Raw genomic sequence first — 111,570 nt, forward strand, 5'->3', positions numbered from 1 at the left:
GTTTGCCGGGCTCGCAGCTGCAGGTTTCGTCTGCGAGCCGGACCAAGCCCCCATCTTGTCCGGCGCCGCGGAGCCGGAGGCAAAGCCAAGCCGGCGCACGCGGAAGGAAAAGTGAGACCATGCCGATCCGCGCGCCTCGCATCTGCGGATGCGGCCTGAAGATCGCTTCCGGCGAGCGCTGCCCTTGCGAGCGCAAGCGGAAGGCGGAGGCCGATGCCCGCCGGCCCTCCGCCCGGGAGCGCGGCTACACCTCGAAGTGGGACGTGGAGCGCGCGGCCTATCTGAAGACCCGTCCCCGCTGCGTCCGGTGCGGCGCCGCGGCCACGGTGGTGGATCACAAGGTGCCTCATCGCGGCGACAGAAAGCTCTTTTGGGACCGCTCCAACTGGCAGGCGCTCTGCCGCACCTGCCATGACCGCTGGAAGCAAAGTCACGAGCGGAGGGCCGCGCCGTGACCGACACCTTGGCCATCGTCTCGCTCGCGGACCTGAAGGCGCACCTCAACGTCACCACTGACGATGACGACGCGGTGCTCACCGGCATGCTGGAGGCCGCGCGCGGCTACGTCGAGAGCTGGTGCGGCCCGCTGGACGACATCGCAGGCACCATTCCCGCCGGCCTGGTGCACGCCCTGAAGCTCTATGCCGGCCACCTCTACGAGAACCGGGAGACCGTCAACATCGGCAATATCGTGAGCGAAATCCCCATGGGCTTCTTCGACCTGATCGGCCCGCACCGGAAGTGGGCGTTCGGATGACAACGGACAACGGCCTCGCCAACCTCAACCGGCGCCTGAAGGCCATTCCGAAGGCCGCAAGGGAAGCCGTGCAGCCCGCCTTGAAGAAGGCCGGTGACGACCTGGCGAAGGACGTGGCGCACCTCGCCGAGCGGGCGCGCGACAGCGGCGACCTGATCGAGAGCATCGCGGTGACGACGTCCGGCAGCCAGACGCCGTCCTATTCGCAACCTGGCGGCGGGCAGGTGGTGCCGGAAAATCAGGTGCTGGTGACGGTGGGCAACACCGCCGTTCGATACGCCCACCTGGTGGAATACGGCACCGCCCCCCACGAGAACCGCGGCGAGTTCGCCGGCACCCACCATCCCGGCACCGAGGCGCAGCCGTTCTTCTGGCCCGCCTTCCGCCTGAACAGGAAGAAGCTCGCCAACCGCATCAAGCGGGCGGTGGGCAAGGCCGTGAAGAGCGCGAGGTAAGACATGCTCGAAGGACACGTTGAAATCACCATCGGCGGCCAGCCCGCCACGCTGGTGCCCAGCCTCGGCGCCGCGATGGCGCTGTGCCAGCGGCATGAGAGCTTCGGCACGTTGCTCGCCAAGATTGAATCTCTCGACCTCATCGCCGCCGTGGACGTGGTCCGCTTCGGTCTCGGCCGGCGCGAGAGCGAACAGGAAGCAACGGCGCAGCAGGTCTTCGAGGCCGGCGTTCTCGACCTCATGCCGCGCCTGGCGCGCTTCGTCTTCATCCTCGCCAATGGCGGGCGGCCGCCCAAGGACGAAGGCGAGGTGGAGAAGCCCGGCACCCCTTTCGCCGGGTGAGCCACGCGGAATTCTTCGCGTCGCTCTTCCGGTACGCCACCGGCTGGCTCGGCTGGCCCCCGGCGGTGGCCCTGGCCACCCCCATCCCCCAGATCGAGGCCGCCATGGAAGGCCGCATCGACATGCTGAAGGCGATCTTCGGCGGGGCGGAAAAAGAGAAACCCGTCGCAGACCTGACACCCATGGCCTTCGACGCAGTGTTTGGAACCATCGCTCAAGCAAATCGAACCTGAGGAAGATCAAATGTCTATCTATGGAGTCAGTGGATCGAAGATCTATATCGGTGCTGCGAAAGAGCCGGCCAATGGGGCCGACCTTGCCGCGGCGGACTTCACCTCGCAGACCTGGACGGAAATCACGCCCGTCGAAAGCATCGGTGCGCTGGGTGACAACGCCGAGGTCTCCACCTTCGACGTCATTGGCATCGCCCGCACCCAAAAGCGGAAGGGTGTCGCGAACGCGGGTTCCATGGAAGTCGTGATGGGCTCCGACTATGCCGATGCGGGGCAGCTCGCGCTCCGGGCGGCGGCGGCCGCGAAGGGCTCCTACGCCTTCAAGATCGAGTTCAACGACAAGCCTGCCACCGGCGCCGCGCCCAAGAATTCGCTGCGCTATTTCACCGCCCTGGTGATGAGCGCTTCCGAAGCGCTGGACGACGCGAACAGCATCCTCAAGCTCTCCTCGACGCTGGAGATCAACTCCAACGTGGTCGTGGTCCACGCTTCGGCGACCTGATGAGCCCGGACCTCGCCTTGCAGAAAGCGCTGCTCGCGCGCCTCGCCGCCACGCCCGACGTGACGGTGCTGGTGCCGAGCAGCGCCATGGTGGACGGCTGGAGCGTCCCGCAGCGCTTCCCCTGCATCGTCGTGGGCGAGGGGCAGGTGGTGCGGGAGCCGCTTGCGCTCACCGGGGACGGCCGCCGTATCTATGCGACGCTGCACGTGTGGACGAAGAGCATGCCGGCGGCCCGTGCCATCGCCGGCGCCGTGACGGCGGCGGTGGAGCAACTGCCGATCCAGTTGGAAAGCGGGCATCGGGCCATCTCGACGGTGGTGCGTGACGCCCGCTTCCTCCGGGACCCGGACGGGGAGACGGCACACGGCGTCCTCACGGTGGATTGTCTCGCGGAGGTCGCGCCATGAGGGCCGGCACGCTCGATCGCGTCATCACCGTCCAGCGCGCCACGGAGGCGCGGGACGACTTCGGCGTGGTGTCCACCACGTGGGCGGACGTGGCAACGCTGCGGGCGGCGCTGATCCAGGCGAGCACCACCGAGTTCCTGCAGGGCGCCGGCCTCCAGGGCGAAGCGGCCGTGATCTTCCGCACCCGCTTCCTCGCCGGCGTGACGGTGCGCGACCGCGTGCTCTACGAGGGCACGGCCCATGATGTGAAGGAGGTGAAGGAGCTTGGTCGCCGGAAGGGGCTGGAGATCCGCACCGTGGCGAGGAATGCCGAATGAAGGGCACCAAGCCGCGCCTGGTGATCGACAACGACGCCGTGGTCCGCGCGCCCTCGGCGCCGTCCTGGCTGTCGCGCGAGGCCAAGACGGAATGGCGCCGGGTCATTCCTGGTCTGGTGAAGCGCCGGGTCCTCACATCCAGCGACCTCGGCACCCTTGAGAATTACTGCGTCGCCACCGGGCGCGTGCGGCAGATCGAACGGCGCATTCAGCAGCTTGACCGCCTCGATTTGCAGCTCGCCCGGCTCCAGATCCACGTCATGGCGACGGCGCGCCAGCATGCCGCCGAGCTGGGCTTGACGCCCGTGAGCCGCTCGCGGCCGACCATCCGGGAGGAAGGCGACGATGAAGACCTTTCCGACCTGGATCTTTGACGGCTCTCCGATCCCCGATCCGCTCGGCCATGGCGAGCGGGCGGTCAAATTCCTCCGCGCGCTGAAGCACCCGAAGAGCCGAGCGAAGGGGCAGGCGTTCCAGCTCGATCCGTGGCAAGAGCGCATCGTGCGGCGGATCTACGGCCCGCGCCATCCGGACGGCACGCGCATCGTCAAGACGGTGGTGTTGCTCCTGCCGCGCGGCAATCGGAAGACCTCGCTCGCGGCGGCGCTGGCCCTCTTGCACACCCTTGGACCGGAGCGGGTGCCTAGCGGTGAAGTCGTCAGCGCGGCGTCAGACCGAGAGCAGGCCAGGATCGCATTTCGGGAGGCATGGGGCATTGTCCGTGCCCATTCCCACCTTGCTGCCCCAGCCGTTACGCACGTCGTCGATTCCAGGCACATCATCGCCAGCGCGCGCCACGGAACGACCTATCATGCCATTTCCTGTGATGCGGATCGGCAGCATGGAGGCACCCCTTCATTCGTGTTCTCCGACGAACTGCACGCCTGGAAGAAGCGCGACATGTGGGACGTGCTGAAATCGGGCCTTGTAAAGGTGAAGGGCTCGCTCCTGATCGTCGCCACCACCGCCGGGCGCGGACAGGAGAACATCGCCCACGACATCGTGGAAGATGCCCGGAAGGTGGCTCGTGGCGAGGTGGTCGATCCGTCCATTCTGCCGATCCTCTTCGAGACCGGGAAGGACGAGGATTGGCGGGACGAGGCGGTGTGGCACCGGGTGAACCCCGGCCTTGCCCACGGCTATCCGGACATCGAAGGGCTGCGCCAGCTCGCACGTGAGGGCGAGCGCCGGCCGGGTGACCGCGAGGCCTTCCGCCAGCTCAACCTCAACGTCTGGCTGGACCACTCCGCCGACCCGTTCGTGGACATGGGCGTGTACGACGCTGGCGCGGCGCCGGTGGACCTCGACGCCCTGGAGGGCGAACCGTGCTGGCTCGGTGTCGACATGTCCACCACCACCGACCTCACCGCCGTGGTGGCGTGCTGGCGCGACGGGGATGGCGGGTACATCGTCCATCCCTTCTTCTTCTGCCCCGCCGACAATCTCCGAGCCCGCGCCGATCGCGACGGGGTGCCATATCCGCAGTGGGCGGATGACGGCTTCATCACCCCGACGCCTGGCAATGTTGTCGATTACCGGGCGGTGGAAGCCCGGATCCGAGACCTCTGCGGCCGATTCCGGGTGCAGGAGATCGCCTTCGACAAGGCCTATGCCCAGCCCGTCATGGGGCCACTGAACGACGATGGCCTGCCCGTGGCCATCCTGCAGCTCGGCTGGGTGACGCAGTCGCCGGCCCTCAACGAGCTTGAGCGCGCCATCGTCTCGCACCGCTTCCGGCATGGCGGACATCCCGTGCTGCGCTGGTGCTTCGAGAACGTCGCCATCCAAACCGACCCGGCCGGCAACCGCACCATGCACAAAGGCAAGAGCCGCGATCGGATCGACGGCGCCTTCGCCACCTGGATGGCTATTTCCCGCGCGGCCGCGGGCGACACCGGCGGCTCGGTCTTCGAGAGCGACGAATTCACCAACGACCTGCTGGAGTGGCTGTGATGGCTGGAGAAGACGAACGCCTTGTCGTCGCCCTTGAGGCGCGCATCCGCGATTTCGAGAAGAACTTCGAGCGGGCGCAGAAGACGGCGAACGCCAAGTTCACCGCCATTGAAAAGCGGGCGCAGGCCTCGGCGGGGAACCTGCAAGCTGCCTTCTCCGGCGCTGGGGCCTCCATCGCGTCGGCGTTCAGCACCCTCGGTGGCGCCGGCATCATCGCCGGCGGCGGCCTCGCCGGCATCATCACCACGCTGAAGAGCGCGGCCACCGCCGTGGCAGACCTCGCCGCCGAGGCGCAGAAGGCCGGCGTGTCGTTCGCGGCTTTTCAGGAGCTGAAGTACGCCACCGAGCAAGCCCGCGTTGGGGTGGATGCCCTCACCGACGGCCTGAAGGAGATGCAGCTTCGCGCCGACGAATTCATCCGCACCGGCGCCGGCTCCAGCGTGGAAGCCTTCAAGCGGCTCGGCTACACCGCCGCCGACCTGAAGACGAAGCTCGCCGATCCTGCCGCCCTGTTCGAAGAAATCATCGACAAGATGAAGGGCTTCAGCAAGGCGGGCCAGATCCGCATTGCCGATGAGATCTTCGGCGGTACCGGCGGCGAACAGTTCGTGCGGCTCATGGAACAGGGCGAGGGAGCTATCGGCAGGGCGCGGGAAGAGGCACGCGCGCTCGGCGTCATCCTCTCGGACGACCTTGCCGCAGAGGCCAAGAAGGTGGCGAAGGAGTTCGACACGCTCGCCCTGCGGATCGAGGTGGCGCTCAAGTCGGGGGTGCTGGAGGGCGCCAAGGCGCTGGAGGACTACAAGGCGGAGCTTCTCGGCATCGCCGCGGCCTTCGGCGCGGTGACCGCGGGCGTGGTGCTCGGTCCGCTGGTGGCATCCCTCGGTGCTGCGGCGACGGCGGCCGTGGCGACCGGCGTCCAGATGACGGCGTTGAATGCCACCATCCTGGCGGTGGCGGCGGGCTCGCGGGCGGCGGCGCTCGCATCGGCCGGCCTCGCCGCGGCACTGCGCCTGGCCGGGGGCCCGTGGGGCGTCGCCATCATGGCCATCGTGGGCACCATCGCGGCGCTCGCCCTTCGGCAGGATCAGGCGAAGGTTGCCACCGACGCGCACAAGGAGGCCATGTCGAGTCTCGACAAGGCCATCTCCGAGGTGAAGGCCCGGGTGCCCGGCGCCGAGGCCGCGCTGAAGGCGCTGGGCGACCAGCACGTCGAGAACGCCGAGAGGGCGCTCGCCGACGCCAAGGCAGAGCTGGAATACGCGCGGGCCGTCGCCGCGAATCAGAAGGTGGGCGGCTGGGCCGGCAAGTACGGCGCCAAGATGCCCACCACCAACACGGCGGAAATGACGGCCGCGCTGGAAGGGTACATCAAGACGGTGGAGCTGGCGCAGCAGCGCCTTGATGAACTGAAGGGGAGGGTGAGCGGCGCGCCGACCTCGGCGCCGTCTCCTGCGCCCGATGCGTCGATCAGCACGGCAACTTACGGCTACAAGGACCTGGCGACGGCGTCGGCACAGCGGGTGCGCGACCTGGAGGTGGAACGCAACGCCCTCGGCATGACGACGCAGGCGGCGGCTGAATACAAGTTCATGCAGCAGGCCCTGGCGACGGCGCAGGAACACAACCTCAAGCTCTCGCCGGAACAGGTGGCGCAGCTTCAGCAGCTCGCGGCCCGGTACGGCGACGTGACCGCCGCCATCGAAAAGACGCGGGCCTCGCAGGAGCGCCTGCGGGAGCTTCAGAGCGAGCTTGGCAACCTCGCCACCAGCTCCATCATGGGGCTGGTGGAGGGGACGAAGACCTGGAACGACGTGCTCAAGGACAGCCTGAAGCTCATCGCCGACCTCCTCCTGAAGTCCGTTCTCCTCGGCGAGGGGCCGTTCGGCAACGGCGGCGGGGGCGCCATCGGCACGCTCGTGAAGAGCGCCAGCAGCGCCTTCGGCTTCGCGGACGGCGGCGTGATGACACCGCAGGGGCCGCGCCGGCTGACGCGCTTCGCCAGTGGCGGGGTGTCGCGCAAGGCCGCGATCTTCGGCGAGGCCGGCCCCGAGGCGGCGGTGCCCTTGCCCGATGGCCGGCGCATCCCGGTGGACATGCGCATGCCCGACATGTCCCGCATCGCCGGCAACAGCGTCTTCGCGCCCCGGACGAACAACGTCAGCGTGTCCCCCACCTACAACATCACCACGTCAGGCAGTGGCTCGAAGGCCGACGCTGAAGAGATGAAGCGCGTGCTGGCGCAGAGCAATGTCGACCTCGTCCGCATGATGAAGGCGGAGCTGGTCAAGGATGCGCGCGAGATGGGGCCGGTGGCGAGCGCCATGCGCGGTCGCTTCGGGCTCAACCCCATGCGGGGGGTGTGAGCCGATGGCCTATATCGAATGGCCCGGGACCATCCCCTACCAGACGTTCCGTGATGGGTGGGGATGCAAGCCTTTCCGCGATCCCATCGAAACCGAGATGGAGGCGGGGAACGTCAGGGTCCGCCCGCGGACGGACGGCAATGTCGCCGTGGTGAAATGGGGTCGGGAGATGAACCAGGCCGAGGTGGATGCCTTTATCGAGTTCACCCGCGACACCCTGTCCTTGGGCACCGCGCGCTTCCTCATGCCGGTGTCCATCAACGGCGTGACTTACGAGGCACGTGTGGTCCAGATCGTGGCGAACTCTACCCAACTTGTCGCCGTCAGCCCGTTCATCACCATGGTCACGCTCGATCTATTAGTCTTCCTCACAATCGCAACGAGCTGATCTGCCGATGTCACATCGCAACATCTCGCAGGTGGGGACGGTGCGCCGGCTGACATGGGATGAAATCCGGAAGATCCGGTCGGACCAATGGAGCCGGTACGCGCGGGAGCAAGAGGCTCGGCGGCGGAAAGAGAAACGCGGCCAGAAGCTGAAGGCGGCCGCCCGTTCGCGCTTCATCGACATCGTGGCGCCGATCCTGAGCCGGGCCGAACCGACGCCCTTCGCCTTCGAGGGAGTGTTGCGTGCCGGGATTCGCTCCAGGCTGTGCCTCAAAGGCTGGGAATGGGGGAGTGCAGACAGGGCCGCCGAGGACGTGGTGTTGGCAGCCTTGAACCGTATCGGCGCGGTCCGGCCGACGTGGAAGCAGGGTCAACCTGAGTGGACGCAGGATGGAGTTGCGGTGGTCGAGCGGGTGAGATGCGTGAACTGCGGCGCCCCGCTGCCGGACGGACACACGAAATACTGTGGTCCGATATGCAGGACGAACTACACAAGTAAATTGTACTACCTCTCCACAAAGCGCGAGGAAGCGGGCCTTCGCGAGGTGATTGATGGTCTCGATTGATGATCTTCAAGGCGACGTCTGCGAGGGGTGCGGTGCGCCTCTCCCCGATGATCGCCACGCGCGACGGCGCTTCTGCTCCAAGGGCTGCTACAAGCGTGATTATAACGACTTGGAGAAGCGCGGCCGATACGAGATGCGGGGGGAGCGGATCTGCGCGCAGTGCGGAGGGCCAATCGCCGCGAACCGCAAGGCCGGGAGCAAATTCTGCTCGGACGTGTGTCAAGTAAAAAGCAGTCTCCCCAAGCTGTATGAATACAATAAGGCGAAGCGCAGAAAGGACAGGGCCGGACGGATGTGCTCGCACTGCGGAGGGCCGATCGGTGACCATCGAAGCGCGCTCGCCGTTTACTGCTCCGAGGAATGCAGCCTTCAGCATCGAGAAAAGCAACGGCGGGAAAAAGTTGCCGAACGCCGGGGCAGCAGGACCTGTGGGTGCGGCACCCCCTTGAGCAACGACCTCATTGCGAAGGCGATGTATTGCAGCCGCGCGTGCAACTGGAAGGCCTATTACCACCGCCATCGGGACCGCATGGTCCAAGACATGCGGGATCGACGCCAAAAGGCGAAGCTCCGCTGCGAGCCGGTGGCTGGGGAGTGAGGACCGGATCAGCGCCGGCCCCAACGTACCGCCGCACTGCGCTACAGCAGCCCCTTCGCTTTTCGCTCTGCGAATTCGTATGCATCTGAGATCAACTCAATAACCCTTTTGTTGGGCGTCGTTGCGTCCAGCAATTCGCCATAAAATCCACCTTCTTTAGCGTCTTTAATTAATCGCTCTGCCCAAACCATCTTCATATATTCAACATCCGAACGATCCGTTCGATCCAAGTATCGGACGTTATTTTCCAACCAATATTCAGTTGATGATCCATTTTTAATGGTCATAGTAATATCCTTAAGTAAATGATCCATCGATCAGCTCAATATCGACGAGTAAATGTGTCAGAAATCGGGATGAACGCAAGCATGCGCGCGCATATCCTTGCGGGGCTCGCATGGGGCTTCAGGCCGACAGGGGCCGAAATCGAGTGCCCTTCAGGATGAGAAAAATGGGACGGGCGGCACGATTGCCGCTCCTATTCCCGAGTTGGCGCCCTCAGGGCGCCGTGCCCGCGCAGGCCTTCTTCTCGTCTTCTTCGATCCACCTCAGCAGGGTGGATGACCGGGCCATGAGCGGCCCGTTCTTGCCCAGGCGGACGGCCGGGAGGAAGCCCTGGCGGTGGAGGTCACGCACCTTCCACGCAGACCGCCCGAGGAACGCCGCGATTGCGGCTGCGCCGACCAGGTCGAACGCGCCAATACTGCGGTCTTTCCCCATGGCGCGGGCGTCCTCACCGCGCCTGCTGGCGGATGAACTCGGCGACGCCGTCGAGGAGGTTCAGCACACCAGCTTCGCCCCAGCCCAGCGTCTCAGTTACCCGGCCTTCCAAATAGTCATGCTTGATCACCTGGAGAGCGGCGAGCGCGTCATCCGACGTTCGCGGGCGGATGGTGAACAATTCCTGCTCCATCCGGTTTTTCCGGATGATCGCACTCGTGTACCGATCGGAATCGAAGTCAGCGTCGTACCTGTGGATGAACTCGTTCTCGGCCTGGATCAGGCGCTCCAGCTCAGCGATACGGCTCTTGATGGTGTTGTCGTTCGTGGTCATCGTTTGTCCTTTCTGGGGGATGGTGAACGTCAGGCCGCGGCGGAAGCTTTCTGTTCCGCCTGGACAAGCCGAACGTACTCTTCGACTTCTTCGAGCGTCGCGCAGTGGTCGAGAGGATCATCTCCGAAGACAGCATAGCCGTCGCTCGCCAGCATGTAGCCGGGATCACCGCGGTTCAGGCGGGTCCAATGCACCCGAGGCGCCTTCATCAGGCTGCCGTAGCCGTCCGTCACCTTCGCCCACGCCCGGCGGACGGCGGCTTCCCGGGATGCAACGCTCTTCTCCTCGTTCATGGTGGTTCCTTTCCTCAATGGCCAGGGCGGGATGCGCGGGCGCCAAGCTCAATCTTCGTAGTCGAAGTCGTCATCCTGCGTGGCCACCGGAGCTGCCTTCTGGCTCGCGCGCAGCCGGTCGACGTAATCGCGGATAGCCACTTCGGGGATCATGCGGCGGCGTCCGACAGCCACCGACTCCAGCTTTTTGGCCCGCATCAACTCGTAGATTGTGCTTCGTCCGACACCGAGGGCCTTCGCCGCATCAGGAAGGCTGACAAGCAGCGGCGCAATAGCCACCGTGCTGGGCTGGTTCATTTGCTCACCTCCATTTTGTGAATGCGCGCCGATACTTGCTGCGCATCGCCGAGGTGCGAAATCAAAATAGGCTCAGAAAAATCGACGGCCTGATTTGTCAGTCGTCAGCCAGCCGGCCCATGTAGATTGCTAGGGTGTCGTCGTCGGCGGGCAGCTCCGGAAAGCCGACGTCGGCCCACGCTGCAGAGACGAATTCAACCACCGGACCGCTTCTCGATCGGGGCGCCGGCTTGCCTGTCGCCTCGCGCCACAGGGCTCTGAAGCGCGCCGCGAAAGCTCTTTCCAAGGGGCGAGCCCGCCCGATCGACGGCTTGTTCCCGAGGAAGTTCTCGTCCTTGAACTTCGCGATTGCGGCGCGGAAAGCCGCCGCGGCCTGCCGGATGTCATCCGCTGCGCGCATCTGCCCCCAGATTGGATCCTCGTCGTCGTCAGCTTTGGGGTAGAAGGCGAACCACGCTTCGGAGCGCTCCATTGCAGCGCAGTCCCGCTCCATCATCTCCAGGCGCTCCATCATGGAACGAGCCTCTTCGTATACCTCGGGCTCGCTCACGATCCGGCTCGCTTCATGCCAGGCCTGCACGGCCGCGCGCTGCACAATCTTACGAGCGAGCCCCACCGGATCGTCCGTGAACCCGTTGAACAAGCCGGCGGCAAGGTTGTCGATCGCGTAGCAGCCCACCGGAGCTGCCGGATCAATGGCGTTCATGACCCGCCCCGCCGGTGGTACCGGCACCTTTGTCGCTGGCGGGCGCCGCGCCATCACCTCACCGCCTTGATCGGGCTGACGGTCGCCGGCACGGTGGTGAGCGGCACCACGGCCCTGGCCGCCAATTCATCAAGCGCGGAGACGATGAAGGCCGAATAGTGCGCCTCGATCATCGCCGACGATGTGTCGTGCAGGGCCGCAACCAGGCGAACAGGGAGCATCTGGCGCAGCCCGCGCACGATCGATGAGTGCCGGAGCGCATATGGCACGACTCCGGCCGGCAGCTCCGCCCCCGTCGTGATCTCCCGCCAAGGAGCCGAGAACTCGGCGCTGTAGCCCCACGGCCCGCGCCCGACGCGTTCCCACCTCGTCGGGGTGACCTGCTTGTGTCGCCAGCGCTCCAGCAGGATGGAGCTACCCACCCGGCCGGCCACCGCCGGCCTCAGAGCTCCAATTACGTCCTCCCCGACCGGCACCCCTATTTTGGCAACCTTCTGCCCCTTTCCCTTCCGGCTGGTGGGCACCATCAGGCGGAGCTGTGCGGACTGGACATCGGCCACCGTCATGCGCGCCACCTGCGAGAAGCGCGCGCCAGTGGCCGCGAGGACCAGCACCAAGCGCCCAAGGTCCCCCTCCCAGCCCCCTGCCCCGTCCACCTCCCACGCGGCGGCCACGATCCGCCGCACGTCGGCGTCGGGCAGGACCTGCGCCTCGCGCGCCACCGGCGAGTAGCCTTGCTCGGTGGAGGCGAGGCCGGCCTTCACCTCCAGCGGAAAGGCGGCGGGAAGCCGGTTGTGGTGCTCTTCCGCCGCCGCGTTCAGGGCGGCCCGGAAATCGTTGGAGATGCGCCGCACCGTCGCAATGGCGAGTCCGCGCTCGCCCAGGCGCTTGCGCCAGCCCCGCAGCGCGTCGCGTGTCAGCTCGTGCAGCTTCACGTCGGCAATTTCATCGGTGAGAACATGCCGGCCAAGCTGGCCACGGGCGGCCCGGCGCCCAAGGATGCCGCCGCTCGCCGCGCGCTGGCGCGCCTCATAGGCTTCCACGTAGGCTTCCACCGCCGCTTTCACGGTGGGCGCCGGCCCATCCTTCTCCGCCTTCGCGTCGGCCTGGCGCTGTTCCACGATATCGCGCGCCCGGCGATCGGCCTGGGCGAAGCTGAAGGTGGCTTCACCATCCCCATCGATGGCGTCGTCAGCGACGCCAATCGTCTCTTGCTTGTAGGAGCCCTCTGCGTCCCGCCACCGGACGACCCAACGACCGCCACGGACACCCTTCCGGTAGCCGAGATGCACCTCGGGTGAGACGCTCCGCCAGTGCATTCCCACGCTCAGCCGCGACCGCGCGTTGCGCGTCGTCACCGCCGCCTCCACCACCGCCCGCCCCATGCCGGAAGCCCCCAAAACCGTCGACTATTCGTCAACTATATGGGTGCGCACATCAGCACACAAGCGCGGACATGAATGGACTAAGTTATTGAAAAAGTTGGATTACAACAAACGTTGGCGGACGCAAAAATCGCAAAAACCGGTCTCTTTCACGGTGGAGAGAGGGGTTCGACTCCCCTAGGGCGCGCCATTTGCGTACAAGGCCGCGAACCTGATTGCGATCGCTTCCTCCTCCACGGACAGGACCGTCGACTTGGCGTCCTTCGGGCCGGTCGGAAGATCCGCGCAGGTTCAAGTTCAGAGGGAGATTGGCCGAGCAGATTGAACCGATTTGCTCGGCCCCTGTCCCCTCCGCTCAGGGGCCCCAGCCGCCGCCGAGGGCCTGGAACAGGCTGGTGGCGGCCAGCAGCCGCGCCAGCCGCACCTGTGCCAGCCCGTTCTCGGCGGTGAAATAGGTCTGCTGCGCCTGCAGCACGGCGACGAGGGTCGTGGTGCCGCCCGCCAGCTGGGATTCGGCCACGCGGAAGGCGGTGCGGGAGCTGTCCACCACGGCGGCTTGCAGCTTCACCTGCTTGTTGGTCTGGTCCAGCGCCACCAGCGCCTTCTCCACATCCGCGAACGCCGACAGGATGGCCTTGCGATAGAGCTGCAGGTCCTGGATCTGGACGCCCTTGGCCTGGTCCAGCTGGCTCTGGAGCAGGTAGCCGTCGAAGATGGGCTGGGTCAGCCCCGCAACCAGCGTGTAATACCACGCGCCGGGAGCGAACAGGGCCTGAAGCGCCGCGCTCTGCACCCCGCCGGTGCCGGTCAGCTGGATCTGCGGCAGCATCGCCGCCCGCGCCGCATCCACATTGTAGCCGCCGGCCAGAAGCTGAGCCTCGGCGAGGCTGATATCGGGCCGGCGGGTGAGCAGCTCGGACGGCAGTCCGGGGGTGATGCGCGGCACGGTGATCTGCGCGAGGCTCCCCTGCGGCGGGGTGAGTGCGACGGGGGTGCGCGCGAGCAGTACGGCCAGGGCCGCCCAGTTCTGGCGCAGGGTGATCTCAATGGGCGGGATCGAGGCCCGCACCTGGGCCACCAGCGCCTCCTGCTGCGAGACGTCGAGCTGCGAGACGGTGCCGCCGGCGAACTGCCGCTTGACGATGTCGAGGATGCGGGTGGCGGCGGCAAGGCTGTTCTGGGCGATGCGCAGCTGGTCGCGGGCGCCGAGGATCTGGAAATAGGTATTGGCCACCGCCACCTGGGTCGAGAGCGTCACCACATCGCGATTGAACCGCGCCGCCGCCGCATTTTCCTCCGCCGCGAGCAGGCCGGAGCGGTTCTTGCCCCAGAAATCCACCATGTATCCGGCCGAGAGGCCGAGAATATACTGGCCGCTGGTGTTCCCCGGATTGCCGCTGCTGCCGCTGGAGCGGATCTGCGCGGCAGAGCCCGCAAAGGTGAGGTTGGGGTAGAGCGGCGCGCCCGAGATGCCGACCTGGGCGTCGGCCTGCACGATTTCGGCGGTAGCGACGGCGATGTCGAGATTGTCGACGCTGGCTTCCGCCACGAAGCGGCTGAGGTCGTTGGAGCGAAAGCTCCGCCACCATTCGGCCGGCGGCAGGTGGGCATTGGGGTTCGCCGGCCCTTCCACATAATGGGTGGGGGTGGCGATCCCGATCGGCGGCGTCTCCGCCTCGGGCAGGCAGCCTGCGAGCAGCAGCGCAGTCGCGCCCGCCGCCAGAAGCGCCCGGCGCGGGGGGCGCCGGCGCTCGCCTGCCGGTTGGGCCGGCGCGGGGACGCGCCCGGATGTGCTGTCGGGAATCATCTATGCGGCCGGCTCTGGCGGCTGCCGAAGGCGGGCACGCCGGTCCGTGGTGAGGCGCCCCCGGCGCAGGCGATCGACATAGAGATAGACCACCGGCGTCGTATAGAGTGTGAGCAACTGGCTGAACAGCAGGCCGCCCACCACGGCCACGCCCAGCGGACGGCGCAGCTCGCTGCCTTCCCCAAATCCCACCATCAGCGGAATGGCGCCAAACAGCGCCGCCGTCGTGGTCATCATGATGGGGCGGAAGCGCAGCAGGCAGGCGTGGAAGATCGCATCGCGCGGCGCCATGCCGCCATGCCGCTCGGCCTCGAGGGCGACATCGATCATCATGATGGCGTTCTTCTTCACGATGCCGATGAGCAGGATCACGCCGATCAGCGCCATGACGTTGAACTCGCCCCCGAACGCCATGAGCGCCAGCAGCGCGCCGACGCCGGCCGACGGCAGGGTGGACAGGATCGTCACGGGATGGGCGAAGCTCTCATAGAGCATGCCGAGCACCAGATAGACCGCCACCAGTGCCGCAAGGATGAGCAGCGGCTGGCTGGACAGGGATTGCTGGAAGGCGCGCGCCGTGCCCTGGAAGCCGCCGTGGATCGAGGCCGGAAGGCCGATCTGGTCCTTGGCGGCATCCATGGCCGCCACCGCGTCGCTGAGCGCCGCGCCGGGCGCCAGGTTGAAGGAGAGGGTGGCCGCGACGAAGAGGCCCTGGTGGTTCACCGCCAAGGGCGTGGAGCCGGTGCCGAACCGCGCCACGCTCGAAAGCGGGATCATGGGCGAGGCGCTGGTGCTCACGGCGGAGCCGGTGGAGGCCGCGGCGCGCCCGGTGGCGCCGATGGCGTTGGTCTGGGCGTTGCGGACGGCACTGGAGACGGCGCTGCCGGTGGTCGCGGTTCCGGGGGCGGAGAAGGTGCCCGCCACGGCGCCGGCCCCCTGCGCACCCCCGACCGCGCCGCCGGAGGTGCTGATGAAGACGTCGTTCAACACCTCGGGATGCTGGGAGAAGCGCGGCGCCACCTCCATCACCACGTGATACTGGTTGCGCGCCACATAGATGGTGGACACCTGCCGCTGGCCGAAGGCGTCATAGAGCGTGTTGTCGATCTGCCCCACCGAAATGCCGAGGCGGGCGGCGGTGTCGCGATCGATGATGATCTCGGTCTGGATGCCGCGGGACTGCTGGTCGCTGTTGGCCTGGGTGACGCGCGGGTCGCGCTGCAGGGCGGCCAGCAGCTTGGGCACCCACTCGGCGAGTTCCTGGAAGCTGTCGCCCTCCAGCGTGTACTGGAACTGGGCATTGGCCGGCCGTCCACCCACCTGGATGTCCTGCGCCGCCTGCAGGAACAGGTTGGCGCCGGGCACCGCCGCCAGTTCGCGGCGCAACCGCACGATCACCTCGTCCGCCGAAACGCCCCGCTGGGCGAGCGGCTTCAGCGCAGCGAAGACGAAGCCGGAATTGCCCTGCCCGCCCCCGGTGAAGCCCACCACCGATTCCACCGCCGGGTCGGCCCGCACGATGTCCACGAAGCTTTTCAGCTTCGCCGACATGGCCTGAAACGAGATGGACTGGTCGGCCTGGATCATGCCGGTGATGCGGCCGGTGTCCTGCTGGGGCAGGAAGCCCTTGGGGATGATGATGTAGAGATGAACCGTCAGCGCCAGCGTGGCGAAAAACACCGCGAGCAGGATGCGGGGCCGGTCCAGGCAGAATGAAAGCGAACGCCGGTAGGCGGAGAGCACCGCCTCGAATACCCGCTCGCTGGCGCGGAACAGGCGGCCGTGCGGCCTTCCCTCCTCGCTGCGCAGGAGCATGGCGCACATCATCGGCGTGGTGGTGAGCGACACCAGCAGCGACACGATGATGGTGGCGGAGAGGGTGAGGGCGAACTCGCGGAAGATCTTCCCGATCAGTCCGCCCATGAGCAGGATGGGGATGAAGACGGCGATGAGCGACACGCTCATGGCCACCACGGTGAAGCTCACCTCCCCTGCCCCCTTCAGGGCCGCCTCGACGCCGGAGAGCCCGGCGGTGCGATGACGCGCGATGTTCTCCAGCACGACGATGGCATCGTCCACCACGAACCCCGTGGCGATGGTCAGGGCCATCAGCGACAGGTTGTTGATGCTGAAGCCGCACAGATACATCACCGCGAGGGTGCCCACGAGGGAGACCGGCACCGCCACGATGGGCACCAGCGCGGCGCGCCAGTCGCGCAGGAAGGCGAACACCACCATGATCACCAGCACCACGGAGATGGCGAGGGTGAGCGCCACATCCGCCAGCGAGGCGCGGATGGTGGCCGAACGGTCCATCACCACGTTGAGGTCGATGGCCGGCGAGATAGAGGCGCCAAGGGTGGGCAGCAGCGCACGCACGCGGTCCACGGTGGCGATGATGTTGGCGTTGGGCGAGCGGAACAGGATGAGCAGGGTTGCCGGCTTGCCGTTGGCGAGGCCGGCGGAACGGATATTCTCGATGGAATCCACCGTCTCGCCGATGTCCGACAGGCGCACCGGAGCGCCGGAGCGATAGGCGACGATGAGGTTGCGGTAGTCATCGGCCTTCAGGGCCTGGTCGTTGGCGTAGATCTGGAACCGCAGGCTGTCGCCTTCGATGGCACCCTTGGGTGCGTGGGCATTGGCGGAGGCCAGCGCCGCGCGCACGTCCTCCAGCCCGATGCCGTATTTGTAGAGCGCGTTCGGGTTCAGCTCCACCCGCACCGCCGGCAGCGATCCGCCGCCCACCGTCACGTCGCCGACGCCGTCCACCTGGAACAGCCGCTGCGCCAGCACGGTGCTGGCCGCGTCATAGATCTGGGCGCGGGACAGCGTGTCGGAGGTGAGCGACAGGATCATGATGGGCGCGTCGGCCGGGTTGGCCTTGCGGTAGGTGGGGTTGGACCGCAGGCTCGACGGCAGGTCGGCGCGCGCCGCGTTGATGGCCGCCTGGACATCGCGGGCGGCGCCGTTGATATCGCGGGACAGGCCGAACTGCAGGGTGATGCGGGCCGATCCATTGGTGCTCGACGAGGTCATCTCGGTCACGTCGGCGATGGTGCCCAGATGGCGCTCCAGCGGGCTGGCCACCGTGTCGGCCACCACCTGCGGGCTGGCGCCGGGCAGGCTCGCCGACACCGAGATCACCGGGAAATCCACCGCCGGCAGCGGCCCCACCGGCAGCAGCGGATAGGCGACGAGGCCGGCCGCGAACACCCAGAAGGTGATCAGCGTCGTCGCCACCGGCCGGCGGATGAAGGGCGCGGACAGGCTCATGGCGACACGCCCGGCGACACGGCGGGGATGCCGTCCGGTGCGGGTGCTCTGGTGCGGCGCCGGTCGAACCACAGGTAGATCACCGGGGTGGTGAACAGGGTCAAAAGCTGGCTGAGCAGCAGGCCGCCGACAATGGAGACGCCAAGCGGATGGCGCAGCTCCGAGCCGACACCGGTGCCCACCATCAGCGGCAGGGCGCCGAGGATGGCGGCGAGCGTGGTCATCAGGATCGGGCGGAAGCGCAGCAGGCAGGCGGCACGGATCGCCGCCTCCGCCGTCATGCCCCCGTTGCGCTGTGCGTCGAGGGCGAAGTCGATCATCATGATCGCGTTCTTCTTCACGATGCCGATGAGCAGGATGAGCCCGATGATGGCGATGATGGTCAGTTCCTGCCCCGCCATCATCAGGGCGATCAGCGCGCCGATGCCGGCGGACGGCAGGGTCGAGAGGATCGTCAGCGGGTGGACGAAGCTCTCATAGAGCACACCGAGCACGATGTAGACCGTGACCAGCGCCGCCAGCACCAGCAGCAGCTGGTTGGAGAGCGATGCCTCGAAGGCGCGGGCCGCCCCCTGGAAGCTCGCCACGATGCTCGCCGGCATCCCCATGTCTTCGGTGGTCTTGCGGATGGCGGAGATGGCCTCGCCGAGGGAGGCGCCGGGCGCGAGGTTGAAGGAGATGGTCGTGGCCGGGAATTGCCCCAGATGGGAAACCAGCAGCGGCGCGGTCTCCACATGGGTGGTGGTGAGCACGGACAGCGGCACCTGCGTGCCCGAGGCGGACGGCAGGTAGAGCGAGGACAGCGCCTCAAGCGAGGTCTTCAGCGTCGGGTCCGCCTCCAGGATCACCCGCTGCTGGCTCGACGTGGTGAAGATGGTGGAGACGATGCGTTGGCCGAAGGCGTCGTACAGCACGTTGTCGATGGTGGCGGGGGTGATGCCGAAGCGGGCGGCGCGGTCGCGGTCGATATCGAGCCGCACCGACAGGCCGGTCTGCGACAGGTCGCTCGCCACATCCGCCAGCATCGGCAGGCTGGCGAGCCGGGCGAGGAGCTTCGGCGTCCATTCCGCCAATTCCGCCGCGTTGGCGTCCTGCAGCACGAATTGATACTGGGTGCGGCTGACGCCGCCATCGATGGTGAGGTCCTGCACCGGCTGCAGAAACAGCTCCATGCCCGGCACCACCGCGGCGGCCTGCTTCAGCCGGGCAATCACGGTCTCGACGGAATCCGAACGCTCCTCGTGCGGCTTCAGGTTGATGAGCATGCGGCCGATGTTCGGCGTGGTATTGGCGCCGTCCACGCCGATGAAGGAGGACAGGCTCTCCACATCGCGGTCGGCGAGGACGATGCGGGCAACCTCGCGTTGCAGGTCAGTCATCCGCGCGAACGAGACCGACTGGGAGGCCTGCGTCATGGCCTGGATCACGCCGGTGTCCTGCTGGGGAAAGAACCCCTTCGGAATGATGACGTAGAGATAGCCGGTGAGGACTACCGTTCCGAAGAAGACCGCCAGCGTCAGGCCCTGGCGGGCCAGCACCACGTCGAGCGCGCGGGCATAGGCGCGGATGATGCCGTCGAAGAAGGTGCGGCTCGCCCGCTGGAAGCGGTTCTCGTGGGCCTCGGCATAGGGCCGCAGCAGCTTGGCGCACGCCATGGGCACGAGGGTGAGCGACACCACCCCCGACACCAAAATGGTGGTGGACAGGGTGACCGCGAACTCGCGGAACAGCCGCCCCACCACATCGCTCATGAACAGCAGCGGGATCATCACCGCGATCAGCGACACGGTCAGCGAAATGATGGTGAAGCCGATCTGCTCCGATCCCTTGAGCGCCGCCTGGAGCGGGCTTTCGCCCTCCTCGATGTAGCGGGTGATGTTCTCGATCACCACGATGGCGTCGTCCACGACGAAGCCGGTGGCGATGGTCAGGGCCATCAGGGTCAGGTTGTTGAGGCTGTAGCCGAAGAGGTACATCACCCCGAGCGTGCCCACGAGGGAGAGCGGCACCGACAGGCTGGGGATCAGGGTCGCCCGCGCGCTGCGCAGGAAGGCGAAGATGACGAGGATCACCAGCATGACCGCGAGCCCCAGCTCGTAGCCCACGTCGCGCACCGAGGCGCGGATGGTGGTGGTACGGTCGGTCAGCACGGCCACGTCGATCTGCGCGGGAAGCGCGGCCTTGAGCTGCGGCAGCAGCGCCTTTACCCGGTCCACCACATTGATGACATTGGCGCCGGGCTGGCGCTGGATGTTGAGGATGATAGCCGGGGCATCGTTCATCCATCCGGCGAGCTTGTCGTTCTCGACCCCGTCCACCACGCTCGCGACCTCGCGCAGCCGCACCGCCGCGCCGCTGCGATAGGCGACGATGACGTCCTCGTACTGCGCGGCGCTCTGCAGCTGGTCATTGGCATTGATGGTGGAGGCGCGGGTCGGCCCGTCAAAGCTGCCCTTGGGGGTGTTGACGTTGGCGTTGCCGAGGGTGGAGCGCAGGTCGTCGAGGTTCAGGCCATAGGCGGCGAGGCGGCGCGGATCGGCCTGCACCCGCACCGCCGGCCTCTGGCCACCGCTGATGCTGACGAGCCCGACGCCGGGAAGCTGCGAGATCTTCTGCGCCAGCCGTGTGTCGGCCAGCGCCTGGATCTCGCGCAGGTTCATGGTCTTCGAGGTCAGGGCCAGGGTCAGCACCGGGGCGTCGGCCGGATTGACCTTGGCGTAGATGGGCGGGGCCGGAAGGTCGGCGGGCAGGAGATTACCGGCCGCGTTCAACGCCGCCTGAACCTGCTGCTCGGCCACATCCAGCGGCACGGCGAGGTTGAACTGGAGCGTGATCATCGAGGCGCCGGCCGAGCTGGTGGAGGCCATCTGCGCGAGGTTGGGAATCTGGCCGAGCTGCACCTCCAGCGGCGCCGTCACGGAGGAGGTCATCACGTCCGGGCTGGCGCCGGGGTAGAAGGTCTGCACCTGGATGGTGGGATAATCCACCTGCGGCAAGGCGGACACCGGCAGGAACAGCAGCGCGATGGCGCCCGAGAGCAGGATCGCCACCATCGCCAGCGTGGTGGCCACCGGCCGCAGGATGAACGGGCGCGACGGGTTCATTGCGCGGCCGCGCGATCCGGCTGGCGGCCCTGATGTGCCCCCGGTTGTGTCCCAGGTTGCACGGGCGGCGCGCCAGCCGCCGGCGGCGTGCGGGCGACACCCGGGCGCACCGTCACATGGGCGCCGTCGCGCAGCCGGTCCGCCCCCTCCACCACGATCTGGTCGCCGGGGGCAAGGCCCGAGAGGACCTCCACCTTCTCGCCCGCGGTGACGCCGAGGGTGACCGGTCGCACCGAGACCGTCTGGTCCGCATTGACGAGATAGGCGAAGGTGCCCGGCACGCCGCGCTGGATGCCGGCGGACGGGGCGATGGCCACGCCCGAATGGGTGTCCACATCCAGCGTCACATTGACGAACTGGTTCGGGTAGAGCCGCTGGTCCGCGTTGGGGAAGCTGGCCCGCAGCTTGATCGTTCCCGTGGTCTGGTCGATCTGGCTGTCGAAGGTGTCCAGCACCCCTTCAGCGATCCTGGTCTGGCCGGTGCGGTCGAAGGCATGCACCGCGAGGTGCGCGCCGGCCTTGAGCCGCTGGGAAATCTCCGCCAGGCGATCCTCCGGCACGGAAAAGACCACGCTGATGGGCTGGAGCTGGGTGAGCACGACAATGCCGCTGGCATCTCCGGGCGTGACGTAATTGCCCTGGTCCACGAGGCGCAATCCCGTCCGCCCGTCCACCGGGGCGCGGATCTGGGTGAAATCGAGGTTGATGGAGGCGGTCTGGACCAGCGCCTTGTCCGCCTCGATGGTCGCCATGTATTGCGCCACGAGGGCCTTCTGGGTGTCGAGGGTCTGGCGCGGCACAGCATTCTGCGCCGAGAGGCCCTGGTAGCGTTGCAGGTCGACCTTGGCGCCTTCCAGCAGGGCCTGGTCGCGGTCCACCTGGGCCTTGGCCTGGTCCAGGGTGGCCTGGAACGGGCGCGGATCGATCTGGGCGATGAGATCGCCGCGCCTGACGCTCTGGCCTTCCTTGAAATTCACGCTCAGGAGCTGCCCGCTGACCTGCGGCCGCACCGTCACAGTGGAGGTCGAGGTGACCGTGCCCAGCGCCTGAACGCTGACCTTGATGTCGCCGCGCTCCACCGTCCCCACGGAAACGCTGGCCTGCGGAGGCGCCGCCGGGCGGCCCGCACCCGCGGGGGCGGAAGACCCGCCGCGCCAGTACAGGGCGCCGAGGCCGCCGATGGCCACCAGAGCAACGGCGGCGAGAATGCCCTTTGAACGCCAGCTGCTTCGTACGGCGACCGGGGGCGAATCGAGGCGGCCGCTGACTTGTTTATCCATTGAGCCGGCGTCTCCCGACAGATCACTCGCGCACCGGAGCCGGCAGCACACCGGCCCATCGGACCTCTCCCCACCGTTCGCCCCACTTTAATTTGCGGCGAAGATCGGCCCGAACGGCGGCCATGGTTACCGGCGCCTGTGGCTGAAATAAAGCCTGCTGCACCCTGCATACGTCGCCGCAGGGGCAGCGGCTCACACCTTGGTCCGGAACGGGGTGAAATCCGTTCCCACGTCGTACACGTCGATGCCCTCGCGACGCTTCATGAAGCCGACGATCCTGTAGGTCACCGGGGTCAGGATCACCTCCCAGCCCACCTTCATGAGGTAGTTGGAGATCATCACCGCGACCACCAGATGCGTCTCCCACACGCCGAGGAAGGCGAGCGGGTAGAAGATGAGGCTGTCCACCGCCTGCCCCACCACCGTCGAGCCGATGGTGCGCGTCCACAGGTGCCGGCCGCCGGTGAGGATCTTCATCCACGCCAGCACATAGGCGTTGGCGAATTCGCCGCACCAGAAGGCGAGGATGGAGGCGGCGAAGATGCGCGGCGCCTGGCCGAATACGGTGGTCAGGGCCTCCTGCGCCGGCCAGCTGGGGGCCGGCGGCATGGCCACCACCGCCGCCGCCATGGCCGCCGCATAGACCGAGGCGAAGAAGCCGACCCACACCACGCGCCGCGCGCGGGCATAGCCGTAGACCTCGGTGAGCACGTCGCCGAGCACGTAGGACAGCGGGAAGAAGAGAACCGCCGATCCGAAGATGACCGGCCCGACCCATGGCACCTGAACCACCGAAACCTTGGCGGCGCCGATGAGATTGGAGCAGATGAGGATGACCGAAAAGGCCACCATGCAGTAATCGTAATAGCGCAGGCGCGCCCCTTCGAGGGAGCGCGCCTCCACGGCGCGGATGCCGGTGGGCTCGTCCACGCCGGCTACGGCAAATTTGGTGTCGTCCAATTGGGGTTTCACGGGGCAGCCTCGAAAACGGTCGGGCCGGCCCGCAGGGCTGTCGCGCCCGGCGAACCCGGCGCCATGCTGCACCGCATTAAACCGCAGAACCAGCACGGAGCCTAGAGCGCTTTCTGTTCGCACCGGCTCACGGAAGTCGCTCTAGACTCTTGTTTTGACGCCTTTTCTTCACGCGAACCGGAATCCACTTCGCGCGAAAACGCTCTCGCTTTCGCAGTGTCAGAGCCGGCTCGCTCAGCCGCGCTCGAACGTGGCCACCAGCTCCACGTGGGGGGAATAGCGGAACTGGTCCACGGGCGTCACCGCGCCGAGGCGGAAGCCGCCGGCAACCAGCAGGCGCGCATCGCGCGCGAAGGTCGCCACATTGCAGGAGACATAGACCACACGGGCCAGCTTCGCCTGCGCCAGCTCGCGCGCCTGCGCCTCCGCCCCCTGACGGGGCGGATCGATCACCACCGCATCGAAGGCGGCAAGCTCGGCGGCCATGAGCGGGCGGCGGAACAGGTCCCGCGCCTCCCCGTCCACCGCCTTCAGGCCGGAGGTGGCGCGGGACGCCTTCATAAGCGCCGCGAGTGCGCCGGCATGGCTCTCGGCCGCAAACACGCGGGCGGTTTCGGCAAGGCGCAGCGCGAAGGTGCCGGAGCCGGAGAACAGGTCGGCCACCTTGCGGGCGCCTTCGGTGGCGGCCAGCACGGTCTGCGCCAGCACGCGCTCGCCCTCGGCGGTGGCCTGGAGGAAGGCGGCGGGCGGAAGTTCCACCTTCGCCCGGCCCATGGAGAGGATCGGTGCCACCCGCTGGAGCACCAGTTCCCCGTGGCGCGTCAGGCGGGCGAGGCCGAAGCGCTCCGCCATGACCGCCACGTCCGCAAGCAGGCCCGACGGCAGCGGGCCGGAGCCGCGCACATCCATGTCGAGCCCGGTGTCGGTGGCCACCACCTGAAGATCCAGCGGCTTCTTCAGCGGCGCCAGAGCCGCCGCCACCGCCCGCGCCGCCGGCAAGGCGGCGTCGAGGCTGGGCGCCAGCACCGGGCAGGCCTCCAGCGCCACCATGGCGTGGGACTTCCGCTCGGCGAACCCCACCACCGTGCGCGCGCCATATTGGCGGGCATGGAAGATGACCCGCCGCCGGCCGTCGCCGTGGGCATCCACCAGCGGGAGAACCTCCGCCTCGATGTTCTCCCGCGCCAGCGCCTCCACCACCAGCGCCCGCTTCCAGGCAAAATAGGGTTCAAGCTGCCAATGCTGCAGCAGACAGCCGCCGCAGGTTCCAAAATGGGGGCAGAAGGGCTCGGTGCGCTCCGGGCTCGCGGCCAGGATGGCCTCCACCGCAAGGCGGTCCTTGTCGATGTGCCCGCTCACCCGCTCGCCGGCCAGCGTAAAGGGGGCAAACAGGGGGCCGTCGGGACCCTGGGCGAGGCCATCGCCCTGGGCGCCTATGCCGGTGATCAGAAATTCAGTCACAACTCACCACTTTCCCGGACTGCGCCCACCAGAAACTCGCGATTGCCGTCTCCCCCCGCGATGGGGGACGCGATGCGGCCGAGGAGACGCCAGCCCAAAGCCGCGATCTCGCCTTCCACGCGGGTGCAGCACGCCTCATGCACGGCAGCATCGCGCACCACGCCCTTGCGGACGGCGGCGCGACCCGCCTCAAACTGCGGTTTCACCAGGGCCACCAGATGCGCTTCTTTGCCCGCAAAGGCGAGCGCCGCGGGCAGGACCAGGGCGAGCGAGATGAAGCTCACGTCCACCACCACCAGATCGACAGGCTCTTGAACCGCATCGCGGCGCAAGGCGCGGATGTCGGTGCCCTCCATCAGTTGCACTTCCGGCCGGGCGGCAAGGCGGGGGTGGAACTGGTCGCGCCCCACGTCCACCGCGTAGATCCGCCGCACGCCCCGGCGCAGCAGGACCTCGGTGAAGCCGCCGGTGGAGGCGCCCACGTCCAGCGCCACCTTGCCCGCCGGATCGATGCCGAAGGCGTCGAGCCCCGCCGTGAGCTTGAGCGCGCCGCGGGACACGAAATCGTGAATGTCCGCCGCCTCGATCCGCGCATCTGCCGCCACCTCGGCGGAGGGCTTCGACACCACGACGCCATCCACCTGCACCAGGCCCGCCGCCAGCGCCGCCTGCGCGCGGGCGCGGCTTTCGAACAGGCCGCGCTCCACCAGCAGCCGGTCGATGCGCATCCGCGCCCCGCCGGAGGGGGACGCAGCGGGGCTGCCGTGTTGTGGATCGGGTTGCGTCTTCACCATTTTTTCCGTGCGGCGCCTTGCCTAAGGTCGCGGGCCGCCGGGGGCCGTGATATGCGATGGCTCCAGGGGACGCAAACCCCTGTCTTTTCGGGACCATCGGCAATGGGCGGATCCGCGGCGGCGGGGGATCAGACGGGACGTCGGGCGCGCTCAGGTCCAAACGGGCTCCATTCGCATGTTTGAAGATGGCTTTTTCCCTCTGTTGGGCGAGGATCTCTGATCCATGGGCGCATGGCTTGTTTCGCGGGTAGCGGCGGCGCTGGCGCTGACGGTGATGCTCGCGTCCTTGACGGCAATGCCGGCGACGGCAGCGCCCCAGACCAAGGACAAAGCGAAGTCCGACGCCAAGAAGTCCGACACGAAGAAGCCGGAAGCCAAACCCGACCCGCGCGTGTGGGTGCTGGCCAAGGCGGAGGACACCTTCGTCCTGCGCTATGGCATGCCGCGCGCGGCGGATCCGGTATTCGCCATGGCGTGCCAGCCGGGCGCGCAGCTCATCCAGTTCACGGTCGAGGCGGCGTCCGGCAAGGTGAAGGCCGGGGACGGCGTGGCCCTGACCCTGGTGGCCGGCAAGCGGCGACTGGAGCTTGCCGCCTCGGCGTTCCGGGCCGCGACCGAGGGACGGGTGGTGGTGGAAGCGGCGGTTTCACTGGATGCCCGGGTGCTCGACCTGTTGGGGGAAGGCGACACGCTGGTCGTGCGCATGCCCGGCGCCAGCGAGAGCTATCCCCTCGCCGGGGCCAAGGCCAAGCTGGTCGACTTCCGCCGGGTCTGCGTGGCGAGGCGGCCATAAAGTGCGGCTCTGGCTCGCGACACCGGATCAGAAACTCATGACAACGCAATGACTTGACCGACGCGATTCACCGAACCGGAAGATTGCCCGCGTCCCGGCCCCGCAGGGGGTTTCCCCATCTTCCTCTTTGCCGCGCAGCGGGTATGATCCGCGCCGCAATGAGGACCCCTGCCATGTTTCGTCCCGCTCTCGCAATCGCAACGCTTCTCGCTCTGGCGACACCTGCCGCCGCGCAGCAGAAGATGACCTGGCATACGCAGGAGTCCGATGACAGCGCCGCCCTTGTGTTCGGCGTGCCCGAGACCGACGAGGCAACCCTCTTCTTCCTGTGCAAGCCGGGCACGCCGGGCCTCACGGTGCAGTCCCTGATCGGCTCGAAGGGATTGGAAAAGGACGCCGACACCCGCCTCATCCTCAGCGCCGGCAGCACCAAGAAGAGCTTCGCCGGCAAGGGCATCGCCAATGAGGAAAGCGGCGCCGTGGACGTGGAGGCCACGGCCCAGATCGCGGACCTCAAGGCCCTCGCCAAGGCGGGCGGAACCCTGACCATCGAGGTCAAGGGCGCCAAGCGCAGCGTATCGCTCTCCGGCATCGCCCCGGAGGCCGCCAAGTTCGAGACCGCCTGCAGCAAGCCCAAGAGTTGAGCAAGAGCTGAGCGGACCGAGCGGCCCTCAGGCCGCCGCCACCAGCCCTCCGGCCTGCTCAATGAAGCGGGCCACCACATCCACCCCCACGCCGTTGCGGATGGAGGCGAACACATAAGGCCGGCCGGCCCGCATGCGGATGGTGTCCGCCTCCATGACGGAGAGGTCGGCACCCACCATGGGCGCAAGGTCGGTCTTGTTCACCACCAGCAGGTCGGAGCGGGTGATGCCCGGCCCCCCCTTGCGCGGGATCTTCTCCCCGCCCGCCACGTCGATCACGTAGATGGTGATGTCCGCCAGCTCCGGCGAGAAGGTGGCGGCGAGGTTGTCGCCGCCCGATTCGATCAGCACCAGGTCGAGGTTCGGAAACCGGGCGCTCATGTCCGCCACCGCGCGCAGGTTGATGGAGGCATCCTCACGGATGGCCGTGTGCGGGCAGCCGCCGGTCTCCACCCCCAGGATGCGCTCGGGCTCCAGCGCACCGGCGACGGTAAGCAGGCGCGCATCTTCCTTGGTGTAGATGTCGTTGGTGATGGCGCAGATATCGTAGCGCTGGCGGAAGGTCTTGCAGAGCGCCTCCATCAGCGCCGTCTTGCCCGAGCCCACCGGGCCGCCGATGCCCACGCGCAACGGGGCGCCCTTGGAGGGGGCACCCTTGGGGGGGGAGTCCTTGGGAATAGTGCCGGAACTCATGAGCGGAAGAGCCTCGTATACTGGGTTTCGTGGCGGAAGCTGCCGAGATCGGCGCGGAAGGTGGCGCTGCCGATGTCGTCCAGCGTGAGGGCAGGTATTTCGAGCGCCAGCGCGTGAACCGTGGGTGCCAGCCGCGCCACCACGCGGGTGCCGGCGGTCTGGCCGATGGGGGCAAGGCGCACGGCGGCGGAAACGAGATTCTGCACGCTCGCCAGCAGGAAGGCTTCCAGCGTCGGCGCCAGCGGCAGGCCATGGACGCCCGCGGCGAGCCCCACCGCCACCGGATAGGCCACTTCACCCACCAGTGCCGCGGCGCCCTCATCGAGGCCGGGCGCAGGCCAGGCCGCGCGCACCGCATCGAGGAAGGAGCGGCCCTGCTGGCAGGTCTCCAGCCGCAATTCTGCGGACGGGGCGAGCGCGACCGCAAGCGCATTCACCTCCGCCAGCGCCGCCCCGTCCCCTGCCGCAGCGGCGCGATGGGCATGGGCGGCGAGGATGGCGTCGGACCGTCCGAATCCCAAAGCGAGCAGATCGCCCAGGAAGGCGCCGAGGCTCTCCTCGTCCCTTATGTCGCCGGCCTCCACCGCCCATTCCAGGGTGTGGGAATAGGCATAGGCCCCCACCGGGAAGGATGGGGTGAGCCAGGCGAACAGGGGCAGGAGGCTGGTGGAAACGACATGGTGAGCCGCCGCGCCCTCGCCCGCGGCCCCCTCGCCCGCCAAGCCTTCACGTGCGGCCCCTGCCCTCTCCCGCGTGGCGGGCGCGAGCGCCGGGGAAGACGGATCGTCCCACCCGGTCTCAGCCATGCTTGTGGCCGGCATGGCCATGGTCGTGATCATGACCGCAGTCTGGGCCGTGAACGTGGCCCGACTGGTCGTGAGCGGCATGGGCGTGGCCATGATGGTCATCGTCATGGCCGTGGTCGTGACCGCAACCCGGACCATGGACATGCGCTTCGGCATGAGCCTCGCCATGAGCGTGCCCATGGTCGTCGTGGCCGTGGCCGCCATGGGCTTCCGCCGCCTCATAGGCGCCCTTCTCGGGGCGGAACGGGCGCGTCACCTTGGCGACACCGGCGCCGAGGCCCCGCACCATCTCGGTCAATACGTGGTCGTCCACGAAATAGAGCGCGCTCTCGGTGATTTCCGCCGGGACGTGCCGGTTGCCCAGGTGCCACGCCACCTTCATCAGGCGCAGCGGATTGGCGGTGGTCACCTCCACCAGATCCTCGGGCGCGGCCTTGATGCGGATGAGGCGGCCATCCTCCAGCTTCACCGCGTCGCCATCGTCCAGCACCGTCGCCTTGTCGAGGTCGAGCAGGAATTGGGTGCCGCCGTCCGCCGTCAGGGCGAAGCGGCGGCGGTGGCGGGCGTGGTGATCGAGGGTGATCTCGTCAGCCACCTTCTCCGCGCGGACGGCGGGACGGCGAACGACGATGGTGGCGCGGATCATGACTTCACTCCGGAACCGCCCCCGAACGCCGCCCCGCCCCGTTGCACGGAGCGGACCTGTGCGCTCAGGTGGCGCTGTCCTGCCGATTCTGGTTGGTCTCGAACAGGAACCACAGGCGCTTTTCGGCCTCGTCCACATATTCTTCCAGCAGGCTGGCGGTGGCAATGTCCTCCGCCTCGTCGCAGATGCCGTGGGCCTCGCGCATGGTCTTGATGGCCGCCTTGTTGTCGGCGATCAGTTCCGCGAACATGGCCTCGGGGGCGACATAGGCCTCCTCGTTCTCCTTCAGGGCGCTGAGCTTCAGGATCTCGGCATAGGAGTGCACCGTCCGGCAGCCGATCTTGCGCACACGCTCGGCCAAGGGATCGATGGTGGCCTCGATGGCGGCGGCCTGCTCGTCCAGCAGCAGGTGATAGTCGCGGAAGTGCTTGCCGCTGACGTGCCAGTGGAAATTCTTGGTCTTCAGATACAGCACGAAAGTGTCTGCAAGCACGCGATTGATGGCGTCCGCCACTTTCTTGGCCTTGCTGCTCTCCAGATCGGTGGGGGTCGCGAGGGCGGCGGACTTCTCAACGGTGGACGTCTTGCCCGACTTCTTGGACAATGAACGCACATTCGACATGGGGGTGGCTCCTCAATCAAAACGAGTTGCAACACCCGCTAGAAGCCACCAGCCGCGGCATAGGTTCCGTCGTGCGCGAAGTCTTTCGCGCGGTGCCGTCAGAACAGGAAATAGCGCTGCGCCATGGGCAGCACCTCTGCCGGCTCGCACACCAGCAGTTCGCCGTCGGCGCGCACGTCGTAGGTCTCCGGGTCCACTTCGATATGCGGCGTGGCGTCGTTGTTGATCATGCTCTTCTTGGAGATGCCCGAGCGCGTGTTCTCCACCGCCACCAGTTCTTTCTGGATGCCGAGACGGGAAGCCAACCCATCCTCCACCGCCGATTTCGAGACGAAGGTGAGCGAGGTGTGGGTCAGCGCCCGCCCATAGGCGCCGAACATGGGCCGGTAATGCACCGGCTGCGGCGTGGGGATGGAGGCGTTGGGATCGCCCATCTGCGCCATGGCGATGGCGCCGCCCTTGATGACAAGGTCGGGCTTCACCCCGAAGAAGGCCGGCGTCCACAGCACCAGGTCGGCGAGCTTGCCCGCCTCCACCGAGCCGATATGGCGCGACATGCCGTGGGCGATGGCCGGATTGATGGTATATTTGGCGATGTAGCGCCGCGCCCGCAGATTGTCGCTGTCGCGCTCGCCGGGCAGCTTGCCGCGCTGGCGCTTCATCTTGTCCGCCGTCTGCCAGGTGCGGATGATGACTTCGCCCACCCGGCCCATGGCCTGACTGTCCGAACTCATCATGGAGAGCGCGCCGAGGTCGTGGAGGATGTCCTCCGCCGCGATGGTCTCCTTGCGGATGCGGCTCTCGGCGAAGGCGAGGTCCTCGGCGATCTCCGGGTCGAGATGGTGGCACACCATGAGCATGTCGAGATGCTCGTCGATGGTGTTGCGGGTATAGGGCCGGGTGGGGTTGGTGGAGGACGGCAGCACGTTCGCCAGCCCCGCCACCTTGATGATGTCCGGCGCGTGCCCGCCGCCCGCCCCTTCGGTGTGGAAGGCGTGGATGGTGCGGCCCTTGAAGGCGGCGATGGTGTCCTCCACGAAGCCGCTCTCGTTGAGCGTATCGGTATGGATCATCACCTGCACGTCGAGGGCATCGGCCACGGTGAGGCAGCAGTCGATGGCGGACGGGGTGGTGCCCCAGTCCTCGTGGAGCTTCAGGGCGCAGGCGCCGGCCAGCACCATCTCTTCCAGCGCGGCGGGCAGCGAGGCGTTGCCCTTGCCGGCGAAGGCGAGGTTCATGGGGAAGGAATCGGCCGCCTCGATCATGCGGGCGATGTGCCACGGCCCCGGCGTGCAGGTGGTGGCGAAGGTGCCGGTGGCCGGCCCGGTGCCGCCGCCCAGCATGGTCGTGACGCCGGAGGCCAGCGCCTCCTCGATCTGCTGCGGGCAGATGAAATGGATGTGGCTGTCGAAGCCGCCGGCGGTGAGGATCTTGCCCTCCCCGGCGATCACCTCGGTGCCGGGGCCGATGATGATGTCCACCCCGTCCTGCACGTCCGGATTGCCGGCCTTGCCGAGGCGGACGATGCGCCCGTTCTTCAGGCCCACATCGGCTTTCACCACGCCCCAATGGTCCAGCACCACCGCATTGGTGATGACGGTGTCCACCGCCCCGTCGGCATTGGCCACCTGCGACTGGCCCATGCCGTCGCGGATGACCTTGCCGCCGCCGAACTTCACCTCCTCGCCATGGATGGTGAAATCCTTCTCGATCTCGATGAAGAGTTGCGTGTCGGCGAGCCGCACCTTGTCGCCCACGGTGGGGCCGAACATGTGGGCATAGGCGGCGCGGGGCATCTTGGAGGACATGGGGCAATCGCCTTCAGGAATTCAGAACCGGCAGAAACGGGGCGGGCGAAACCGGGCGCTCACAACTTCACGCGCTCACAACTTCCCCTGTACAGCGCCGCGGAAGCCGAACACCTCGCGCTTGCCGCCGAACGGCACCAGCGTCACCTCCCGCGAGGCGCCGGGCTCGAAGCGCACCGCCGTGCCGGGGGCGATGTCGAGGCGCATGCCGCGCGCCTGCTCCCGCTCGAAGGCCAGCGCCGGGTTGGTTTCGTAGAAATGATAGTGGCTGCCCACCTGGATCGGCCGGTCGCCGGTATTGGACACCGTGAGGCGCACCCGCTCGGCGCCTTCATTGAAGTGGATGTCGCCTTGCTGGGGCACCAGCTCGCCGGGCACGATCTGGGACGGCGCGCCGCGAATGGGGTGGTGCACGGTGACCAGCTTGGTCCCATCCGGGAAAGTGGCTTCCACCTGGATGTCGTGGATCATCTCGGAGATGCCGTCCATCACCTGGTCGGCGGTGATGACCCGGGCGCCGGTTTCCATCAGCTCCGCCACGGTCTTGCCGTCGCGGGCGCCTTCCACCACGAAGTCGGTGATGAGGGCGACGGCTTCCGGATGGTTCAGCTTCACGCCCCGGGCGAGGCGCTTGCGGGCCACCTCGGCGGCCATGGCGATGAAGAGCTTGTCCTTCTCGCGCGGCGTCAGCAGCACGGCAATCTCCTTGAAGCGAACGTCAGGTGGCCCACACGCGTGGCAATGGTCTGCCTCGAAAGGCCATGAGAAACGAGGTCGCATCCCGACGCAACGTTTCGATGTCGGGGGCGAGCAGGCGCACGCATAGAAGCCCGTTCCATGCGCTCGCGCCGGCTTCGCAGCGGGCGCCTTCGAGCAGCGCGCGGGCCTCCTCCAGCCGGCCTTCGGCGTCGGGGGCCACGTAGAGCAGCGTCGCCAGCGCCCGGTTGCCGCCGGCCACCGCCGGCCGGGCGAGCAGCGCACCCACCGGGCCGGCAAGGCGCAGGGCATCGGCGAAGACGAGGGCGCCGTCGCGCCGCACCCGCCAATGATCCTCCAGATGCCCCTCCCCCATCACGTCGCCATGGGCGAGGCGGCCGAGCATCAGCGCCTCGAAGGAGAGGAAAGAGGCGGCGGCGGACAGGTCGATCTCATAGCGGCGCTTGAGGCGGGCGCGGTCGAACAGGATGGTCTCCTGCGGCAGCCAATCCAGCCGCGCCCCGGCTTCCGCGACAAGCCGCACATGGATATCCGCGCACGGCCCATCCGAGCGATAGACCTTCTCGGCGGCGGGGGTCGCCACAGTGAGATGCGCGCCCGGCCCCGCCGTGGCCGCGATGGAAAAGACATCGCCGCAGGCGACGCCGCCGGCGGTGTTGACGATCACCGCCTCCAGCCCCGGCCCGCCCCGTGGCAGGCGCGCGCGCAGGGCGCCTCCTTCGGCAAGGTCGGTCAGGCGCGTCACGCCCCCGAATGCGGACACGGCGATGCGTACCCGCCCCTCTGAGCGCTGGCGCAGAGCCCGTTCCCGTGAGGATGCGACTGAGGATGCGACCTGGGTGCCTTGCAAGCCGGCGCGCTCCGCAGCGGCGCCAACCTCGCGATCAGATCGCCATGAGGCGGCGGACGTCGTCACCATCGAGCCCGCTCCTGTCGCCGCGCGCCACCACCTCGCCGCGATCCATCAGGATGAAGCTGTCGGCGAGGTCGCGGGCGAACTCGAAATATTGTTCCACCAGTACGATGGCCATGTCGCCCTTGTCACGCAGGTAGGCGATGGCGCGGCCGATATCCTTGATGATGGAGGGCTGGATGCCCTCGGTGGGCTCGTCCAGCACCAGCAGGCGCGGACGCGTCACCAGCGCGCGGCCGATGGCAAGCTGCTGCTGCTGCCCCCCGGAAAGGTCGCCGCCGCGCCGGCGCAGCATGGTGTTCAGCACCGGGAACAGCTCGAACACCTCGTCCGGCACATATTTATCCTTGCCCTTGAGGCGGGCAAAGCCCGTCTCCAGATTTTCCTTCACGGAGAGCAGCGGGAACACCTCGCGCCCCTGCGGCACGAAGCCGATGCCGAGCCCGGCGCGATCGGGCGTCGGCATCCGCGAAATCTCCTTGCCGTCCAGCATGATGGAGCCGCCAGCGATGGGCCGTTGGCCGACGATGGCGCGCAACAGCGAGGTCTTGCCCACGCCGTTGCGGCCGAGCACGCAGGTGACCTTGCCCGCATGGGCCTCCACCGACACCTTCTTCAGGGTGTGGGCGGCGCCGTAATAGAGGTCGAGGTTCTCAACCTTCAGCATGGGGATGCTCCGAGCGCGAGCCGGTGGCGCTCCCCTCTCCCCTTGCGGGAGAGGGGTTGGGGGTGAGGGGGCTGGGCAGGTTCCATTCACTCGGCAGACGGGTGCCAACAGCGGCAAACCCCTCACCCCATCCCTCTCCCGCAAGGGGAGAGGGGGCTTCAGAGCGATAAGCCATCCCTCACCTCCCCAGATACACTTCGATAACCCGTTCGTCGGCGCTCACCTGGTCGAGCGGGCCTTCGGCGAGCACCGAGCCCTCGTGCAGCACGGTGACCTTCACGTCGAGGTCGCGCACGAACTGCATGTCGTGCTCCACCACCACCACCGATCGCGTCTTGGCGATCTCGCGCAACAGCACCGCGGTGTCCGCCGTCTCCTGGTCGGTCATGCCGGCGGCGGGCTCGTCCACCAGCAGCAGGCGCGGTTCCTGCGCCAGCAGCATGCCGATCTCCAGCCACTGCTTCTGGCCGTGGGAAAGGTCGCCGGCGCGGCGGAAGCGGCTATCCTTCAAGCGCACCCGCTCCAGCAATTCGTCGATGCGCTCGCGCTCGTGGGGCGTGCGGCGCCAGTAGATGTTGGAGAAGGGCCGCCGGTCCTCCTTCAGGGCGAGGAGGATGTTGTCCTCCACCGAATGCATGTCGAACACGGTGGGCGTCTGGAACTTGCGGCCGATGCCGAGCTGGGCGATGGCGGCTTCATCCAGGCTGGTGAGGTCGTGGGTGCCGGCGAAATAGGCGACGCCCTGGTTGGGGCGGGTCTTGCCGGTGATCACATCCATCATGGTGGTCTTGCCGGCGCCGTTGGGGCCGATGATGGCCCGCATCTCCGCTTCCTCGATGACGAGGGAAAGGGCGTTCAGCGCGCGGAAGCCGTCGAAGGAGACGGTGATGTTGTCGAGATAGAGCAGCGCCGGCGTCATGGACATCCGGTTGGCGCCGGGGCGGTCCTGCGCGATCTCGCGCATCTCCGCTTCCAGCGCCAGCGCGCCGTGGGACTTCACCACATAGGGGTCGGAGGACTGGGTCTGGAAGCTGCTCATGGCGCTCACTCCGCCGGCTCGGGGGTGGGCGTCGCGGCGGGCCGCCGCGCCTTCCAGCGTTCGGAAATGCTGGAGGCAAGGCCCAGCACGCCCCGGGGCAGGAACAGGGTGACCAGCACGAACAGCGCGCCGAGGGCGAACAGCCAGGCTTCCGGCAGCACACCGGTGAACCAGGTCTTGCCCGCATTGACGATGACCGCGCCCAGCGCCGCCCCCACCAGCGTGCCGCGACCACCCACCGCCACCCAGATCACCATCTCGATGGACTGGGCCGGGGCGAATTCGGACGGGTTGATGATGCCCACCTGCGGCACGTAGAGCGCGCCGGCGACCCCCGCCAGCATGGCGGAGAGCACCCAGGCCACCAGCTTGTAGTTCTGCACCCGGTAGCCGAGGAAGCGGGTGCGGCTCTCCGCATCGCGCACGGCGACCAGCACCTTGCCGTACTTGGAGGTGACCAGCGCCCGGCAGATCAGATAGCCCAGGGCCAGCGCCACCGCCGACGCCACGAACAAGGTCAGCCGCGTGGACGGTGCCGAAATGGGAAAGCCCAGGATGTCCTTGAAATCGGTGAGGCCGTTGTTGCCGCCGAAACCCATGTCGTTGCGGAAGAAGGCGAGCATGAGGGCGAACGTCATGGCCTGGGTGATGATGGAGAGATACACGCCCGTGACCCGCGAGCGAAAAGCGAACCAGCCAAACACGAAGGCCAGCGCCCCCGGCACCAGCACCACCATCAGCATGGCGAAGGGGAACATGTCGAACCCGTGCCAGAACCACGGCAGTTCCTTGTAGTTCAGGAACACCATGAAATCGGGCAGCACCGGATCGCCATAGACGCCGCGCGGGCCGATCTGGCGCATGAGGTACATGCCCATGGCGTAGCCGCCCAGCGCGAAGAAGGCGCCGTGGCCCAGGGAGAGCACGCCGCAATAGCCCCACACCAGATCCACCGCCACGGCGAGCAGCGCATAGGTGAGGTATTTGCCCAGCAGCGGGATCATATAGTCCGGCACATGCAGCGGATGGCCGGGGGGCAGCAGCAGGTTGGAGGCCGGCACCAGCACCGCCACCGCCAGCATGACGAGAAGGAAGATGCCGCCGGTGCGGTCGATGATGCCGGAGCGGTTCATGCGCAATGGCTCCCTGCGATGACTTCGCACGCAGGGTGCGGTCGAGCGCGACGGCCTCCCTCTCCCCTTGCGGGAGAGGGTCGGGGTGAGGGGGTGAGATGCGCGTGACCTTGCGCAGCAGAGCGAGTGAGCAGCGCCCCCTCACCCACCGCGCTGCGCGCGGCACCCTCTCCCGCGAGGGGAGAGGGGAAACAAAGTGCGGCCGCGCCCCTCACGATTCCACCGCCCGGCCCTTGAGCGCGAACAGGCCGCGCGGGCGCTTCTGGATGAAGAGGATGATGAAGACGAGCAGGAGGATCTTGCCTAGCACGGCGCCGGCAAAGGGCTCCAGCAGCTTGTTGGCGATGCCGAGCGTGAAGGCGCCCACCAATGTGCCCCAGAGGTTCCCCACCCCGCCGAACACCACCACCATGAAGCTGTCGATGATGTAGCCCTGCCCGAGGTTTGGACTCACATTGTCGATCTGCGAGAGCGCCACCCCGGCGATGCCGGCTATGCCGGAGCCGAGGCCGAAGGTGAGTGCGTCGATGCGCCCGGTGCGGATGCCCATGGCCGCCGCCATGCGCCGGTTCTGCGTCACCGCCCGCACATAGAGGCCCAGCGGCGTGCGCTTCAGCACCAGAAGCAGCGCGAAGAACACCAGCAGGGCGAAGACGATGATCCACAGGCGGTTATAAGTGATGGACAATTGCCCCACCTGGAACGCTCCCGACATCCACGACGGCGCCCCCACCTCCTGGTTGGTGGGGCCGAACACGGAGCGCACCGCCTGCTGGAGGATGAGCGAGACGCCCCAGGTGGCAAGCAGCGTCTCCAGCGGCCGGCCGTAGAGGAAGCGGATCACCGTGCGCTCGATGAGGATGCCCACCAGCCCCGTGAACAGGAAGGCCAGCGGCAAAGCGATAGCGAGCGACCAGTCGAACAGGCCGGGCGCCGAATGGCGGATAAAGTCCTGCACCACGAAGGTGGTGTAGGCGCCGAGCATCACCATCTCGCCGTGGGCCATGTTGATGACCCCCATGACGCCGAAGGTGATGGCAAGCCCGATGGCCGCCAAAAGCAGCACGGAGCCCAGCGACAGGCCGTACCAGACATTCTGCGCCACGGCCCAGAACCTGAGGTTCTGTTCCACCTTGGCGATGCCGGCCTCGGCCGCCGCTTTCAGGCTGGCAGGGGCGTCCGCCGGCAGGCTGCGCAACAGGCTGATGGCCTCCTGGTCGCCGCGGGCGGTGATCTTCTGGATGGCGAGGAGCCGCACGGCTTCCGGCACCTCGGCCTTGCCGACGAGGATGGCGGCGCGGGCCTGCTCCAGCGTTTCCTTCACGCTTCCCACCGTCTCCTTGGCGATGGCGGCCTCCACCGTCGCCAGCGCCGCGGCATCGCGCGACTTGAACACGGCGGCTGCGGCCTCGGCGCGGCGGACCGGATCGGGATTGAGCAGCGACAGGGCGCCGGAGGCTGCGTCGATGGCGCGGCGCACCCGGTTGTTGGCGCGCACCACGGAGAGATTGGCCGGCGCATTGGCGACGATGGTGCCGGTGGCGGCGTCGGCCATGCCGGCAGGGGTGCGGATATAGACCGCCTTGGTGGCCGGATCGAACACCAGCCGGCCGGTGGCCAGCGCGTCCACCACGGCAGCGGCCTGGGCGCTGCCGGTGGCCGAAAGCTCGACCAGCGCGTCCGACGTATCCGAATAGCTGTCGTTCGCGAATTTCGCGACGATGGCCGAAAGATCACCCGAAACAGCCCCCTGGCCCTGGGCGCGCACCGCGCCGGCGGGGACCAGGACGGCCAGAAGAAGGACGGCCAGAAGAAGGGCGAGAAGGGGAAGCGCGAGGAGGCGCGCGAGGGCCGGCGGAACGGAAAGGCGCAGGCACATCATGAAGGTATCCGCTCCAGCGCAGCCGGCAGGGCCGGCAGCTCGCGACGGGAAGAGCGAGGCTCCCCCTCCCCGTTGCGGGGGAGAGGGAGGAGCGCCCCTTGCGGGACGGCAGAACGGCATTCGAGAGCGGCGTTCAAAGAGAGATGTTCGAGATCAAAGTTTTCAAAAAATCCACGCCCGCCGGGACGCGAAGCGCACGCGGATGCGCCCAGGCGGGTGCGATCATTTGGCCGCCGAGAGGCAGACGTTCTTGACGCTGTCGAAGTTGCCGCAGTTCAGCTTCACCCAGTCGGCCACCAGATTCTTGGAGCCTTCGAGGTAGCGCGACCAGGCTTCGCCGGGGATGAGGTCCTTGGTCTTCCACACCACGTCGAACTGGCCGTTGCCTTCGATCTCGCCGATGAAGACGGGCTTGGTGATGTGGTGGTTGGGGAGCATCTCGGAGACGCCACCGGTGAGGTTGGCCTGCTTGATGCCCGGCAACGCGGCGATGACCTTGTCCTGATCGGTCGTGCCGGCCTTCTCCACCGCCTTCACCCACATGTTGAAGCCGATGTAATGGGCCTCCATGGGGTCATTGGTGACGCGCTTCGGGTTCTTGGTGAAGGCGTGCCACTTGGCGATGAAGTCCTTGTTCTCCGGCGTATCGATGGACATGAAATAGTTCCACGCCGCGAGGTGGCCGGCGAGCGGCTTGGTGTCGATGCCGGCCAGTTCTTCCTCGCCCACCGAGAAGGCGACCACGGGAATATCCTTGGCGCTGATGCCCTGGTTGGACAGTTCCTTGTAGAACGGCACGTTGGCATCGCCATTGATGGTGGAGACCACCGCCGTCTTCTTGCCCGCCGAGCCGAATTTCTTGATGTCGGACACGATGGTCTGCCAATCCGAATGGCCGAACGGCGTGTAGTTGATCATGATGTCCTCGGCCTTCACGCCGCGGGACTTCAGATAGGCTTCGAGGATCTTGTTGGTGGTGCGGGGATAGACATAATCGGTGCCCGCCAGCACCCAGCGCTCCACCTTCTCGTCATTGGCGAGGTAATCCACCGCCGGAATGGCCTGCTGGTTCGGGGCGGCGCCGGTATAGAACACGTTGCGCTCGCTCTCCTCGCCCTCATACTGCACCGGGTAGAAGAGGATGTTGTTGAGTTCCTTGAACACCGGCAGCACCGACTTGCGGCTAACCGAGGTCCAGCAGCCGAACACGGCGGCCACCTTGTCCTTGGTGATCAGCTCGCGCGCCTTTTCAGCGAACAGCGGCCAGTTGGAAGCGGGGTCCACCACCACGGCCTCGAGCTTCTTGCCCAGAAGGCCGCCCTTCTTGTTCTGCTCTTCAATGAGCATGAGCATGGCGTCCTTCAGCGTCGTCTCGCTGATGGCCATCGTGCCCGACAAAGAATGCAGGATGCCGACCTTGATGGTCTCCTGCGCCTTGGCCACGCCCATTCCCATCGTGCCCACGATGGCGGCGGCGGCGGCGAGCGCCCCAAACCCCCTGGTCGCCTGTCCCAGCAAACCGAGCATGCGCTCTCTCCCCTGTTGCGACGGCCCACCGGGCCTGCCAAGGGAAATGGACAGCAAGGCGCGTGCCAAGGCTTACCACCGGCCCGGTACCGACGCGACGGGGGGCGTAACCGTGACCGAAGCGGGTGGAACGGGCGACGGCAAGGCTCATATGCCGAAAAAGCAGGCGGCCGCCGATTGGCATCATGCCGCTCGATTAAGCAATATGGCCATCGCACCGGAGCCGAGACCCTCCAGCCCCTTTTGCGAGCCCGAATGCCTCGGACTTCCCGGGAGTGGCGGCGCACACAACGCACTTGATCTGCCTATTTTTGATGCAGGCGCTCCGTGGGTCCACCAGCGATCCCCCCAGCGCCGCCGGCGCCGTCGTGGAGATTCCTGTCTTTCTTCTTCCAGTCGCAACTATGCAAGGCGTCACAGGAAGTTGAAAACATACAATATGACGATGACGGAGATCGGTATTCCCATGAGCCAAAGCAGAATTCCGCGCATGATCTTTCCCCACTGTTGGATTGACTTTGTGCAGACGTAACGTGGCGGCGGCCCATCGGGTTCCAACGGCCCCCTTGCGGCCGCAGTGTCCGATGGGTGCGATGTCCGATGGGTGTAGCGCGCGCCGCACCTGCCGCTGCGAACCGAGCCGAAACGATCTGCCGGCTTGACGATCTGCCGGCTTGACTTGGCCGTCGCGCTCGGACTTCCGTGCCTTGAGCGGACCAGACGGGAGAGCGGCGCGTGGATGACCTGATTTCGGGCTACAGACGATTCCGTGAAGTGGCATGGCCGGAGCGCAAGCAGCTCTTCGAGCAGCTCGCGGCGCGGGGCCAGAAGCCGGAGACCCTGGTCATCGCCTGCTCGGACAGCCGCGTCGATCCGCAGATGATCTTCGATGCCGGGCCGGGCCAGATGTTCGTGGTCCGCAACGTCGCCAATCTGGTGCCGCCCTTCCTGCCCGACGCCAATTATCACGGCACGTCGGCGGCCATCGAATTCGCGGTGCGCGTGCTCAAGGTGCAGGACGTGGTGGTGATGGGCCATGCCCAGTGCGGCGGCGTGCACGCCCTGCTGGAGGGCGCACCGCCCGGCGCCGAGGACTTCGTCGCCGGCTGGATGAAGATCGCCGAGCCCGCCCGCCTCATGGCCGAGGACGCCGGCCTTCCCGGGGATCAGCGGCAGCGCTTCTGCGAGCAATGCTGCGTCAAGCTCTCGCTCGCCAACCTTGCCGCCTTCCCGTGGGTCGCCGAGCGAATCAGCGCAGGTGAACTCAAGCTGCACGGCGCCTATTTCGGCGTCGCCACCGGCCGGCTGGAAATGCTTGACGACGACGGCACCTTCAAAGCCGTCTGACCCGCCCCCGGGCGGTTCTGGCGCACGCAGGACCGGCGCCCAAGAGCGGCGTCAGTGTGTCATTTCGTTGAAGGACAGGTTCGCTACGTGGGTCATGGACCCGGTCGAGGCGAGCGCCACCGGAACCGCAGCTGGGGCGGAGAAGCACGTATGAACATCGTCACCACCCAAGATCGGGACAAGGCCGCCATCGCCGCCCGCCTCGGTCACGAACATGTGGCCGATATCGTTGAATTCCTCAACGGCAAGACCGCCGAGGAGGCGACCGAGCTGGTCGCCCACATGCCCCTGCAATGGGCAGTGGAGGTGCTCGACCAGCCCCAGTTCCAGGACGCCTGCCCGGTCATCGAGGCCCTGCCCCAGGACAAGGCCGTCGCCCTGCTCGAAGGCATGTCGGCCGACCGCGCCTCCGACGTGCTGCGCTGGATCGAGGAGCCGGCCAAGAGCCGCCTGCGGGAAGCGCTGACGCCGGAAACGCGCCGCGGCATCGACCATCTGCTCACCTACCCCGACGGCTCCGCCGGCGCGCTCATGACCACCGAGTTCGTCAGCGTGCCCTCGAACTGGACCGTGGGGCAGACCCTCGCCCACGTCCGCGAGGTGGAGCACAGCCGCGAGACCGTCTACGCCATCTATGTCCTGACCCCGGACACCAAACGGCTTGTCAACACCGTCTCCCTGCGCCGCCTGATCTTCGGCGAGCCGGATGCCCCCATCGGGTCGGTGGCCAATCCCTACGCCCCCATCACCGTGCCCCCGACCATGACCCAGGAGGAGGTGGCGCGGACCATCTCCAAGTACGACTTCCTCGCCGTTCCGGTGGTGGACACCACCGGCCATGTGCTCGGCATCGTCACGGTGGACGACGTGATCGACGCCATGATCGAGGAGCAGACCGAGGACGTGCAGCGCATGGGCGGCATGGAGGCCATCGACAAGCCCTATCTGGACATCTCCTTTTTCGAGATGATCAAGAAGCGCGGCGGCTGGCTGTGCGTGCTGTTCCTCTCCGAGATGCTCACCACCAGCGCCATGCAGGTCTATGCGGACGAACTGGAGAAGGCCATCGTGCTGGCCCTGTTCATCCCGCTGGTGATGAGCTCGGGCGGCAATTCGGGCTCCCAGGCCACCTCGCTCATCATCCGCGCGCTGGCCCTGCACGAGGTCCGGCTGAGGGATTGGTGGCGCGTGGCGCTGCGCGAATTCCCGACGGGCATCACGCTCGGCGCCATCCTCGGCGTCATCGGCATCGTGCGCATCGTGGTGTGGCAGAAGGCCGGCATCTTCGATTATGGCGAGCACTGGAAGCTGCTGGCCATCACCATCGGCTCAGCCCTCATCGGCATCGTCACGTTCGGCTCCATGGCCGGTTCGCTGCTGCCGTTCGCATTGAAACGGCTGGGTTTCGATCCGGCCTCGGCCTCGGCGCCGTTCATCGCCACCCTGGTGGATGTGACCGGCATCGTCATCTACTTCTCGGTAGCCTGGCTGTTCCTGCACGGCACCATCCTGTAGCGGCGAAGCTCAGCTGCGGCGCAGGAACCGCATGAGCGCCCCGTAGCCGTCTTCCCCGGCCGCTTCCTCGTCCTGCGCGGCGGGCGCCTCGTCCGCGTCCGCCGCCGCATCCGCAAGGTCCGACACCGTCACCTCAAACCCGCGCGAGGCGAGGAAGCCCACCGCATCCTCCGCGCTGGAAAAGCCGCCCACCGCATCGGCGAGAACCGCACTCAGGCCGGTATTGCCCGATGCATCGGCCTTCAGGCGCTCCATTTCGGCGCTGGTCATGGCGAAGCTCCGTATCTGTTGGATCGTCAAGGCCAACCGCAAAGGGGCCCTCGCTGTTCCGGATGCCGAACTTTGGCCCCCTCGCCTGCCGGCGCGGTCGCCGCACCCTCCGGGCCCGTCTCAACCTCTTGCCCAGCCGCCTGCCTCAGCCTCTTGCATCTGCGGGGGCGACGGCCCCATGGTGCCGACCTGACTTTGGGTACGCTCCGTCTGGGCGGAAGCGGAACCGCTTTTGTTCAAACGGAGAATCACCCTCCCCGAAGCTGAATCAAGCTGAGGGGACCTTCTCAAGCGTAAAGCCGTCCCCTCATGGTCCAGCTTGCTTTCATCCTGGTGGGGGCCCGTGCCCTGCGCGACCGCTGGTGGGTGCTTCTGGTGCTGGCCCTCGCCTTCATGGGCGTCGCCTGCCTGATCCTGTTGGATGCCATGGACGGCACCATGTCCGTGGCGACGCAGGTGTTCGGCGGCGTGTTCGTGCTGGAAGGGCTGCTGAGCCTGCTCGCGGTCTTCGCCCTGCGCGGGGTGCAGAGCCGGGCGCTGGTGCTCTCCCGCGCCTTCGCCCTCGTCTTCGTGGGTGTCTTCATCCTGGATTATCCGGCGCGCAACGGCATGGCGCTGTCGCTGCTGTTCGGCGCCGCCTTCCTCATGGACGGCGTGGCCCGCATCGCCACCGCTCTGGTGGTGCGCTTCCGCCTGTGGCGGGCGACGGTGGCGGTGGGCGTCGTGGAGATCGTGCTGGCGGCGATCATCGCCAGCCACTGGCCGTTTTCCCACGAGATCAAGGTTCCGCTGTGCATCGCCCTGTTGCTGCTCATGTCCGGCTGGATCCTGATGCGCGCGAGCCTGATGCTGCGTGCCCATCTCGCCGAGGTGGCGATCCTGGCCCTGCCGCTCTTCGGCGGGCGCAACTGGTATGACAACGCGCCGGTGATCGTCGACGAGAGCGGCCCGCTGCCGCCCTCCGACGGCCCCATGACGGTGCATGTGTGGACCCCGGTGGGCTCGGCGGATGTGCCCACGCACCGCCCCTTCATCGACCGCTACATCGCCGCCGTGGACCGCACCGGCGCCATCTCCACCGGCCATTCGGCGCTGGAACTGCGGCCGGATCTCTATATCAGCCACTATCCGGCGGAGGAGATCGAGCACCCGCCGGAAGAATTCGCCCGCATCCTGCGCGCCACCGCCGAGAACAACGTGAAGGGTCGCTTCCAGCCGTCCTACGCCTACGAATCGGCAAACTGGTGCGAGGCGGACGCGCGGGTGGAATTCACCCGCTTCGACGCCCGGCGCCTGCGCGCCTTCTGGGCCGGCTACCGGCAGGACGACACCTATAACCTCACCAACCGCAACTGCTCCGTGGTGGTGGCGGCGGCGCTCGATTCGGCGCTCGAAGGCGTGCTCGCCTCGCGCATGCCCTGGCTCAGGGTCGCCACGCTTTTGGCCAATCCGGACGTGTGGGCGGGCGCCTATATCCGCTCGCGGGCCGAAGCCATGAGCTGGACGCCCGGCCTGGTGCTCGACTACGCCAACACCCTGAAACGCATCATCGAGCCTGCGCCACCGCCGTTCGCGGCGCGGCTGCGGGATTTCGTGAAGCGCTTGACCCGCCCCCATTCCGCCCTGGGCGGCACCGCCGCCATCCCACCCCGGGCGGCACCGCCGCCACCGCACGGGCAAGCGCGAGCAAACCATGAGCGATGAGGCCGCCCAAACCGCCCCCGTGGAGGCTGCCCCCATGGAGGCCACCCCGTCGGAAACCGGCCTCGTCGAAGGCCGGTCCAGCGTGCTCGCCCGCGCCGCGGTCATCGCCACCGCCATGGTGTTCGGCCTCACCTATTCGCTCACGGCGCCGCTCATCGCCTTCGACCTCGCCGCCCGCGGCCTCAGCGAGGGCGTCATCGGGGCCAATGCGGCCATGCACGCCGTGGGGGTGCTGATCACCGCCGTGGTGCTGCCGCGGCTGGTGGCGACGCTGGGGCCGCGCAAGCTCATCTTCCTTTCCATCGCCATTTCGGCGACGGCGCTCATGGCCTTTCCGCTGCTGCCCATGCTCGCCGCATGGTTCGTGCTGCGCCTGTTCCTCGGCATGGCGGCCGAGGCGCTGTTCGTGACCTCCGAAACCTGGATCAACGCCCTTTCCACCGAGGGCACGCGCGCCCGCTCCATGGCGGCCTATACGGCGGCGCTCTCGGTGGGGCTGGCGCTGGGTCCGATCATCCTGTCGCTGGTGGGCACCGTCGGTGCCCTGCCTTACGTGGTGGGGGCGGGCATCGCGCTGCTCGCCGCGCTGTTCGTGGCCTCGCCGCGCATCACCGCACCTCATTTCGACGAGCCGACGGTGGGTAATCCCGTGCGCTTCGTGCGCCTCGCCCCGCTGGCCCTGAGCGCGACCCTGCTCAACGCCGCCATCGAGACCGCCGGCCTCTCCTTCCTCGCGCTCTATGCCATCAGCCTCGGCTGGGCCGAGGAGCACGCCACGCGGCTGATGTCGGTGATGATGGTCGGCGCCATCGCACTCCAGCTGCCCATCGGCTGGCTGGGCGACAAGATGGACCGCCGCCACCTCGTCATTGCGCTGGCGACGCTTGCCGCCGTCGGGGCGGCGGTGTGGCCGCTCGCCCTTAGCAGCACGATCGCCACCTATGCGCTGCTGTTCGTGTGGGGCGGGGCGTTCGTGGGCATCTACACCATCATGATCACGCTGGTGGGCAGCCGGTTCAAGGGCGGCGACCTGGTGGGCATCTATGCGGTATCGGGCCTGTTCTGGGGGCTGGGCGCGCTGGTGGGGCCGCTCGGCGCCGGCTTTGCCATGCAGGCGCACCCGCACGGCCTCGCCGTCTTCGCCACTTTGGCCTGCGCCGGATTCGCGCTTGCCGCCTGGCGGCTCAAGGGCACGACCTGAGGGCTATCTCCTGCGTTTCGACGGGACGGCGAAGGTTTCCACGAGATCGTCGAAGCCAAAGCGCCCGCCCCTGCGCCCAAAGGCGATGCCACAGGTGCGGAAGACCTGGTTCCAGCCCCGGCGCGAGCCGAGATCATTGTGGTCGCGACAGGCCGGCACCGTTGCGGTGATCAACCAGGGACGCGGGCGCACGGGCTCATAATCCAGCAACAGCAGAAGCGGCGCGCCGGCAAAACGCGACAGCGCCGCGAACAGCAGGTCGATGGCGTCCTCCAGCGCTTCGCCCCGCGGATCGTGCGCCGGCAGGCACTGGCGCACGAACAGGGTGGTGCCCTGCGCCGCTTCACGAACCATGCGCCTGTGCAACGCTTCGTATTTCGGCACGAGACGGGCGGCAATCTCCGTTTCCGGCAGCGCGAGAACATCAGTACCGGCTGGAAATTCGTGCAGGTGCACCGTGCCGCCCACGCGGGAATAGAGGGCCGGCGTGCCATCGTAGTCGGCGATCTTGACGATCTGTTCCGGCGCGAACACCGCCCCGGCACCGGCCTCTAGCACCGGCACCACCGCCGAAAGCGGCGAAATCCACCAATCGAACGGATCGGCCCGATCCGACCGCGCGAGACGCCGCAACTGGAAGGCGACCTCGCACAGGGCGCCGAGGCTGACCAGCCGATCCACCCGAAACTTTGGCTCAGTCCGGTTGAAGATTGTCCACATGAGCCCGATTCCATGGCCAATTGCGCCGCACGCTGGCGCGGAACCGGCTGACCGCCTCCCGACCCGCCAACAGGGCAAGCGCGATTCGCATGGCCACGCAAGGCACCCATACGAATCGCGCCCATACGAATCGTGCCCAAGCGATGGCACCCGGGCGATGGGAGTAGATCGACGCGATGCGTGCGGATGATACCCCACCGGGATCGATTCGCGCCTGGCGCGCACGATCCCTTGCGCCCTAACGGCTCAACCCGCCCCGAAGCGGTGAATTAACGCGCCGAGCGAAAGGGGATGACGTGGGTTGAAGGACGGCGGAACATCAGTTCCAAGCCAATCGATCAGCTGGTCGGAGTGGCAGGATTTGAACCTGCGACCCCCACGTCCCGAACGTGGTGCGCTACCAGACTGCGCTACACTCCGATCCAGAGGCGCTGCGTATAGCGCCCCCTATTGCGCGATGCAAGAGGCAGGGTGCAGCCACCTCGCTTGAACGGTGGATGGCCCCATGCCATAGGAAGCGCGCCCCGTGGAGCGTGCCTTTGGCCGTGCCTTGGCGCATCAATGGCTTGAGCAGGTGGAGTTGGGTCAATGGCGACGGACGGTTTCGCGAGCGGTCTTCTGAAGGGCAAGCGCGGGCTGATTCTCGGTGTCGCCAATAATCGCTCCATCGCCTATGGCATCGCCAAGTCGGCGCGCGCCCATGGCGCGGAACTCGCCCTCACCTATCAGGGCGAAGCGCTGAAGAAGCGGGTGGAGCCGCTGGCCGCGGAGCTGGGCGGCCATCTGGTCGGCCATTGCGACGTGACCGAGCCGGAGACCCTGGACGCCGTCTTCGCCGAGACGGAGAGGCTGTTCGGCACGCTGGATTTCGTGGTCCACTGCATCGCCTTCTCCAACAAGGACGAGCTGGACGGCCGCTATGTGGACACCTCGGCCGACAATTTCACCAAGACCATGTTCATTTCCTGCTACTCCTTCACCGCCGTGGCCCAGCGGGCGGAGAAGCTGATGACCAACGGCGGCTCGCTGCTGACCCTCACCTATTACGGCGCGGAAAAGTGGATGCCGCACTACAACGTGATGGGCGTAGCCAAGGCCGCGCTGGAGGCCAGCGTGCGCTATCTGGCCGCCGACCTCGGCCCCAAGGCCATTCGCGTGAACGCCATCTCGGCGGGACCCATCAAGACTTTGGCCGCCTCGGGAATCGGTGATTTCCGCTACATCCTGAAGTGGAACGAGCTGAACTCGCCGCTGCGCCGCACCGTCACCACCGACGAGGTGGGCGACACCGGCGTCTATCTCGTGTCCGATTTGTCGCGCGGTGTGACCGGCGAAGTGCACCATGTGGATGCCGGATATCATATCGTCGGCATGAAGCACCCCGACGCGCCCGACCTCGCCCTCGTCCGCGACTGAGTCCCAACCCGCCCGCGCGCCCCCGCGCGCCATCAGGAGACAACCATGCCGGCGATCGTCCTTCGCGCCGCCCTGTCCGCCCTGGCGGTTTCCACAGGTCTTCTGGCAGCGTCCGGCGCGGGTTTCGCGCAGAGCCCGCCGACCCTTCAGGAATACCCGCTGCGGGACCGCATCTTCGGCCCCGGCGGCGCGGTCTTTCCGGACTATGTGACGCCGAGCGAATACGGCACCGCCTTCCTGATTGGCGGCGCGGGCACGCGTGGCGCCCTGTTCGCCGCCGGCACGGCGGACTTCAACTGCCAGCAGACCCAGGTGCCCACCATCAAGGTGCTGTCGGCCCCGCCCGGCGGGCAGGTGTTCATCCGTTATGGCAGCTTCACCGCGCGGGCCATCGATGGTGGCGCCACCACGCTCTGCCTCGGCCGTCCGGCCAAGGGGCTGGTGGTCAGCTTCAAGGGCAAGGCAGCGCCGGGTTCGCAGATCGCCCTCAGGGTAACCTATCCGCCGCGCGGTGCCTGGTATGACCACGTCATTCCGGTTCCCTCACGGTGATCGCCCTCAAGGCGGCGCTTCGGCCTTTCGGTCCCAGCCGCGCGCCGGTACGACTGCCATGACAATCGCCACCACGACCGCGCCCTCCATCGCGACCCCCACCACGCGACGCCTGTTCCTGGTGCGCCACGGCGAGACCGACTGGAACGTGGTCGGGCGCCTGCAGGGCCGCCGCGACGTGCCGCTCAACGCGCTGGGCCGTATCCAGGCCGGACGCGTCGGCCGCGTGCTCCCCCAGCTTGCCGGCGACCCCAAGGCGCTGGTCTACCTGTCGAGCCCCCTGTCGCGGGCGGTGGAGACCATGCGCATCCTGCGCACCAGCCTGGATCTGCCCGCCAGCGAGTTCCCCACCGACCCGCGCCTTGCCGAAATCTCGTTCGGCCAGTGGGAGGGCCAGACCTGGCCCGAGCTGCGCCGCCGCGACCAGATCAACGTGCGAAAGCGCGACCTCGACCCGTGGAATTTCACCCCGCCCGGCGGCGAGAATTACGGCGATTTGTGCGAGCGGGTGAATGCCGCCTGTGCCGAGCTGGAGGACGATGCGGTCATCGTCACCCATGGCGGCGTCATCCGGGCGCTTCTGCATGTGAAGGCCGGCATGCCGGAAGGTGAGGCCGCCGTGCTGCCAGTGCGTCAGGGCGCGGTTTACGTGGTGACCCCCGGCGGCTTCAAGGTGGCGGACTGAAGGTCCCGCCTCGCATCCCACCACCCCTGCCGCCACACCCGCCGCCATCCCTGCCGGCGGACCCTCTGCCTTGGCATTTTTCTTGCTGTGTCAAACCGGTACGCCCGGCAGCGTTGTCGTGAACGTGACGACTCTGCCTTTCGTTGATGCCTTTTGACCCGAGCCCCAGGGGACCCTTTCATGACCGACATGGCCGAACTGCAAAAGCGGAAGATGCCGCTCAATCTCGCCATCGTGCACGTGGACCCCGACGCCTTCATCGCCAACTACATGGGCTGGCTCGAAATCACCAAGTTCATCACCGACCTGCGCGCGGAAGAGACCACCGTTCCGGCTGACGGCAAGACCCCTGCCCTGACGCCCGCCCAGCTCGCCAATGGCGGCGTGCACAATGTGGGCAACGACGCGGTCTTCGCCTTCTGCATGACGGCTGCGCTGAAAGCCGACAAAGCCGCGGTGGACAAGGTGGAAGCCGCCCTCATCGAGATGATGGGCAAGGAATATCCCGGCAATTTCGCGCTCTGGCACTTCCGCACCCAGATCGACACGCCGATCACGCTGGAGGACTTCGTCGGACAGGCCGGCAAGAAGATGCTGCTCGGCGATATCCCGCCGCCGCCGCTGCGCGCCAAGGAAAACTGGAGCGCCGGCCTGCGTTTCTTCGAGAAGGCGCGCAAGTCCAACTTCGTGCACGAGATCATGTATCCGCTGGCGCTCTGGCATCGCGCCAAGTGGACCGAGACCCTGGAGAAGGGCATCGCCTTCCTCAAGCACATCGAGGACACGGTGCCGGTGCTGCGCGAAACCCTGGAGGAGACGCGCAACGACCAGCCCTTCATCGCCAACGTCCTGCTGAAGAATGCGTTCGGCGTGGATATGGAGCTGACCGAGGAATACGAGGGCTTCCTGCGCTCCCTCGCCCGGCGCGACTGATACCCCTTGCGTGCGACCCTCGCTCCCGTGGGGCGAGGGTCGTTCGGGCAATGGTCGTTCGGGCAAGGGGCGTTCGGGCAAGGGTCGGTCAGGCGAGAGCGTCAGGCTTCCCCGGCAACCTTCTGCCGGTGGAGCACGTGGGGACGGGACACCAGCAGCTTGTCGATGCGCCGGCCGTCCATGTCCACGATCTCGAAACGCCAGCCCAGCGCCGTGAAGACCGCGCCCTCCTGCGGCAGTTCCTTGATGTGCGAGAGGGCGAAACCCGCCACCGTGTGGTAGCCGTCATCGACCTGGAAGGCCACGTCGAGCAGGTCCCGCAATTCGTCGATGGGGGTTTCGCCGGCCACCAGATAGCTGCCGTCCTGCCGCTCCACCACGTTACGGGCCTCGTTGTATTCGGGCGCATCCACCGAGCCGGTGATGGCGAGGAGCAGGTCATAGCCGGTGACCACGCCGGCCATATCGCCATACTCGTCCACCACGATGCCCATGGGCACCTCGGCCCCGCGCAGGATGCGCATGGCTTCGAGCGCCCCCACATTTTCCACGATGAACGGCACCTGCTGCACGAACTGGCGCGGATCGGGCCGCTCGCCCTTGAGATAGGCGTCGAGCACGCTCTTGGCCTGGATGACGCCTATGGTCTCCTCCGGCGAGCCCTCGCAGGCGGGCAGCCGCGAATGGGGCGTGTGGAGGAGCACCTGGCGCACCTCTTCCGCGTCCTTGGAGATGTCCACCCACTCCACGTCGGGCCGCGGGGTCATGATGGCGGTCACCGGCCGGTCGGCGAGACGCATCACGCCGGCGATCATGCGCCGCTCGGCGGGATCGATGACGCCGGCGGTCTCGGCCTCGGTGATGATGGCGCGGATTTCCTCATCGGTTACCGCGCTGGAACTGGCGCCGCGTTCGCCAAGCAGCCGCAGCGCCAGCCGCGTCGACTTGTCGAGCAGCCAGACCGCAGGCAGCGACACCTTGGAGAGGGTCACCATGAGCGGCGCGAGGATGCAGGCCAGCGGCTCTGGATTCTGCAAGGCCAGCCGCTTGGGGATGAGTTCGCCGATCACCAGCGACACATAGGTGATGGCAGCCACCACCACCGTATAGCCCACCGGCTGGGCGAAGCTGTCCGGCATGCCGGACTCACTCAGGAAGCCGCTGAAGCTTTGCCCCAGGCTGGCACCGGAAAAGGCACCGGCGAGAATGCCGATGAGGGTGATGCCGATCTGAACCGTGGAGAGGAAGCGTCCGGGATCCTCGCCGAGCATCAGCGCGGCGCTGGCCCCTCGGCGGCCCCGGTCGGCAAGCGTCCTCAGTCGCGCCGGGCGCGACGAGACGATGGACAATTCCGCTGCAGCCAGAACGGCATTGAGCAACACCAGGAAAAGGACGATCAGGATTTCGAGCAAAGGCATGGCGGGGTAGAAAATTCTCCGTCGGCGGGTCTCATAGCACATCTGCGCGTACCTGTGTGACAGGCTGGCCACATTTGGGTCGCGATTTCACAAACCCGCCCCTTCTTCGGTGCAATGCAGGGTGCCGGCCGAGCTTGGGCCAGTCATGGGAGGCCATCGCTTGAGACGTGAGTTTCCTCGGGCGTGATCCTCGTTTATTGAGCCGGGACGAGTGAGGGGTTTTGTCGCGTCATGTCGTTCAACACGTTCGGGCACCTGTTTCGGGTCACCACCTTCGGCGAGAGCCATGGGCCGGCCATCGGCTGCGTGGTGGACGGCTGCCCGCCGAACCTGCGCTTTACCCTTGAGGATGTGCAGGCTGCCCTCGACCGCCGCCGGCCCGGCCAGTCGCGCTTCACCACCCAGCGGCGCGAGCCGGACCAGGTGAAGGTGCTCTCCGGCACGCTGGAGCATCCGGACGGCGGCCTCGTCACCACCGGCACGCCCATCGCCCTCGTCATCGAGAACGTGGACCAGCGGTCGAAGGATTATGCCGACATCGCCGGCGCCTACCGGCCGGGGCATGCGGACTTCACCTACGACATCAAATACGGCATCCGCGACCATCGCGGCGGCGGGCGCTCCTCGGCGCGGGAGACGGCGACGCGGGTCGCCGCCGGCGCCATCGCCGCCAAGGTGCTGCCCGGCGTCACCGTGCGCGGGGCAGTGGTGCGCATCGGCGAGATCGAGGTCGACCGCAGCCGCTGGGACTGGAACGAGGTTCAAAACAACCCGTTCTTCTGCCCCGACCCGAAGACCGTGCCGCTCTGGGAAGAGTATCTGGATGCGGTGCGCAAGGCGGGCTCCTCCATCGGCGCGGTGGTGGAACTGGTGGCGGAAGGCGTTCCGGCGGGCCTCGGCGCCCCGCTCTACGGCAAGCTCGACGCCGACCTCGCCAGCGCCCTGCTGGGCATCAATGCGGCCAAGGGGGTGGAGATCGGCGAGGGCTTCAACGCAGCCCGCCTCACCGGCGAGGAGAATGCCGACGAGATGCGCCTCGGCAACGAGGGCCGTCCGCAATTTCTGTCCAACCATGCGGGCGGCATCCTCGGCGGCATCGCCACCGGGGCGCCCATCGTGGCCCGGTTCGCGCTGAAGCCCACCTCCTCCATCCTCACCCCCCGGCAGACCGTGGACCGCACCGGCCAGGAAACGGAAATCTTCACCAAGGGCCGGCACGACCCCTGCGTCGGCATCCGCGCGGTGCCCGTGGGCGAGGCCATGATGTGGTGCGTGCTCGCCGACCATTTTCTGCGCCATCGCGGGCAGGTGGGCGAAAGCGTTGCGTGGCCGTTCAAGGGGTGATGCGGCGCCGCCTGCTGGAGCGCGACTGTATAGCAGGTCACGGAAACAGTATTTTCAGGTGATGGGAACGTGGTGTCCGCGCATGCGTTGGTAGAGCATCCGTCTTCTTTTGGGAGATCAAACGAATGCAGACCGACACGCAGAACCCCAATATCAAGGAAACCCCGAGCCTCGTCGCCAGCGACATGGTGGTGGGCACCGCGGTCTACGATCCGCAGGACGAAAAGATCGGCTCGGTCGAGCGGCTGATCCTGGAAAAGACCAGCGGCCGCGTGTCCTATGCCGTGTTGAGCTTCGGCGGCTTCCTGGGCATCGGCGAAGATTATTACCCGGTGCCGTGGCAGATGCTGACCTATGACGAATCGGTCGGCGGCTTCCGCGTGAACATCTCGCGCGACCAGATCGAGAATGCGCCGAAGTACAGCGCCTCCGATGAATACGACTGGAGCTCGGACAACAGCCGTCGGGTCTCGGACTATTATGGCGTGCCGCCCAGCGCCACCGCCATGTGATCGCGGTCCCATACCCGCGACGGAAAGGCTGCCTTCGCGGCAGCCTTTTTTCTGGCCGCAAAATTCAGCGAGCATGAATGCCGCAAAATTTTCATTGTCACTGAATTTTGCCGCGCTATGCTGTCGGCATGAAGCTCGCGGAATGGCTTTCAGCGACCGGAACGAAGCGCAGCGCCTTTGCGAAGCAGGTGGGCATGTCGCCCGCCAGCGTCACGGCCCTGTGCAACGATGACCGCGCCTGGATCTCCCGCGAGACCGCCGAGAAGATCGCCGCGGCCACGGGACACGAGGTCACGCCCAACGATTTCCTCGGCCTTCCCGCGCCCAGTATCCGAGGTTTGCCCGTGACCGATAACACCCAGGCCCGCGTCCAGTCCGCCATCGAAGCGTTCGCGCGGGGAGAGATCGTGGTCGTCACCGACGACGACGACCGGGAGAATGAAGGCGACCTGATCCTCGCCGCCTCCCTCGCCACGCCCGAGAAGATGGCCTTCGTCATCCGCAACACCTCGGGCATCGTCTGCACCCCGCTGCCTCCGTCGGAGGCGAAGCGGCTGCGGCTCGACCCCATGGTGTCGAACAACGACGCGCCCATGGGCACGGCCTTCACCATCTCCATCGACGTGAAGCACGGCACCACCACCGGCATTTCGGCGGAAGAGCGCACCAACACCGTGCGCGCCCTCGCCAATCCCAACATGGGCGCGGCCGATTTCGTGCGGCCCGGCCACGTCTTCCCGCTCATCGCCAAGGAAGGCGGCGTGCTCATGCGGTCGGGCCACACCGAGGCGGCGGTGGACCTGTGCCGGCTCTCGGGCGTGCCGCCGGTGGGCGTCATCGCCGAGCTGGTGAACGACGACGGCACCGTGCAGCGCGGCCCGCAGGTCACCGCCTTTGCCGAAAAGCACGGCCTCACCCGCATCTCGGTGGCCGACCTCATCTCCTACCGGCAGGCCCGCGAGAAGCTGGTGACGCGCGCGGCGGAATTCCCCGTGCCCACCTGCGTCGGCGAGCTGCAGGGCTTTTCCTATGTGACGCCGTTTGATCCGGTGAACCACCTGGCGCTGGTCAAGGGCCGCATCGGCGACGGCGAGAAGGTGCTGGTGCGCCTGCACCGCGCCGATCCCATTGCCGATGCCTTCGGCGGCGGCAAGTCCATCCAGCGCGCGCTGGCGCGCATCGATGCGGAAGGCCGCGGCGTGTTGGTCTATCTGCGCGACGGCACCGCTGGCGTGCCGGCCATCGCCATGGGCCAGGGCGGCGAAAAGTCCTCCAGCGAAATCGAGCGCGACCGGCACTGGCGCGAAGTGGGCCTCGGGGCCCAGATCCTGCGGGACCTCGGCATCGTCTCGATTCGCCTTCTGGCATCCAAGTCCCGCACCTATGTGGGACTGGCCGGCTTCGGCATCGAGATCATGGATACCGAGCCCCTCGACGCCTGAGCACCGCGGGTCCGCTGCTGCGCGAATTTTGTGCAGCGCACGGACTGCTAAGCCGTTGTGACAGAACGACGACACTTCGTCCCCGCGTGTGGAAACCAGAGTTTGCAACGCTTCGCGCGAAATCGTGAGCTAAAAACAGGCGGCTAATCTCTTTTCGACCCCGATGGAAGGTGTCAGCATCCGTGTGACGTGATGCCGCGCTTTCCCATCGGGAGAGGAAACCATGTTTTCGCGCCGCTTCTGGTCCCGGTCCCTGGTTCGGCCCCTGGCTGCGGGCCGCCTTGCTCTCGGTCTCGCGGTCCTCCTTCTCGCCGGCACCGCGCCGGCCCGCGCCGGCGGCAGCGGCATCGACGTGGATCTCGAACTCGTCCTCGCCGTGGACGTCTCCTATTCCATGGATACGGAAGAACAGTCCCTGCAGCGCGAGGGCTATGCCACCGCTGTCGTCTCCCGCGAATTCCTCGATGCCCTGCGCCTCGGCCCCATCGGCCGCATCGCGGTGGAATATGTGGAATGGGCAGGCGACGGCGAGCAGCAGGTGGTGGTGGACTGGCGCGTCATCGACGGTCCGCAGACCGCCAAGGCCTTCGCCGACGCCGTGCTGGGCGCGCCGCTGCGGCGGGTGTACCGCACCTCCATATCAAGCGCCTTGCTGTTCAGCGCCGACCAGTTCGATCTCAACGGCTACAAGGGCTTGCGGCGTGTCATCGACGTCTCCGGCGACGGCGTGAACAACCAGGGCCCGCCGGTGGCCCTGGCGCGCGACGCGGTGGTCGAGCGGGGCATCACCGTGAACGGCCTGCCCCTGCTGCTGAAGCGCACCGCCTCCTCCGCCCTCGATGTGCCGGAGCTGGACGCCTATTATGAGGATTGCGTCATCGGCGGGCCGGGCGCCTTCGTCATTCCGGTGCAGCGGATGGAAGAGTTCGCCCGCGCCATCAAGACCAAGCTGGTGATGGAGGTGGCGGGCGTGGTGCCGCCGCCCGGCCCCGGCCTCGTCCAGCGCGCGGCGGCACCCCAGCCGCGCGTCTCCTGCACCATCGGCGAGAAGATCTGGATGGACCACTGGGCCAATTAGAGCGTTTTCGCGCGAAGTGGACCCCGGTTCGCGTGAAGAAAGTGCGTTAATACAAAGCTCGAAGGCGCCTTAATCGGCATTCGCGAGCGGCACCAGGCGCAACGCCGCAAGGTCGGCGGCGCCGGTCGCAAAGCAGGCGATGCGCAGCTGATCCGTCATCTGCGAAAAATGCTCCACCACCGCCTCGGTAGAGGTGACGGCGGCCTTCAGCGTGCCCGCCGCCTGGCCCACGAGGTCGGCGCCAAGCCGGATGGCCTTGGCCGCATCCACCCCGTGCCGCACGCCGCCGGACGCGATGAGCGGAAGCTCCGGGCAGGCCGCCCGCGCCTCGACCACCGCCTCAGCGGTGGGAATGCCCCAGTCGGCAAAGGCGGCGGCCACGGCGCGGCTGCGCCCGGAGCCGCGCTCGCCCTCCACCAGCGCCCAATTGGTGCCCCCTGCCCCGGCCACGTCCAGCGCCGCGGCCCCGCAGTCCGCCAGCCGCCGGGCCATGGCGCCGGAAAGGCCGAAGCCCACCTCCTTCACCACCACCGGTGCGGACAGGCCGGCGCAGAGCCCCTTGATGCGATCCAGAACGCCCCGCCAATCCCGGTCGCCGCCCGGCTGGATCGCCTCCTGCAGCGGGTTGAGATGGATGACGAGGGCATCCGCCCCGATCATCTCCACCGCGCTACGGGCCGCATCCAGACCTCCCGCCTCCAAAAGCTGGGCGGCACCGAGATTGGCGAAAAGCAAGATGTCCGGCGCCCGCCGCCGCAGGTCGGCGCCGAGGCCGCTGGCCGAACCGGTCTCGATGGCGATGCGCTGGGAGCCGACGCCCAGCGCGATGCCCAGCGCCTGCGCGGCCTCGGCAAGGTGGACGTTGATGGCTTCCGCCCGCGCCGGCCCACCGGTCATAGCGGAGATCAGGAACGGCGCCCTCAGCGTGCGTCCGAGAAACCCTGTGGTCAGGTCGATGGCATCAAGATCGAGTTCGGGCAAGGCGCAATGGATGAAGCGCACCCGGTCGAAGCCCGCATCCACGCGCGAGGCCACGCGCCCACCCGCGAGCACAATGTCGATATGGTCTTCCTTGCGCCGACCCGCGCCGTTTTCGTCCATCGACCCTCGCCGGCACCCGCCTTCAAAAAGAGAACGCGATTTGCCTGAGCCGCGGCGAGGACGCCACACGCCGGCAGAATCTGTCGCGCGGCGCGCCCCGCGCTCTGGCATCCTTCCTTAAGGGGTGATCTAAAGTCGTTCAAGGCAACGTAATTTGGCAACGTATCTTGCCAGCAGGGGTACGCCCCCGCAGCACAGCTTAAGATGAGGGGCGTGGATGGCGCAGAAGGGCGGACGGGACCGGCGGACCTCGGAAGGTTCGCACGACGCGCTGCGGCCAAGCACGTCTCAAGGCGCGTCGCAAGGTGGTTCCACCCTGGCGCTGGCCGTAGCGGAGCCGGAGACGAGCAGGGCGCCGGATGGACGCATGCAGGATCTGGAGGAGCAGCCGACCGCCGCCTTCCCGCCGCGCTCGCGCGACCTGTCCTTCCTGCGGGCGGTGATCGATCGCCGGCTCGGCCTGCTGGTGCCGCCGGCGGCCTCCCACCCGGCCGTGCTGCATGCCGCCATGCGGCACATCCTGCTCTCGCCCGGCAAACGGCTGCGCCCCCTGCTCACCCTTGCCGCCGCGATCCAGCTCAACGCCTCCGAGCACGCGGTGCTGGATTTCGGCTGCGCGCTGGAGATGATCCACGCCTCCTCGCTGATCGTGGACGACCTGCCCTGCATGGATGACGCCGCCATGCGGCGCGCCCAGCCCACCACCCATGTGCAGTACGGCGAGGACGTGGCGGTGCTGGCCTCCATCGGCCTGCTGTCGCGCGCCTTCGGGGTGGCCGCGGCCGCACCGGGAGTGAGCGAGCGCGCGCGCCTCGAAGCGGTGGCGATCCTCTCCATGGCGGTGGGCTCGCTGGGCCTGTGCGGCGGCCAGTATGACGACCTGCGCCCGAGCCCCGGCCGCAGCCTTGCCGCCACCGAGGACGTGAACCGCCGCAAGACCGGCGTGCTGTTCTCGGCCGCGGTGGAAATCGCCGGCCACGTGGCTGGGGCGGACGAGACCCAGCTTGGCCACCTGAAGGCGCTGGCCGGCCATGTGGGCCGCGCCTACCAGATCCTCGACGACATTCTCGATGCCTCCGCCTCCACCGCCAGCCTCGGCAAGGACGTGGGCAAGGATGCCCACAAGGCCACCGTGATCGCCTCCCTCGGCGCCCCCCGCGCCCGCAAGCTTTTGTCCGAGCACCTGGCGGGCGCACTCGCCGCCTCGCAAGAGCTGGGTCCCAACACGGAAGGCCAGGAGCCCCTGCGAGATTTCATGACCGCCGCCTTCGGCGAACTGATGGGGCCGCTGGCGCCGTGAGCGCCGCGTCCCGATACGATCGCCCCGTGGAAAACCTGCCCCCCGCGGAAGTCGTGATCCCGATGCCGCCACCAGCCCCGCCTCTGGCCATTGCGGGCCTTCATGTGGGCTATGGCGCGCGCACCGTTCTGGCGGGCGTCGATCTTGTCGTGCCGCAAGCCACGGTAACGGCGCTCACCGGCCCCAACGGCGCGGGCAAGACCACACTGGTGCGCGCCATCTGCGGCCGCATCGCCCCTCGCGCCGGAACCGTGACGGTGTGCGGCGTTCCGGCGGCGGAGGGCGCCGCCCGCGCCCGCATCGGCCTCGCCCCGCAGGATATCGCGCTCTATCGCAGCCTGACCATTTCCGAGAACCTTGAAGTATTCGCCAGCCTTGCCGGCGTGCCGGGCGCCGCCGTGCCGGCCCGCGTCGCCGACGTGATGGTGCGCACCGGCGTCGCCGACCGCCGCAACGAGCGCATCGACCGCCTGTCCGGCGGCTGGCAGCGCCGGGCAAACGTGGCGGCCGCTTTGGTGGGCGATCCGCGCCTGCTGGTGCTCGACGAGCCCACCGTGGGCGTCGACGCCCCGGCCCGCGCGGAGCTGGCCGCCCTGGTGCGCAGCCTTGCGGCGGAAGGGCTCGGCATCCTCCTCATCACCCACGATTTCGCCTTCGCCGAAGACGTGGCCGACCGCGTCGCCATCCTGAAGGACGGGCGGGTGGCCCTTGAAGGCGAACTCGGCGCCCTCGTCGCCGCGCACTTTCCCCACCAGCGGCGGGTGGAGGCGACCTTCGCCGCCCCGCCCACGCTCAAGGGCCGGCAGGTGCTCGCCGCCCTCGGGCTTCATGCCGCCCCGGACGAAACCGCCTTCAGCGGGGTGGTGGTGGATACGCCGGCCGCGGCGGGCGACCTGATCGCCGCCCTGAAGGCGGCGGGGCTGGTCCCGCGCACCCTCTCGCTGCAGGCTGCCGGGCTCGATGCGCTCTATGCCTCCGTCACCCGCGAGCCGGCCCCATGATGGTCGCCATCGTCCGGGCCATGGCCCTCACCTTGATGCGCGACCGCGGCGCGCTGCTGATGACCTTCGTGCTGCCGCCGGTGCTGTTCGTGCTGTTCGCCGCGGTGTTCGCCGGCACCGGCGGAGAGGCCTCCAGCATCAAGGTGGCGGCAGCGCGGACCACCGATGCCCCCGCCGCCCGCATGCTGCTGGACGCCCTCGCCCGCGCGCCGGATGTGCACCTGACGCCGGTGGCCGCCGAGGACGTGGCCCGGCGTGTGGCGGACGGGAGCGCCGACGTGGGCCTCATCGTGCGCGCCGATGTGGCCGCCGCCACCGACAAGCCGCCGCTGGTGGTGATCACCGACGCCGGCCGCAACGTGGCGGCAGCCCTGCTCGCCGCCCGCATCCAGCGCCTGTTCACCGATGAGTTGCCGGGCCTCGCCATGCGGCGGGTGGCGGGACAGATCGAGGTGCTGGTGGGGCCATTCTCCACCGAGCAGAAGGCGCGGCTGGACGGTGCCGTGTCGCGCGCACCGGCACTGGTGGCGCAGGGCGGAGCTGATTTGATGGAGCGCCAGCCCCTCGCCAGCCGCCGGGCCGAGCCGGGGGTGAGCTATTATGCCGGCGCCATCGCCATGCTGTTCCTGCTGTTCGCGGCGGTGCAGGGCGCGGCAAGCCTGGTGGACGAACGGCGCTCGGGCGTGTTCGACCGCATCGTCATGAGCCGGGGCGGCGTGCTGGCTCTGGTGGGCGGCAAGCTCCTGTTCCTGATCCTCCAGGGGGTTGCTCTGGCCGCCGTGCTGTTCGCCGTGGCGCAGGTTGTTTATGGCGTGCACGTCATCCAGCATCTGGGCACCGTCACGCTGGTGGCCGCGGCGGCCTCGGCGGCGGCGGCGGGCGTTGCCTTGCCGCTGGCAGCCATGGCCCGCACCCGCCATCAGGCGCAGACCCTCTCCACCTTCGCGGTGCTGCTGCTCTCGGCCGTGGGTGGCAGCATGGTGCCCCGCTTCCTGATGCCGGACTGGCTGCAGAAGCTCGGCGTGCTGACGCCCACCGCCTGGGGCATCGAGGCGTTCCAGGGCGCGCTGTGGCGCAGCGAGGGCCTCGGCGACCTCGCCTTGTCCCTCGCCATCCTGCTGGCCTATGGCGCGGTGGGCGCCGGCTTCACCCTATGGCTCATCCGCCGGCAGGTGCGGCTGGCCTGAGCGCTGGCCCCGGCGGCAGGGGCACCCCTGCGACACGAAATCCTGAACGGCGAGAGCGCTTCCCTCCGGGGCGCAGGGGCTTTAGAACCGCGCCATGGCGATCCTCGACCTAGCCAACCCGGTCCGCTTCCTGAGCCTCTCCGCCCGCATCCTGCCGTGGATCGCGGGGGCGGCGGTGGTGACGCTCGCCGTCGGTTTCTTCCTCGCCTTCCGCGCCCCGCCCGATTACCAGCAGGGCGAGACGGTGCGCATCATGTACATCCACGTGCCGTTCGCGTGGCTCGGCATGTTCGGCTATTCCCTGATGGCGGCGTCCTCCATCGGTATCCTGGTGTGGCGCCATCCCCTGGCAGACGTGGCCCACAAGGCGGCCGCGCCGGTGGGCGCCACCTTCACCGCCTTGTGCCTCGTCACCGGCGCCCTGTGGGGCCGGCCCATGTGGGGCACCTATTGGGTGTGGGACGCGCGGCTCACCTCCATGCTGGTGCTGCTTCTGCTGTATCTGGGCCTGATGGCCCTGCGCGCCGCCATCGACGAGCCCAACCGCGCCGGGCGCGCGGCGGCGGTGCTCACGCTGGTGGGCTTCATCAACGTGCCCATCGTGAAATTCTCGGTGGACTGGTGGAACACCCTCCACCAGCCGGCTTCGGTGTTCCGCATGGGCGGCTCCACCATCGAATCGAGCCTGTTGTGGCCGCTGCTGGTGTGCGCCATCGGCTTCACGCTGCTGTTCGTGGCGCTGCACATGCTGGGCATGCGCACGGAAATCCTCCGCCGCCGGGTGCAGGCGCTGGAAGCCCGCGCCGCCGCCGAGGCGATGGCCTGAGCCGGCGGATGGACCACCTGTCATGAGCCACTTCACCTTCATTGCCGCCTCCTACGGCGTTGCCACGCTGGGCCTCGGGCTTCTCGCTGCCTGGCTGCTGGTCGATTACAGCCATCAGCGCCGGGCCCTCGCCGAACTGGAGGCGCGCGGCCTCGGCAAGCGATCCCGCCGCGGCACGGGGGATGCCCCATGAGCAACACCAACGAGACGCCCGGCCCGACGCGGCCCCGCCGTCGGCTGTGGCTGGTGGCGCTGCCGCTGGTGCTGTTTCTTGCGCTGGCCGGCCTGTTCTTCTCGCGGCTCGAAACCGGGGGGGACCCCTCGCGCATCCCCTCCGCCCTCGTGGGCAAGGCCGCGCCCACCATCGCGCTGCCGCCGCTGGACGGGCTGAAGGGTCCCGGCGGCGCGCCCTTGCCGGGCATTGACCTGTCGGCGCTCGGCGGCAAGCCGACGCTGGTGAACGTGTGGGCCTCCTGGTGCGGGCCGTGCCGGGACGAGCACCCCGTGCTCATGCAGCTTGCCAAGGACGGCCGCTTCAACCTCGTCGGCATCAACTACAAGGACGCGCCGGAAAATGCCCGCCGCTTCCTCGGCCAATATGGCCTGCCCTATCAGGCGGTGGGCGTGGACCCCAAGGGCCGCGCGGCCATCGACTGGGGGGTCTATGGCGTGCCGGAGACCTTCGTGGTCGCCAAGGACGGGACCATCGTCCACAAGTTCGTCGGGCCGCTGACGGCCGAGGCGGTGAATGCCACCCTGCTGCCGCTGATCGCGCGCCTCTCGGGAAACTGAGCGCCCGCCACTAGGGTGACGCCGGCGGAAACTGGGATTATGGATTCCGCCATGGCCTTTTCCCCCGACGAGATCGAACGCTACGCCCGCCACATCGTGCTCCACGACGTGGGCGGACCCGGCCAGCAGAAGCTGAAGGCGGCGACCGTGCTGGTGGTGGGCGCCGGCGGCCTCGGCGCGCCGGTGCTGCTCTATCTCGCCGCGGCGGGGGTGGGGCGGCTGATCCTCGTGGAGGACGACGTGGTCTCCCTCTCCAACCTCCAGCGGCAGGTGATCCACCGCACGCAGGATGTGGACCGGCCCAAGACCGAGAGCGCCCGCGATGCCATCGCCGCCCTCAACCCCCATGTGGAGCTGGTGACCCACGCGGTGCGGCTCGACGCCGGCAACGCCCTCGACCTGATCGCCGCTGCGGACGTGGTGGTGGACGGATCGGATAATTTCGCCACGCGCTATCTGGTGTCGGATGCCTGCGTGCTGGCCAGGAAGCCGCTGGTGACGGCGGCGCTCGGCGCCTTCGACGCCACGGTCACCACCCTGCGCGCCCATGAAGCGGCGCCGGACGGCACCCCCAACCCCACCTATCGCTGCCTGTTCCCCGAGCCGCCGCCGGCGGGGACGGTGCCGGCCTGCGCCGAGGCGGGCGTGCTGGGGGCGCTGGCTGGGATTGCCGGCTCGCTCGCCGCGCTGGAGGCGATCCGCGCCGTGGTCGGCTTCGGCGAGGGGCTGGTGGGGCGCCTGCTGATGATCGACGCCCGCGCCATGCGCTTCGAGACCCTGAGCTACGCCTGGGACCCGGACAACCCGCTGACCGGCACCGGCGAACGCATCACCGACCTGTCCGGGCATGTGCGGGCCGAGGGGCTGTGAGGTCGTGGCCGGGCCGCAAGGGGCCCGGCCACGACCTCACAGCATGGCGGGCAGGACGCGGTCCGGCGGACGGTGGCCGTCCATGAAGGTCTTGATGTTGACGATGACCTTCTCGCCCATGTCCACGCGGCCTTCCAGGGTCGCGGAGCCCAGATGCGGCAGCAGCACCACCTTGCCCTGCTTGGCGAGGCGGATCAGCTTCGGGTTCACCGCCGGCTCGTGCTCGAACACGTCGAGGCCGGCGCCGGCCAGCTCGCCCGCTTCAAGCTGGCGGGTCAGGGCGTTCTCGTCGATCACCTCGCCGCGGGCGGTGTTGACCACATAGGCCTCGGGCTTGAGCAGCTTGAGCCGCCGCGCCGAAAGCAGATGGTAGGTGGCCGGCGTATGCGGGCAGTTGATGGACACGATGTCCATGCGCGCCAGCATCTGGTCCAGGCTATCCCAATAGGTGGCGTCCAGCATCTCCTCCACCGCGGTGGGGAGGCGGCGGCGGTTGTGGTAGTGGATCTGCAGGCCGAAGGCCTTGGCGCGGCGGGCCACCGCCTGGCCGATGCGGCCCATGCCGATGATGCCGAGGCGCTTGCCCCAGATGCGCCGGCCCAGCATCCATGTGGGCGACCAGCCGAGCCACTCGTCCTTGTCGGAGATCACCGCCTGCGCGCCCTCGGCAAGGCGGCGCGGCACGGCGAGGATCAGCGCCATGGTCATGTCCGCGGTGTCCTCGGTGAGGACGCCCGGCGTGTTGGTGACGGTGATGCCGCGATTGAGCGCGCTCGCCACGTCGATGTGATCGACGCCGTTGGAGAAGGAGGCAATCAGCCGCAGGTTTTCCCCAGCCTGCGACAGGACCGCCGAATCGATGCGGTCGGTCAGCGTCGGAACCAGCACATCGGCGGTCCTGACGGCCTCCACGAGCGCGGCCTGATCCATGGGCACATCGTCGAGGTTCAATTGCGCGTCGAACAACTCGCGCATCCGGGTTTCGACCGAGTCCGGCAGCTTGCGCGTGACGACGACGAGGGGTTTGCGACGCACCATCGTTACTCCCCATTCCCCATTTCTTAACGCTTCTGGTCCCGTCTATCAGACAGACAGGGAAACACAAGGCGCCCTGCACCGCGTGCCCTTGACGCGCCCGGCGCAGCAGCGCACTCCCCCGTTTCGAGTGCAATACGAAAGGACGAGCCCGTCATGCCCACGATGCGACCTCATCTGATGCGAAGCCTCAAGGCCCTTGCATTGGCGCTGGCGGTCACCGGGGGCGCAGGGCTCCAGCCCATTGCCGCGCGGCCCGCTTTGGCGGCCGAGGACGGCTCCTCCGGCCTGCCGGTGCCGCGCTTCGTCTCGCTGAAGGCGGACAAGGTGAATGTGCGCAACGGCCCCAACAAGGACCACGACGTGTCGTGGGTCTTCAACCGCGCCGGCCTGCCGGTGGAGGTCACCGCCGAGTTCGAGACCTGGCGCCGCATCCGCGATGCCGACGGTGCGGAAGGCTGGGTCTACCATTCCATGCTGTCGCTGCGCCGCACCGCCCTCGTGGCGCCCTGGCTCAAGGGCGAAACGGTGCCCATGCGCGATGCCGCCAACCCCGACGCCAAGGTGGTGGCGCGCCTGGAGCCCAGCGTGCTCGGCGTGGTGAAGACCTGCGACGGCAAGTTCTGCCGGCTCATGGGCGACGGCTTCGACGGCTACGTGCAGCAGTCGCAGCTGTTCGGCATCTATCCCAACGAAAAGGTGGAATGATACTGCGGCGGCCCGGCATCGCCGGACCGCGTTTGGCATGAAGCCCGCGCGGCGCTTGAGCGAAACCCTCTCGGCACCGGTCGAAGACCGGGGCCGTTGGGATCAGCCCTGGGTCTCCGGGATGTTCAGAACGATCCCGTCCAGCGCCGCCGTCAGCTTGATCTGGCAGGACAGGCGGGAGCTGGGCCGCACGTCGGTGGCGAAATCCAGCATGCCCTCTTCCATCTCGGAAGGCTCGCCCACCTTGTCCGCCCAGGCCTCGTCCACATAGACATGGCAGGTGGCGCAGGCGCAGGCGCCGCCACATTCGGCAACGATGCCCGGCACGCCGTTGCGCACCGCCGTCTCCATGGCGGTCGCGCCCTCGGGCCCCTCGACCTGATGCGCCGTGCCGTTATATTCGATGAAGGTGATGGCAACCATGAATGAGCCGCTTGCTGATCGCCCGCCGGAACCGGCGTGGCGGAATGAGGACGTCGCGTCGTAATGCGATGCCTATAGCTGCAAGCGCGGGGCCACACCAGCTTTGCCAGGGTCGCGCGGGCGGTCGCCACCGGCGTTAACGATATCTTCATTATTGTGGCAAGGCCGGTTCAATCCGCGGCGCACCATGGCTAGGATAAGGAACGGTAAACCATTTCCGTCCGGCCCTGCCGGATCGAAAGGGTGTGTGTACTGGACACGGCGCCCCGGCGGGGACACCCCGCGCGCGCCGTCGAAGGCAGAGGCGACAGCGACATGAAGCAACCAAAGAAGATCCAGGACCCGACCGAGGCGGCTCTGTCGGCTATCCAGGAAGCTCTGACGCTGGAGCTCGACAATGCCGAAGCGGGTCCCTCGGCCAAGGGGACCGACAGGGGGCCTGACAGGGGACCCGAGCCGGGCTTTCCGCAAGATCGCTCTGGTGGGGACCGCTCCGTCGGGGATCGGCCCGCGGGAGGCGAGCGCCTCCTGCCCTCGGCGCCGCCCCGCGACGGCCGGCCCATCAACCGCAGGCCCCGGCCGCCGGAAGGCGAAGCCCTTCGCCCCGAAGCGCCGCGGCCCGAGGGCCGGCGCGACGGCCCGCAGCGCGCGCGCATCGACGCCGAGCGCCGCGCCGCCAACGACGATCGCCAGACCATCGGCCAATTGCTGGGCCAGCTGCAGAAGCGCTCGGCGGCCACGCCCTATTACTGGGCGGCCGGCGCCGCGGCCCTGTGGGTCATCGCCGGCATCGCCTTCGCGTTCGCCTATCACCGCGGCCTGATGGCCAGTTCCAGCGGCGTGGAATCCCTGATCGATTCCCCGGCCCTGCTCGGCATCTTCGCCGGCATCCTGCTGCCGCCCCTTGCCTTCTTCGGCCTCGCGAGCGTGCTGCGCCGGTCTCTGGAGCTTCAGGGCATCGCCCGCTCCATGACCGAGGTGGCCCTGCGCCTCGCCCAGCCCGAATCCATCGCCACCGAGACGGTGGTCACCGTGGGCCAGGCGGTGCGCCGCGAGGTGGCGGCCATGGGCGACGGCGTCGATCGCGCCATCTCCCGCGCCGGCGAGCTGGAAGCCATGGTGCGCGCGGAGGTGTCCATCCTCGAACGCGCCTATGAGGAGAACGAGGCCCGTATCCGCTCCCTCATCGACGAGCTGCGGAACGAGCGCCACAACATCCAGATCGAAACCGAGCGCCTGCGCGAGGGCATCGTGAGCGCCGAGGCGGTGCTCTCCAACGAGGTGAAGGATGTCGCCTCGCGCATCCACGGCACCATGATGGAGGCCAGCGAGCAGGTCACCGAGATCCTCGGCCAGAAGGGCGAGCACATCACCGCCGCCCTCGCCCGCGTGGGCGACAGCATGATCGACGGCCTCACCGCCAAGGGTGGCGAGCTGATCGACCGCCTCCAGCTCACCGGCTCCGACATCCGCCAGGACCTCTCCGAATCCGGCGACCTCTTGGTGCACACGCTGAAGTCCCGCACCGACGACCTCTCCACCAACCTCCTGTCCACCACCTCGGACGTGGCCCAGCTCATCGACCGGTGGGGCGAGGACATCACCGCCAACATCGATCGCCTGAAGCACGGCATCGGCGAGACCCTGGCCGACAATTCGAGCCGCTTCGCCGAGGACATCGACCTGCAGGTGTCGCAGGTGAACACCGCCCTGCGCGCCACCAGCGAAAGCGCGGTGCAGGATTTCTCCGCCCGCGGCGGCGAGCTGATCAAGAAGTTCGAGGACACCGGCGAGCGCGTGGCCCAGACCCTGTCGGTGCGCGGCACCGATCTGGCCGACCGCATCGAGACCACCGGCAACCGCATCTATGACGCCGTGGCGGTGCGCGGCGAGGACCTCCACCAGCGCCTCGCCGAGACCGGCGAACGCATCACCTCGTCCCTCGACCGGTCCAGCACCCAGGTGGTGGCGGCCTTCGTCGACAAGGGCAACGAGATCAGCTCCTCCCTGAACATTGCCGGCTCGGACATGACCGAGCGGCTGTCCCGCGTCGCCGGCGAGGTGACGCAGGCCATCGGCGCGCGCGGCTCCAAGGTCACCGACGCCTTCCGCGAGACCGCCGACATGCTGGTGGCCACCATCGGGGTCAAGGGCGACGCCATCAAGGAGATGCTGACCGCCCGCCTCAAGGCGATCGAGGAGACCATCACGGTGGGCGGCGCCGACCTCGCCGAGCGCCTGCAGCACGACGGCTCCGCCATTGCCCGCACCATGCAGGAGGGCGTGCGCGCCTTCGACACCACCATGAAGGTGCACGCCCCCGAGCTGGTGGAGCAGATCGCCCACCGCGTGGCCGCGGTGAACGAGAACCTCAAGCACGCCACCTCGACCCTGGACGAGCGCCTGTCGGCCACCACCGACAATGTGGCCACCATCATGGACCAGCGCATCTCGCGCATCGAGCAGACGCTGGACCAGCGCTCCCAGAGCCTCACCGAGACCCTGGCCACCCGCACGGTCACGTTTGCCCGCACCATCTCCGAGGGCACCAAGTCGGCCACCGAATCCCTCGACAAGTCGGTGGAGACGCTGGAGAATTTCTTTGCCTCGCGGTCCAAGGCGCTGGGCGACGTGCTCACCGAGCGCGCCGAGGTGGTGAACCGCAACATCGGCACCCGGGCCGCCGAGATCGCTTCGGTGCTCGACGGCCGCGTGCACCGCATCGAGGAACTGGTGCTCGGTCGCCTGGACGGCGTGGCCACCTCCCTCGAAGTGCGCGGCGGGGCCCTGGCCGACACCCTCGTGGGCCGCATCGAGACCGTCTCCGGCACCCTGCGCGCCGAGGCCTCCGAGGTGGAGCGCTCGCTGTCGAACCTGTCGCAGAACGTCGGCCGCACCCTCACCGAGCATTCGGAGAAGGTGGCCGACGCCCTCGGCACCCGCCTCACCGAGATCGCCCATCTCATCGACGACAAGAACGGCACCTTCCTGTCGGCGCTGGAGCGCACCAGCCAGCGCGCCGTGGCGGAAATCACCGCCACCAACACCTCGCTCAAGAGCGACGTGGGCTCCATCATCGAGCGCCTCGCCGAGGCCAACGCCACCTTCCATGGCGCCATGTCCACGGCGGTGAACAACCTCGACGCCTTCTCCGGCTCGTTCGCCCGCCAGGTGGAGGGCTTCGGCGCCACCGTGGACGGCATCAGCCAGAACGCCGATGCCACCGCCTACCGCTTCCAGGGCCAGGTCGACTCCCTGCGCGACGTGTCCACCGGCGCCCTCGCGCAGATGGCATCGCTGGCGGAGCGGCTGGAGCAGAACCGCAAGCTCATGGACGAGGCCGCCCGCACCCTCGGCACGGCGCAGGACCAGGTGGACTCCACCCTCGCCGCCCGCCGCGGCGACATGGACCAGCTGACCCAGTCCCTGGTGCAGCGCATCGCCGACGTGGACGCCCGCGTCGGCGCCTTCCACGCCATGCTGGACCAGACCTTCACGGCGGCGCAGGAGCGCGCCCGCCAGATCGCCAGCGTGGTCTCGGAGGCCACCTCCGGCTCCACCCAGGCGGTGGAGAACCAGCTCTCGCTGGTGCGCAGCGCCGCCGACCAGGAACGCGAGCGCACCGCCGCCGCCCTGCGCGAGACCTACGCGTCGGCCCTCTCGGATGTGCAGACCCTGTTCGGCGAGACCGGCAACCGCTTCACCGAGGTGGCCGGCGACCTCAAGCGCGTGGCCGAGGACGTGCAGCAGGCCATCACCCTCGCCCGCGAGGAGATGAAGCGCGGCATCCTGGAGCTGCCCGCCGAGACCGAGGCCAGCGCCGCCACCATGCGCCGCGCCGTCGCCGAGCAGATCAAGGCGCTGGCCGAGCTGAACGAGATCGTGGCCCGCCAGGGCCAGGCCCTCGACGTGGTGGAGACCTCCGCCCGCACTGCGACGCAGGATGCCGCCCGCGCCTCTGCCGTCCGGGAGGCGTCCCGCGAGACCTCCCGCAGCCGCTCCGAGAGCGGCCTTCTCCAGAGCGAGCTGCGCCGCTCGGCGCCCGCTGCCGCGCCGCGCCGCGCCGAACCGGTCGAGCGCCCCGCCCCGCGCCCTGCTCCGGTCCGCGAAGCCGTCTCCCGCGAGACTCAGGGCGAGGAGCAGGAGGGCTGGCTCACCGAACTGCTCGCCCGCGCCTCCAGCAGCGTGAACGACGACGACCGGCCCGCCGCCCGCGCCCCCCAGGCGCCGGCCGCCAGCACGGTCTCCCTCGACGGCCTCTCGGCGGACATCGCCCGCATGGTGGACCACCAGGCGGCCGGCGAAATGTGGGATCGCCACAACAAGGGCGAGAGCCATGTGTTCTCGCGCCGCCTCTACACCGCCCAGGGCCAGCAGGCGTTCGACACCCTGAAGCGCCGCTACCGGGCCGACGGGGAGTTCCGCGAGACCGTGGACCGCTACGTGACCGAGTTCGAGCGCCTGATGGACCAGGTCTCCGGTGACGACCGCGGCAGCGCCCTCGCCAAGACCTACCTGACCTCGGACACGGGCAAGGTCTACACCATGCTCGCTCATGCCGCGGGCCGGCTCGACTGAAAATGATGCAGTGCAGCACGCGGGGGCTTCCCTCCGGCGTGCTGCACGGGTATCCATCGGTGCCCGGCCTTCCCTGCGCGGGGACGATCCCTTCGGCAGACATCGTTTCGGTACACCGTTTCAAGACACCGTTTCGCTCGGGTTGTGATGCAACCCCAGCGGCAGACCTGTCTTTTCGCCCTCACAGAGAGCGGGATCAGCCCGGGAAAACCGAGCCCGAGCTGATCGCGCGCCAGCGATCGGAGCCTGTGCCATGAAGACCTATATCTGTGCGGCCTACGCCGGCGGACAGGGCAAGACTACGCTCGCGCAAATGGTGTTTTCCGCGCTCAGGAAGCGCGACCTCGCCTACAAGCTGGTGGCCGCCGACTTCACCGACGGCACCGGCCATTCCAAGATCGGCAAGTTCTTCCCCTCCAAGGTGCTGGAGCTGGGCATCGGCTCGGCGCTGGGGTCCAGCAAGTCCGAGAACGACGCCAACGCCCCGCTGCGCTACTGGGACCGCTTCGGCGGCCTGCTCCTCACCGGCGGTGCGGTGCTGGACCTCGGCGCCAATGTGGTGCCGCAGCTGGTGCAGTGGGCCCACCACCGGCGCGTCACCCACATCATGCAGCAGCGCAACTCGCCGGAAATCGACCTCATCGTCATCACCAAGCCGGAGACGCACTCCATCGAGAACGTCTCCACCCTCATCGAGGACGTGGTGGTGGGCGGCGCCCTGCCGGTGGCCAACATCATCGTGGTGAAGAACGAGGTGGGCGGCACGTTCGAGGGGCAGAACCTCGCCCGCATCGAGAAGGCGGGCGGAGGGCGCAGCCTCAGCTTTGTCAGCATCCCGCGCTGCACCTCCGAACTGTGGCCCCACCTGGAGCGCACCTTCACCCCGGTGGAGGAGGCATTGGCCGCCACCGAGAACGAGCTGGCCGAGAAATTCGGCATCGAGATCTGGTCCGCCTATGCCGGCCTCATGGACCTGAAGACCTGGTCCGACGAGGTCTACGTCCAGCTCGGGCGGGTCGGCATCTGAGCGCCCGCCACCAGCGCCGGCCACAGGCCTGAGGGTGCGCAACCTCATCACCGATGTGCCCGGCCTCCGGGTCGGCAATGCCACCGATCCGCACATCGGCACCGGCGTCACGGTGGTGCTCTGCGAAGAGCCGGCGGTGGCGGCGGTGGATGTGCGCGGTGGTGGACCGGGCACGCGGGAAACCGACCTGCTGGATCCCGCCGCCACGGTGGCGCGGGTGGATGCCATCACCCTCGCAGGCGGCTCGGCCTTCGGGCTCGATGCCGCCTCCGGGGTCATGGCGGGCCTTGCCGCGCGGGGGCGGGGCTTTGCGGTGGGTACGGCGCGGGTGCCCATCGTGCCCGGCGCCATCCTGTTCGACCTGCTGAACGGCGGCGACAAGGGCTGGGAATCCCACCCGCCCTACACCCAGCTCGGCCGCGATGCGCTGGAGGCGGCCGACCTCGACTTCACCCTCGGCTCGGTGGGCGCCGGCACCGGCTGCACCACCGCCACCGTGAAGGGCGGGCTGGGCTCGGCGTCCGCGATGACAGCATCGGGCCATGTGGTCGGTGCAGTGGTGGCGGTGAACGCGGCGGGCAGCCCCCTGTTCGGCGACGGCCCGCAGTTTCGCGCCGCGCCGTACGAGAGGGACGGCGAGTTCGGCGGCCTCGGCCTGCCCCAAACCGTGTCGCAGGCCCTCGCCGACGAAGTGACCCATCCGCACCTGAAGGGCGGCATCTCGCGGTTTTCCACCACCATCGCCGTGGTGGCCACCGATGCCACCCTCACCACGGTCGAGGTGCGCCGGCTGGCCATCATGGCGCAGAACGGGCTGGCCCTGTCGCTGTTTCCGGTGCACACGCCCCTCGACGGCGACGTGGTGTTCGCGCTCTCCACCGAACGGCGTCCGCTGGAGGTGCCCCTGCCCGATCTCGCGCGGCTCGGCGCGCTGGCCTCGGTGGTGCTGGCACGGGCGGTGGCGCGGGCGATCTACAGCGCCACGCGCCTGCCCTTCCCCGATTGCCAGAAGACGTGGCACGATCACTTCGCTTCCTAGAGTTATCGCATTTTCTTCACGCGAACCGGTGTCCACTTCGCTCGAAAATGCTCTGGAGCCTTTCCCCGTTTCATCGAATCGGGAAAATGCTCCAGGCTGTTGAGTTGGCGCGTTTTCTTTCCGCGAACCGGTTTCCACTTCGCTCGAAAACGCTCAAAGGACCAGACATGAGCACCCCTGCCCCCCGCCACATCCCCGCGCACGCACCGGGTTCCGCACCGGGAGCCGAGCCGAAGCCGGTGCGCCTCGGCGGGCCGCTCGCGGTGCTGTTCTGGTGTTGCTGCGGCATCACCGCGCTGCCGCTGGCGGGCCTGTTCACGCTGGTCGCGGAATTCGGCATCGCGGGGACCAGGTCCGCGCTGTTCGTTTCCTTCTCCGGCCCGGGGCTGCAGCAGCAGGTGCTGCGGTTCGGCCTGATGCCGCAGATCCTGCTGTTCGCATGGGCGGCAGCGGTGGTGGTGCTGACGGTGGCGAAGGCGCGCATCGCCCTCAGCCTGTTGCCGTGGATGCTGGTCGCGGTGGTGGCGGCCTCGGCCTACGGCCAGTTCGCCATCCGCAACGCCATCTCGCCCGACGGCGCAGACCTCGGCGCCTTCGCGGCGCTCATGCCGGGGCTGCTGGCCCAGGCGGTGGGAGCGGCCACCTTCTTCGGCTATTTCCGCGAGGGCCGGCGGCCGCAGGCCTATTACATCAAGGGCTAGAGCGTTTTCGAGCGAAGTGGATACCGGTTCGCGTAAAGAAAACGCGTAAACTCAATGACCTAGAGCATTTCCCCGATTCAGTGAAACGGGGAAATGCTCTAGAACTCAGGCCCCGCGCGGGTTCTGAGGCGGGACCTCCTCGTCCTGCTCCGGCCGTGCGCGACGGCGCCGGGCGGGTTCGGCCGCCGCGCGGGCGGCAAGGCCCGAGGCCCAGCCGGACGCCGCATGCAACGCCGCCCGCGCCGCATGTCGCGAGGCGGACGTTGCCGCCGCTACACTCCGCCGGGGACGCGCGGGGGATGCCGGAACGGCGGCCGGGGCCGGCGAAGGCATGGAAGGACGCGCCCCTTCAGCGGCGACATCTGGCTCCGGGATCAGGTCCGGAGCCGAAACCGCGGCATCCGGCGCGGCCGATACGGCGATCTTGTCCATATGCAGCCGTGCCGCCAGCCGCACATGCCAATAGCCGGCGAAGCGCGCCACCCGGCCGGCCCAGCCGGTCAGGGGCGGCGCGGCGAACGGCTGGAGCAGGGCGATGCGGTCGTCCTTCTCGGCGATGGCACCGCAGATGAGGCGGCCGGCGAGGAAGCCGTGGCTCAGCGCATCGCCGGCGGCTGCGAGCGCATACCACACGCCCCGCTCCCCCTCATGCACCAGCGGCATGCCGGCCGGTTCCGGCAACAGGCGGCCGGCGGCGCCATCGGCAAGGCTCGACTCCACCGGATAGAGTTCGGCGGCATGCCGGCGCAGCACCCGGGCCGCGCCCACCCGCGTCATCACCCGCGTGGCGGTGGCGGCGGCAAGGGTCAGGCGGCCGGCGTCGAAATGATAGCGCAGGCCGGTGAGCCCGGCCTCCTCGACCATGCCCGCATAGGGCACCTCCACCCCCGGCAGGCGGAAGCCGCCGTAGACCCACGGCGCGCGCGGCAGCACCGCCACCTTCGGGCCAAGCCGGGCGAAGGCCTCCGGCCCGGTGATCACCACCTGGAAGGCGCGGATGCGCCAGCGCGCCGCCGTCAGATATTTCCTCAGGCCCTTGAGGTCGGCCGCCAGCGACCCGTCCACCGGCAGCGTGCGCACGCCTGCCGCCAGGACCTCGGCCTCCAGCGCCACCTTCAGGGTCGCGGGGGACACCCGCTCCGCCGGAACCACGCCGAGGCCGGCGGTGAAGGTGGAGGTGCCGAGCAAAGCGGCAAGATCCTGCGCGCCCACCAGCACGGTGGTGTCGGGCGCCAGCTCCTGCCTCAGCTCATGTTCGCAGATGAGAGCCTCGGCCGCATGGGGGCGCGCCACCGACAGCCGCCCGCGCGGCCCCACCGCCACGCCGGCCTTGTGGGCGAATGCCAGCGCCCGCTCGCTCGCCTGGGCGGAGAGGATCAGAAGCTCCTGCGCATCGTGGCGCCCCACGCGATCGACCAGCGTCGGCGTGGGCATGGCGAAGCCGGGGCCCAGAATACCGTCGAGAGGCAGCGGCCGCGTGCCGGCGAAGGTCAGCAGGATGACCTCACGCCCCCGCCGCGCCAGATCGATGGCGATGGCAAGTCCCGCCACGTCGTCGCCGACGACGCAGATGTCACAGTCGTAGGTGCGCTTCAGCGCCGCGTCCGACCGCTCGCGGTCGGTAGCATCCTGCGCCGCCGCGCGGGACGGGGCCGTATCGATCATGAAAACTGTCCGCTGAGCACCTTCTCATGCTGATGCCTTCCGCTTGAGAAACCGTTTATTTGCGGCGCTCTCGTGACATTTGGCGCGGGACCCCGGCGCTGGTATCGGGCGGGGCGTGACGCTCAAGCGCGGGCATTCCGGTTGCACTGCACACATTCCCTACGTCATAAGGAGCGGCATTTCGTTGATTGGTTTGGAAGCTCATGCGCCGTCTCATACTGCTGCGCCACGCCAAGTCCGACTGGCCGGACGGTATCGCCGACCCCGAGCGCCCGCTGGCGGTGCGGGGGCGGACGGCCGCACCGCTCATGGGGGCCTATATCGCGCGGGAGCAGCTGGTGGCCGACCGCGTGCTGGTCTCCCCGGCCCGCCGCACCCGCGAGACCTGGGACCTGGTGGCCGCCCAGCTGCCGCCGGTGAAAGTGGTGGCCAGCGAGCCCCGCATCTACGACGCCTCCGCGGCGCGGCTCCTGTCCGTGCTGCGCGAGCAGCCGAAAGAGGTGCACTGCCTGATGCTGGTGGGGCACAATCCCGGCCTCGAAGACCTCACCGCGCTGCTTGTATCGTCGGGGGCGGCTTCCCACCTGTCCCGGATGACAGAGAAATTCCCGACAGGTGCCCTCGCCGTCATGGATCTTCCGGTGGATGAGTGGTGCGACGTGGTGCCAGCGTCCGCGCGGCTCGACCGCTTCGTCACCCCGCGCGAGCTGTCTGGAAACGACTGAGCATGGCGCGCGTCACCGACGCCATGACCGGGGCGCGGACTGCGCTCAAGACCTTGGGGCACCGCGTGGAAGGCCTTGCCCAGCCCGCCCTGAGCCTGAGCGTCACCGACGCCATGGACGAGGCGCGGATCGCCATTCGGACCCTGGCCGACCGGGTGGAGGGCATCGCCCATCCCACCCTGCGCCTCGGCGTCACCGGCCTGTCGCGGGCCGGCAAGACCATCTTCACCACCGCCCTCATCCATGCGCTGACCCGTGGCGGGCGGCTGCCGGTGTTCGAGGCGCTCCAGTCCGGCCGCATCGCCCGCGCCGAGCTGCAGCCCCAGCCCGACGACGCGGTGCCGCGCTTCGCCTATGAGGACCATCTGAAGACGCTGGCCGAGGCGCGCCAATGGCCCTCCTCCACCACGCGGGTCAGCGAGTTGCGCCTGTCCATCCGCTACGCCACGACCCGCGGCAGCCTGCGCACCCTCACCCTCGATCTGGTGGACTATCCCGGCGAGTGGCTGCTCGATCTGCCGCTGCTCGACATGAGCTACGCCGACTTCGCGCGCCAGAGCCTCGCCTTGGCCCGCGCGCCGGCCCGCTCGGACGTGGCCGCGCCCTGGCTGGCGGCGGTGGCGGCCGCCCGGGTGGATGGACCGCAGGATGAGACCCGCGCGCGGGAAGTCGCGGCGCTGTTCACCCAATACCTCTCCGCCTGCCGCAGCGAAAAGCTGGCCATGAGCCTCTTGCCGCCAGGCCGTTTCCTCATGCCCGGCGACCTTGAGGGCTCGCCGGCCCTCACCTTCGCGCCCCTCGACGTGGACGCCAAGGTGCCGAAGGCCGGTAGCCTCGGCGCCATGATGGAGCGGCGGTTCGAGGCCTACAAGAATGCCGTGGTGCGGCCGTTCTTCCGCACCCATTTCGCCCGGCTCGACCGGCAGATCGTGCTGGTGGACACCCTCGCCGCGCTCAATGCCGGACCGGCGGCGCTGGCGGATCTGGAACGGGCTCTGGACGGTATCCTCGCCGCCTTCCGCACCGGGCGGAACAGCTTGGTCAGCACCCTGTTCCGCCCGCGCATCGAAAAGGTGCTGTTCGCTGCCACCAAGGCCGACCACCTGCACCGCTCCAGCCATGACCGGCTGGAAGCGATCCTGGCCCGCCTCGTGGAACGCGCCCGTGCCCGGGCGCAGGACCACGGCGCGGCGCTGGACGTGGTGGCGCTTGCCGCCATCCGCGCCACCCAGGAAGCACGGGTGCGGCGTGACGGGCATGAACTCGACGCCATTGTCGGCACGCCGGAGGCGGGGCAGGAGGTGGGCGGCCACCGCTTCGACGGCACGGAGGAGATGGCGGTTTTCCCCGGCGACCTGCCGGACGATCCCGACGCGCTGTTCGATCCCTCGGGGGCCGGATTTCGCGGGCTCGCCACGGGGATCGAGGGCGACGCGGACTTCCGCTTCCTGCGTTTCCGCCCGCCGGCGGGAATCGGCGACGGCCCCATCCCGCACATCCGCCTCGACCGGGCGCTGCACTTCCTCTTGGGCGATCGGCTGGCGTAAGGCTTTAAGCCCCGCGCCTGCTCGACGACGACGCGAGGCCGCCTCAGAGCATCGCGAGGGGCGCGCTCAGAACTTCGCCGAAGCCCAGCGCACCATCTGCACCAGCACCTGTTCCTGCGCGGAATCGAGGGCGGCGGTTGCGACCGGGCCTGCGGTGGAGGCGGCCGGTACCGCCGCCTTGAACACCTGCGCCGCGAGGATGCGCCCGCTCTGGGTGCCGATGAGCTTGGCCGACAGTTCCACCACCGCCACCGGCCCCTGGTCGGTGATGCGCAGGGCGAAGGTGCGAATGTCGATGACCAGCTGGTAGTCCGCATTCACCCCGTCGCCGGGGCGGGCGACGCGGCGCAGCTTGCTCGCGTTCTCGAAGGCCTGGATGGTGCGCGCCTGAAGCAGCGCCGGCAGCGTATCGCTCCACTGGGCGTCGGAGAGATAGGCCACCTGGCCGGGGCCCGGCTCCACCATCACCTTGTCGGTGTTGAGCACGGCAAGCGCCGTGGGCGCCACCACCACCATCTGCCCGTTGCCGCTGCCACCTGCCGTGAAGCCGCTGGGAGCGGAGAGGTTGTAGGTGGGGGTCGGCGTCGAGCCGCATCCCGCCAGCGCAAGGGCGAGGGCCGTGCCGACCAGAAGGGCGGACAGCCGCGGCACAGCATGGGCAAGCGTTGCGAGGCGGCGAGCGAGAAGGCTCCTGCGAACGAAAGTCATGATCGGCTCATCGCCCGTATTTCGGAATGGAATTGCCGCCGCCGAAGATGAATTGCTGCGGGTTGCGCTCGATGTTCCGCAGCACGCGGTCGATCTCGTTGAGGGTGCGGCGGCCATCGGTGGCCAGCGCCTCATACTGTTTCAGGCCCGGCCCGGTGAAGCGGCTGACCTGCTCGGTGAGGAGCGCCGTGCGCTGATCCAGGTTGTCGGCGAGCCGGCGCACCGAGGTGGCGGCGTCGGTGGCCTGCACCAGAAGGCCGTCCTTGTCCTCGGTGGCCTTCTGCAGGTTCACCACCACCTTGTCGACCTTCTCGGCAACGCTGTTGAGTTGCTTGACCAGCGCGTTCGACTGCTCGATCAGGCTCGCCACATCCTCGGATTTCGACGCCACGGCCTTCGAGAAGGTGTCGATGCTGGCGATAATATTCTTGATGTCCTGCGGATTGATGGCGTCCAGCACCACCTCGATCTTCCTGGCCACGCCCTGGGCCGAATTGATGAGGCCGGCCATGCCGGCGCCGCCATCCGAGGTGATGCGCGGAATGCCATGAGGTCCGAGCGGCAGCGGCGGAGCATCCGGCTTCCCGCCGCGGATCGAAATGACGCCGATGCCCGTCAGTCCCTGGGATTCAATGCCGGCCCGCGCATCCGACAGCACCGGCACATCATTGTTGATGGCAACCCGCGCGAGCACCTGCCCCGGCTGGCCCGCCACGAGGCCGAGGCCGGTCACCTGGCCCACGGGGATGCCGTTGAAGAGGACATTGTTGCCCTGGCGCAGGCCCGCCACCGAGCCGTCGAAGACGATCTCGTAAGGCTTGCGCGCGTTGGAATCCTGCGGTCCGGCGAACCAGTACACGAAGCCGAACGCCGCGACGAGGACCGCGAGCGTGAAGGCTCCGATAATGGTGTAGTTGGCCCGTGTTTCCATACCTGATCCCGGCTCCGTTCCGACCTCGCCCCCGCCGTCCGGTCCGCCCCCTTAAGTGTGTCTCATCGGCGCGCAGCCTGAACCGCCCGCGCCCGCGTGCCATGGAAATAGGCCCGCAACCAAGGGTGCTGCTCTGCCATCATGTCCTCGATGGTGCCCTGGGCGATCACCTTGCCATCCGCCAGCGCGGCGATGCGATCGCACACGGTATGCAGACTGTCGAGATCGTGGGTTACCATGAAAACCGTGAGCCCCAAAGTCTGTTGCAGCGTCCGGATAAGCTCGTCGAATTCGCCGGCGCCGATGGGATCGAGGCCGGAAGTGGGCTCATCCAGAAACAGGATTTCCGGATCGAGGGCCAGCGAGCGGGCGAGCGCCGCCCGCTTGATCATGCCGCCGGACAGTTCCGACGGCAGCTTCTCGGCCACGTCGCACTTGAGCCCCACCATCTCGATCTTGGTGTAGGCGATCTCGTCCAGAAGGCGCTGGGACAGGTGCAGGTTCTCCCGCAGCGGAAACTGGATGTTCTGCTTCACCGTGAGCGAGGAAAACAGCGCGCCCTGCTGGAACAGCACGCCCCAGCGCCGCTCCAGCGCCGAGCGCTCGCGCTCGGAGAGGTCGTCCAGGTTCTGGCCGAACACCTCCACGGTCCCGGACTGCTTGGGCACCAGGCCGAGGATGGTGCGCGTCAGCACCGATTTGCCCCCGCCCGAGGTGCCGACGAAACCCAGGATCTCGCCGCGGTACACGTCGAGATCGAGATGGTTGAGAATCACCCGGTCACCGAAGCCCACCACGATGTCGTGGACGCTGATGATGGCTTCCCGGTGGTTGGTCGCCTCGGCGACGGGGGAGGTGCGCGCGTCCATGCCGCCTCACATGTCGATCGCGGCGAAGAACATGGCGAAGACGCCGTCCATCACGATGACGAGGAAGATGGCCTTCACCACCGATGCCGTGGTGTGGGCGCCGAGCGACTCGGCGCTGCCCCCCACCCGCAGGCCTTCGAGGCACGCGACGATGCCGATGGTGGCGGCCATGAAGGGCGCCTTGATCATGCCCACGCTGAACTGGTCCATGTCGATGGCGTCCTTGAGGCGGCTCAGGAACACGTCGGGCGTGATCCCGCCATAGCCCCACGAGACCAGCCCGGCCCCCAGCAGGGACGACATGGAGCCGATGAAGGTGAGCAGCGGCAAGGCGATGATGAGCGCCAGCAGGCGCGGCACCACCAGCACCTCCACCGGGTCGAAGCCCATGACGCGCAGAGCGTCGACCTCCTCGCGCATGCGCATGGAGCCGAGCTCGGCGGTGTAGGCGCTGCCGGAGCGGCCGGCGATCATGATGGCGACGATGAGCACGCCCAGCTCGCGCAGCACCAGCACGCCCACCATGTCCACCACATAGATGTCGGCACCGAAGCGGCGGAAATTGAAGATGCCCTGCTGGGCCAGGATGCAGCCGATGAGGAAGGTGATCAGGATAATGATCGGCACCGCCCGAAAGCCGACCCGGTCCAGCTGGTTCACCATGGCGGTGAAGCGGAAACTACGCGGGCGCAGCAGCACCCGCCCCATGGCGGCCACCGACGCCCCGACGAAATTCAGCAGCGCGGCGGCATCGGCAGCCACATTCACCGTCTCGTGGCCGAACCGCTCCAGGATCGCCTCGTGCCGGCGGGCCGGCGGAGGCTGCTCCTGCCCCATGCGGCCCATTTCCTCGATGAGCACCGTGTAGCGCGGGGCCAGCCCCTTCACCTGAGGCTCGATGCCGGTGCCCTTCCACGACCGCTTCAGACGCTCGAACAGCAGCGCGCCGAAGGTGTCCATGCGCTCGACCGCCGACAGGTCGATCTCGACGCCCTTGGGCTGGGCATAGGCGTGGGCGGTGTCGTCCACCGCCTGTTCCAGCTCGTCGGCATATTCGGATGTCCATGCGCCGCGCCCGGCCACAATGAGCCGGTCGTCCTGGCTATGCACGGAAATCAGGGAGGCGTGGGGCAACGCTTGGTCTCCATGGGGGCGCCGCGAAACGGCACGGCGCCGGCCTGTCCTTTTCGCCGGAGGCACCGGGCGAAACGGCCCGGCATGACCGGTCCGATGCCCTCACCCCCAACGCCTGTCGCCCCGCATATGGGTGATGCGTGTCCGCAGGAACGCGCAATCACCCACTCAGTTTCATTCAGCTTCGCCTGCTGCGATGCGACACGCAGCCGGCACTGCGCCCGTGGAGGCACGTCCCAGCGACCACACGAACGATAAATTAAGCCATACAGACAACAGGCCTTCGCGTCGAGATCACCAGGGACACACCCCGGCAGCATCCGCTCAAGCCCCCGCAGCGGACCGCGGAATCGGATATTAAGCTTAACCCATGGCCCAACTCGCCCTCAGCATCGCGCGTTTCCCCATCGCCGGCACCTTCACCATCGCCCGCGGCTCCAAGACCGAGGCGGTGGTGGTGGAGGCGCGCCTCACCCACAACGGCGCCACCGGGCGGGGCGAATGCGTGCCCTATGCGCGCTACGGCGAGAGCGTGGACGGCGTCGCCGCCGCCATCGCCGCCCTCGGCCCCGACATCGCGGCGGGCCTCGACCGCGAAGCACTGCAATACCGTCTGCCGCCGGGCGCCGCCCGCAACGCGCTCGATTGCGCCTTCTGGGACCTTGAAGCCAAGCTTTCGGGCATGCGGGTGGCAGAGCACGCCGGACTGGGCGCGCTGCACCCCTTGACCACCGCCTTTACCCTGAGCCTCGATACGCCCGAGGCCATGGCGCAGGCCGCCGCCGCTGCAACGGCCACCGGGCACCCGCTGCTCAAACTCAAGCTCGGCGCCCCGGGCGACCGTGCCCGACTGAGGACCATCCGCGCGGCGGCGCCCCAGGCGCGCCTCATCGTAGATGCCAACGAAGGCTGGAACCCGGCCGATCTGCCGGTGCTGCTGGATGCCTGCGCCGCCGCCGGCGTCGAACTGGTGGAACAGCCCCTGCCCGCTTCGGACGACCGCATGCTGGCGCGGATGGAACGCGCGGTGCCGGTGTGCGCCGACGAGAGCGTCCACGACCGCGCCGGCCTCGCCGCCCTGCGCGAGCGCTACGACGCCGTGAACATCAAGCTGGACAAGGCCGGCGGCTTCACCGAGGCGCTGGCGCTGGCCGAGGCCGCGGAGGGGCTCGGCTTCCGGGTGATGGTGGGCTGCATGCTGGCCTCCTCCCTCGCCATGGCCCCTGCCCTGCTGGTGGCGCAGCGAGCGCAGGTGGTGGACCTCGACGGGCCGCTGCTGCTGGCCCGCGACCGCACGCCGGGGCTGAGATACGAGGGCGCCCTGGTCTATCCGCCGGAGCCGGAGCTGTGGGGCTGAAGCCGCGCCGCCACCAGCGCGGCCAGCGCTCCGGCCAGCCCGATGGCGCTGGAGACGAGGAAGGCCAGCGGCCCGAAGGCGGCCCAGAGCGGGCCTGACGCCACATTCGCCGCCGACATCAGGATGCTGCCGATCCAGGCGGCGGCGGTCTGGCCGGTGCCGGAGCGGTGCTCGCTGACGCTGCGGCTCACCAGTTCCACCATGGCCAGGAAGGTGGCGGCGAAGGTGAAGGCGTGCAGCATCTGCAGCGGCACAAGCACCGCCAGCGGCGGGTCGCTCGCCATGGCCGCGAAGCGCACCACCGCCGCGATCCCGCCCACGGCGATGAGCACATGGGGCCCGAAGCGGACCACGAGGCGCGTGCCGAAGCGGAACAGCGCCATTTCCGCCGCCACCCCCACCGCCCACAGCACACCGATGGTGGCGAGCGAATAGCCCTGCGCCACCCAGCTCACGGACGCAAAGGCATAGAGCGTGGCATGGCTCGCCTGCACCAGCGCCGCTGCCACGATGCCGGCGAGAACGCCCAGTCGCGCCCGCCGCCCGGTGACCGGCGCAGGCCGGGGCTCCGGACGCGGCAGCTCGGGCAGGGCGAGAGCGGCGAGCACATAGGCAAGTTGCCCCGCCAGCATCATCAGCACCACCGAGCCGGCGCCCAGCATGCCGAGCAGCGCCCCGCCCACGAGATTGGCGACGAGGAAGGAGGCGGAGCCCCATTGGCGGGCCTTGCCATAGTCCGCGCGCCCCGCCCGCGCCTGGCGGGAGGCGTAGGAATCCAGCAAGGACAGGCTCGGCATCCAGGCCAGCGCCGTGAAGGCAAGGGTGACGAGAATGGCGAGGAAGTCCACGCTGAGGCCCAGCATCGCCATGCCGCAGAGGGCCGCCAGCGCCAGGGCCACCAGCATGGCCCTGGGGCGGCCAAACCGGTCGGAAAGCACGCCGAGCAGCGGCGTCGAGACAAGGCGCGCCAGCATGGGCACGGCCAGGGCCACGCCGATGGCTTCGGGTCCAAGGCCCCGGTCCTGCAGCCACAAGGGCAGGTAGGGCACCTGAATGCCCATGGCGAGGAAGAAGGCGGCATAAGCGCTGCTAAGCCGCAGCCCCACGGCCGGTGGACCCGCAGCCTGAGGCCGACCCGGCCGGCCCTCACCCTCCCCCACCTGCCGCGCCACCACCGGGCTCAGGCGGTGAGGCAGCGGATGAAGGTCTCGGGCTCCACGTTGCCGCCGGAGAGCACGATGGCCACCGTGCCGCCGGAGACGCCGAGCCGGCCCTCCAGCAGGCAGGCCAGCGCCACCGCGCCGCCGGGCTCCACCACCAGCTTCAGCTCCAGGAAGGCGAAGGCCACCGCCCGCGCCACCTCCGCATCGGTGACGGATGCCCCCTCGCCCACCAGCGGACGGGTGATTTCGAAGGTCAGCGCACCGGGGGTCGGCGCCAGCAGGGCGTCGCAGAACGAGCCGGACGGCTCGGCATTGCGCTCGCGCACGCCGGAGCGGAACGAGCGGGCATGGTCGTCGAAGCCGGCGGGCTCGCAGGCCACCACCCTTGCGCCGGGCGCCCGCGCCTTCACCGCCAGGGCGATGCCGGCCACGAGGCCGCCGCCGGAGACGTTGGCCGCCACAAGATCGGGCGCAAGGCCCAGCGCGGCGAGATCCTGCACGATTTCAAGGCCCACTGTGCCCTGCCCGGCGATGATGTGCGGATCGTCATAGGGCGGCACCAGTGTCGCGCCGCGCGCCTGCGCGATGGCGCGGGCGATGGCGTCGCGGTCCTCGGTGCGGCGGTCGTAGCCCACCACCTCGGCGCCCAGCGCCCGGGTGCGGTCGCGCTTCAGGGCCGGCGCGTCGTGGGGCATGACGATGACCGCCGGCATGCCCAGCAGCTTGGCCGAAGCGGCAACCCCCTGCGCGTGATTGCCCGACGAGCAGGCGACCACGCCGGCCGGCCGGTCCGCCTCGGGGATCTGCACCATGCGGTTGTAGGCGCCGCGGAACTTGAAGGAGCCGGTGCGCTGGAGCGTCTCCGGCTTCAGGAACACGCGCGCGCCGGTGCGCTCGCTGAGGATCGGGGAAAAGACGAGGGGCGTGCGCACGGCGACGCCGGCGATCCGGCGGGCGGCGGCCTCCACGTCATCGGCGGAGGGAATCGGGGTGGGACCGGGGATGGATTGGGCGCTCATGCCCCGGACGCTATCCGACGCCGGCGGCGAAGGCGATAGCGGCGCGCGATGGGGCCGATGTCGTGGGCGATGAGCACGTTGTCGATGAACTGGCGGGCGCTCTCGCGCCACGTATAGCGCAGCGCGAAGCGCCGCGCCGCCGCCGGCGACAGTTCCAGCGCCTTCAGGCAGGCGGTGCGCAGGTCGTTGTCGAGGATGCCCACCGGTTCGGTGGCATCCGCCAGCACGTCGGTGGGGCCGGTGACGGGATAGGCGGCCACCGGCAGGCCGCTCGCCAGCGCTTCCAGCAGCACGATGCCGAAGGTGTCGGTGCGCGAGGGGAAGCAGAACACGTCGCTGGCGGCATAGACCTGCGCCAGGTCCTCGCCCTCCTTCGGCCCGAGGAAATGAGCCGCCGGGAACCGCTCCTTCAGGCTGTTCAGCGCCGGGCCGCCGCCCACCACCACCTTGGAGCCGGGCAGGTCCAGTTCCAGGAACGCCTCGATGTTCTTCTCCACCGCCACCCGGCCGACGAAGAGATAGACCGGGCGAGGCAGGTTCAGGGTCGCCTCGGGGCGGGGGCGGAACAGCTCCGCATCCACGCCGCGCGACCAGCGCATCAGCCGCTTGAAGCCGCGGGCCTCAAGGTCGCGCTCCAGCGTCGCGGTGGAGACCATGACGCCGCCGCCCGCATTATGGAACGAGCGCAGCCAAGCATAGGTCAGCCGCTCCGGCACCGGGGCGCGGGCGGAGAGATATTCGGGGAATTTGGTGTGATAGGAGGTGGTGAAGGTCCGCCGCGAGGCGATGCAGGCCCGCCGCACCAGGATACCGATGGGACCTTCGGTGGCGATATGCACGAAATCCGGCTGCATGGCCTCGATCCGCCGCATGATCATGCGCGGCGTGGCCAGCGCCAGGCGGATCTCGTTGTAGCTGGGCATGGGAATGGACCGGAACCCCTGCGGGCTCAGGAATTCGAGTTCTGCACCGAGCGCGGCCGCTTCATGTGCGGTGTACTCCAGGGAGCGCACCACACCGTTGATCTGTGGATGCCACGCATCGGTGGCGACAAGAACCCGCATCAAGCCGCCGCGCGCGCCCCCTCAACCATGTCCTGCTGCTCCGCCGGGGCCTTCTGGAGGTTCCGCGTCCAGGAGATGATCTCCAGGTGGCCGTCGTCATATTCGGCGATGGCGGTGCAACTTTCCACCCAGTCGCCGCAATTCACATAGCTGACGCCGAACTGATCGTGAATGACCGCGTGGTGGATATGGCCGCAGATAACGCCGTCCACCCCGTGGCGCTTGGCCTCATCGGCCACCGCCTCCTCGAACTTGCCGATGTAGTTGACGGCGTTCTTCACCTTGAGCTTGGCCCACTGGCTCAGGGACCAGTAGGTGAGGCCGAGCCGGCGACGCACCTTGTTCACATAGGTGTTGGTGGTCAGCGCGGCGGAATAGGCCCAGTCGCCGAGGAAGGCGAGCCACTTGGCGTGGCGCACCACCACGTCGAACACGTCGCCGTGGATGACCAGGTAGCGCTTGCCGTCCGCCGCCTCGTGGACGGCGGTTTCCACCACCTCGATGCCGCCGAAATGGGTGCCGTAATAGTCGCGCAGGAATTCATCGTGGTTGCCGGGCAGATAGACCACGCGCGTGCCCTTGCGGCCCTTGCGCAGCAGCTTCTGCACCACGTCGTTGTGCTTCTGCGGCCAGTACCAGGAGGATTTCAGCCGCCAGCCGTCCACGATATCGCCCACCAGATAGATGGTGTCGGCGTCGTGATACTTCAGGAAGTCGATGAGGAGGTCCGCCTGGCACCCCTTGGTACCCAGATGGACATCGGAAATGAAAAGGGCGCGAAAGCGGCGCGCTTGGGGACTGTCGCTCACGCAATCATCTCCCGCCTTGACCTGCCGCTAGGGAATTTCCCTTGGCGGGCAGGCGACTTGCGACGGCCTTTCGACGTCGAAGTCTCTACAGCTGACCTTGCGCCGTCAAAGCGCAGTCCGGACTTAGCCGGAGTCTCATTTCCCTTTTATGACGCCACCGCGAAAAACGGAAGCGCTAACGCTCATCGTTGCGCCATGGTCAGAAAAACAGCAGTAATACGCTGGCAGCTACCGAGGCGGCTAAAAGTCCATTGACGCGGCGGCGCAGCTTTTCATCGGAAAGCAGCTGCGACAACGCGACGCCGAACACGGCCCAAAGCGCAACGGACGGCAGTGCGGTCGCCGAGAATACCAGCGCCACGGCCAGAACCTGCGGCAGGACATCTCGCGCGGGATCGACGAAAGTCGGAATGACGCTGAGCGCCACCGTCCACGCCTTCGGATTGACCCACTGGAAGGCCGCGGACCCGAGGAAGGAGGGCGCCGACTCAGTCTCACCTTCCCCCGCGTCCGGCGCATCGGCGTGAAGCAGGCTCCAGGCGAGATACAGCAGGTAGGCGGCTCCGGCGAGCTTCAGCCCCAGATGCAAGCCCGGCACCGCCACGAACAGGCCGCCGAGCCCCATGCCGATGGCGATGACCAGCAGCGGAAACCCCGCCGCCACCCCCAGCATCTGCGGCACGGTCCGCCGGAAGCCGAAGCGCGATCCCGACGCCGCGGCAATCAGATTGTTTGGACCGGGCGTCACGCTGGCCGCAAACGAGAACAAGAGGAGGGGCAGGATCTGGTCGGTCATCGCAAGGTTCGGGGCATGGCATGCATTTTCTTGGAGCCCCACCATTGACCAATGCCCGCGTCCGCGCCAGCGTGCGCGCCCGGTGAGCGACCGCGCGCCGCACGCTCCGGAGTTCCACCGATCCGATTGAGTCGATCTGATTGGAACCGGCTCTGGACATTCAATGATATCATGAGGGAGTTCGACCGATGAAGCTGGTCCGCTTCGGGGACAAAGGGCAGGAAAAGCCGGGTCTAATCGATTCAACCGGCAAGGTGCGCGACCTGTCCCAGGTCATCCCCGACCTCGCCGGCGCGGCGCTCTCGCCCGCCAGCCTGAAGACGATCGCGGCGGTCGATCCGGCCTCCCTGCCGCTGGCCCCCGAGGGCGTGCGCCTGGGCTCCTGCGTGGCGCGGCCGGGCAATTTCGTCGCGGTGGGACTCAATTTCGCGGACCACGCGGCCGAGACCAACAATCCCATCCCGGAAGAGCCGGTGCTGTTCAACAAGGCGCCGAACTGCGTGGTCGGCCCCGACGACGACGTGATGATCCCCAAGGGCTCGCTGAAGCTTGACTGGGAGGTGGAGCTCGCCTTCGTCATCGGCACCCGCGCGCGCTATGTGGAAGAGAAGGACGCCCTCGCCCACGTCGCCGGCTATTTCATCTGCAACGACGTGTCCGAGCGCCATTTCCAGATCGAGCGCTCCGGCCAGTGGACCAAGGGCAAGGGCTGCGAGACCTTCGGCCCACTCGGCCCGTGGCTCGTGACCACCGACGAGCTGACCGACACCTCGGACCTTGCCATGTGGCTGGAGGTGAACGGCGAGAAGGTGCAGAACGGCTCCACTAGGACCATGATCTTCCGGGTCCCGTTCCTGGTGCACTACATCAGCCAGTTCATGGTTCTGGAGCCCGGCGACGTGATCACCACCGGCACCCCGCCCGGCGTCGGCCTCGGCTTCAAGCCGCCGCGCTTCCTGAAGGCGGGCGACGTGATGCGCGTGGGCATCACCGGCCTCGGCGAACAGCAGCAGACCGTGGTGCCGTTCAAGCTGTGAGGGATTGAGGCTGATGGCAGAGCGCCGTCAGCCTCGCTCGCCGTCCGGCACGAGCCAGCCCCGGTAACGGATGACGGGGCCGACGAGGGGCAGCGCGATGGCGACGTCGAAGCAGGCCCGGCCCGCTGCGTCCACGCTCTCGCAACTGGTGCTGGAGGGCAGCAGCGCCCGCGGCAGTGGCACGCCCGCAAGGCGGCCGCCGACGACGGGGTACCAGAGCCGGCCGGCACGGACCGCCAGCCCGATGTCGAAACTGAGCAGTCCGAAACGCTCGCGGACGCCGGGACCCGCGGTGTTGCGGGTCAGGTGGGAGCGGAAGCGCTGACCGGCGAAGTCCCTCACCCAGACTTCCCCGCTGCCTCGGCGCTCCATGGTCACACCGACGCGGACAGCGCCCCCGGCCCGCGGAAATCGCATCACGGCCCGAACGAGCCGGGCAACCACGCCGGGACCGTGAGTGACCTCGGCCTCCCCGTGCCACCGCCTTACATCGATCACCGCATGCAGATCGACCAGCGGTTGTGGAAGCAGGCGAAGATCCGGCCCGATCGCCTCGGCGAACAGCGCCTTCATGGGCCGCGTTGCCCGGTGCGTCGCAAGGTTCAAACCCGCCATCAGCACCTCGGCATCCGCGAGCGGAAACTCCGCTACGCAGGCCCGTGCGCCTGGCGCCACCTTGCCGTCGCGGAGGCGGCGGTAGAGAACGCGGGCGGGCAAGGCCGGCACATGCGGCCCATCCCCGGCGCCGGCAATCAGCACCCATTCGCGCAATTCCATGTCTGCGGCCCAGGTCCGGCCCACGACACGCACGCGCATGCCACCGGTATCGGAGCCGAACGGCTCCAGGCGCTCGGCGACCCATTTCAGCAGGCGCGCCAGCGGCGCAAGGCTGCGCACCAGTCCCCATCGCACCGGCAGCGACAGCAGCAGCAGACCGCCATGCATGAGCTTCAGTTCCAGCCCCGCCCGGAACAGGACGGAGCGGGCACCGAACCTTGGGGGAAACAGCGCAAGGTCCGGCGCGGCGTTATGGCTGGCCCAGCGTCCGGCAACGGCCGTCGCACCTGCCGGGTCGAGGGTGACGCGCTCAAGGCCGCTCCATCCCGGAACGGATACGAACCGACCACCCCGCCAGACCGAAAGGGGCCGCCCCGCCTGACCGACGATGGCGCGGATCACCGACAGGCCGCGCGGCGCCCGGTTGCCGGGCAGGATCACGCTCTCGATCAGGTGGATGTCCGCCATGCCGTCGGCAAGCTCGGCCACGACGGAGGACGACAGGGCCGGCACGCTCGACACGCCGGACAACACGGTCCGGCCGGCAGCGCGAGCGGCTGCGTCGAGGCCCGTGATGCCCGCGGTGAAGTGCGGATCGTCGGACAGGTCCAGATAGTGGGCACCCGCCGCCAGCGCAGCGTCGGCGAGGCGGTAGCATTCCGGCCCGTAATTCTGGAACGGGCCGGCAGCGTCAATCACCACGAACGGCCCGACATCGCGTACCCGCGCCGCCAAATCGGCAGCGTCGCGGTCAAACCGCAAGGGCCGGCCGCCGTAGCGGGCGCAGAATGCTTCGGCAGCGCGCATGTTGCGGCCCGCGACAACGAGATCCACGCCCGCCTCGCCGGCAAGGCCCATGCAGATGCGCGCACCAAAGACGCCGTAGCCTCCGACGACAAGGACGATGTCACTCAAGGAGCCGCGCTCGCAATTCCGGGGAAGGCGAAGTGCAGGCGCGGCGCCCGAACCGGTAGCGGTTGCGCGCGATGACGTCGTAGAGCCGATCTGTCAGGCCGGCCGGCAACCAGCCAAGCGGCTGGAACACCGCCCAAGGCCAGCCGATGGCGCCCATCGCCGCCGCGAACGCCCGCATCCGGAGATGGGCGCGACCATTGACCACGACGATATTGGTTTCCATGAGGTCTGGATCGAGCCCGTACCGGCCGTAGAGCGCGCGGCCTGTGTCCGATTGCGCGACGACGAAGCGGAACCGTTGCTTGCGGTCACACCGGACCATGAACCGCGCGAAGCCGGAGCAAAACACGCACGCGCCGTCGAAGACGATGAGATCCTGGTCGGGCGGAGGGGCGCTCATGGAATGCCGTATGGAGGAGCCTCCCGGCATCCTAGGGACGGACGGGCGGCCCGTCCATCAGCCACCCTCACTGCAGCGTGGTGTGGGCCAGCCAGGTCTTCACCGCGTCGAGCGCCTCGTTGCGCTTGCCGGTACGATGCTGGGCTTCCTGGAAGACCGCGATCTGCACGTCGGCGCTGGTGCCCGCCTCGGCGATGGTGCGCACGTGCAGGAGCGCGTCGAGGCAGCCGAGGTCTTCCGCATCCTCCCCCACCAGATGGACGAGGCCGTCCACCGCATCGCGCACCGCCACCGCGCGGCGCTGGACGAGATCCACGAACGAGCCGTGGATGCCGTAGCGCTGGGCGCGCCACTTGTTCTCGTCGGCGATGGCCCGGTCCACCGTGCCCACATCCTTGTTGTGGTGGGGGTTGCGCACCAAAAAGCGCACCAAAGCGCGGTACAGCGCCGCGATCGCCACCGTGTCCTCGATGCGGGTGCAGCTGTCGGGGGCGCGCAGTTCCAGCGTGGGCAGCTGGCGCGAGGGGCGGATGGCCCACCACACATAGCTCGAATCGGTGATCGCCCGCGCCTCCACCATGGCATCGATATAGCGCTCGTAGGCGGCGGCGTTCTCGAACATCTCGGGCAGGCCGGTGCGCGGCAGCTCGTCATAGGCCGCCAGCCGGTAGCCCATGAGCCCGGTCTGCTTCGCCCCCCAGAAGGGGGATGAGGTGGACAAGGCGATGAAATGGGGAATGTAGGGCACCATGCGGCGCATCACGTCCACCCGCGCGTCGGGGTCGGGCAGTTCCACATGCACGTGCAGCCCGCACACCATGTTGCGCTCGCCCAGCATCTTCAGGTCGTTCATGACGCCGTCGTAGCGATTGGCCTTGGTGGCGCGCACGCCGTCCCAGGTGGCGGTGGGATGGGTGCCGGCGGCGATCAGCCCCAATCCATGCTCCGCCGCCACGTCCGCCACGGTGCGGCGCAACCCCTTCAGCTGGTCAAGCGCGCTGCCCGCCCCGGTGGAGGGCCGGGTCGCAAGCTCCAGCTGGGATTGCAGCATCTCCACCGAAACGCTGTCGCCCAGGATGTCCTTCAGCTCGTCGAAAAAGCCTGACGGCATACGCCTTTGGACGGCCTTCGTCTCCGCGTTCACGACGAAGAACTCTTCTTCGATGCCGAAGCTGTAATCGTGCGACACGCAAGCCTCCCGCAGAAAATGCCAAAAAATGTGCGCCAATAACGCCCAACCAACGGCCAAGTTCCGGACAGACTGACGCAGAATCCGACAAAAATGCGGCACCCGAATGAGGGCTTTGCAGGATCTACTCTTTCTATATTTTAGCAAAATGCAACGTGCTACGAATCACTTGTTTGAAAGTGTTTCAGGATTTGCTGAAATTCTGATGGGTGGGATGGGAACAAATCCGCTGTTCGCGCGTTTTCGGCGCCCTGACCAACGGCTCCGGTCTTTGACCGGCGCCGGGTAGGTTGCGCTCAGCCGCCCCGCGCCGCCCCCACCAGGGCGAGTGCAGCTACTGCCGCCGTATCCGCCCGCAGGATGCGCGGGCCAAGGGATAGCGTGACCGCGCGCGGGGCGATGAGGGCGCGCTCATCCGGGCTGAAGCCGCCTTCCGGCCCGATCAACACGCTCACCGGCCCCTCCGGCGCCGTGCGCAGGGCGTGGATGGCATCATGGTCGGCCGCGGCTTCGTCGCAGAAGACGAGCACCCGCTCGGGGGGCAGCGCCTCCAGCCACTGGGCCAGCGGGCGCGGCTCGGCAACGCGCGGCAGGCTGAGGAGGCCGCATTGCTCAGCCGCCTCCACGGCGTTGGCCGCCATGCGCTCAAGGTTGATGCGCGACACCTGGGTGTAGCGGGTGATGACGGGCGAGAGCACGCCGGCGCCCATCTCCACCGCCTTCTGCACCATGTAGTCGAGGCGGGCGTGCTTCAGGGGCGCGAAGGCGTATTCCAGCGTCGGCGCTTCCGGCTGGGGGCGCACCTGCGTCGTCACCTCCAAGCGCACGTCGCGCTTGCCGCCGGCCACGCGGGTGGCCCGCCACTCGCCGTCGCGCCCGTTGAACAGCAGCAGATGCGCGCCCACGGCCAGCCGGATCACGTTCGCGACGTAATGGGCCTGCTCGGGCGCGAGCAGGACGGCTGCGTCCGGCCCCAACGCGGCATCCACATAAAGGCGCTGCGCGCGGAAATCATGATCGGGCATGGGGTCCTCCTCCGGTGCGGGAGGGACACCACGACAGGCCGCCATTTGGCAAGCTCGACCGCGAGCGGAGGGACGGACGATGGCGCATCCGACCCGGGGGCGCTTCACGGGGCGCTTCAAGCTGCCGGGAACAGGCGGGGTCCGTGAGGACCACCGCCTGCCGCCCCCAGCCCGACAGACGAGGGTGCTTGCCCTGACCGGCACAACCCTTGATGGATGAAGCGGAGCCGGCCTTCATCCCCCAAATGCGGGATGAGGTATGATTGCACGTGCGATAAGGGGATTCGGCCGGAGCACAAGTCAGATATTTGGCCGCCCCCTTGGCCGCCCCCCTGCCCCGCCTACTTCTTGCTGCCGTCGGCGTTGAACTGGGCGAGGAACGCGATGAGATCCTTGCGCTCGTCCTCGTTCTTCACGCCGGCGAAGGCCATCTTGCCCTTGGGGGCGAGCACCTTGGGGTTGGTGAGGTAGGCATCCAGTGTCGCCTCGTCCCACACCTTGCCCGCGGCGGCGCCGTCCTTGATATCGGCGGAATAGGCATAGCCCTCGAAATGCGCCCACTTGGCGCCGACGATGCCGTTGAGCGGCGGACCCACCTTCGCCTTGGCGTCGGGGCCGATGGCGTGGCACGCCATGCACTTCTTGAAGGCGGTTTCGCCCTTGGCCACATCCGGATCCGCAAGGGCCGAGCCGGTAGCGGCGAGCATGAGAACCGAAGCCAGAATAAGACGCATGAAGCTTTCCTCTCTCAACTGTCGCGACCGGTATTATTATTCATATATTCGAATATATGAAAACACCTCAGTCGCCCAAACCCTTGCTGCAGCGCACAAAAATCCTCGGTTGGAGGCAGCGCCGCGTCTCCTTAGCATGACTCCAGCAAACCCACCGATGCGACCTTGAGACCAAGCGGGAGACCATGTGACCATCATCGTGAAGATCGGCGGCAGCCTGATGCGGGGCACCGCGCCGCGCCGCCTGCTGGCGCGCCTTGCCGGCGAACAGGGGGTGGTGGTGGTGCCGGGCGGTGGGGCGCTGGCCGATCAGGTCCGCGCCGTTCAGCCGCAGTGGGACCTTTCGGACGCCGCCGCCCACCGCATGGCGCTGCTCGCCATGGAGCAGATGGCCCACGCCATGGCGGACCTCGAATCCCGTCTCCTGCCCGCCCGCACCCCCGCCGAACTGGCGGAAGCCGCGGCCAAGGGCGCCGCCCTGTGGTTTCCGGCCGCCATGACGCTGGGCCACGCCGGCATTCCCGAAAGCTGGGACATCACCTCTGACAGCCTCGCCGTGTGGCTCGCGGCCGAGATGGGCGCGGACCGGCTGGTGCTGGTGAAGGCGCCGGGGGCGCCATTCCTTGCCCCCTCCGGCGACCGCACCGCCGACATCGCCGCATGGTCAGCGACGGGATTGGCAGATGCGGCCTTTGCGACCATGGCGGTCCGGTTTACAGGCGATATTCTCGCCGTCCCCGCCGACGATGGGGACCGGCTCGACGCCGCCTTGCGCACCGGGGCGCGCGCGACCGAGTTGAATGAGGAAGCCAAGGAAGGTTCGCGTCCGTCATGACCGCCAAAGCGCCGCGCGCGAAAACGCCCCGCTGGGCCTGGGCCCTCACCGGCTCCGGGCATTATTTCACGGAGAGCATCGAGATCATCCGCGCGCTCCAGGACGTGGACCTGTTCATCTCGGACGCGGCCGACGAAGTGCTGCGCATGTACAAGCAGGACAAGGAACCGCTGCCGGCGCAGACCCAGATATTCCGCGACAACAGCGCCTCCTCCGCCTCCATCGGCCGCTTCTATCACGGCGAGTACCACACCCTGGTGGTGTCGCCGGCTTCCTCCAACACGGTGGCGAAGGCGGTGCACGGCATCTCCGACACTCTCGTCACCAATTGTTTCGCCCAGGCTGGCAAGTGCCGGGTGCCAGCCATCGTCTTCGCCTGCGACAGCATGCCCGAGATGATCACCATGGCCCCCGAAGGCCCGGTGCCGGTCTATCCGCGCCGCATCGACCTCGAAAACACGCGCCTGCTCAAGGCGTTCGAGGCCACGGTGGTGGCCGAGACGCTGGATGAGCTGCGCGCGGCCATCGCCCACCGCCGGGCGGAACTCGCCCAGCTCTTCCCCGCGCCGGCGGCCTGAAATGGCCGAGCGCGTCGCCCTCGTCACCGGGTCCCTGGCCGAGCCGCGCATCCGCCGCATCGCACAGGAGATCGCGGACGAGGCCCTCGACCCGGTGGTGGTCAATGTGGGCGTGAAGGTCGCGGCCTTGATGACGGCGGAGATCGTGGAACGGCGCCTGAAGCTGCCGGAGCGCATCGACCGCGTGCTCATGCCCGGCCGCTTCCGCGGCGACCTTGATCGCCTCGCCACCCGCTTCGGCCTGCCCTTCGCCCGCGGACCGGAAGAGGCGGCGGATATCCCCGCCTATTTCGGTAGGGGCCGGGGCGGCACAGTGAATCTCGACCGGCAGGACGTGCTGCTGTTCGCCGAGATCGTGGACACCACCCGCCTCACCATCGACGAACTTCTCACCCGCGCCCGCGTCCTGAAGGGCGAGGGCGCGGACGTGATCGACCTTGGTGCCCTGCCCGACAATCCCTTCCCCCACCTGGAGGAAGCCATCGCCGCGCTCAAGGCGGACGGCTTCAGGGTGAGCGTGGACAGCTTCGATCCGCAGGAGCTGGCCCGTGGCACCCGCGCCGGGGCCGACTATCTGCTCAGCCTCAACGAGCACACGCTTTCCATCGCCGAGGAAGGCGCCGCCGTGCCGGTGCTGGTGCCGGCGCAGGCGGGCGACCTTGCTTCCCTCGTCCGGGCGGTGGAGTTGTGCGAGGCCAGGGGCCTGCCGTTCCTCGCCGATCCCATCCTCGATCCCATCCATCTGGGCTTCACCGCCTCGCTGCTGCGTTATGCGGAGCTGAGGCGGCTGAAGCCGGACATTCTCATCCTCATGGGCATCGGCAATGTCACCGAGCTGACCGACGCCGACACCACCGGCATGAACGCTTTGCTCATGGGCATCATCTCCGAGCTGCGCCTGAATGCGGTGCTGGCGGTGCAGGTGAGCCCCCATTGCCGCACCGCGATCCGCGAGTTCGACCGGGCGCGGCGGGAGTTTTTCGCCGCGCGGGAGGCGGGCGCCCTACCCCAGGGCTTTGGCGGCGGCCTGATGGCCCTGCGCGACCGGCGCCCCTTCACCACCACGCCGGAGGAGGTGGATCGCCTCGCCGGCACGGTGGCCGACCGCAACTTCCGCATCGAGGTGACGGAACAGGGCATCCACGCCTACAACCGCGACGGCCACCATGTGGCGCGCGACCCGTTCGACCTCTTCCCCCACCTCAAGGTGGAGGACGACGGCGCCCACGCCTTCTATCTCGGCGTGGAGACGGCGCGGGCGGAGATCGCCTTGAAGCTGGGCAAGCGCTACGCCCAGGACGAACCCCTGAAATGGGGCGTGGCCGGCGAGACCGGCGGCCGCGCCGAAGAGGCCCACCGGTTGACTTTCAAGGAAGCGGGCTCGACCCTTTCCGCAAAGAAGAAGGGCGACGCTACGTGATCCGGGAGACCATCGTCACCACCCAATCGACCTTAGGGGAGCCCCATGTGGCGCCCATGGGCGCGACCCTCGTGGAAGGCGGCTACCTGCTCCAGCCATTCCGGCCGTCGCGGACGCTGGACAACATGGCAGCGCTCGGGGTGGCGGTGGTGAATTTCACCGACGATGCCCGCGTGTTTGCCGGCTGCATCACCGGCCGGCACCGCTCCTGGCCTACCGTCCCCGCCACAAGGCTCGACAGCGCGGTGCGGCTGGACCAGTGCCTCGCCCATGACGAGGTGGAAGTGACGCGGATGGAGGACGATCCCACCCGCCCGCGCTTCTTCTGCCGCATCATCCACCGCGAGCAGCACGCCCCCTTCCTCGGCCTCAACCGGGCGGTGGCGGCGGTGCTGGAAGGCGCTGTGCTGGTCTCGCGCCTGCACATGATGGACCCCGAGCGGGTGGACCGGGAGATGAATTATCTCTCCATCGCCATCGAGAAAACCGCCGGCCCCGCCGAGCGCGAGGCCTGGGACTGGCTGTGCGAGACCATCGCCGACCATCGCGCGCGGGTGGCGTCATGACAGTGCATGTGACCCTCCCCCCGGCGGCCCGCCCCGGCCTGCTCGCCTCGGTGGCCGATCTCGCCGAGATGGACGTGGCCCTCGGCGCCGGCGCCGACATCATCGACCTGAAGAATCCGGCCGAAGGAGCGCTCGGCGCGTGGGCGGATGCGCCGCTGCGGGCCGCCGTCGCCCGCTGGCGCGCGGCGGGCTGCCCCTCCGGCCTCAGCGCCACCGTGGGCGACCAGCCCCTTGAGGCGGCCACCATCCGTGCCGCCGCCCGGCGCACCGCCTCAACCGGCGTGCCGCTGGTGAAGATCGGCTTTCCCCTGCCCGCCAAGGGTGCGGCGGCAGCGCTGGCCCCCGTCCTCGATGCCCTGCGGCCGCTGGCGCGCGAAACCCGCCTCATCGCCGTGCTGTTCGCCGACCAGCATCCGGACCTTGCCACCCTTCCGCTCTTCGCCGAAGCCGGCTTCCACGGGGTGATGCTGGATACGGCGGACAAGGCGGCCGGCGGCCTCCTTGCCCATCTGGGAGTGGACCGTCTCGCCGGCTTCGTGGGAAAGGCCAAAGCTGCGGGCCTGCTCACCGGCCTTGCGGGCTCGCTGAAGCTGGAGGACATCGCGCCCCTGGCGGCGCTTCAGCCTCACTATCTCGGCTTCCGCGGCGCCCTGTGCGTCACCGGGCGCACGAGCGGCCTCGACCCGGCGCGGCTCGCGCGGGTGCGGGAGGAGTTGAAGGGGCGGGTGACGGCTTAAGCGTCGCCTACGGCCACGGGTTTTACCGCGTTACCATGTCGCCCTGAAATTGCGGTAAAGCTGCTCCGCCGCCTTGCGGAACACCGGCATCTTCTCTTCCACCGCCGCCACCAGCAGGGCGCCGCTGCCGGGGCCGGTGATGGCCTCCAGTGCGCAGCGATATTCGGTGATCTCGGCCCATTCGGGCACCGTGTCGTCGGTCAGCTCCACATGATACTGGATGCCGAACGCCCGCTCCCCCACCTGCAGCGCCTGGATGGCGCAATGGTCGTTGTGCGCCAGCACCTTGGCCCCCTCGGGCAGCTTCAGCACGGCGGCGCCGTGCCACTGCAAGGTCGGGAAGGTGGGCGGCAGGCCGGTGAAGAACACGGAGTCTTGCCCCGCCGGCGTGAGTGACACGTCGGTCACCCCCACCTCGGGGCGCGGCATGAGGCCCACCTTGCCGCCGAGCGCGTCGGCCAGCAGCTGGTGGCCGAGGCAGACGCCGAGATAGGGCTTGCCCGTGGCCACCCACGCCCGGATCGCCGCCTTCTCGGCCACGAGCCAGGGGTGCTCCTCCTCCTGCCACACATCCATGGGGCCGCCGAACACCATGAGGGCGTCATAGCCGTCGAGGGCGGGAATGGCGTCGCCCTCGTCCAGCTCCACGGCGTCCCAGATCACGCCATCGGCGCGCATGAAGTCGCGGAAGCTGCCGGGATGTTCGGCGGCGACGTGCTGGAAAACGAGGGCTCTCAAGGGATTCTCCCGGGGCCGGCGAAGCGGGCGCGGTCCATACTGGCGCACCGCCGGCCGGCGCGGCAAGGGCGGGGACAAGGGCAGGGTCAGCCCAATCATTGGCCCGGCGGGACCTTCCGTCCCGTCGCAGAGGTGGCGGCGGGTGCGGCCCCGTGCAGGGTCGCGCTCGCGCTTCCCATCGAGTATCGAAGCGTGCGAGGCCATCGCGAGGTGATCCGGAAGCCGTCCTGGCGCCGGCAAACATTGACTCGGACACGGTTCACGATTAAGAACCCGCCACCTTTCGGGCCGTCAGCGGCCCGTTCGGCGTTTCACGCACCCGTGGCATCGTTCGGCAGCGCGCTGGATGAGCCTGTCGGTGGAAGGGGTCCCGGCACTGCGCCAGGATCCGGTCCGCAGAGGAGGGGCGCGATCCCAATTCAACCAAGACCATCAAGGATCCGCGTTACATGAGCAAGCGCATTGCGGCCAAGCACAAGATCGATCGCCGTATGGGCGAGAACATCTGGGGCCGCTCCAAGAGCCCGGTGAATCGTCGTGAGTACGGTCCCGGCCAGCACGGCCAGCGCCGCAAGGGCAAGCTGTCCGACTTCGGCGTGCAACTGCGCGCCAAGCAGAAGCTGAAGGGCTATTACGGCTCCATCGGCGAGAAGCAGTTCCACAAGGTGTATGTCGAGGCCTCGCGCCTCAAGGGCGACACCGGTGCCAACCTGATCGGCCTGCTGGAGCGCCGGCTCGACGCGGTGGTGTACCGCGCCAAGTTCGTGCCCACCATCTTCGCCGCCCGCCAGTTCGTCTCCCACGGTCACGTGAAGGTGAACGGCCAGCGCGTGAACATCCCGTCCTACCTGGTGAAGGTCGGCGACGTGGTGGAGGTGAAGGAAGCCTCCCGCCAGATGACCCTGGTGCTGGAAGCCCAGCAGCTCGGCGAGCGTGACGTGCCCGATTACATCGAGCTCGACACCAACAAGCTGGCCGCCCGCTTCGCCCGCATTCCGGAGCTGAACGAGGTGCCCTACCCGGTCCAGATGGAACCGAACCTCGTGGTCGAGTTCTATTCGCGCTGACCTGATCGGCGCCCGCCAAACGAAAAGGCCGCCCACTCGGGCGGCCTTTTTGCTTTTGGCATCACCGGGATCCGGTTGGAGCCGACCGCCGTGCGGACGGCCCCCACCGGCAACGGGCGTTCAGCCCGCCTTCACCTCGGCCGCGGCAAGGGCGAGGAACTCGTCCATGTTGCGGCGGATCTGGTGGTCGGAAACCTCCACGCCCTTGGCGTCGAAGTCGCCCCTGAGCTTGCGGAACACATCTTCGTCACCGGCCTCCTCGAGGTCGGCGACCACCACTTCCTTGGCGTAGGCTTCCGCCGCCTCGCCGCTGAGGCCGAGGACCTGGGCGGCCCACAGGCCGAGCTTCTTGTTGCGACGGGCGACCGCCTTGAAGCGGGCTTCCTCGTCGAGGGCGAAGCGCTTCTCGAATCCTTCTTCGCGCTTGTCGAACGTGGTCATGGCATCCCTCTTCTGACGCTTTGGCGACCGACGGCCGGCCGGGATCGGATTGGCGGTCCCACGACCGCACGCGTGCCTTGAATATCTCTCACGTCACCCCAGATCAACGGCAGTGAAGCGCTGCCCCATGTCGCGTCCCGCCGCAGGCGACGAAAACCGGGTGCTGCCGGTGGCAGTGCAGGTGTTGGAATCACAGGCAGCGCGCAAAGATCAGAGAGCAGGCATGCACAGGCGAACGTGGACGCGCGTTGTGTCGCGGCGCCTGATCGGCTAGTGTCCGAACGGGCTTGGTGTGAACTGGCAACATTCACCCCCGGTCCCGCCGAGGAGCGTCACCAGAACGGAGCCTTGGCAAACCCATGGATTTCCTCAATCAGCGGTATATTCCCATGAGCCGCCGCCGCCGAATCTACGAAGGCAAGGCGAAAGTCCTTTATGAAGGACCCGAGCCCGGCACACTCATCCAGCACTTCAAAGACGATGCCACCGCCTTCAATGCGAAGAAGCACGATGTCATCGACGGCAAGGGTGTGCTGAACAACCGGATCTCGGAGTACATCTTCTCGCGGCTGAACGACATCGGCGTGCCGACTCACTTCATCCGCCGGCTGAACATGCGCGAGCAGCTCATCCGCGAAGTGGAGATCATTCCGCTCGAGATCGTGGTGCGCAACGTCGCCGCCGGCTCCATCTCGACCCGTCTCGGGATCGAGGAAGGCACGCCGCTGCCGCGCTCCATCATCGAGTTCTATTACAAGAACGACGCGCTCAACGACCCGATGGTGTCGGAAGAGCACATCACCGCCTTCGGCTGGGCCACGACCCAGGAGATCGACGACATCATCGCGCTCGCGATCCGTGTCAACGACTTCCTGTCCGGCCTGTTCCTCGGCGCCGGCATCCGTCTTGTGGATTTCAAGATGGAATGCGGTCGCCTGTGGGAAAACGACATGATGCGGATCGTGGTGGCCGACGAGATCAGCCCCGATTCGTGCCGGCTGTGGGACATGAAGTCCAACGACAAGATGGACAAGGACCGCTTCCGCCGCGACATGGGTGGCCTCGTGGAGGCCTACAGCGAAGTGGCGCGCCGGCTCGGCATCCTCATGGAAAACGATCCGACCCAGGGCAAGGGCCCGGTGCTGGTCAAGTGAGCCTGGTGAAGTGAGGCGTTGAGCCTTGCCACCCAAAAATGCTAGGCGGGGGCCGCAATGGCCCCCGTTTGCGTTGCAGCATGCCGCACCGCTCACCCGGGGCGGACCAAAAGAGCAGAAGGTGTCATGAAGGCACGTGTCATTGTCACCCTGAAGTCGGCGGTGCTGGATCCGCAGGGCAAGGCCATCGAGGGCGCGCTGCGCTCGCTCGGCGTTGCGGGCGTGCAGAGCGTGCGGCAGGGCAAGGTCTTCGACGTGGAACTGGCCGGCAACGACCGCGCTTCCGCCGAGGGCGCCCTGAAGGACGCCTGCGACAAGCTCCTCGCCAATACCGTGATCGAGACCTACAAGGTCGAGTTCGCGGAGTGATGCGCCTTGGGCGACACGCTTGCATTTGCAACAGGCTTGCATTTGCAACGCTCCGTCGCCGTATTTAACGCCGGCTCGACCTGTCTGTGCCCATTGGCCTGCGCCCATTGAGAGATCATGAAACCAGCCGTCATCCTCTTCCCTGGCTCCAACCGTGAGCAGGACGCCGTGCGCGCACTGCGCCTTGTCGCGGGCGCGAAGCCGCAGGTGGTCTGGCACGCCGAGCATGAACTGCCCCCCGGCACCGACCTCGTCGTGCTGCCCGGCGGCTTCTCCTACGGCGACTACTTAAGGTGCGGCGCCATTGCGGCGCGCGCCAACATCATGGATGCCGTGCGCGCCCATGCGGCCCGGGGCGGCCTGGTGCTCGGCATCTGCAACGGCTTCCAGATCCTGTGCGAGGCCGGCCTGCTGCCGGGGGTGCTGGTGCGCAACGCCCGCCTGCGTTTCGTCTGCCGCGAGGTGCTGCTGCGGGTGGAGCGGGCCGACACCGCCTTCACCAAGGCCTATCGCAAGAGTGACCTCATCCGCATTCCCGTCGCCCACGGCGAGGGCAACTACACGGCGGACGAGGGCACCATCACCCGGCTGGAACATGATGGGCGCGTCGCCTTCCGCTACGCCCGCCGCGACGGCCAGATCGACCAGACCGACGGCCCCAACGGTGCCATCAACGGCATCGCCGGCATCTATTCCGAGAAGTTCAACGTCCTTGGAATGATGCCGCACCCCGAAAACTACATCGAGCCGGAAATCGGCCCCACCGACGGCCGCGGCCTGTTCGAGAGCCTTGCCGGAGCCCTGAAGGCGGCGTGAGCACGCCCCTCAACTCGGATCGAACCGCTGTGAACTCCATCCCCAACACGTCCCGCATCACCCCGGAGCTGGTGGCCGAGCATGGCCTGAAGCCCGAGGAGTACGAGCACTTCGTGAAGCTGATCGGCCGCGAGCCGTCGATCACCGAGCTTGGCATCGTCTCCGCCATGTGGAACGAGCACTGCTCCTACAAGTCGTCCAAGGTCTGGCTGCGCACCCTGCCCACCAAGGGCAAGCGCGTGATCCAGGGGCCGGGCGAGAATGCGGGCGTGGTGGACATCGGCGACGGCCTAGCGGTCATCTTCAAGATGGAAAGCCACAACCACCCGTCCTTCATCGAGCCCTACCAGGGTGCCGGGACGGGCGTGGGCGGCATCCTGCGCGACGTGTTCACCATGGGCGCGCGGCCCATCGCGGCGCTCAATTTCCTGCGCTTCGGCGACTGCCACAATGTGAAGACCCGGCGGCTGCTGGCGGGCGTGGTGGCCGGCATCGGCGGCTATGGCAATTCGTTCGGCGTGCCGACGGTTGGGGGCTCGGTGGGCTTCCACAAGCGCTACAACGGCAACATCCTGGTCAACGCCATGGCGGTGGGCCTCGCCAGGACGGATGAGATCTTCTACGCGGCCGCCACCGGCGTGGGCCGCGCCATCGTCTATCTCGGTTCCAAGACCGGGCGCGACGGCATCCACGGCGCCACCATGGCCTCGGCCGAGTTCGGCGCCGACGCCGAGGAGAAGCGCCCGACCGTGCAGGTGGGCGACCCCTTCGCCGAGAAGCTGCTGCTGGAAGCCTGCCTCGAAATCATGAAGGCGGGCTGCGTGGTGGCGATCCAGGACATGGGCGCCGCCGGCCTCACCAGTTCCGCGGTGGAGATGGGGGCCAAGGGCGGCCTGGGCGTCGAACTGAACCTCGACGCCGTGCCCTGCCGCGAAACCGGCATGAGCGCCTATGAGATGATGCTGTCCGAGAGCCAGGAGCGCATGCTCATGGTGATCGCCGACGGCAAGGAGGAGGAGGCCGAGGCCATCTTCCGCAAATGGGGACTGGACTTCGCCATCGTCGGCCGCACCACCGATACCCTGCGCTTCGTGGTGAAGCACAACGGCGTGGTGGAAGCGGACCTGCCCATCAAGGACCTGGGCGACCAGGCTCCCGAATACCGCCGCCCCTATGAGGAGCCGCTGCCGCGTCCGGTGGTGGCCCCCGAGGACGTGCGCACCAATGCGTCGGTGGCCGACGCCCTGGAGCGGCTCATCGCCTCGCCGGACCTGTGCTCCAAGCGCTGGGTGTGGGAGCAGTACGACCACCTCATCCTCGGCAACACGGTGCAGCGGCCCGGCGGCGACGCGGCGGTGGTCCGCATCGAGGACGGCCCCAAGGCCCTGGCCCTGACCACCGACGTGACGCCGCGCTATTGCGAGGCCGATCCTTTCGAGGGCGGCAAGCAGGCGGTGGCGGAAGCCTGGCGCAACCTGACCGCCGTAGGCGCGACCCCCATCGCCGTCACCGACAACCTCAATTTCGGCAATCCCGAAAAGCCGGAGATCATGGGCCAGTTCGTGGCCTGCGTGAAAGGCATCGGGGCGGCCTGCGAGGCGCTGGACTTCCCGGTCGTGTCGGGCAACGTGAGCCTCTACAACGAGACCAACGGCAAGGGCATCCTGCCCACCCCGGCCATCGGCGGCGTCGGCCTGATCGAGGACCTGCACACCTCCATGACCCTGGCCTTCAAGGCCGCCGGAGAGCCGGTTCTGCTGGTGGGCAAGACCCAGGGCTGGCTCGGGGCGTCGGCCTTCCTCGCCACCGTCTGCGAGCGCGAGGATGGAGCGCCGCCCCCGGTGGACCTCATCGCCGAGAAGCGCAACGGCGACTTCGTGCGCGGCCTGATCCGCGACGGCCTCGCCACCGCCGTGCATGATGTCTCCGACGGCGGCCTCCTCATCGCCATCGCCGAGATGGCCATGGCCGGGCGCGTGGGGACCTCGCTCGAAGACCCGCCGGCCGGCATGGACCCCTACGCGTGGTGGTTCGGCGAGGACCAGGCCCGCTACGTGGTGACGGTGCCCGCCGGCCAGAGCGCAGAGGTGATCCACAAGGCGGAAATGGCCGGCGTGCCCATGGTCAAGATCGGCAAGACCGGCGGAGATCGCTTGATCCTCCCCGACGACCGCTCGATAGTTGTAGAATCACTGCGTGACCGGCACGAGACGTGGCTGCCCATCTATATGGGCGCCTCATCCTGACCGCTCCGCCGTTTTGAGGACTTGCGACCATGCCCATGAATGCCCGCGAGATCGAGCAGCTCATCAAGGACGCTCTGCCCGACGCGACGGTGGTGATCGAGGACCTGGCGGGGGACGGCGACCATTTTGCCGCCCGCATCGTGTCGGCGGCGTTCCGCGGCAAGAGCCGGGTGCAGCAGCACCAGATGGTCTATGCCGCGCTCAAGGGCAACATGGGGGGCGTGCTCCACGCCCTCGCCCTCCAGACCGCCGCGCCGGACTAGAGCCCGCGCCGGCGCTCACGCGGCAGTGCACAATGCCCCCATGGAGCCCCCTTGCGCTTTGGCGCGCGAGGGTCGATCTTGAGGAATGCTGGCCCTCGTTCGGCCGATCAAAATGGATTTGAGACCATGGGTATTCGTGAAGACATCGACGCCATCGTGAAGTCTGGTGACGTGGTCCTGTTCATGAAGGGCACGCCCCAGTTTCCGCAGTGCGGCTTTTCCGGTCAGGTGGTGCAGATCCTCGACCATGTGGGCGTCCCCTTCAAGGGCGTGAACGTGCTCGAAAACGACGCCGTCCGGCAGGGCATCAAGGATTACGCCAGCTGGCCGACCATTCCGCAGCTCTACATCAAGGGCGAGTTCGTGGGTGGCTGCGACATCGTGCGCGAGATGTTCCAGGCCGGCGAACTGGCGACCTTCCTTGAGGAAAAGGGCGTCGCCATCCGCGATCGCGCCATCGGCTGAGTCTTCGAGCGACGTGACCACGCCTGATCGGGCTGCGGCCGCGCCGCTCGCCCTCAAGCTCGCCATCAGCCTGGGGCTGCTGGCGAACGCCGGGCTTGCGATTCTGCTGATCGCCATCTCCGGATTCGTCTTTGGTGCTCAGGAAGGCGCCAACGGCGAAGCCTCGGCCGTCGCCGGCTGGGGCTCGACCCTTGCCATCAGCGTGCTGGCCCCTGCCATCGGCCTGATGGTGTGGCGCCGCGGCCGGCATCAACTTGCCCTCGCCATGGTCTGGCTGCCACCGCTGGCTTTGCTGGTCGGCGCGCTGGTCGTGATCTGAGGCTTGTGATCTTAAACGGCAGCCGCCGCAGTCGGCCGCGAGATCAGAATCGTCGCCTTCTCAGGACAAGGGCCGGTGAGCCATGCTCACCGGCCCTTGTCTCATTTTCCGGCCCTTGCTCATTCCACCCCGGCCTGTCGCTTGGCAGCCGTCAGGGTGTTCTGGAGCAGGCAGGCGATGGTCATGGGGCCGACCCCACCCGGAACCGGGGTGATCAGGCCGGCGATGCCCTGCGCTTCCTGATAGGCCACGTCGCCCACGAGCCGCGTCTTGCCGTCGGGCTTGGGAATGCGGTTGATGCCCACGTCGATCACGGTGGCGCCGGGCTTGATCCAGTCGCCCCGGACCATTTCCGGGCGGCCCACGGCGGCGATGAGGATGTCGGCGGTGCGGCACTCGCCCGGCAGGTCGCGGGTGCGCGAATGGGCGATGGTGACGGTGCAATCCTCTTTCAGCAGCAGCTGCGCCGCCGGCTTGCCGACGATGTTGGAGCGCCCCACCACCACGGCCTTGAGGCCGGAAAGGTTGCCCAGATGGTGCTTCAGCAGCATCACGCAGCCGAGCGGTGTGCACGGCACCAGCGCGTCGAGGCCCACCGCAAGGCGGCCGGCATTCACCACATGGAAACCGTCCACGTCCTTGGCGGGATCGATGGTGGAGAGCACCTTCATGGCATCGATCTGCGCGGGAAGCGGCAGCTGAACCAGAATCCCGTTCACCGCCGGATCGGCATTGAGCCTGGCGATCAGCGCCAGCAGTTCCGGTTCGGGCGTGTCCACCGCGAGCTTGTGCTCGAAGGAGGTCATGCCGGCTTCCAGGGTCTGGGCCGCCTTGTTGCGCACATAGACCTGGCTGGCCGGATCCTCGCCCACGAGGACCACGGCAAGGCCGGGCTTCAGGCCGTGGGCGGCGCCCAGGCGCTCCACCTCCTGCGCGATGCGGGCCCGCAGCCCGGCTGCGAACGCCTTTCCGTCGATGGGCTTGGTCTCGATCACCACATCCCCCAAATACGTCACCCCGCCAGCCGCGGCGCGCCTCGTCCAGGGGAAGGCAGCGCCGCTCGCGGGCTTTGATGTTCACCGAACTTGTGTCCACCGCATCGCGCAAAGGCAAGACCGGAACGGCGCCTCATCGCCGCAGCAGGCCATGTCACGGCACGACGCTGATGCAGACCGTGCACGGCTGAGATGCACGACCGGGTGCCCCAGGCCGGGGCAGCCCCTCTTATAGAGAACATTATTTTCTTTAAAAGAAAATAATGTTCAGCCCGGTGCGTGCCGTTGGGTCGCCACCTCGGGCGCTTGGGCTCCCGCGAGACCGGCATCTGCCACGTGCTGCCGCTCCAGCATGGCGGCGGCGGCCACGAGGGGCAGCGGCGGCGCGAACAGATAGCCCTGCGCCTGCTGGGCGCCGAAGGCCCTGAGAAAGCGCAACTGCTCGCGCGTCTCCACCCCTTCCGCGGTCAGGGTGATGCCGAGGGAGCGGCCGAGCCGGATCACATATTCCACGATGGCCGACGCATCCCGGTCGGTGCCCATGTTGAGGATGAAGGACTTGTCGATCTTGATCTTGGTGATGGGAAAGCGCCGCACATGCACCAGCGAGGCATGGCCGGTGCCGAAATCGTCGAGGGCGAGCCGCACCCCCATGTGCCGCAGCTTTTCAAGCGCCGCCTGTCCCTCGCTCGCGGCGTCGAGGATGGCGCTTTCCGTGATCTCGATCTCCAGCCGGGCCGGATCGAACCCGCTTTCGGCAAGCGCCGCGACCACCATGTCGTACATCGCCCCCTTGCGCAGGTTCAGCGCCGACAGGTTCACCGACAGCGTCACGCCCGGCAGCGCCCGCGCGTCCAGCAGGGCCGTGCGCAGCACATAGGCGTCGAACCGGCCCATGAGGCGCGAGGTCTCGGCCACGGGCAGGAAGGCGCCCGGCAACAGCCGTCCCTGGGTAGGATGGTCCCAACGCGCCAGCGCCTCGAAGCCGACGATGCGCTCGCTCTCCACATCCACCTGGGGCTGGTAGACCAGCGTAATCTCGCCCTTGTCCAGTGCCACCACGAGTTCCGCCTCGATGCGCCGCCGCTCGACCCGCGCCGCGTCGAACCCCGGCTCGAACAGGCGATAGAGGCCGGTGCCATCGGCCTTGGCCTGGTAGAGGGCCACATCGGCGAGCCGCAACAGGTCCGCGCTGTTGGCCGCGTCCTGGGGCAGCCGCGCAGCGCCGACGCAGGCGCTCAGGCTCATCTCGCCACCCCCCTCCAGCAGCACCGGAAGGGCCAGCGCCTCGAACAGCCGCGCGACCGTGCGATCGAGGTCGCCATCCTCCCGGCACGGAACCACGGCCACAAACTCGTCGCCGCCGAACCGTGCCACGACGCTGCCTTCCCCCAGGGCCTCCTCCGTCCGCCGGGCGAAGGCGCGCAGCAGGTCGTCGCCGGCGGCGTGGCCGGCGCTGTCGTTGATCACCTTGAAGTCGTCGAGATCCACGAACAGCAGCGCCAGCGTCTCCCCGTTCCGGCGCCGGGCGATGGCGGCGTCCAGCGCCGCGATGAAGGCGCCGCGATTGAGCAGGCCGGTCAGGTAATCCCGCGCGGCCAGCTCCCGCGCCCTGGCCTCGCTGGCGACGAGGTCGGCCGCCATCCGGCGCGCCCGGACCATGAGCACCAGGAACAGAACGGCGAGAAGGGACGTGAGCACGGCCGCCGCAGGCAACAGCCCCCACAGCATCTTGCTGCCGGGATGCGCGCCCCGCCACACCAGCTCCGCCTCCGAGCCGTCATAGAGGTTGGGGATGAAGATGCCCGTATGCGGCCCGCCCTGACGCGGCTGCTGGATCAGCTCCACCTCCTCCAGGCTGGCGGGGGCGCCCACCATCCGCAGGAACTCGGGGTCGATGACGTCCACGGTGATGGCCACCAGCGGCTGCGCCACATGGAGCCCCTCAACCTTTACGTCGAACGGCCGGGCCACCATGAGCCCCGCCGCATCCTGGGTGGCGACGACGCCCGAGAGCGCCGCCTTCTGCCCGTCGGCGAGGGCCCGCGCGACGGCGGGGCGGATCCAGCCGAACGCCCGCAGCTGGTTCTGCTCGCCGCGCTCGGAGGAATAGATGACCTGCCCCTTCGCGTCGGTGATGTAGACGAACTCGAAGCCGAAGCCGGTATTGAGCTTCATGCCGAAGCGGCGATGCAGGGGCGTCATGTCCCCGAGCGCCAGATGGTGGAGCGCTTCCTGCTCGTCGTTGGTGGCGACCAGCGCCTGCTCCATCACCGTTTCGCGGGCGCGCAGGGAGGCGAGCAGCGCGTCGCGCTCACGGGTGCGCGCCGTGTCGTCCTGGCGCAGGCCGGCCAGCACGAAGACCGTGACAAGGCCCGCCACCAGCAGCGCAAGCGCCATCAGGCCCGCCAGTAGAGAACGATAACCAGGGCTGCCCTGTCGGCGGGGAATGGCAGGGCCCTCCTTCATGGGCGGCGTTGCAGGCTGGCCGGGGCCGCATCAGATCACGCACGAGGTGCGGCACACGATTGATTTTCCGACAGACTCCCCGGCGGCGCAAGGGGTGCTGGCATTCCGGCACGCGGCACCCACGCCAGAAGCCTTGCATCTTGAAGGGGCCATCCACCGCTCGAATCGCAACCCCTGGCGCGACGGCGCCCGCGATCTAGGCGCCGAACCACCAGGTGGCGAGGCCGAGGAAGGCAAAAAACCCCACCGTGTCCGTCACCGTGGTCACGAACACGCCCGATGCCACGGCCGGGTCGAGCTTCAGCCACGAGATGGCGAGCGGAATGAGGATGCCGAACAGGCCCGCCGCCATCATGTTCAACACCAGAGCGCTGGCGATGACGGCGCCGAGCTGCGCATTCGCGAACCACAGTCCGGCGATGAGGCCGAGCAGGCAGGCCAGCGCCAGCCCGTTGAACAGCCCCACCAGCACCTCGCGCGAGACGATGCGGCGGGCATTGTGGCTGGACAATTCCTTGGTGGCGAGCGCGCGCACCGCGACCGTCATGGTCTGGGTGGCGGCATTGCCCCCCATGGAGGCGACGATGGGCATGAGCACCGCCAGCGCCACCATCTTCTCGATGGTGGCCTCGAACAGGCCGATGATGGAGGCGGAGATGAAGGCCGTGCCGAGATTGATCACCAGCCAGGGAAAGCGGCTCTTGGCCGTATAGGCGACGCTGTCGGAGAGCTCCTCGTCGCTGCCCACGCCGGCGAGGGCGCGCAGGTCCTCGTCGGCCTCCTCCTGGATCACGTCCACCACGTCGTCGATGGTCATGACGCCCACGAGCCGGCCCGCATCGTCCACCACCGGGGCCGAGACCAGATTGTAGCGCTCGAACATGCGCGCCACGTCTTCCTGGTCGTCGGTGGCCTTCACGCCCTTCAGGTGCTCGGTCTTCACCTGGGTCACGAGCATGGTGCGCCGGGTGCGCAGCAACCGGTCGAGGGAAACCGAGCCCACCAGCCGGTAGGCCGGATCCACCACGAACACCTCGTAGAAGGTCTCCGGCAGGTCCGGCGTCTCGCGCATGTAGTCGATGGTGCGGCCCACCGTCCAGAACGGCGGCACGGCGATGAACTCGGTCTGCATGCGCCGGCCGGCGCTGTCCTCGGGATAGTCGAGGGAGCGCCGCAGGGCCACCCGCTCGGGCGCCGGCAGGTGCTGCAGCACCGCCGCCATCTCTTCCTCGTCGAGATCTTCGAGGATGTAGACGGCATCGTCCGAATCGATGTCGCGCATGCCGCGCGCGATGGTGAGCGGCGACAGCCCGCGCAGGATGCCGAGGCGAACCGTCTCGTCCAGCTCGGTCAGCGCGGTGAAGTCGAAGGCGGGACCCAGCAGCTCGATGAGCCGGCGGCGTTCGTCGCCGTCCAGCTCCTCGATGAGGTCGCCCATGTCGGCTTCATGGAGATCGCCGGTGAGCGCCGTCAGCCGGTCCACATCGCGCGCGGCGATGGCCTCGCGGATGGCCTCGCGGAAGCCGTCGGCCAGGGTGCCGTCGGCGTCGCGGACTTCGGGCGCGGCATCCGCACCTTCAGCGACAGGCGCGTCGGCATCCTCGCGCATGGGGTCCTCCCGGTCTTCGAGGCGGGGGTCGGGTGCCCGCTCCGCTCAAGGGTTCGGGCACGGGGTCGGGGATCTGGGGCAGGAAGTCCCGCCAAGCAACAGGGACGGATCGGCACCCGTCCGTCGCTCTAGAGGGAAGGCAGCCGTTTGTGAAGCCTTATCCGGAAGATGCCGCAGCCCTATGGCCCGGGCGGCAGCCCTGCCCGCAGCGCCGGACTTCTGATCCGCCCTTTGGGCGGCCTCGCGCAATCAGCGAAGTGCGGGGCGCACGGCGAGGTCGAGGTTCCTGACCCGGTCGAAGCCGATGGCTTCATCGAGGCCGCGCAGGTCCAAAAGGCGTGCCGAGTTCACGTCCGCACCGGTGAACATGGCGCCGGCGACCGTCGCCCCGGTGAGGTTCGCGCCGCCGAGCTCCGCTCCCGTGAGATTCGCGCGGGACAGGTCCGCGCCGGACAGGTCGGCATATTCGAGCATGGTTCGTCCAAGATTGGCGCCGGTAAGGTCGGCCCCGGCAAGATTCGCCGAGGTGAGGTCCCCGCGCATCAGGCCCATGGACTGGTTGCGCATGTCCGCGGAAAGGTCTGCCCCCGCCAGCCGGGCACCCGCCAAGCTGGCGCCAGTGAGATTGGCGGTGATGCGGGCGCCGGCGAGATCCGCCCGATCGAGGCGCGCACCGATCATCTGGGTACCGAAGAGGCTGGCGCCGGCCAGATGCGCATCGCTGAGGTCCGCGCCCATGAGCCACGCCTGATCCAGCACCACGCCGTCCAGGCGCGCGCCCATGAGCCGGGCCTTGTTGAGGCGCGCGGTGCGCAACCGCGCGTGGCGCAAGTCGAGACCCGAAAGATCCAGGCCGTTGAGCTGCTTGCCCGCGAGATCGGCGGGATGCTCGAGCGTGGCGGCGGCGAGAAGGGCGATCACCTCGTCCCGTGTCATCTCGGCCTGCGTCATCGCCGGGCCCTGCATGTCGGTATGCCTCAGAAGGCCCTGTGTCCGGGCGCCGGAGGCGGGCAGGACCGCCAACGTGGCAGATACGACGATCCGAGCGAGAAGGTTGGCATGGCGCACGGCATCCTCCACATGTTCGTTGGGCTGTTATTCGCCACAAAGGCGTGGAATTACAGCCGCCCGGTATCACGGCTGTGTGTGCCGGCCCATGGCGCGACAGGGACGGCCCTGCCCCGTCGGGCTGACGCGAAACACCCGGGAGCGGGCATGACACAGTCCGGGCCGAACGCGGGCACAACACCCCTTGCTCCCGCGGGGTGAACGAAAGGACCACGCGGAAAACGCCATGACAGCCTCCCTGCGGCGCGCCGCAACGCTTGGTCTCTTCCTTCTTGCGGCCGCCGGCTCAAGCGCGCACGCCGCCTCCCCCTGCCCCGGGCGCGCCGACGCCCTGGGCACCGCGCGCGTTCTGGAACTTGACCCCAGGGGCGTGCGGGTGGGGACGAAGTCGTTTCCCGGCACCCTGCCGCTGGCGCCCGGGGAGGTGGTGCTCACCTTCGACGACGGCCCCTGGCCCAAGACCACAGTCGCCATCCTCGACGCCCTGAAGGCGGAGTGCGTCCACGCCACCTTCTTCCTCATCGGCGAGAACGCGAAGGCGCGGCCCGAGCTGGTGCGCCGCGCCCTGGCGGAGGGCCACACCATCGCCCACCACACCCTGACCCATCCCGCCGCGACCCTGGCCAAGATGCCGTTCGAAGCGGCGGTGAAGGAGATCGAGCGCGGCATCGCCGCCGACGAAGCGGCCGCCTATGGCGCGAGCGGGCCGACGCCGCGGGTGCCCTTCTTCCGCTTCCCCGGCTTCGCCTCGACGCCCGATCTACTCACCTTTCTGGATGGCAAGGGCATCGCCGTGTTCGGCGCCGATTTCTGGGCCAGCGACTGGAACGTGATGACCCCCGAGGCGGAGCTCGACCTGGTGCTGAAGCGCCTCGATGCGGCCGGCGGCGGCATCGTGCTGTTCCACGACACCAAGACCTACACCGCGGCCATGATTCCCGCCTTCCTGCGCGCCCTCGCCGAGCGCGGCTACAAGGTGGTGCACATGGTGCCGAAGGCGCCTGAGTGAGACGCATAGGGGCCCAAACGAGGCGGAACCAAAACGAGGTGGAGCCAAAACGAAAAAGGCGGCCCGAAGGCCGCCTGTTTCGTGGCTTGCACGCCGTGCGCTGCAAGCGCACCAATCCACTGGTGCGGACGAGAGGACTCGAACCTCCACGGGTCTCCCCACTAGCACCTCAAGCTAGCGCGTCTACCAATTCCGCCACGACCGCAGTCAGGGATGGCTCCGTCCGGGGGTTCCTGTAAGGACCGCTCCCAGCCGGGGGCCATCGTCTAACAGATCGTATTGGCGGCTACAAGTGTCTCCCGCGCCCCCCGCGCAATCCGCCTCCAGCCTGTGGATGACGCATCCCAGCGGGCGGGCCGCATCCGATCGGGTTGAGGCCGCCATCGGGGAATTGGGCGCGAAACCAGAGAGGACGCCAGCCTGTCCCGTCAGCCTGACCGCAAGGTGGCACGGGATGCCTGGCGGTGTCCCCGTTTGAAATGGAGCACCATTGCCACCCCCCTCCCGCTTGCGGGGGAGGGGTCGATTGTGCGCCCAGTCGGAGCGGCAGAGATTCAAACCGAGACCCCACGGGAAGCTTTGAGGACTGGACCCCGCGGCGCGATGGATTAAAGC

112 protein-coding genes and 2 tRNA genes (1 of these 114 cut by a window edge) are annotated in these 111,570 nt (G+C 68.1%); 59 read left to right on the top strand and 55 right to left on the bottom strand.

From position 1 onward, the window contains the following. The 15 genes in view from V5F48_RS08320 to V5F48_RS08390 are tightly spaced (at most 10 nt apart) and all read left to right on the top strand, a layout consistent with a single transcriptional unit that may run on beyond the window. Nucleotides 1-115: the 3' portion of a hypothetical protein gene (locus V5F48_RS08320; protein ID WP_394258319.1), read on the top strand. 110 nt of this gene lie to the left of the window's left edge; only the last 115 of its 225 coding nucleotides appear in the window; the start codon falls outside the window, past its left edge; its stop codon occupies nt 113-115. Nucleotides 116-119: 4 nt separating this feature from the next. Continuing rightward, the gene (locus V5F48_RS08325) at nt 120-455 is read left to right on the top strand and encodes an HNH endonuclease (RefSeq protein WP_394258320.1); all 336 of its coding nucleotides are present in this window, start codon (nt 120-122) and stop codon (nt 453-455) included. After that, the gene (locus V5F48_RS08330; protein ID WP_394258321.1) at nt 452-757 is read left to right on the top strand and encodes a head-tail connector protein; all 306 of its coding nucleotides are present in this window, start codon (nt 452-454) and stop codon (nt 755-757) included. The genes V5F48_RS08325 and V5F48_RS08330 overlap by 4 nt, the downstream gene beginning before the upstream one ends. Next, nucleotides 754-1,212, top strand: a complete 459-nt coding sequence (locus V5F48_RS08335; protein ID WP_394258322.1) for an HK97-gp10 family putative phage morphogenesis protein — start codon at nt 754-756, stop codon at nt 1,210-1,212. The genes V5F48_RS08330 and V5F48_RS08335 overlap by 4 nt, the downstream gene beginning before the upstream one ends. A gap of 3 nt (nt 1,213-1,215) precedes the next feature. Beyond that, nucleotides 1,216-1,554 (top strand): hypothetical protein, encoded by a 339-nt coding sequence (locus V5F48_RS08340; protein ID WP_394258323.1) that lies wholly within the window; start codon nt 1,216-1,218, stop codon nt 1,552-1,554. Continuing rightward, nucleotides 1,551-1,787 carry a hypothetical protein gene (locus tag V5F48_RS08345; RefSeq protein WP_394039886.1) on the top strand — a complete coding sequence of 79 codons (237 nt, stop codon included), beginning with the start codon at nt 1,551-1,553 and terminating at the stop codon, nt 1,785-1,787. Before V5F48_RS08340 ends, V5F48_RS08345 begins: the two co-directional genes overlap by 4 nt. 10 nt (nt 1,788-1,797) lie before the next feature. Further along, the gene (locus tag V5F48_RS08350; protein ID WP_394258324.1) at nt 1,798-2,289 is read left to right on the top strand and encodes a hypothetical protein; all 492 of its coding nucleotides are present in this window, start codon (nt 1,798-1,800) and stop codon (nt 2,287-2,289) included. Continuing rightward, nucleotides 2,289-2,696 (top strand): DUF3168 domain-containing protein, encoded by a 408-nt coding sequence (locus V5F48_RS08355; protein WP_394258325.1) that lies wholly within the window; start codon nt 2,289-2,291, stop codon nt 2,694-2,696. The genes V5F48_RS08350 and V5F48_RS08355 overlap by 1 nt, the downstream gene beginning before the upstream one ends. Continuing rightward, complete coding sequence (locus V5F48_RS08360; protein ID WP_394258326.1) at nt 2,693-3,013, top strand: phage head closure protein; 321 nt, start codon at nt 2,693-2,695, stop codon at nt 3,011-3,013. Before V5F48_RS08355 ends, V5F48_RS08360 begins: the two co-directional genes overlap by 4 nt. Next, a complete protein-coding gene (locus V5F48_RS08365; protein WP_394258327.1) occupies nt 3,010-3,387 on the top strand; it encodes a phage terminase small subunit P27 family in 378 nt (125 codons plus the stop codon). Before V5F48_RS08360 ends, V5F48_RS08365 begins: the two co-directional genes overlap by 4 nt. Next, nucleotides 3,359-4,966, top strand: coding sequence for a terminase large subunit (locus V5F48_RS08370; RefSeq protein ID WP_394258328.1), 1,608 nt, complete (start codon nt 3,359-3,361; stop codon nt 4,964-4,966). The genes V5F48_RS08365 and V5F48_RS08370 overlap by 29 nt, the downstream gene beginning before the upstream one ends. Then, nucleotides 4,966-7,332 carry a phage tail tape measure protein gene (locus V5F48_RS08375; protein ID WP_394258329.1) on the top strand — a complete coding sequence of 789 codons (2,367 nt, stop codon included), beginning with the start codon at nt 4,966-4,968 and terminating at the stop codon, nt 7,330-7,332. The genes V5F48_RS08370 and V5F48_RS08375 overlap by 1 nt, the downstream gene beginning before the upstream one ends. A gap of 4 nt (nt 7,333-7,336) precedes the next feature. Beyond that, the gene (locus tag V5F48_RS08380) at nt 7,337-7,720 is read left to right on the top strand and encodes a hypothetical protein (RefSeq protein WP_394258330.1); all 384 of its coding nucleotides are present in this window, start codon (nt 7,337-7,339) and stop codon (nt 7,718-7,720) included. A gap of 7 nt (nt 7,721-7,727) precedes the next feature. Beyond that, complete coding sequence (locus V5F48_RS08385; protein ID WP_394258331.1) at nt 7,728-8,285, top strand: hypothetical protein; 558 nt, start codon at nt 7,728-7,730, stop codon at nt 8,283-8,285. Further along, nucleotides 8,272-8,883 (top strand): hypothetical protein, encoded by a 612-nt coding sequence (locus tag V5F48_RS08390; protein ID WP_394258332.1) that lies wholly within the window; start codon nt 8,272-8,274, stop codon nt 8,881-8,883. The genes V5F48_RS08385 and V5F48_RS08390 overlap by 14 nt, the downstream gene beginning before the upstream one ends. A 41-nt stretch (nt 8,884-8,924) precedes the next feature. Here V5F48_RS08390 and V5F48_RS08395 read toward each other — a convergent pair whose 3' ends face one another. The 14 genes from V5F48_RS08395 to V5F48_RS08460 all read right to left on the bottom strand — a co-directional run bounded on the left by V5F48_RS08395 (nt 8,925) and on the right by V5F48_RS08460 (nt 25,312). Beyond that, nucleotides 8,925-9,197, bottom strand: a complete 273-nt coding sequence (locus tag V5F48_RS08395; protein ID WP_394258333.1) for a hypothetical protein — start codon at nt 9,195-9,197, stop codon at nt 8,925-8,927. Nucleotides 9,198-9,381: 184 nt separating this feature from the next. Further along, nucleotides 9,382-9,603: a hypothetical protein gene (locus V5F48_RS08400; protein ID WP_394258334.1), complete on the bottom strand. Its 222-nt coding sequence runs from the start codon at nt 9,601-9,603 to the stop codon at nt 9,382-9,384. 13 nt (nt 9,604-9,616) lie between these two features. Then, complete coding sequence (locus V5F48_RS08405) at nt 9,617-9,937, bottom strand: hypothetical protein (protein WP_394258335.1); 321 nt, start codon at nt 9,935-9,937, stop codon at nt 9,617-9,619. A 29-nt stretch (nt 9,938-9,966) separates the two neighbouring features. Continuing rightward, nucleotides 9,967-10,230, bottom strand: coding sequence for a hypothetical protein (locus V5F48_RS08410; protein ID WP_394258336.1), 264 nt, complete (start codon nt 10,228-10,230; stop codon nt 9,967-9,969). A gap of 48 nt (nt 10,231-10,278) precedes the next feature. Beyond that, nucleotides 10,279-10,527 (bottom strand): helix-turn-helix domain-containing protein, encoded by a 249-nt coding sequence (locus tag V5F48_RS08415; RefSeq protein WP_394258337.1) that lies wholly within the window; start codon nt 10,525-10,527, stop codon nt 10,279-10,281. A gap of 97 nt (nt 10,528-10,624) precedes the next feature. Further along, a complete protein-coding gene (locus tag V5F48_RS08420) occupies nt 10,625-11,233 on the bottom strand; it encodes a hypothetical protein (RefSeq protein ID WP_394258338.1) in 609 nt (202 codons plus the stop codon). A 53-nt stretch (nt 11,234-11,286) separates the two neighbouring features. Beyond that, nucleotides 11,287-12,618 carry a tyrosine-type recombinase/integrase gene (locus V5F48_RS08425; protein ID WP_394258339.1) on the bottom strand — a complete coding sequence of 444 codons (1,332 nt, stop codon included), beginning with the start codon at nt 12,616-12,618 and terminating at the stop codon, nt 11,287-11,289. A 355-nt stretch (nt 12,619-12,973) separates the two neighbouring features. Further along, nucleotides 12,974-14,425, bottom strand: coding sequence for an efflux transporter outer membrane subunit (locus V5F48_RS08430; RefSeq protein ID WP_394258340.1), 1,452 nt, complete (start codon nt 14,423-14,425; stop codon nt 12,974-12,976). Beyond that, entirely contained in the window at nt 14,426-17,701 is a 3,276-nt protein-coding gene (locus tag V5F48_RS08435; RefSeq protein ID WP_394258341.1) for an efflux RND transporter permease subunit, read from the bottom strand. After that, a complete protein-coding gene (locus V5F48_RS08440; protein WP_394258342.1) occupies nt 17,698-20,805 on the bottom strand; it encodes a multidrug efflux RND transporter permease subunit in 3,108 nt (1,035 codons plus the stop codon). The genes V5F48_RS08435 and V5F48_RS08440 overlap by 4 nt, the downstream gene beginning before the upstream one ends. Next, nucleotides 20,802-22,085, bottom strand: a complete 1,284-nt coding sequence (locus V5F48_RS08445) for an efflux RND transporter periplasmic adaptor subunit (protein WP_394258343.1) — start codon at nt 22,083-22,085, stop codon at nt 20,802-20,804. The genes V5F48_RS08440 and V5F48_RS08445 overlap by 4 nt, the downstream gene beginning before the upstream one ends. Nucleotides 22,086-22,277: 192 nt before the next feature. Beyond that, nucleotides 22,278-23,057: a queuosine precursor transporter gene (locus tag V5F48_RS08450; RefSeq protein WP_394258344.1), complete on the bottom strand. Its 780-nt coding sequence runs from the start codon at nt 23,055-23,057 to the stop codon at nt 22,278-22,280. A gap of 234 nt (nt 23,058-23,291) precedes the next feature. Continuing rightward, nucleotides 23,292-24,518 (bottom strand): class I SAM-dependent RNA methyltransferase, encoded by a 1,227-nt coding sequence (locus V5F48_RS08455; protein WP_394258345.1) that lies wholly within the window; start codon nt 24,516-24,518, stop codon nt 23,292-23,294. Next, nucleotides 24,515-25,312, bottom strand: a complete 798-nt coding sequence (locus V5F48_RS08460) for a TlyA family RNA methyltransferase (protein WP_394258346.1) — start codon at nt 25,310-25,312, stop codon at nt 24,515-24,517. Before V5F48_RS08460 ends, V5F48_RS08455 begins: the two co-directional genes overlap by 4 nt. Nucleotides 25,313-25,535: 223 nt before the next feature. Between V5F48_RS08460 and V5F48_RS08465 the strand changes: the two genes are divergently transcribed. Continuing rightward, entirely contained in the window at nt 25,536-26,105 is a 570-nt protein-coding gene (locus V5F48_RS08465) for a hypothetical protein (protein ID WP_394258347.1), read from the top strand. A gap of 173 nt (nt 26,106-26,278) precedes the next feature. After that, nucleotides 26,279-26,749 (top strand): hypothetical protein, encoded by a 471-nt coding sequence (locus V5F48_RS08470; protein ID WP_394111209.1) that lies wholly within the window; start codon nt 26,279-26,281, stop codon nt 26,747-26,749. 27 nt (nt 26,750-26,776) lie between these two features. Here the strand turns inward: V5F48_RS08470 and ureG are convergent, their stop codons facing one another. The 12 genes from ureG to urtA all read right to left on the bottom strand — a co-directional run bounded on the left by ureG (nt 26,777) and on the right by urtA (nt 39,130). Further along, nucleotides 26,777-27,442 (bottom strand): urease accessory protein UreG, encoded by a 666-nt coding sequence (gene ureG / locus V5F48_RS08475; RefSeq protein ID WP_394258348.1) that lies wholly within the window; start codon nt 27,440-27,442, stop codon nt 26,777-26,779. Next, the gene (locus V5F48_RS08480; protein ID WP_394258349.1) at nt 27,439-28,248 is read right to left on the bottom strand and encodes an urease accessory protein UreF; all 810 of its coding nucleotides are present in this window, start codon (nt 28,246-28,248) and stop codon (nt 27,439-27,441) included. Before V5F48_RS08480 ends, ureG begins: the two co-directional genes overlap by 4 nt. Continuing rightward, nucleotides 28,241-28,894: an urease accessory protein UreE gene (ureE, locus tag V5F48_RS08485; protein WP_394258350.1), complete on the bottom strand. Its 654-nt coding sequence runs from the start codon at nt 28,892-28,894 to the stop codon at nt 28,241-28,243. The genes V5F48_RS08480 and ureE overlap by 8 nt, the downstream gene beginning before the upstream one ends. A 64-nt stretch (nt 28,895-28,958) precedes the next feature. After that, the gene (locus tag V5F48_RS08490; RefSeq protein WP_394258351.1) at nt 28,959-29,516 is read right to left on the bottom strand and encodes a Dps family protein; all 558 of its coding nucleotides are present in this window, start codon (nt 29,514-29,516) and stop codon (nt 28,959-28,961) included. A gap of 98 nt (nt 29,517-29,614) precedes the next feature. Continuing rightward, nucleotides 29,615-31,324, bottom strand: coding sequence for an urease subunit alpha (gene ureC / locus V5F48_RS08495; RefSeq protein WP_394258352.1), 1,710 nt, complete (start codon nt 31,322-31,324; stop codon nt 29,615-29,617). A 75-nt stretch (nt 31,325-31,399) separates the two neighbouring features. Further along, nucleotides 31,400-32,020, bottom strand: a complete 621-nt coding sequence (locus V5F48_RS08500; protein WP_394089614.1) for an urease subunit gamma — start codon at nt 32,018-32,020, stop codon at nt 31,400-31,402. 22 nt (nt 32,021-32,042) lie between these two features. Next, nucleotides 32,043-32,957 carry an urease accessory protein UreD gene (locus V5F48_RS08505; RefSeq protein WP_394258485.1) on the bottom strand — a complete coding sequence of 305 codons (915 nt, stop codon included), beginning with the start codon at nt 32,955-32,957 and terminating at the stop codon, nt 32,043-32,045. Then, on the bottom strand, nt 32,926-33,621 hold the full coding sequence (urtE, locus tag V5F48_RS08510; protein ID WP_394258353.1) for an urea ABC transporter ATP-binding subunit UrtE: 696 nt from the start codon (nt 33,619-33,621) through the stop codon (nt 32,926-32,928). Before urtE ends, V5F48_RS08505 begins: the two co-directional genes overlap by 32 nt. 178 nt (nt 33,622-33,799) lie before the next feature. Continuing rightward, nucleotides 33,800-34,546: an urea ABC transporter ATP-binding protein UrtD gene (gene urtD, locus V5F48_RS08515; protein ID WP_394258486.1), complete on the bottom strand. Its 747-nt coding sequence runs from the start codon at nt 34,544-34,546 to the stop codon at nt 33,800-33,802. A gap of 119 nt (nt 34,547-34,665) precedes the next feature. Next, nucleotides 34,666-35,793, bottom strand: coding sequence for an urea ABC transporter permease subunit UrtC (gene urtC / locus V5F48_RS08520; RefSeq protein WP_394109467.1), 1,128 nt, complete (start codon nt 35,791-35,793; stop codon nt 34,666-34,668). Between the two features lie 211 nt (nt 35,794-36,004). Then, entirely contained in the window at nt 36,005-37,672 is a 1,668-nt protein-coding gene (gene urtB / locus V5F48_RS08525) for an urea ABC transporter permease subunit UrtB (RefSeq protein WP_394258487.1), read from the bottom strand. Nucleotides 37,673-37,897: 225 nt separating this feature from the next. After that, on the bottom strand, nt 37,898-39,130 hold the full coding sequence (gene urtA, locus V5F48_RS08530; RefSeq protein ID WP_394109471.1) for an urea ABC transporter substrate-binding protein: 1,233 nt from the start codon (nt 39,128-39,130) through the stop codon (nt 37,898-37,900). An 807-nt stretch (nt 39,131-39,937) separates the two neighbouring features. Here urtA and V5F48_RS08535 point away from each other — a divergent pair. Then, nucleotides 39,938-40,549: a carbonic anhydrase gene (locus V5F48_RS08535; protein ID WP_394109465.1), complete on the top strand. Its 612-nt coding sequence runs from the start codon at nt 39,938-39,940 to the stop codon at nt 40,547-40,549. A gap of 150 nt (nt 40,550-40,699) precedes the next feature. Next, nucleotides 40,700-42,064: a magnesium transporter gene (gene mgtE / locus V5F48_RS08540; protein ID WP_394258354.1), complete on the top strand. Its 1,365-nt coding sequence runs from the start codon at nt 40,700-40,702 to the stop codon at nt 42,062-42,064. Nucleotides 42,065-42,073: 9 nt separating this feature from the next. On the opposite strand, the gene V5F48_RS08545 is transcribed toward mgtE (V5F48_RS08540), so the two are convergent. Continuing rightward, nucleotides 42,074-42,334, bottom strand: coding sequence for a hypothetical protein (locus tag V5F48_RS08545; protein WP_394109463.1), 261 nt, complete (start codon nt 42,332-42,334; stop codon nt 42,074-42,076). 309 nt (nt 42,335-42,643) lie between these two features. On the opposite strand from V5F48_RS08545, the gene V5F48_RS08550 reads away from it, so the two are divergent. Next, nucleotides 42,644-44,038 carry an HdeD family acid-resistance protein gene (locus V5F48_RS08550; protein WP_394258355.1) on the top strand — a complete coding sequence of 465 codons (1,395 nt, stop codon included), beginning with the start codon at nt 42,644-42,646 and terminating at the stop codon, nt 44,036-44,038. Nucleotides 44,039-44,072: 34 nt separating this feature from the next. Beyond that, the gene (locus V5F48_RS08555; RefSeq protein ID WP_394258488.1) at nt 44,073-45,239 is read left to right on the top strand and encodes an MFS transporter; all 1,167 of its coding nucleotides are present in this window, start codon (nt 44,073-44,075) and stop codon (nt 45,237-45,239) included. 3 nt (nt 45,240-45,242) lie between these two features. On the opposite strand, the gene V5F48_RS08560 is transcribed toward V5F48_RS08555, so the two are convergent. Continuing rightward, on the bottom strand, nt 45,243-45,920 hold the full coding sequence (locus V5F48_RS08560) for a DUF1796 family putative cysteine peptidase (RefSeq protein WP_394258356.1): 678 nt from the start codon (nt 45,918-45,920) through the stop codon (nt 45,243-45,245). A gap of 382 nt (nt 45,921-46,302) precedes the next feature. Then, nucleotides 46,303-46,379 (bottom strand) — tRNA-Pro (locus V5F48_RS08565). A gap of 168 nt (nt 46,380-46,547) precedes the next feature. Here V5F48_RS08565 and fabI point away from each other — a divergent pair. The 4 genes from fabI (at nt 46,548) to V5F48_RS08585 (ending at nt 49,545) form a co-directional block, all read left to right on the top strand. Next, nucleotides 46,548-47,375 (top strand): enoyl-ACP reductase FabI, encoded by an 828-nt coding sequence (gene fabI, locus V5F48_RS08570; protein ID WP_138398857.1) that lies wholly within the window; start codon nt 46,548-46,550, stop codon nt 47,373-47,375. 45 nt (nt 47,376-47,420) lie between these two features. Beyond that, a complete protein-coding gene (locus V5F48_RS08575) occupies nt 47,421-47,927 on the top strand; it encodes a hypothetical protein (RefSeq protein WP_394109459.1) in 507 nt (168 codons plus the stop codon). Between the two features lie 58 nt (nt 47,928-47,985). Then, the gene (locus V5F48_RS08580) at nt 47,986-48,612 is read left to right on the top strand and encodes a histidine phosphatase family protein (protein ID WP_394258357.1); all 627 of its coding nucleotides are present in this window, start codon (nt 47,986-47,988) and stop codon (nt 48,610-48,612) included. A gap of 180 nt (nt 48,613-48,792) precedes the next feature. Then, a complete protein-coding gene (locus tag V5F48_RS08585) occupies nt 48,793-49,545 on the top strand; it encodes a hypothetical protein (protein ID WP_394109457.1) in 753 nt (250 codons plus the stop codon). Between the two features lie 101 nt (nt 49,546-49,646). Here V5F48_RS08585 and V5F48_RS08590 read toward each other — a convergent pair whose 3' ends face one another. After that, nucleotides 49,647-50,963 carry a hemolysin family protein gene (locus V5F48_RS08590; RefSeq protein ID WP_394258358.1) on the bottom strand — a complete coding sequence of 439 codons (1,317 nt, stop codon included), beginning with the start codon at nt 50,961-50,963 and terminating at the stop codon, nt 49,647-49,649. Between the two features lie 231 nt (nt 50,964-51,194). On the opposite strand from V5F48_RS08590, the gene aroC reads away from it, so the two are divergent. From aroC to V5F48_RS08610, 4 genes are all read left to right on the top strand, one after another. Then, nucleotides 51,195-52,307 carry a chorismate synthase gene (aroC, locus tag V5F48_RS08595; protein ID WP_394258359.1) on the top strand — a complete coding sequence of 371 codons (1,113 nt, stop codon included), beginning with the start codon at nt 51,195-51,197 and terminating at the stop codon, nt 52,305-52,307. A gap of 125 nt (nt 52,308-52,432) precedes the next feature. Beyond that, nucleotides 52,433-52,819: a PRC-barrel domain-containing protein gene (locus V5F48_RS08600; protein ID WP_394109454.1), complete on the top strand. Its 387-nt coding sequence runs from the start codon at nt 52,433-52,435 to the stop codon at nt 52,817-52,819. Between the two features lie 128 nt (nt 52,820-52,947). Next, nucleotides 52,948-54,261 (top strand): 3,4-dihydroxy-2-butanone-4-phosphate synthase, encoded by a 1,314-nt coding sequence (gene ribB / locus V5F48_RS08605; protein ID WP_394258360.1) that lies wholly within the window; start codon nt 52,948-52,950, stop codon nt 54,259-54,261. A 223-nt stretch (nt 54,262-54,484) separates the two neighbouring features. Next, nucleotides 54,485-55,339, top strand: a complete 855-nt coding sequence (locus tag V5F48_RS08610) for a DUF1194 domain-containing protein (RefSeq protein ID WP_394258361.1) — start codon at nt 54,485-54,487, stop codon at nt 55,337-55,339. 69 nt (nt 55,340-55,408) lie between these two features. On the opposite strand, the gene fni is transcribed toward V5F48_RS08610, so the two are convergent. Beyond that, nucleotides 55,409-56,440 carry a type 2 isopentenyl-diphosphate Delta-isomerase gene (fni, locus tag V5F48_RS08615; protein ID WP_394258362.1) on the bottom strand — a complete coding sequence of 344 codons (1,032 nt, stop codon included), beginning with the start codon at nt 56,438-56,440 and terminating at the stop codon, nt 55,409-55,411. Between the two features lie 367 nt (nt 56,441-56,807). Between fni and V5F48_RS08620 the strand changes: the two genes are divergently transcribed. The 7 genes from V5F48_RS08620 (at nt 56,808) to V5F48_RS08650 (ending at nt 62,416) form a co-directional block, all read left to right on the top strand. Then, nucleotides 56,808-57,740: a polyprenyl synthetase family protein gene (locus V5F48_RS08620; protein ID WP_394258363.1), complete on the top strand. Its 933-nt coding sequence runs from the start codon at nt 56,808-56,810 to the stop codon at nt 57,738-57,740. 26 nt (nt 57,741-57,766) lie between these two features. Beyond that, complete coding sequence (locus tag V5F48_RS08625) at nt 57,767-58,741, top strand: ABC transporter ATP-binding protein (protein WP_394258364.1); 975 nt, start codon at nt 57,767-57,769, stop codon at nt 58,739-58,741. Further along, nucleotides 58,738-59,928 carry an ABC transporter permease gene (locus V5F48_RS08630; protein ID WP_394258365.1) on the top strand — a complete coding sequence of 397 codons (1,191 nt, stop codon included), beginning with the start codon at nt 58,738-58,740 and terminating at the stop codon, nt 59,926-59,928. Before V5F48_RS08625 ends, V5F48_RS08630 begins: the two co-directional genes overlap by 4 nt. 94 nt (nt 59,929-60,022) lie before the next feature. Beyond that, the gene (locus V5F48_RS08635; protein WP_394258366.1) at nt 60,023-60,754 is read left to right on the top strand and encodes a heme ABC transporter permease; all 732 of its coding nucleotides are present in this window, start codon (nt 60,023-60,025) and stop codon (nt 60,752-60,754) included. A 22-nt stretch (nt 60,755-60,776) separates the two neighbouring features. Beyond that, nucleotides 60,777-60,947, top strand: a complete 171-nt coding sequence (gene ccmD / locus V5F48_RS08640; protein WP_394258367.1) for a heme exporter protein CcmD — start codon at nt 60,777-60,779, stop codon at nt 60,945-60,947. Further along, nucleotides 60,944-61,546 (top strand): DsbE family thiol:disulfide interchange protein, encoded by a 603-nt coding sequence (locus V5F48_RS08645; protein WP_394258368.1) that lies wholly within the window; start codon nt 60,944-60,946, stop codon nt 61,544-61,546. Before ccmD ends, V5F48_RS08645 begins: the two co-directional genes overlap by 4 nt. Nucleotides 61,547-61,597: 51 nt before the next feature. Beyond that, nucleotides 61,598-62,416 (top strand): HesA/MoeB/ThiF family protein, encoded by an 819-nt coding sequence (locus V5F48_RS08650; protein ID WP_394258369.1) that lies wholly within the window; start codon nt 61,598-61,600, stop codon nt 62,414-62,416. Nucleotides 62,417-62,452: 36 nt separating this feature from the next. Here the strand turns inward: V5F48_RS08650 and V5F48_RS08655 are convergent, their stop codons facing one another. Beyond that, a complete protein-coding gene (locus V5F48_RS08655) occupies nt 62,453-63,454 on the bottom strand; it encodes a 2-hydroxyacid dehydrogenase (RefSeq protein WP_149574378.1) in 1,002 nt (333 codons plus the stop codon). A 177-nt stretch (nt 63,455-63,631) separates the two neighbouring features. Here V5F48_RS08655 and V5F48_RS08660 point away from each other — a divergent pair, with 177 nt between their 5' ends. Next, complete coding sequence (locus V5F48_RS08660; protein WP_394258370.1) at nt 63,632-64,159, top strand: SH3 domain-containing protein; 528 nt, start codon at nt 63,632-63,634, stop codon at nt 64,157-64,159. A gap of 102 nt (nt 64,160-64,261) precedes the next feature. On the opposite strand, the gene V5F48_RS08665 is transcribed toward V5F48_RS08660, so the two are convergent. Continuing rightward, nucleotides 64,262-64,582 (bottom strand): 2Fe-2S iron-sulfur cluster-binding protein, encoded by a 321-nt coding sequence (locus tag V5F48_RS08665; RefSeq protein ID WP_394258371.1) that lies wholly within the window; start codon nt 64,580-64,582, stop codon nt 64,262-64,264. A 315-nt stretch (nt 64,583-64,897) separates the two neighbouring features. Between V5F48_RS08665 and V5F48_RS08670 the strand changes: the two genes are divergently transcribed. From V5F48_RS08670 to V5F48_RS08685, 4 genes are all read left to right on the top strand, one after another. Continuing rightward, nucleotides 64,898-69,160: an apolipoprotein A-IV repeat region-like domain-containing protein gene (locus V5F48_RS08670; protein WP_394258372.1), complete on the top strand. Its 4,263-nt coding sequence runs from the start codon at nt 64,898-64,900 to the stop codon at nt 69,158-69,160. A gap of 253 nt (nt 69,161-69,413) precedes the next feature. After that, entirely contained in the window at nt 69,414-70,187 is a 774-nt protein-coding gene (locus tag V5F48_RS08675; protein WP_394109439.1) for a hypothetical protein, read from the top strand. Nucleotides 70,188-70,221: 34 nt separating this feature from the next. Beyond that, nucleotides 70,222-71,226 carry a P1 family peptidase gene (locus tag V5F48_RS08680; protein WP_394258373.1) on the top strand — a complete coding sequence of 335 codons (1,005 nt, stop codon included), beginning with the start codon at nt 70,222-70,224 and terminating at the stop codon, nt 71,224-71,226. Nucleotides 71,227-71,393: 167 nt separating this feature from the next. Further along, nucleotides 71,394-71,927: a hypothetical protein gene (locus tag V5F48_RS08685; RefSeq protein ID WP_394258374.1), complete on the top strand. Its 534-nt coding sequence runs from the start codon at nt 71,394-71,396 to the stop codon at nt 71,925-71,927. A 105-nt stretch (nt 71,928-72,032) separates the two neighbouring features. Here V5F48_RS08685 and V5F48_RS08690 read toward each other — a convergent pair whose 3' ends face one another. Then, nucleotides 72,033-73,592: an FAD-dependent oxidoreductase gene (locus V5F48_RS08690; RefSeq protein ID WP_394258375.1), complete on the bottom strand. Its 1,560-nt coding sequence runs from the start codon at nt 73,590-73,592 to the stop codon at nt 72,033-72,035. A gap of 203 nt (nt 73,593-73,795) precedes the next feature. Between V5F48_RS08690 and V5F48_RS08695 the strand changes: the two genes are divergently transcribed. Further along, nucleotides 73,796-74,317 (top strand): SixA phosphatase family protein, encoded by a 522-nt coding sequence (locus tag V5F48_RS08695; RefSeq protein ID WP_394109435.1) that lies wholly within the window; start codon nt 73,796-73,798, stop codon nt 74,315-74,317. A 113-nt stretch (nt 74,318-74,430) separates the two neighbouring features. Then, nucleotides 74,431-75,864, top strand: a complete 1,434-nt coding sequence (locus tag V5F48_RS08700; protein WP_394258489.1) for a YcjX family GTP-binding protein — start codon at nt 74,431-74,433, stop codon at nt 75,862-75,864. 66 nt (nt 75,865-75,930) lie between these two features. Here V5F48_RS08700 and V5F48_RS08705 read toward each other — a convergent pair whose 3' ends face one another. From V5F48_RS08705 to V5F48_RS08720, 4 genes are all read right to left on the bottom strand, one after another. Then, nucleotides 75,931-76,572, bottom strand: a complete 642-nt coding sequence (locus V5F48_RS08705) for an ABC-type transport auxiliary lipoprotein family protein (protein WP_394258376.1) — start codon at nt 76,570-76,572, stop codon at nt 75,931-75,933. A 7-nt stretch (nt 76,573-76,579) separates the two neighbouring features. Beyond that, a complete protein-coding gene (locus tag V5F48_RS08710) occupies nt 76,580-77,503 on the bottom strand; it encodes an MlaD family protein (protein WP_394258377.1) in 924 nt (307 codons plus the stop codon). Nucleotides 77,504-77,565: 62 nt separating this feature from the next. Next, nucleotides 77,566-78,372: an ABC transporter ATP-binding protein gene (locus V5F48_RS08715; RefSeq protein WP_394109432.1), complete on the bottom strand. Its 807-nt coding sequence runs from the start codon at nt 78,370-78,372 to the stop codon at nt 77,566-77,568. 6 nt (nt 78,373-78,378) lie between these two features. Further along, entirely contained in the window at nt 78,379-79,506 is a 1,128-nt protein-coding gene (locus V5F48_RS08720) for an MlaE family lipid ABC transporter permease subunit (RefSeq protein WP_394109431.1), read from the bottom strand. 370 nt (nt 79,507-79,876) lie between these two features. Here V5F48_RS08720 and dgcA point away from each other — a divergent pair, with 370 nt between their 5' ends. Continuing rightward, complete coding sequence (gene dgcA, locus V5F48_RS08725) at nt 79,877-80,863, top strand: N-acetyl-D-Glu racemase DgcA (RefSeq protein ID WP_394258378.1); 987 nt, start codon at nt 79,877-79,879, stop codon at nt 80,861-80,863. On the opposite strand, the gene V5F48_RS08730 is transcribed toward dgcA, so the two are convergent. The 5 genes from V5F48_RS08730 to V5F48_RS08750 form a co-directional block, all read right to left on the bottom strand. Further along, nucleotides 80,833-81,969, bottom strand: a complete 1,137-nt coding sequence (locus V5F48_RS08730; protein ID WP_394258379.1) for an MFS transporter — start codon at nt 81,967-81,969, stop codon at nt 80,833-80,835. The genes dgcA and V5F48_RS08730 overlap by 31 nt on opposite strands. Nucleotides 81,970-82,043: 74 nt before the next feature. Then, nucleotides 82,044-83,045 carry a threonine ammonia-lyase gene (locus V5F48_RS08735; RefSeq protein WP_394258380.1) on the bottom strand — a complete coding sequence of 334 codons (1,002 nt, stop codon included), beginning with the start codon at nt 83,043-83,045 and terminating at the stop codon, nt 82,044-82,046. Next, a complete protein-coding gene (locus V5F48_RS08740) occupies nt 83,042-84,109 on the bottom strand; it encodes a glycosyltransferase family 4 protein (protein WP_394109427.1) in 1,068 nt (355 codons plus the stop codon). The genes V5F48_RS08735 and V5F48_RS08740 overlap by 4 nt, the downstream gene beginning before the upstream one ends. Next, on the bottom strand, nt 84,109-84,918 hold the full coding sequence (locus V5F48_RS08745; RefSeq protein WP_394109426.1) for a UDP-2,3-diacylglucosamine diphosphatase: 810 nt from the start codon (nt 84,916-84,918) through the stop codon (nt 84,109-84,111). The genes V5F48_RS08740 and V5F48_RS08745 overlap by 1 nt, the downstream gene beginning before the upstream one ends. 199 nt (nt 84,919-85,117) lie before the next feature. Further along, a complete protein-coding gene (locus tag V5F48_RS08750) occupies nt 85,118-85,714 on the bottom strand; it encodes a LysE family translocator (RefSeq protein WP_394109425.1) in 597 nt (198 codons plus the stop codon). A 188-nt stretch (nt 85,715-85,902) separates the two neighbouring features. On the opposite strand from V5F48_RS08750, the gene V5F48_RS08755 reads away from it, so the two are divergent. Then, nucleotides 85,903-86,751, top strand: coding sequence for a fumarylacetoacetate hydrolase family protein (locus tag V5F48_RS08755; RefSeq protein WP_394258381.1), 849 nt, complete (start codon nt 85,903-85,905; stop codon nt 86,749-86,751). A 27-nt stretch (nt 86,752-86,778) separates the two neighbouring features. Here V5F48_RS08755 and V5F48_RS08760 read toward each other — a convergent pair whose 3' ends face one another. From V5F48_RS08760 to V5F48_RS08780, 5 genes are all read right to left on the bottom strand, one after another. Further along, complete coding sequence (locus V5F48_RS08760) at nt 86,779-88,443, bottom strand: DUF4166 domain-containing protein (RefSeq protein WP_394258382.1); 1,665 nt, start codon at nt 88,441-88,443, stop codon at nt 86,779-86,781. Continuing rightward, nucleotides 88,436-88,843: a thiol-disulfide oxidoreductase DCC family protein gene (locus V5F48_RS08765; RefSeq protein WP_394258383.1), complete on the bottom strand. Its 408-nt coding sequence runs from the start codon at nt 88,841-88,843 to the stop codon at nt 88,436-88,438. Before V5F48_RS08765 ends, V5F48_RS08760 begins: the two co-directional genes overlap by 8 nt. Before the next feature lie 67 nt (nt 88,844-88,910). Beyond that, nucleotides 88,911-90,032, bottom strand: a complete 1,122-nt coding sequence (locus V5F48_RS08770) for a carboxylate-amine ligase (protein ID WP_394258384.1) — start codon at nt 90,030-90,032, stop codon at nt 88,911-88,913. Between the two features lie 296 nt (nt 90,033-90,328). Beyond that, nucleotides 90,329-91,057: a 16S rRNA (uracil(1498)-N(3))-methyltransferase gene (locus V5F48_RS08775; RefSeq protein WP_394258385.1), complete on the bottom strand. Its 729-nt coding sequence runs from the start codon at nt 91,055-91,057 to the stop codon at nt 90,329-90,331. 341 nt (nt 91,058-91,398) lie between these two features. After that, complete coding sequence (locus V5F48_RS08780; RefSeq protein WP_394109419.1) at nt 91,399-91,791, bottom strand: c-type cytochrome; 393 nt, start codon at nt 91,789-91,791, stop codon at nt 91,399-91,401. Nucleotides 91,792-91,978: 187 nt separating this feature from the next. On the opposite strand from V5F48_RS08780, the gene V5F48_RS08785 reads away from it, so the two are divergent. From V5F48_RS08785 to V5F48_RS08805, 5 genes are read left to right on the top strand one after another with little or no spacing between them, the layout of a single operon-like run. Then, nucleotides 91,979-92,626, top strand: a complete 648-nt coding sequence (locus V5F48_RS08785) for an amino acid kinase family protein (protein WP_394258386.1) — start codon at nt 91,979-91,981, stop codon at nt 92,624-92,626. After that, nucleotides 92,623-93,204, top strand: a complete 582-nt coding sequence (locus V5F48_RS08790) for a flavoprotein (protein ID WP_394258387.1) — start codon at nt 92,623-92,625, stop codon at nt 93,202-93,204. Before V5F48_RS08785 ends, V5F48_RS08790 begins: the two co-directional genes overlap by 4 nt. A gap of 1 nt (nt 93,205) precedes the next feature. Beyond that, nucleotides 93,206-94,624, top strand: coding sequence for a DUF6513 domain-containing protein (locus V5F48_RS08795; protein WP_394258388.1), 1,419 nt, complete (start codon nt 93,206-93,208; stop codon nt 94,622-94,624). Next, nucleotides 94,621-95,190, top strand: coding sequence for a DUF447 domain-containing protein (locus tag V5F48_RS08800; RefSeq protein ID WP_394258389.1), 570 nt, complete (start codon nt 94,621-94,623; stop codon nt 95,188-95,190). The genes V5F48_RS08795 and V5F48_RS08800 overlap by 4 nt, the downstream gene beginning before the upstream one ends. 8 nt (nt 95,191-95,198) lie before the next feature. Beyond that, nucleotides 95,199-95,927 (top strand): (5-formylfuran-3-yl)methyl phosphate synthase, encoded by a 729-nt coding sequence (locus V5F48_RS08805; RefSeq protein ID WP_394258390.1) that lies wholly within the window; start codon nt 95,199-95,201, stop codon nt 95,925-95,927. A gap of 30 nt (nt 95,928-95,957) precedes the next feature. Here V5F48_RS08805 and V5F48_RS08810 read toward each other — a convergent pair whose 3' ends face one another. Then, nucleotides 95,958-96,665 carry a type 1 glutamine amidotransferase gene (locus tag V5F48_RS08810; RefSeq protein WP_394258391.1) on the bottom strand — a complete coding sequence of 236 codons (708 nt, stop codon included), beginning with the start codon at nt 96,663-96,665 and terminating at the stop codon, nt 95,958-95,960. 449 nt (nt 96,666-97,114) lie between these two features. On the opposite strand from V5F48_RS08810, the gene rpsD reads away from it, so the two are divergent. Further along, nucleotides 97,115-97,732 (top strand): 30S ribosomal protein S4, encoded by a 618-nt coding sequence (rpsD, locus tag V5F48_RS08815; RefSeq protein WP_138398902.1) that lies wholly within the window; start codon nt 97,115-97,117, stop codon nt 97,730-97,732. Nucleotides 97,733-97,852: 120 nt separating this feature from the next. Here the strand turns inward: rpsD and V5F48_RS08820 are convergent, their stop codons facing one another. Next, nucleotides 97,853-98,173: a DUF1476 domain-containing protein gene (locus tag V5F48_RS08820; RefSeq protein WP_394109412.1), complete on the bottom strand. Its 321-nt coding sequence runs from the start codon at nt 98,171-98,173 to the stop codon at nt 97,853-97,855. Between the two features lie 359 nt (nt 98,174-98,532). Between V5F48_RS08820 and purC the strand changes: the two genes are divergently transcribed. The 7 genes from purC (at nt 98,533) to V5F48_RS08855 (ending at nt 103,805) form a co-directional block, all read left to right on the top strand. Further along, a complete protein-coding gene (purC, locus tag V5F48_RS08825; protein ID WP_138398904.1) occupies nt 98,533-99,327 on the top strand; it encodes a phosphoribosylaminoimidazolesuccinocarboxamide synthase in 795 nt (264 codons plus the stop codon). Between the two features lie 126 nt (nt 99,328-99,453). Continuing rightward, nucleotides 99,454-99,696 carry a phosphoribosylformylglycinamidine synthase subunit PurS gene (gene purS, locus V5F48_RS08830; protein ID WP_012116060.1) on the top strand — a complete coding sequence of 81 codons (243 nt, stop codon included), beginning with the start codon at nt 99,454-99,456 and terminating at the stop codon, nt 99,694-99,696. Between the two features lie 117 nt (nt 99,697-99,813). Continuing rightward, nucleotides 99,814-100,512, top strand: coding sequence for a phosphoribosylformylglycinamidine synthase subunit PurQ (gene purQ / locus V5F48_RS08835; RefSeq protein WP_394258392.1), 699 nt, complete (start codon nt 99,814-99,816; stop codon nt 100,510-100,512). Next, nucleotides 100,509-102,758 carry a phosphoribosylformylglycinamidine synthase subunit PurL gene (gene purL / locus V5F48_RS08840; protein WP_394258393.1) on the top strand — a complete coding sequence of 750 codons (2,250 nt, stop codon included), beginning with the start codon at nt 100,509-100,511 and terminating at the stop codon, nt 102,756-102,758. Before purQ ends, purL begins: the two co-directional genes overlap by 4 nt. Nucleotides 102,759-102,787: 29 nt before the next feature. Further along, on the top strand, nt 102,788-103,021 hold the full coding sequence (locus V5F48_RS08845; protein ID WP_394109409.1) for a BolA family protein: 234 nt from the start codon (nt 102,788-102,790) through the stop codon (nt 103,019-103,021). A gap of 126 nt (nt 103,022-103,147) precedes the next feature. After that, a complete protein-coding gene (grxD, locus tag V5F48_RS08850) occupies nt 103,148-103,486 on the top strand; it encodes a Grx4 family monothiol glutaredoxin (RefSeq protein WP_394109408.1) in 339 nt (112 codons plus the stop codon). Nucleotides 103,487-103,499: 13 nt separating this feature from the next. Further along, nucleotides 103,500-103,805 carry a hypothetical protein gene (locus V5F48_RS08855; protein WP_394109407.1) on the top strand — a complete coding sequence of 102 codons (306 nt, stop codon included), beginning with the start codon at nt 103,500-103,502 and terminating at the stop codon, nt 103,803-103,805. 119 nt (nt 103,806-103,924) lie between these two features. On the opposite strand, the gene folD is transcribed toward V5F48_RS08855, so the two are convergent. The 4 genes from folD to V5F48_RS08875 form a co-directional block, all read right to left on the bottom strand. Continuing rightward, entirely contained in the window at nt 103,925-104,800 is an 876-nt protein-coding gene (folD, locus tag V5F48_RS08860) for a bifunctional methylenetetrahydrofolate dehydrogenase/methenyltetrahydrofolate cyclohydrolase FolD (protein ID WP_394258490.1), read from the bottom strand. Nucleotides 104,801-105,067: 267 nt separating this feature from the next. After that, nucleotides 105,068-107,200, bottom strand: coding sequence for a putative bifunctional diguanylate cyclase/phosphodiesterase (locus V5F48_RS08865; protein WP_394258394.1), 2,133 nt, complete (start codon nt 107,198-107,200; stop codon nt 105,068-105,070). Between the two features lie 265 nt (nt 107,201-107,465). Then, entirely contained in the window at nt 107,466-108,878 is a 1,413-nt protein-coding gene (gene mgtE, locus V5F48_RS08870) for a magnesium transporter (RefSeq protein ID WP_394109405.1), read from the bottom strand. A 249-nt stretch (nt 108,879-109,127) separates the two neighbouring features. After that, complete coding sequence (locus tag V5F48_RS08875; protein WP_394258395.1) at nt 109,128-109,946, bottom strand: pentapeptide repeat-containing protein; 819 nt, start codon at nt 109,944-109,946, stop codon at nt 109,128-109,130. Between the two features lie 226 nt (nt 109,947-110,172). On the opposite strand from V5F48_RS08875, the gene V5F48_RS08880 reads away from it, so the two are divergent. Next, the gene (locus V5F48_RS08880; protein ID WP_394258396.1) at nt 110,173-110,955 is read left to right on the top strand and encodes a polysaccharide deacetylase family protein; all 783 of its coding nucleotides are present in this window, start codon (nt 110,173-110,175) and stop codon (nt 110,953-110,955) included. A gap of 120 nt (nt 110,956-111,075) precedes the next feature. On the opposite strand, the gene V5F48_RS08885 is transcribed toward V5F48_RS08880, so the two are convergent. After that, nucleotides 111,076-111,160, bottom strand: a tRNA-Leu gene (locus tag V5F48_RS08885). Nucleotides 111,161-111,570 lie beyond the last annotated feature (410 nt).

This window comes from Xanthobacter autotrophicus ATCC 700552 (genome assembly GCF_043194565.1).
GTDB classification, from domain to species: Bacteria; Pseudomonadota; Alphaproteobacteria; order Rhizobiales; family Xanthobacteraceae; genus Xanthobacter; species Xanthobacter autotrophicus_F.

Excerpts from the sequence above, each read along its gene's own strand:
- V5F48_RS08325 (WP_394258320.1), top strand. The coding sequence starts at position 120 with ATGCCGATCCGCGCGCCTCGCATCTGCGGATGCGGCCTGAAGATCGCT.
- V5F48_RS08335 (WP_394258322.1), top strand. The coding sequence starts at position 754 with ATGACAACGGACAACGGCCTCGCCAACCTCAACCGGCGCCTGAAGGCC.
- V5F48_RS08340 (WP_394258323.1), top strand. The coding sequence starts at position 1,216 with ATGCTCGAAGGACACGTTGAAATCACCATCGGCGGCCAGCCCGCCACG.
- V5F48_RS08350 (WP_394258324.1), top strand. The coding sequence starts at position 1,798 with ATGTCTATCTATGGAGTCAGTGGATCGAAGATCTATATCGGTGCTGCG.
- V5F48_RS08355 (WP_394258325.1), top strand. The coding sequence starts at position 2,289 with ATGAGCCCGGACCTCGCCTTGCAGAAAGCGCTGCTCGCGCGCCTCGCC.
- V5F48_RS08360 (WP_394258326.1), top strand. The coding sequence starts at position 2,693 with ATGAGGGCCGGCACGCTCGATCGCGTCATCACCGTCCAGCGCGCCACG.
- V5F48_RS08365 (WP_394258327.1), top strand. The coding sequence starts at position 3,010 with ATGAAGGGCACCAAGCCGCGCCTGGTGATCGACAACGACGCCGTGGTC.
- V5F48_RS08370 (WP_394258328.1), top strand. The coding sequence starts at position 3,359 with ATGAAGACCTTTCCGACCTGGATCTTTGACGGCTCTCCGATCCCCGAT.
- V5F48_RS08375 (WP_394258329.1), top strand. The coding sequence starts at position 4,966 with ATGGCTGGAGAAGACGAACGCCTTGTCGTCGCCCTTGAGGCGCGCATC.
- V5F48_RS08380 (WP_394258330.1), top strand. The coding sequence starts at position 7,337 with ATGGCCTATATCGAATGGCCCGGGACCATCCCCTACCAGACGTTCCGT.
- V5F48_RS08385 (WP_394258331.1), top strand. The coding sequence starts at position 7,728 with ATGTCACATCGCAACATCTCGCAGGTGGGGACGGTGCGCCGGCTGACA.
- V5F48_RS08390 (WP_394258332.1), top strand. The coding sequence starts at position 8,272 with ATGGTCTCGATTGATGATCTTCAAGGCGACGTCTGCGAGGGGTGCGGT.
- V5F48_RS08395 (WP_394258333.1), bottom strand. The coding sequence starts at position 9,197 with ATGGATCATTTACTTAAGGATATTACTATGACCATTAAAAATGGATCA.
- V5F48_RS08400 (WP_394258334.1), bottom strand. The coding sequence starts at position 9,603 with ATGGGGAAAGACCGCAGTATTGGCGCGTTCGACCTGGTCGGCGCAGCC.
- V5F48_RS08405 (WP_394258335.1), bottom strand. The coding sequence starts at position 9,937 with ATGACCACGAACGACAACACCATCAAGAGCCGTATCGCTGAGCTGGAG.
- V5F48_RS08410 (WP_394258336.1), bottom strand. The coding sequence starts at position 10,230 with ATGAACGAGGAGAAGAGCGTTGCATCCCGGGAAGCCGCCGTCCGCCGG.
- V5F48_RS08415 (WP_394258337.1), bottom strand. The coding sequence starts at position 10,527 with ATGAACCAGCCCAGCACGGTGGCTATTGCGCCGCTGCTTGTCAGCCTT.
- V5F48_RS08420 (WP_394258338.1), bottom strand. The coding sequence starts at position 11,233 with ATGAACGCCATTGATCCGGCAGCTCCGGTGGGCTGCTACGCGATCGAC.
- V5F48_RS08425 (WP_394258339.1), bottom strand. The coding sequence starts at position 12,618 with ATGGGGCGGGCGGTGGTGGAGGCGGCGGTGACGACGCGCAACGCGCGG.
- V5F48_RS08430 (WP_394258340.1), bottom strand. The coding sequence starts at position 14,425 with ATGATTCCCGACAGCACATCCGGGCGCGTCCCCGCGCCGGCCCAACCG.
- V5F48_RS08435 (WP_394258341.1), bottom strand. The coding sequence starts at position 17,701 with ATGAGCCTGTCCGCGCCCTTCATCCGCCGGCCGGTGGCGACGACGCTG.
- V5F48_RS08440 (WP_394258342.1), bottom strand. The coding sequence starts at position 20,805 with ATGAACCCGTCGCGCCCGTTCATCCTGCGGCCGGTGGCCACCACGCTG.
- V5F48_RS08445 (WP_394258343.1), bottom strand. The coding sequence starts at position 22,085 with ATGGATAAACAAGTCAGCGGCCGCCTCGATTCGCCCCCGGTCGCCGTA.
- V5F48_RS08460 (WP_394258346.1), bottom strand. The coding sequence starts at position 25,312 with ATGGTGAAGACGCAACCCGATCCACAACACGGCAGCCCCGCTGCGTCC.
- V5F48_RS08465 (WP_394258347.1), top strand. The coding sequence starts at position 25,536 with ATGGGCGCATGGCTTGTTTCGCGGGTAGCGGCGGCGCTGGCGCTGACG.
- V5F48_RS08470 (WP_394111209.1), top strand. The coding sequence starts at position 26,279 with ATGTTTCGTCCCGCTCTCGCAATCGCAACGCTTCTCGCTCTGGCGACA.
- ureG (WP_394258348.1), bottom strand. The coding sequence starts at position 27,442 with ATGAGTTCCGGCACTATTCCCAAGGACTCCCCCCCCAAGGGTGCCCCC.
- V5F48_RS08480 (WP_394258349.1), bottom strand. The coding sequence starts at position 28,248 with ATGGCTGAGACCGGGTGGGACGATCCGTCTTCCCCGGCGCTCGCGCCC.
- ureE (WP_394258350.1), bottom strand. The coding sequence starts at position 28,894 with ATGATCCGCGCCACCATCGTCGTTCGCCGTCCCGCCGTCCGCGCGGAG.
- V5F48_RS08490 (WP_394258351.1), bottom strand. The coding sequence starts at position 29,516 with ATGTCGAATGTGCGTTCATTGTCCAAGAAGTCGGGCAAGACGTCCACC.
- ureC (WP_394258352.1), bottom strand. The coding sequence starts at position 31,324 with ATGTCCTCCAAGATGCCCCGCGCCGCCTATGCCCACATGTTCGGCCCC.
- urtE (WP_394258353.1), bottom strand. The coding sequence starts at position 33,621 with ATGCTGAAGGTTGAGAACCTCGACCTCTATTACGGCGCCGCCCACACC.
- urtD (WP_394258486.1), bottom strand. The coding sequence starts at position 34,546 with ATGTCCATGACGCCGGCGCTGCTCTATCTCGACAACATCACCGTCTCC.
- urtC (WP_394109467.1), bottom strand. The coding sequence starts at position 35,793 with ATGAACCGCTCCGGCATCATCGACCGCACCGGCGGCATCTTCCTTCTC.
- urtB (WP_394258487.1), bottom strand. The coding sequence starts at position 37,672 with ATGTGCCTGCGCCTTTCCGTTCCGCCGGCCCTCGCGCGCCTCCTCGCG.
- urtA (WP_394109471.1), bottom strand. The coding sequence starts at position 39,130 with ATGGGAATGGGCGTGGCCAAGGCGCAGGAGACCATCAAGGTCGGCATC.
- mgtE (WP_394258354.1), top strand. The coding sequence starts at position 40,700 with ATGAACATCGTCACCACCCAAGATCGGGACAAGGCCGCCATCGCCGCC.
- V5F48_RS08545 (WP_394109463.1), bottom strand. The coding sequence starts at position 42,334 with ATGACCAGCGCCGAAATGGAGCGCCTGAAGGCCGATGCATCGGGCAAT.
- V5F48_RS08550 (WP_394258355.1), top strand. The coding sequence starts at position 42,644 with ATGGTCCAGCTTGCTTTCATCCTGGTGGGGGCCCGTGCCCTGCGCGAC.
- V5F48_RS08555 (WP_394258488.1), top strand. The coding sequence starts at position 44,073 with ATGGAGGCCACCCCGTCGGAAACCGGCCTCGTCGAAGGCCGGTCCAGC.
- fabI (WP_138398857.1), top strand. The coding sequence starts at position 46,548 with ATGGCGACGGACGGTTTCGCGAGCGGTCTTCTGAAGGGCAAGCGCGGG.
- V5F48_RS08575 (WP_394109459.1), top strand. The coding sequence starts at position 47,421 with ATGCCGGCGATCGTCCTTCGCGCCGCCCTGTCCGCCCTGGCGGTTTCC.
- V5F48_RS08580 (WP_394258357.1), top strand. The coding sequence starts at position 47,986 with ATGACAATCGCCACCACGACCGCGCCCTCCATCGCGACCCCCACCACG.
- V5F48_RS08585 (WP_394109457.1), top strand. The coding sequence starts at position 48,793 with ATGACCGACATGGCCGAACTGCAAAAGCGGAAGATGCCGCTCAATCTC.
- V5F48_RS08590 (WP_394258358.1), bottom strand. The coding sequence starts at position 50,963 with ATGCCTTTGCTCGAAATCCTGATCGTCCTTTTCCTGGTGTTGCTCAAT.
- aroC (WP_394258359.1), top strand. The coding sequence starts at position 51,195 with ATGTCGTTCAACACGTTCGGGCACCTGTTTCGGGTCACCACCTTCGGC.
- V5F48_RS08600 (WP_394109454.1), top strand. The coding sequence starts at position 52,433 with ATGCAGACCGACACGCAGAACCCCAATATCAAGGAAACCCCGAGCCTC.
- ribB (WP_394258360.1), top strand. The coding sequence starts at position 52,948 with ATGAAGCTCGCGGAATGGCTTTCAGCGACCGGAACGAAGCGCAGCGCC.
- V5F48_RS08610 (WP_394258361.1), top strand. The coding sequence starts at position 54,485 with ATGTTTTCGCGCCGCTTCTGGTCCCGGTCCCTGGTTCGGCCCCTGGCT.
- fni (WP_394258362.1), bottom strand. The coding sequence starts at position 56,440 with ATGGACGAAAACGGCGCGGGTCGGCGCAAGGAAGACCATATCGACATT.
- V5F48_RS08620 (WP_394258363.1), top strand. The coding sequence starts at position 56,808 with ATGCAGGATCTGGAGGAGCAGCCGACCGCCGCCTTCCCGCCGCGCTCG.
- V5F48_RS08630 (WP_394258365.1), top strand. The coding sequence starts at position 58,738 with ATGATGGTCGCCATCGTCCGGGCCATGGCCCTCACCTTGATGCGCGAC.
- V5F48_RS08635 (WP_394258366.1), top strand. The coding sequence starts at position 60,023 with ATGGCGATCCTCGACCTAGCCAACCCGGTCCGCTTCCTGAGCCTCTCC.
- ccmD (WP_394258367.1), top strand. The coding sequence starts at position 60,777 with ATGAGCCACTTCACCTTCATTGCCGCCTCCTACGGCGTTGCCACGCTG.
- V5F48_RS08645 (WP_394258368.1), top strand. The coding sequence starts at position 60,944 with ATGAGCAACACCAACGAGACGCCCGGCCCGACGCGGCCCCGCCGTCGG.
- V5F48_RS08650 (WP_394258369.1), top strand. The coding sequence starts at position 61,598 with ATGGCCTTTTCCCCCGACGAGATCGAACGCTACGCCCGCCACATCGTG.
- V5F48_RS08655 (WP_149574378.1), bottom strand. The coding sequence starts at position 63,454 with ATGGTGCGTCGCAAACCCCTCGTCGTCGTCACGCGCAAGCTGCCGGAC.
- V5F48_RS08660 (WP_394258370.1), top strand. The coding sequence starts at position 63,632 with ATGCGAAGCCTCAAGGCCCTTGCATTGGCGCTGGCGGTCACCGGGGGC.
- V5F48_RS08665 (WP_394258371.1), bottom strand. The coding sequence starts at position 64,582 with ATGGTTGCCATCACCTTCATCGAATATAACGGCACGGCGCATCAGGTC.
- V5F48_RS08670 (WP_394258372.1), top strand. The coding sequence starts at position 64,898 with ATGAAGCAACCAAAGAAGATCCAGGACCCGACCGAGGCGGCTCTGTCG.
- V5F48_RS08675 (WP_394109439.1), top strand. The coding sequence starts at position 69,414 with ATGAAGACCTATATCTGTGCGGCCTACGCCGGCGGACAGGGCAAGACT.
- V5F48_RS08685 (WP_394258374.1), top strand. The coding sequence starts at position 71,394 with ATGAGCACCCCTGCCCCCCGCCACATCCCCGCGCACGCACCGGGTTCC.
- V5F48_RS08690 (WP_394258375.1), bottom strand. The coding sequence starts at position 73,592 with ATGATCGATACGGCCCCGTCCCGCGCGGCGGCGCAGGATGCTACCGAC.
- V5F48_RS08695 (WP_394109435.1), top strand. The coding sequence starts at position 73,796 with ATGCGCCGTCTCATACTGCTGCGCCACGCCAAGTCCGACTGGCCGGAC.
- V5F48_RS08700 (WP_394258489.1), top strand. The coding sequence starts at position 74,431 with ATGGACGAGGCGCGGATCGCCATTCGGACCCTGGCCGACCGGGTGGAG.
- V5F48_RS08705 (WP_394258376.1), bottom strand. The coding sequence starts at position 76,572 with ATGACTTTCGTTCGCAGGAGCCTTCTCGCTCGCCGCCTCGCAACGCTT.
- V5F48_RS08710 (WP_394258377.1), bottom strand. The coding sequence starts at position 77,503 with ATGGAAACACGGGCCAACTACACCATTATCGGAGCCTTCACGCTCGCG.
- V5F48_RS08715 (WP_394109432.1), bottom strand. The coding sequence starts at position 78,372 with ATGGACGCGCGCACCTCCCCCGTCGCCGAGGCGACCAACCACCGGGAA.
- dgcA (WP_394258378.1), top strand. The coding sequence starts at position 79,877 with ATGGCCCAACTCGCCCTCAGCATCGCGCGTTTCCCCATCGCCGGCACC.
- V5F48_RS08735 (WP_394258380.1), bottom strand. The coding sequence starts at position 83,045 with ATGAGCGCCCAATCCATCCCCGGTCCCACCCCGATTCCCTCCGCCGAT.
- V5F48_RS08740 (WP_394109427.1), bottom strand. The coding sequence starts at position 84,109 with ATGCGGGTTCTTGTCGCCACCGATGCGTGGCATCCACAGATCAACGGT.
- V5F48_RS08750 (WP_394109425.1), bottom strand. The coding sequence starts at position 85,714 with ATGACCGACCAGATCCTGCCCCTCCTCTTGTTCTCGTTTGCGGCCAGC.
- V5F48_RS08755 (WP_394258381.1), top strand. The coding sequence starts at position 85,903 with ATGAAGCTGGTCCGCTTCGGGGACAAAGGGCAGGAAAAGCCGGGTCTA.
- V5F48_RS08765 (WP_394258383.1), bottom strand. The coding sequence starts at position 88,843 with ATGAGCGCCCCTCCGCCCGACCAGGATCTCATCGTCTTCGACGGCGCG.
- V5F48_RS08775 (WP_394258385.1), bottom strand. The coding sequence starts at position 91,057 with ATGCCCGATCATGATTTCCGCGCGCAGCGCCTTTATGTGGATGCCGCG.
- V5F48_RS08780 (WP_394109419.1), bottom strand. The coding sequence starts at position 91,791 with ATGCGTCTTATTCTGGCTTCGGTTCTCATGCTCGCCGCTACCGGCTCG.
- V5F48_RS08790 (WP_394258387.1), top strand. The coding sequence starts at position 92,623 with ATGACCGCCAAAGCGCCGCGCGCGAAAACGCCCCGCTGGGCCTGGGCC.
- V5F48_RS08795 (WP_394258388.1), top strand. The coding sequence starts at position 93,206 with ATGGCCGAGCGCGTCGCCCTCGTCACCGGGTCCCTGGCCGAGCCGCGC.
- rpsD (WP_138398902.1), top strand. The coding sequence starts at position 97,115 with ATGAGCAAGCGCATTGCGGCCAAGCACAAGATCGATCGCCGTATGGGC.
- V5F48_RS08820 (WP_394109412.1), bottom strand. The coding sequence starts at position 98,173 with ATGACCACGTTCGACAAGCGCGAAGAAGGATTCGAGAAGCGCTTCGCC.
- purC (WP_138398904.1), top strand. The coding sequence starts at position 98,533 with ATGGATTTCCTCAATCAGCGGTATATTCCCATGAGCCGCCGCCGCCGA.
- purS (WP_012116060.1), top strand. The coding sequence starts at position 99,454 with ATGAAGGCACGTGTCATTGTCACCCTGAAGTCGGCGGTGCTGGATCCG.
- purQ (WP_394258392.1), top strand. The coding sequence starts at position 99,814 with ATGAAACCAGCCGTCATCCTCTTCCCTGGCTCCAACCGTGAGCAGGAC.
- V5F48_RS08845 (WP_394109409.1), top strand. The coding sequence starts at position 102,788 with ATGCCCATGAATGCCCGCGAGATCGAGCAGCTCATCAAGGACGCTCTG.
- grxD (WP_394109408.1), top strand. The coding sequence starts at position 103,148 with ATGGGTATTCGTGAAGACATCGACGCCATCGTGAAGTCTGGTGACGTG.
- V5F48_RS08865 (WP_394258394.1), bottom strand. The coding sequence starts at position 107,200 with ATGGCGCTTGCGCTGCTGGTGGCGGGCCTTGTCACGGTCTTCGTGCTG.
- mgtE (WP_394109405.1), bottom strand. The coding sequence starts at position 108,878 with ATGCGCGAGGATGCCGACGCGCCTGTCGCTGAAGGTGCGGATGCCGCG.
- V5F48_RS08880 (WP_394258396.1), top strand. The coding sequence starts at position 110,173 with ATGACAGCCTCCCTGCGGCGCGCCGCAACGCTTGGTCTCTTCCTTCTT.